Origin of the sequence: Enterobacter cloacae complex sp. GF14B (assembly GCF_004136805.1) — a bacterium.
Taxonomy (GTDB): Bacteria; Pseudomonadota; Gammaproteobacteria; order Enterobacterales; family Enterobacteriaceae; genus Enterobacter; species Enterobacter hormaechei_C.
The window spans coordinates 1-113,647 of record NZ_QFRV01000002.1; the positions used below are offsets into that span (position 1 = coordinate 1).

General features: G+C 55.0%; 111 protein-coding genes and 2 tRNA genes (1 of these 113 cut by a window edge). 61 read left to right on the forward strand and 52 right to left on the reverse strand.

Features of this window, described 5'->3' with window-relative positions; genetic code table 11:
* The coding region (gene tldD / locus DD606_RS00810) for a metalloprotease TldD (RefSeq protein ID WP_129258073.1) at nt 1-715 on the forward strand (715 nt) is incomplete at its 5' end.
* 49 nt (nt 716-764) lie between these two features.
* Here tldD and aaeR read toward each other — a convergent pair.
* Nucleotides 765-1,691, reverse strand: a complete 927-nt coding sequence (gene aaeR / locus DD606_RS00815; protein ID WP_003860415.1) for an HTH-type transcriptional activator AaeR — start codon at nt 1,689-1,691, stop codon at nt 765-767.
* 179 nt (nt 1,692-1,870) lie between these two features.
* Here aaeR and aaeX point away from each other — a divergent pair, with 179 nt between their 5' ends.
* From aaeX to DD606_RS00840, 5 genes are all read left to right on the forward strand, one after another.
* The gene (aaeX, locus tag DD606_RS00820) at nt 1,871-2,074 is read left to right on the forward strand and encodes a p-hydroxybenzoic acid efflux pump operon protein AaeX (RefSeq protein WP_003860416.1); all 204 of its coding nucleotides are present in this window, start codon (nt 1,871-1,873) and stop codon (nt 2,072-2,074) included.
* A gap of 7 nt (nt 2,075-2,081) precedes the next feature.
* On the forward strand, nt 2,082-3,014 hold the full coding sequence (gene aaeA / locus DD606_RS00825) for a p-hydroxybenzoic acid efflux pump subunit AaeA (protein ID WP_003860417.1): 933 nt from the start codon (nt 2,082-2,084) through the stop codon (nt 3,012-3,014).
* 5 nt (nt 3,015-3,019) lie between these two features.
* On the forward strand, nt 3,020-4,987 hold the full coding sequence (gene aaeB / locus DD606_RS00830; protein WP_003860418.1) for a p-hydroxybenzoic acid efflux pump subunit AaeB: 1,968 nt from the start codon (nt 3,020-3,022) through the stop codon (nt 4,985-4,987).
* A gap of 86 nt (nt 4,988-5,073) precedes the next feature.
* The gene (locus tag DD606_RS00835; protein ID WP_003860422.1) at nt 5,074-6,528 is read left to right on the forward strand and encodes an NAD-dependent succinate-semialdehyde dehydrogenase; all 1,455 of its coding nucleotides are present in this window, start codon (nt 5,074-5,076) and stop codon (nt 6,526-6,528) included.
* A gap of 45 nt (nt 6,529-6,573) precedes the next feature.
* Complete coding sequence (locus DD606_RS00840; RefSeq protein WP_003860424.1) at nt 6,574-6,846, forward strand: barstar family protein; 273 nt, start codon at nt 6,574-6,576, stop codon at nt 6,844-6,846.
* A gap of 59 nt (nt 6,847-6,905) precedes the next feature.
* Here DD606_RS00840 and yhcN read toward each other — a convergent pair whose 3' ends face one another.
* Nucleotides 6,906-7,169 carry a peroxide/acid stress response protein YhcN gene (gene yhcN, locus DD606_RS00845; RefSeq protein WP_003860426.1) on the reverse strand — a complete coding sequence of 88 codons (264 nt, stop codon included), beginning with the start codon at nt 7,167-7,169 and terminating at the stop codon, nt 6,906-6,908.
* A 378-nt stretch (nt 7,170-7,547) separates the two neighbouring features.
* The gene (gene argR / locus DD606_RS00850; RefSeq protein ID WP_003860428.1) at nt 7,548-8,018 is read right to left on the reverse strand and encodes a transcriptional regulator ArgR; all 471 of its coding nucleotides are present in this window, start codon (nt 8,016-8,018) and stop codon (nt 7,548-7,550) included.
* 397 nt (nt 8,019-8,415) lie between these two features.
* Between argR and mdh the strand changes: the two genes are divergently transcribed.
* On the forward strand, nt 8,416-9,354 hold the full coding sequence (gene mdh, locus DD606_RS00855) for a malate dehydrogenase (protein WP_003860429.1): 939 nt from the start codon (nt 8,416-8,418) through the stop codon (nt 9,352-9,354).
* A gap of 51 nt (nt 9,355-9,405) precedes the next feature.
* Here the strand turns inward: mdh and degS are convergent, their stop codons facing one another.
* The 3 genes from degS to zapG all read right to left on the reverse strand — a co-directional run bounded on the left by degS (nt 9,406) and on the right by zapG (nt 12,502).
* Nucleotides 9,406-10,473 (reverse strand): outer membrane-stress sensor serine endopeptidase DegS, encoded by a 1,068-nt coding sequence (gene degS / locus DD606_RS00860; RefSeq protein ID WP_003860430.1) that lies wholly within the window; start codon nt 10,471-10,473, stop codon nt 9,406-9,408.
* A 92-nt stretch (nt 10,474-10,565) separates the two neighbouring features.
* A complete protein-coding gene (degQ, locus tag DD606_RS00865) occupies nt 10,566-11,933 on the reverse strand; it encodes a serine endoprotease DegQ (protein ID WP_003860431.1) in 1,368 nt (455 codons plus the stop codon).
* Between the two features lie 170 nt (nt 11,934-12,103).
* The gene (zapG, locus tag DD606_RS00870; protein ID WP_003860432.1) at nt 12,104-12,502 is read right to left on the reverse strand and encodes a Z-ring associated protein ZapG; all 399 of its coding nucleotides are present in this window, start codon (nt 12,500-12,502) and stop codon (nt 12,104-12,106) included.
* Nucleotides 12,503-12,691: 189 nt separating this feature from the next.
* Between zapG and zapE the strand changes: the two genes are divergently transcribed.
* The 11 genes from zapE to DD606_RS00925 all read left to right on the forward strand — a co-directional run bounded on the left by zapE (nt 12,692) and on the right by DD606_RS00925 (nt 22,973).
* On the forward strand, nt 12,692-13,816 hold the full coding sequence (zapE, locus tag DD606_RS00875; RefSeq protein WP_023314916.1) for a cell division protein ZapE: 1,125 nt from the start codon (nt 12,692-12,694) through the stop codon (nt 13,814-13,816).
* Between the two features lie 292 nt (nt 13,817-14,108).
* Nucleotides 14,109-14,537 (forward strand): 50S ribosomal protein L13, encoded by a 429-nt coding sequence (gene rplM, locus DD606_RS00880; RefSeq protein WP_003860434.1) that lies wholly within the window; start codon nt 14,109-14,111, stop codon nt 14,535-14,537.
* A gap of 15 nt (nt 14,538-14,552) precedes the next feature.
* Nucleotides 14,553-14,945 (forward strand): 30S ribosomal protein S9, encoded by a 393-nt coding sequence (rpsI, locus tag DD606_RS00885; protein ID WP_003860436.1) that lies wholly within the window; start codon nt 14,553-14,555, stop codon nt 14,943-14,945.
* 307 nt (nt 14,946-15,252) lie between these two features.
* Nucleotides 15,253-15,891 carry a stringent starvation protein SspA gene (gene sspA, locus DD606_RS00890; RefSeq protein ID WP_003860438.1) on the forward strand — a complete coding sequence of 213 codons (639 nt, stop codon included), beginning with the start codon at nt 15,253-15,255 and terminating at the stop codon, nt 15,889-15,891.
* A 5-nt stretch (nt 15,892-15,896) separates the two neighbouring features.
* Nucleotides 15,897-16,394 carry a ClpXP protease specificity-enhancing factor gene (gene sspB, locus DD606_RS00895; protein WP_003860440.1) on the forward strand — a complete coding sequence of 166 codons (498 nt, stop codon included), beginning with the start codon at nt 15,897-15,899 and terminating at the stop codon, nt 16,392-16,394.
* A gap of 369 nt (nt 16,395-16,763) precedes the next feature.
* Nucleotides 16,764-17,441, forward strand: coding sequence for a DUF1120 domain-containing protein (locus DD606_RS00900; RefSeq protein WP_045894980.1), 678 nt, complete (start codon nt 16,764-16,766; stop codon nt 17,439-17,441).
* Nucleotides 17,442-17,569: 128 nt separating this feature from the next.
* Nucleotides 17,570-18,274, forward strand: coding sequence for a fimbria/pilus chaperone family protein (locus DD606_RS00905; RefSeq protein ID WP_023323799.1), 705 nt, complete (start codon nt 17,570-17,572; stop codon nt 18,272-18,274).
* A gap of 14 nt (nt 18,275-18,288) precedes the next feature.
* Entirely contained in the window at nt 18,289-20,706 is a 2,418-nt protein-coding gene (locus DD606_RS00910; RefSeq protein WP_129258075.1) for a fimbrial biogenesis outer membrane usher protein, read from the forward strand.
* Nucleotides 20,703-21,269 carry an outer membrane protein gene (locus DD606_RS00915; RefSeq protein ID WP_023323797.1) on the forward strand — a complete coding sequence of 189 codons (567 nt, stop codon included), beginning with the start codon at nt 20,703-20,705 and terminating at the stop codon, nt 21,267-21,269. Before DD606_RS00910 ends, DD606_RS00915 begins: the two co-directional genes overlap by 4 nt.
* A gap of 168 nt (nt 21,270-21,437) precedes the next feature.
* Complete coding sequence (locus DD606_RS00920; protein ID WP_023323796.1) at nt 21,438-22,103, forward strand: DUF1120 domain-containing protein; 666 nt, start codon at nt 21,438-21,440, stop codon at nt 22,101-22,103.
* A gap of 231 nt (nt 22,104-22,334) precedes the next feature.
* Nucleotides 22,335-22,973, forward strand: coding sequence for a DUF1120 domain-containing protein (locus tag DD606_RS00925; RefSeq protein ID WP_254208990.1), 639 nt, complete (start codon nt 22,335-22,337; stop codon nt 22,971-22,973).
* A 56-nt stretch (nt 22,974-23,029) separates the two neighbouring features.
* Here the strand turns inward: DD606_RS00925 and gltD are convergent, their stop codons facing one another.
* Entirely contained in the window at nt 23,030-24,448 is a 1,419-nt protein-coding gene (gltD, locus tag DD606_RS00930) for a glutamate synthase subunit GltD (protein WP_017382721.1), read from the reverse strand.
* 9 nt (nt 24,449-24,457) lie between these two features.
* A complete protein-coding gene (gltB, locus tag DD606_RS00935) occupies nt 24,458-28,918 on the reverse strand; it encodes a glutamate synthase large subunit (protein WP_058663167.1) in 4,461 nt (1,486 codons plus the stop codon).
* Nucleotides 28,919-29,605: 687 nt separating this feature from the next.
* On the opposite strand from gltB, the gene DD606_RS00940 reads away from it, so the two are divergent.
* Nucleotides 29,606-30,547, forward strand: a complete 942-nt coding sequence (locus DD606_RS00940) for a TIGR01212 family radical SAM protein (RefSeq protein ID WP_114078569.1) — start codon at nt 29,606-29,608, stop codon at nt 30,545-30,547.
* On the opposite strand, the gene DD606_RS00945 is transcribed toward DD606_RS00940, so the two are convergent.
* A complete protein-coding gene (locus DD606_RS00945) occupies nt 30,527-32,029 on the reverse strand; it encodes a helicase HerA-like C-terminal domain-containing protein (protein ID WP_023323792.1) in 1,503 nt (500 codons plus the stop codon). The genes DD606_RS00940 and DD606_RS00945 overlap by 21 nt on opposite strands.
* A gap of 137 nt (nt 32,030-32,166) precedes the next feature.
* Between DD606_RS00945 and DD606_RS00950 the strand changes: the two genes are divergently transcribed.
* A complete protein-coding gene (locus DD606_RS00950; protein ID WP_129258077.1) occupies nt 32,167-33,813 on the forward strand; it encodes a dihydroxyacetone kinase subunit DhaK in 1,647 nt (548 codons plus the stop codon).
* Nucleotides 33,814-33,960: 147 nt separating this feature from the next.
* Here DD606_RS00950 and DD606_RS00955 read toward each other — a convergent pair whose 3' ends face one another.
* The 5 genes from DD606_RS00955 to pepA form a co-directional block, all read right to left on the reverse strand.
* Nucleotides 33,961-34,980 (reverse strand): NAD(P)-dependent alcohol dehydrogenase, encoded by a 1,020-nt coding sequence (locus tag DD606_RS00955; RefSeq protein WP_003861889.1) that lies wholly within the window; start codon nt 34,978-34,980, stop codon nt 33,961-33,963.
* Nucleotides 34,981-35,063: 83 nt separating this feature from the next.
* Complete coding sequence (locus DD606_RS00960) at nt 35,064-35,567, reverse strand: GNAT family N-acetyltransferase (protein ID WP_003861887.1); 504 nt, start codon at nt 35,565-35,567, stop codon at nt 35,064-35,066.
* 123 nt (nt 35,568-35,690) lie between these two features.
* Nucleotides 35,691-38,546, reverse strand: a complete 2,856-nt coding sequence (locus tag DD606_RS00965; RefSeq protein ID WP_116290902.1) for a valine--tRNA ligase — start codon at nt 38,544-38,546, stop codon at nt 35,691-35,693.
* Entirely contained in the window at nt 38,546-38,989 is a 444-nt protein-coding gene (holC, locus tag DD606_RS00970) for a DNA polymerase III subunit chi (RefSeq protein WP_003861884.1), read from the reverse strand. The genes DD606_RS00965 and holC overlap by 1 nt, the downstream gene beginning before the upstream one ends.
* 68 nt (nt 38,990-39,057) lie before the next feature.
* On the reverse strand, nt 39,058-40,569 hold the full coding sequence (pepA, locus tag DD606_RS00975) for a leucyl aminopeptidase (RefSeq protein WP_003861882.1): 1,512 nt from the start codon (nt 40,567-40,569) through the stop codon (nt 39,058-39,060).
* 265 nt (nt 40,570-40,834) lie between these two features.
* Between pepA and lptF the strand changes: the two genes are divergently transcribed.
* The 5 genes from lptF to mtgA all read left to right on the forward strand — a co-directional run bounded on the left by lptF (nt 40,835) and on the right by mtgA (nt 47,096).
* On the forward strand, nt 40,835-41,935 hold the full coding sequence (gene lptF / locus DD606_RS00980) for an LPS export ABC transporter permease LptF (RefSeq protein ID WP_003861881.1): 1,101 nt from the start codon (nt 40,835-40,837) through the stop codon (nt 41,933-41,935).
* Nucleotides 41,935-43,017 (forward strand): LPS export ABC transporter permease LptG, encoded by a 1,083-nt coding sequence (lptG, locus tag DD606_RS00985; protein ID WP_001147540.1) that lies wholly within the window; start codon nt 41,935-41,937, stop codon nt 43,015-43,017. Before lptF ends, lptG begins: the two co-directional genes overlap by 1 nt.
* 137 nt (nt 43,018-43,154) lie before the next feature.
* Nucleotides 43,155-45,488, forward strand: a complete 2,334-nt coding sequence (gene arcB, locus DD606_RS00990; RefSeq protein ID WP_000809803.1) for an aerobic respiration two-component sensor histidine kinase ArcB — start codon at nt 43,155-43,157, stop codon at nt 45,486-45,488.
* A 232-nt stretch (nt 45,489-45,720) separates the two neighbouring features.
* Complete coding sequence (elbB, locus tag DD606_RS00995) at nt 45,721-46,374, forward strand: isoprenoid biosynthesis glyoxalase ElbB (protein WP_023314910.1); 654 nt, start codon at nt 45,721-45,723, stop codon at nt 46,372-46,374.
* Complete coding sequence (gene mtgA / locus DD606_RS01000; protein WP_003861874.1) at nt 46,371-47,096, forward strand: monofunctional biosynthetic peptidoglycan transglycosylase; 726 nt, start codon at nt 46,371-46,373, stop codon at nt 47,094-47,096. The genes elbB and mtgA overlap by 4 nt, the downstream gene beginning before the upstream one ends.
* 39 nt (nt 47,097-47,135) lie before the next feature.
* Here mtgA and npr read toward each other — a convergent pair whose 3' ends face one another.
* The 11 genes from npr to DD606_RS01055 all read right to left on the reverse strand — a co-directional run bounded on the left by npr (nt 47,136) and on the right by DD606_RS01055 (nt 55,055).
* On the reverse strand, nt 47,136-47,408 hold the full coding sequence (gene npr / locus DD606_RS01005) for a PTS phosphocarrier protein NPr (protein WP_003861872.1): 273 nt from the start codon (nt 47,406-47,408) through the stop codon (nt 47,136-47,138).
* Nucleotides 47,405-48,259, reverse strand: coding sequence for an RNase adapter RapZ (rapZ, locus tag DD606_RS01010; protein WP_003861870.1), 855 nt, complete (start codon nt 48,257-48,259; stop codon nt 47,405-47,407). Before rapZ ends, npr begins: the two co-directional genes overlap by 4 nt.
* 45 nt (nt 48,260-48,304) lie before the next feature.
* Entirely contained in the window at nt 48,305-48,796 is a 492-nt protein-coding gene (gene ptsN / locus DD606_RS01015; protein ID WP_003861869.1) for a PTS IIA-like nitrogen regulatory protein PtsN, read from the reverse strand.
* Nucleotides 48,797-48,878: 82 nt separating this feature from the next.
* Nucleotides 48,879-49,166 carry a ribosome hibernation promoting factor gene (hpf, locus tag DD606_RS01020; protein WP_003861866.1) on the reverse strand — a complete coding sequence of 96 codons (288 nt, stop codon included), beginning with the start codon at nt 49,164-49,166 and terminating at the stop codon, nt 48,879-48,881.
* A 22-nt stretch (nt 49,167-49,188) separates the two neighbouring features.
* Nucleotides 49,189-50,622, reverse strand: a complete 1,434-nt coding sequence (gene rpoN / locus DD606_RS01025) for an RNA polymerase factor sigma-54 (RefSeq protein ID WP_003861864.1) — start codon at nt 50,620-50,622, stop codon at nt 49,189-49,191.
* Nucleotides 50,623-50,669: 47 nt separating this feature from the next.
* Nucleotides 50,670-51,395 (reverse strand): LPS export ABC transporter ATP-binding protein, encoded by a 726-nt coding sequence (lptB, locus tag DD606_RS01030; RefSeq protein WP_003861862.1) that lies wholly within the window; start codon nt 51,393-51,395, stop codon nt 50,670-50,672.
* A gap of 6 nt (nt 51,396-51,401) precedes the next feature.
* Nucleotides 51,402-51,956: a lipopolysaccharide ABC transporter substrate-binding protein LptA gene (lptA, locus tag DD606_RS01035; protein WP_003861860.1), complete on the reverse strand. Its 555-nt coding sequence runs from the start codon at nt 51,954-51,956 to the stop codon at nt 51,402-51,404.
* Nucleotides 51,925-52,500, reverse strand: coding sequence for an LPS export ABC transporter periplasmic protein LptC (gene lptC, locus DD606_RS01040; protein ID WP_059294315.1), 576 nt, complete (start codon nt 52,498-52,500; stop codon nt 51,925-51,927). The genes lptA and lptC overlap by 32 nt, the downstream gene beginning before the upstream one ends.
* Nucleotides 52,497-53,063 carry a 3-deoxy-manno-octulosonate-8-phosphatase KdsC gene (kdsC, locus tag DD606_RS01045; protein WP_003861856.1) on the reverse strand — a complete coding sequence of 189 codons (567 nt, stop codon included), beginning with the start codon at nt 53,061-53,063 and terminating at the stop codon, nt 52,497-52,499. The genes lptC and kdsC overlap by 4 nt, the downstream gene beginning before the upstream one ends.
* 14 nt (nt 53,064-53,077) lie before the next feature.
* A complete protein-coding gene (gene kdsD, locus DD606_RS01050) occupies nt 53,078-54,064 on the reverse strand; it encodes an arabinose-5-phosphate isomerase KdsD (RefSeq protein ID WP_003861853.1) in 987 nt (328 codons plus the stop codon).
* A 13-nt stretch (nt 54,065-54,077) separates the two neighbouring features.
* Nucleotides 54,078-55,055 (reverse strand): calcium/sodium antiporter, encoded by a 978-nt coding sequence (locus tag DD606_RS01055; RefSeq protein WP_003861852.1) that lies wholly within the window; start codon nt 55,053-55,055, stop codon nt 54,078-54,080.
* A 227-nt stretch (nt 55,056-55,282) separates the two neighbouring features.
* On the opposite strand from DD606_RS01055, the gene mlaF reads away from it, so the two are divergent.
* The 7 genes from mlaF (at nt 55,283) to murA (ending at nt 60,076) form a co-directional block, all read left to right on the forward strand.
* The gene (mlaF, locus tag DD606_RS01060) at nt 55,283-56,095 is read left to right on the forward strand and encodes a phospholipid ABC transporter ATP-binding protein MlaF (RefSeq protein WP_129258079.1); all 813 of its coding nucleotides are present in this window, start codon (nt 55,283-55,285) and stop codon (nt 56,093-56,095) included.
* A 7-nt stretch (nt 56,096-56,102) separates the two neighbouring features.
* Nucleotides 56,103-56,885 (forward strand): lipid asymmetry maintenance ABC transporter permease subunit MlaE, encoded by a 783-nt coding sequence (gene mlaE, locus DD606_RS01065; RefSeq protein WP_003861848.1) that lies wholly within the window; start codon nt 56,103-56,105, stop codon nt 56,883-56,885.
* Between the two features lie 4 nt (nt 56,886-56,889).
* Entirely contained in the window at nt 56,890-57,438 is a 549-nt protein-coding gene (mlaD, locus tag DD606_RS01070) for an outer membrane lipid asymmetry maintenance protein MlaD (protein ID WP_003861847.1), read from the forward strand.
* Nucleotides 57,439-57,456: 18 nt separating this feature from the next.
* Nucleotides 57,457-58,092, forward strand: a complete 636-nt coding sequence (mlaC, locus tag DD606_RS01075; RefSeq protein ID WP_003861845.1) for a phospholipid-binding protein MlaC — start codon at nt 57,457-57,459, stop codon at nt 58,090-58,092.
* Nucleotides 58,092-58,385, forward strand: a complete 294-nt coding sequence (gene mlaB / locus DD606_RS01080) for a lipid asymmetry maintenance protein MlaB (RefSeq protein ID WP_003861843.1) — start codon at nt 58,092-58,094, stop codon at nt 58,383-58,385. Before mlaC ends, mlaB begins: the two co-directional genes overlap by 1 nt.
* A 126-nt stretch (nt 58,386-58,511) precedes the next feature.
* Nucleotides 58,512-58,766, forward strand: coding sequence for a BolA family iron metabolism protein IbaG (ibaG, locus tag DD606_RS01085; RefSeq protein WP_003861840.1), 255 nt, complete (start codon nt 58,512-58,514; stop codon nt 58,764-58,766).
* Nucleotides 58,767-58,816: 50 nt separating this feature from the next.
* Nucleotides 58,817-60,076 (forward strand): UDP-N-acetylglucosamine 1-carboxyvinyltransferase, encoded by a 1,260-nt coding sequence (murA, locus tag DD606_RS01090; RefSeq protein WP_129258081.1) that lies wholly within the window; start codon nt 58,817-58,819, stop codon nt 60,074-60,076.
* A gap of 63 nt (nt 60,077-60,139) precedes the next feature.
* On the opposite strand, the gene sfsB is transcribed toward murA, so the two are convergent.
* Together sfsB and ispB are read right to left on the reverse strand one after the other, a co-directional pair.
* Entirely contained in the window at nt 60,140-60,427 is a 288-nt protein-coding gene (sfsB, locus tag DD606_RS01095; RefSeq protein WP_017382732.1) for a DNA-binding transcriptional regulator SfsB, read from the reverse strand.
* A gap of 228 nt (nt 60,428-60,655) precedes the next feature.
* Entirely contained in the window at nt 60,656-61,627 is a 972-nt protein-coding gene (ispB, locus tag DD606_RS01100; RefSeq protein WP_003861833.1) for an octaprenyl diphosphate synthase, read from the reverse strand.
* A 257-nt stretch (nt 61,628-61,884) separates the two neighbouring features.
* Between ispB and rplU the strand changes: the two genes are divergently transcribed.
* The 4 genes from rplU to cgtA all read left to right on the forward strand — a co-directional run bounded on the left by rplU (nt 61,885) and on the right by cgtA (nt 64,725).
* On the forward strand, nt 61,885-62,196 hold the full coding sequence (rplU, locus tag DD606_RS01105) for a 50S ribosomal protein L21 (RefSeq protein ID WP_003025032.1): 312 nt from the start codon (nt 61,885-61,887) through the stop codon (nt 62,194-62,196).
* Nucleotides 62,197-62,215: 19 nt separating this feature from the next.
* Complete coding sequence (gene rpmA, locus DD606_RS01110; RefSeq protein ID WP_003861831.1) at nt 62,216-62,473, forward strand: 50S ribosomal protein L27; 258 nt, start codon at nt 62,216-62,218, stop codon at nt 62,471-62,473.
* A 95-nt stretch (nt 62,474-62,568) separates the two neighbouring features.
* The gene (locus tag DD606_RS01115) at nt 62,569-63,534 is read left to right on the forward strand and encodes a DMT family transporter (protein WP_003861826.1); all 966 of its coding nucleotides are present in this window, start codon (nt 62,569-62,571) and stop codon (nt 63,532-63,534) included.
* Between the two features lie 15 nt (nt 63,535-63,549).
* Nucleotides 63,550-64,725 (forward strand): Obg family GTPase CgtA, encoded by a 1,176-nt coding sequence (gene cgtA, locus DD606_RS01120; RefSeq protein ID WP_045894973.1) that lies wholly within the window; start codon nt 63,550-63,552, stop codon nt 64,723-64,725.
* 33 nt (nt 64,726-64,758) lie between these two features.
* Here the strand turns inward: cgtA and pmrB are convergent, their stop codons facing one another.
* The 3 genes from pmrB to dacB are packed head-to-tail and all read right to left on the reverse strand — an operon-like array spanning nt 64,759 to nt 67,897.
* On the reverse strand, nt 64,759-65,802 hold the full coding sequence (pmrB, locus tag DD606_RS01125) for a two-component system sensor histidine kinase PmrB (RefSeq protein ID WP_032660489.1): 1,044 nt from the start codon (nt 65,800-65,802) through the stop codon (nt 64,759-64,761).
* Nucleotides 65,799-66,461, reverse strand: a complete 663-nt coding sequence (gene pmrA, locus DD606_RS01130; RefSeq protein WP_003861819.1) for a two-component system response regulator PmrA — start codon at nt 66,459-66,461, stop codon at nt 65,799-65,801. Before pmrA ends, pmrB begins: the two co-directional genes overlap by 4 nt.
* Nucleotides 66,462-66,463: 2 nt before the next feature.
* Entirely contained in the window at nt 66,464-67,897 is a 1,434-nt protein-coding gene (dacB, locus tag DD606_RS01135) for a serine-type D-Ala-D-Ala carboxypeptidase (RefSeq protein WP_003861817.1), read from the reverse strand.
* Nucleotides 67,898-68,125: 228 nt separating this feature from the next.
* Here dacB and greA point away from each other — a divergent pair, with 228 nt between their 5' ends.
* On the forward strand, nt 68,126-68,602 hold the full coding sequence (greA, locus tag DD606_RS01140) for a transcription elongation factor GreA (protein ID WP_006812122.1): 477 nt from the start codon (nt 68,126-68,128) through the stop codon (nt 68,600-68,602).
* A 151-nt stretch (nt 68,603-68,753) separates the two neighbouring features.
* Here greA and yhbY read toward each other — a convergent pair whose 3' ends face one another.
* A complete protein-coding gene (gene yhbY / locus DD606_RS01145) occupies nt 68,754-69,047 on the reverse strand; it encodes a ribosome assembly RNA-binding protein YhbY (RefSeq protein WP_003861814.1) in 294 nt (97 codons plus the stop codon).
* 127 nt (nt 69,048-69,174) lie between these two features.
* On the opposite strand from yhbY, the gene rlmE reads away from it, so the two are divergent.
* The 6 genes from rlmE (at nt 69,175) to DD606_RS01175 (ending at nt 74,766) form a co-directional block, all read left to right on the forward strand.
* Nucleotides 69,175-69,801 carry a 23S rRNA (uridine(2552)-2'-O)-methyltransferase RlmE gene (gene rlmE, locus DD606_RS01150; protein ID WP_003861812.1) on the forward strand — a complete coding sequence of 209 codons (627 nt, stop codon included), beginning with the start codon at nt 69,175-69,177 and terminating at the stop codon, nt 69,799-69,801.
* Between the two features lie 102 nt (nt 69,802-69,903).
* On the forward strand, nt 69,904-71,838 hold the full coding sequence (ftsH, locus tag DD606_RS01155; RefSeq protein WP_003861810.1) for an ATP-dependent zinc metalloprotease FtsH: 1,935 nt from the start codon (nt 69,904-69,906) through the stop codon (nt 71,836-71,838).
* Between the two features lie 98 nt (nt 71,839-71,936).
* Nucleotides 71,937-72,785: a dihydropteroate synthase gene (gene folP / locus DD606_RS01160; RefSeq protein ID WP_129258083.1), complete on the forward strand. Its 849-nt coding sequence runs from the start codon at nt 71,937-71,939 to the stop codon at nt 72,783-72,785.
* Nucleotides 72,778-74,115, forward strand: coding sequence for a phosphoglucosamine mutase (glmM, locus tag DD606_RS01165; RefSeq protein ID WP_003861804.1), 1,338 nt, complete (start codon nt 72,778-72,780; stop codon nt 74,113-74,115). Before folP ends, glmM begins: the two co-directional genes overlap by 8 nt.
* A 222-nt stretch (nt 74,116-74,337) precedes the next feature.
* A complete protein-coding gene (gene secG, locus DD606_RS01170) occupies nt 74,338-74,670 on the forward strand; it encodes a preprotein translocase subunit SecG (protein ID WP_003861803.1) in 333 nt (110 codons plus the stop codon).
* Nucleotides 74,671-74,679: 9 nt separating this feature from the next.
* Nucleotides 74,680-74,766: transfer RNA gene (locus DD606_RS01175), tRNA-Leu, on the forward strand.
* Nucleotides 74,767-74,953: 187 nt separating this feature from the next.
* On the opposite strand, the gene argG is transcribed toward DD606_RS01175, so the two are convergent.
* A complete protein-coding gene (gene argG / locus DD606_RS01180) occupies nt 74,954-76,300 on the reverse strand; it encodes an argininosuccinate synthase (protein WP_022649518.1) in 1,347 nt (448 codons plus the stop codon).
* Between the two features lie 286 nt (nt 76,301-76,586).
* Between argG and DD606_RS01185 the strand changes: the two genes are divergently transcribed.
* The 12 genes from DD606_RS01185 to mtr all read left to right on the forward strand — a co-directional run bounded on the left by DD606_RS01185 (nt 76,587) and on the right by mtr (nt 90,290).
* Nucleotides 76,587-76,663 (forward strand) — tRNA-Met (locus tag DD606_RS01185).
* A 207-nt stretch (nt 76,664-76,870) separates the two neighbouring features.
* Nucleotides 76,871-77,323, forward strand: coding sequence for a ribosome maturation factor RimP (rimP, locus tag DD606_RS01190; RefSeq protein WP_014833432.1), 453 nt, complete (start codon nt 76,871-76,873; stop codon nt 77,321-77,323).
* A 28-nt stretch (nt 77,324-77,351) separates the two neighbouring features.
* Nucleotides 77,352-78,854, forward strand: coding sequence for a transcription termination factor NusA (gene nusA, locus DD606_RS01195; RefSeq protein WP_003861798.1), 1,503 nt, complete (start codon nt 77,352-77,354; stop codon nt 78,852-78,854).
* A gap of 24 nt (nt 78,855-78,878) precedes the next feature.
* A complete protein-coding gene (gene infB / locus DD606_RS01200; RefSeq protein ID WP_003861796.1) occupies nt 78,879-81,566 on the forward strand; it encodes a translation initiation factor IF-2 in 2,688 nt (895 codons plus the stop codon).
* A gap of 106 nt (nt 81,567-81,672) precedes the next feature.
* Nucleotides 81,673-82,077 carry a 30S ribosome-binding factor RbfA gene (rbfA, locus tag DD606_RS01205; protein ID WP_003861793.1) on the forward strand — a complete coding sequence of 135 codons (405 nt, stop codon included), beginning with the start codon at nt 81,673-81,675 and terminating at the stop codon, nt 82,075-82,077.
* Nucleotides 82,077-83,027, forward strand: a complete 951-nt coding sequence (truB, locus tag DD606_RS01210) for a tRNA pseudouridine(55) synthase TruB (protein ID WP_003861791.1) — start codon at nt 82,077-82,079, stop codon at nt 83,025-83,027. The genes rbfA and truB overlap by 1 nt, the downstream gene beginning before the upstream one ends.
* Nucleotides 83,028-83,181: 154 nt before the next feature.
* Nucleotides 83,182-83,451: a 30S ribosomal protein S15 gene (gene rpsO / locus DD606_RS01215; RefSeq protein ID WP_003861789.1), complete on the forward strand. Its 270-nt coding sequence runs from the start codon at nt 83,182-83,184 to the stop codon at nt 83,449-83,451.
* Nucleotides 83,452-83,693: 242 nt separating this feature from the next.
* Entirely contained in the window at nt 83,694-85,832 is a 2,139-nt protein-coding gene (gene pnp / locus DD606_RS01220) for a polyribonucleotide nucleotidyltransferase (RefSeq protein WP_003861786.1), read from the forward strand.
* Nucleotides 85,833-85,942: 110 nt separating this feature from the next.
* A complete protein-coding gene (nlpI, locus tag DD606_RS01225) occupies nt 85,943-86,827 on the forward strand; it encodes a lipoprotein NlpI (protein ID WP_003861782.1) in 885 nt (294 codons plus the stop codon).
* Nucleotides 86,828-86,934: 107 nt separating this feature from the next.
* Nucleotides 86,935-87,015, forward strand: a complete 81-nt coding sequence (gene yrbN / locus DD606_RS01230; RefSeq protein WP_097397692.1) for a protein YrbN — start codon at nt 86,935-86,937, stop codon at nt 87,013-87,015.
* Nucleotides 87,008-88,903, forward strand: coding sequence for a DEAD/DEAH family ATP-dependent RNA helicase (locus DD606_RS01235; RefSeq protein ID WP_003861780.1), 1,896 nt, complete (start codon nt 87,008-87,010; stop codon nt 88,901-88,903). The genes yrbN and DD606_RS01235 overlap by 8 nt, the downstream gene beginning before the upstream one ends.
* Before the next feature lie 142 nt (nt 88,904-89,045).
* Complete coding sequence (mtr, locus tag DD606_RS01240; RefSeq protein WP_003861779.1) at nt 89,046-90,290, forward strand: tryptophan permease; 1,245 nt, start codon at nt 89,046-89,048, stop codon at nt 90,288-90,290.
* A gap of 100 nt (nt 90,291-90,390) precedes the next feature.
* On the opposite strand, the gene DD606_RS01245 is transcribed toward mtr, so the two are convergent.
* The 3 genes from DD606_RS01245 to DD606_RS01255 all read right to left on the reverse strand — a co-directional run bounded on the left by DD606_RS01245 (nt 90,391) and on the right by DD606_RS01255 (nt 93,358).
* Nucleotides 90,391-91,398 carry an LLM class flavin-dependent oxidoreductase gene (locus tag DD606_RS01245; protein ID WP_003861777.1) on the reverse strand — a complete coding sequence of 336 codons (1,008 nt, stop codon included), beginning with the start codon at nt 91,396-91,398 and terminating at the stop codon, nt 90,391-90,393.
* A gap of 78 nt (nt 91,399-91,476) precedes the next feature.
* Complete coding sequence (locus DD606_RS01250) at nt 91,477-92,355, reverse strand: U32 family peptidase (RefSeq protein ID WP_045347166.1); 879 nt, start codon at nt 92,353-92,355, stop codon at nt 91,477-91,479.
* Between the two features lie 7 nt (nt 92,356-92,362).
* Nucleotides 92,363-93,358 carry a peptidase U32 family protein gene (locus DD606_RS01255; RefSeq protein WP_003861773.1) on the reverse strand — a complete coding sequence of 332 codons (996 nt, stop codon included), beginning with the start codon at nt 93,356-93,358 and terminating at the stop codon, nt 92,363-92,365.
* A 221-nt stretch (nt 93,359-93,579) separates the two neighbouring features.
* Between DD606_RS01255 and DD606_RS01260 the strand changes: the two genes are divergently transcribed.
* Nucleotides 93,580-94,104, forward strand: coding sequence for an SCP2 domain-containing protein (locus tag DD606_RS01260; RefSeq protein ID WP_003861771.1), 525 nt, complete (start codon nt 93,580-93,582; stop codon nt 94,102-94,104).
* Nucleotides 94,098-94,601 carry a GNAT family N-acetyltransferase gene (locus tag DD606_RS01265; RefSeq protein WP_003861769.1) on the forward strand — a complete coding sequence of 168 codons (504 nt, stop codon included), beginning with the start codon at nt 94,098-94,100 and terminating at the stop codon, nt 94,599-94,601. The genes DD606_RS01260 and DD606_RS01265 overlap by 7 nt, the downstream gene beginning before the upstream one ends.
* Here DD606_RS01265 and DD606_RS01270 read toward each other — a convergent pair.
* On the reverse strand, nt 94,588-94,917 hold the full coding sequence (locus tag DD606_RS01270) for a GIY-YIG nuclease family protein (RefSeq protein ID WP_003861768.1): 330 nt from the start codon (nt 94,915-94,917) through the stop codon (nt 94,588-94,590). The genes DD606_RS01265 and DD606_RS01270 overlap by 14 nt on opposite strands.
* A 14-nt stretch (nt 94,918-94,931) precedes the next feature.
* On the opposite strand from DD606_RS01270, the gene DD606_RS01275 reads away from it, so the two are divergent.
* Nucleotides 94,932-95,366, forward strand: coding sequence for a YhbP family protein (locus DD606_RS01275; protein WP_129258084.1), 435 nt, complete (start codon nt 94,932-94,934; stop codon nt 95,364-95,366).
* Here DD606_RS01275 and DD606_RS01280 read toward each other — a convergent pair.
* Nucleotides 95,346-95,864 carry a type 1 glutamine amidotransferase domain-containing protein gene (locus DD606_RS01280; protein ID WP_015571965.1) on the reverse strand — a complete coding sequence of 173 codons (519 nt, stop codon included), beginning with the start codon at nt 95,862-95,864 and terminating at the stop codon, nt 95,346-95,348. The two genes, DD606_RS01275 and DD606_RS01280, sit on opposite strands and share 21 nt — an antisense overlap.
* 128 nt (nt 95,865-95,992) lie before the next feature.
* On the opposite strand from DD606_RS01280, the gene DD606_RS01285 reads away from it, so the two are divergent.
* Nucleotides 95,993-96,637 carry an NAD(P)H-binding protein gene (locus tag DD606_RS01285; protein ID WP_023304489.1) on the forward strand — a complete coding sequence of 215 codons (645 nt, stop codon included), beginning with the start codon at nt 95,993-95,995 and terminating at the stop codon, nt 96,635-96,637.
* A 40-nt stretch (nt 96,638-96,677) separates the two neighbouring features.
* On the forward strand, nt 96,678-97,715 hold the full coding sequence (locus DD606_RS01290) for a permease (RefSeq protein WP_003861758.1): 1,038 nt from the start codon (nt 96,678-96,680) through the stop codon (nt 97,713-97,715).
* A gap of 50 nt (nt 97,716-97,765) precedes the next feature.
* Here the strand turns inward: DD606_RS01290 and dolP are convergent, their stop codons facing one another.
* From dolP to DD606_RS01310, 4 genes are read right to left on the reverse strand one after another with little or no spacing between them, the layout of a single operon-like run.
* A complete protein-coding gene (gene dolP, locus DD606_RS01295) occupies nt 97,766-98,341 on the reverse strand; it encodes a division/outer membrane stress-associated lipid-binding lipoprotein (RefSeq protein ID WP_003861756.1) in 576 nt (191 codons plus the stop codon).
* 9 nt (nt 98,342-98,350) lie between these two features.
* A complete protein-coding gene (gene diaA / locus DD606_RS01300) occupies nt 98,351-98,941 on the reverse strand; it encodes a DnaA initiator-associating protein DiaA (protein ID WP_003861754.1) in 591 nt (196 codons plus the stop codon).
* 21 nt (nt 98,942-98,962) lie between these two features.
* Nucleotides 98,963-99,358, reverse strand: a complete 396-nt coding sequence (locus DD606_RS01305; RefSeq protein ID WP_003861751.1) for a YraN family protein — start codon at nt 99,356-99,358, stop codon at nt 98,963-98,965.
* Nucleotides 99,316-101,454 carry a penicillin-binding protein activator gene (locus tag DD606_RS01310; RefSeq protein WP_059371085.1) on the reverse strand — a complete coding sequence of 713 codons (2,139 nt, stop codon included), beginning with the start codon at nt 101,452-101,454 and terminating at the stop codon, nt 99,316-99,318. The genes DD606_RS01305 and DD606_RS01310 overlap by 43 nt, the downstream gene beginning before the upstream one ends.
* Nucleotides 101,455-101,515: 61 nt before the next feature.
* Between DD606_RS01310 and rsmI the strand changes: the two genes are divergently transcribed.
* The gene (gene rsmI, locus DD606_RS01320) at nt 101,516-102,379 is read left to right on the forward strand and encodes a 16S rRNA (cytidine(1402)-2'-O)-methyltransferase (RefSeq protein WP_000809144.1); all 864 of its coding nucleotides are present in this window, start codon (nt 101,516-101,518) and stop codon (nt 102,377-102,379) included.
* 67 nt (nt 102,380-102,446) lie between these two features.
* On the opposite strand, the gene DD606_RS01325 is transcribed toward rsmI, so the two are convergent.
* The 11 genes from DD606_RS01325 to kbaZ form a co-directional block, all read right to left on the reverse strand.
* Nucleotides 102,447-104,336 carry an enterotoxin gene (locus DD606_RS01325; protein ID WP_023323780.1) on the reverse strand — a complete coding sequence of 630 codons (1,890 nt, stop codon included), beginning with the start codon at nt 104,334-104,336 and terminating at the stop codon, nt 102,447-102,449.
* Between the two features lie 16 nt (nt 104,337-104,352).
* Nucleotides 104,353-105,525: a MalY/PatB family protein gene (locus DD606_RS01330; RefSeq protein WP_023314897.1), complete on the reverse strand. Its 1,173-nt coding sequence runs from the start codon at nt 105,523-105,525 to the stop codon at nt 104,353-104,355.
* Nucleotides 105,526-105,537: 12 nt separating this feature from the next.
* Entirely contained in the window at nt 105,538-107,109 is a 1,572-nt protein-coding gene (malX, locus tag DD606_RS01335) for a maltose/glucose-specific PTS transporter subunit IIBC (RefSeq protein ID WP_059371086.1), read from the reverse strand.
* 117 nt (nt 107,110-107,226) lie between these two features.
* Entirely contained in the window at nt 107,227-108,099 is an 873-nt protein-coding gene (kbaY, locus tag DD606_RS01340) for a tagatose-bisphosphate aldolase subunit KbaY (RefSeq protein WP_059371087.1), read from the reverse strand.
* A gap of 12 nt (nt 108,100-108,111) precedes the next feature.
* The gene (locus tag DD606_RS01345) at nt 108,112-109,254 is read right to left on the reverse strand and encodes an SIS domain-containing protein (RefSeq protein ID WP_129258086.1); all 1,143 of its coding nucleotides are present in this window, start codon (nt 109,252-109,254) and stop codon (nt 108,112-108,114) included.
* 246 nt (nt 109,255-109,500) lie between these two features.
* Nucleotides 109,501-110,634 (reverse strand): N-acetylglucosamine-6-phosphate deacetylase, encoded by a 1,134-nt coding sequence (gene nagA / locus DD606_RS01350; RefSeq protein ID WP_129258088.1) that lies wholly within the window; start codon nt 110,632-110,634, stop codon nt 109,501-109,503.
* Complete coding sequence (gene agaF, locus DD606_RS01355) at nt 110,631-111,065, reverse strand: PTS galactosamine/N-acetylgalactosamine transporter subunit IIA (RefSeq protein ID WP_003861734.1); 435 nt, start codon at nt 111,063-111,065, stop codon at nt 110,631-110,633. Before agaF ends, nagA begins: the two co-directional genes overlap by 4 nt.
* 17 nt (nt 111,066-111,082) lie before the next feature.
* Nucleotides 111,083-111,961, reverse strand: a complete 879-nt coding sequence (agaE, locus tag DD606_RS01360) for a PTS N-acetylgalactosamine transporter subunit IID (RefSeq protein WP_022651905.1) — start codon at nt 111,959-111,961, stop codon at nt 111,083-111,085.
* Nucleotides 111,951-112,730, reverse strand: coding sequence for a PTS N-acetylgalactosamine transporter subunit IIC (agaW, locus tag DD606_RS01365; RefSeq protein ID WP_003861730.1), 780 nt, complete (start codon nt 112,728-112,730; stop codon nt 111,951-111,953). Before agaW ends, agaE begins: the two co-directional genes overlap by 11 nt.
* A 10-nt stretch (nt 112,731-112,740) precedes the next feature.
* Nucleotides 112,741-113,214: a PTS N-acetylgalactosamine transporter subunit IIB gene (gene agaV / locus DD606_RS01370; RefSeq protein WP_003861728.1), complete on the reverse strand. Its 474-nt coding sequence runs from the start codon at nt 113,212-113,214 to the stop codon at nt 112,741-112,743.
* Between the two features lie 19 nt (nt 113,215-113,233).
* A protein-coding gene (gene kbaZ, locus DD606_RS01375) for a tagatose-bisphosphate aldolase subunit KbaZ (RefSeq protein WP_129258100.1) crosses the window boundary here: on the reverse strand, nt 113,234-113,647 show its end. The gene runs 894 nt beyond the window's last position; the window shows 414 of its 1,308 coding nt (coding positions 895-1,308); its start codon lies beyond the right edge, outside the window; its stop codon occupies nt 113,234-113,236.

The following is a 113,647-nucleotide window of genomic DNA, read 5'->3' on the forward strand; positions in this document are numbered from 1 at the left end:
TGCCGGTACGCTGCCGGTGGTTCTGGGCGCAGGCTGGCCTGGCGTGCTGCTGCACGAAGCGGTCGGTCACGGCCTTGAGGGTGATTTCAACCGTCGCGGGACGTCCGTATTCAGCGGTCAGATGGGGCAGCTTGTCTCCTCCGAACTGTGTACCGTGGTGGATGATGGCACCATGCTCGACCGTCGCGGCTCGATTTCTATCGACGATGAAGGCACGCCGGGCCAGTACAACGTGCTGATCGAAAACGGCGTACTGAAAGGCTACATGCAGGACAAGCTTAACGCGCGCCTGATGGGCGTAGCGCCAACGGGTAACGGCCGTCGTGAATCCTACGCGCACCTGCCGATGCCGCGCATGACCAACACCTACATGTTGCCGGGCAAATCCACGCCGCAGGAGATTATCGAATCCGTTGATTACGGGATCTTCGCGCCAAACTTTGGTGGCGGTCAGGTGGATATCACCTCCGGCAAATTTGTCTTCTCTACCTCAGAGGCGTATCTGATTGAGAAGGGCAAAGTGACCAAAGCGGTGAAGGGTGCAACCCTGATTGGCTCCGGCATTGAGGCCATGCAGCAGATTTCCATGGTGGGTAACGATCTGAAGCTGGATAACGGCGTGGGCGTTTGCGGCAAAGAGGGCCAGAGCCTGCCTGTGGGCGTCGGTCAGCCTACGCTGAAAGTAGATAATCTGACGGTGGGCGGCACGGCGTAAATTTTCCCCCGCACCCTGACCCTCTCCCCAACGGGGAGAGGGGAAAAGCCTACTCTTTCCTTCTGCCCCGCATGCCCTGAAACAGCTCCGCCACTTCCACAAAATAGTCCGTCAGATAGTTAATACAGACCTGCACCTTCAGCGGCAGCTTGTCCTTTTCCGTATAGAGCGCGTACACCGGACGCGGATCGGACTGGTAGCGCGGGAAGAGGATCTCCAGCACGCCGCTGTTGATCTCGTTGATCACCCACATCAGCGGTACGTAGGCGATCCCGGCCCCGGCCACCAGCCAGCGTGAGATGGTCATCGGATCGTTGGTGACGAAGCGGCCTTCAGGCAGCAGTTTAGTGGAAAGCCCTTCCGGCGCGATCAGTTCAAATTCGTTATCTGGCCGAACGCTGTATTCCAGCCACGAGTGGTTGCTCAGATCGGCAGGTTTCTCCGGCACGCCATACTGTGCCAGGTAGCTTTTCGAAGCGCAGACCACCATCGGCATGCTGCCCAGTCGACGCGAGAACAGGCTAGAGTCCTGCAACGCGCCAACGCGGATCACCACGTCTAACCCATCGGCAATCAGGTCCGGTGCCGGAATGCCCGTAACCAGATTAACGGTTAAACCGGGATACTCTTTCAGCATTTCCGCCGTCATGGCAGCGAGAACATTTTGTGCCATAGTTGAAGAACACCCGATACGCAGCGTGCCGATAGGCGTGTTGTTAAAGGCATAGAGTTGCTCGTGAACGTCCTGCACTTCATGCAGCATTCGACGGCAGCCCTGATAGTAAATTTTACCCGCTTCCGTCAGCCCGATGCTGCGGGTGCTGCGGTTGAGCAGCTTCACCTGAAGCTCATCTTCCAGTTTTGACACTGTCTGACTAATGGATGAGACGCTCATTTGTAGCTGACGTGCTGCGGCGGTAAAAGAGCCTTGCTCAACCACTTTCGCAAAGACGGACATGCGTTTTAGACGTTCCATTATTCACTCTGGCTTAAAAGTGATTTAGATCACATATGATAGATAACAGCATAACAGTTACGTTAATATATTATTAATTACATAACGGCTGCGCCACTCTCGCCCGGCAATTCTTGCTCTCCTGCGGCGGCGCGAGCATAAAAATCCAGTAACCTGCACTCTCTTTAATCAAGGTCAACATGAGTCTGTTTCCCGTTATCGTGGTGTTCGGTTTGTCGTTCCCACCGATATTTTTCGAGCTTCTTTTATCACTGGCGATCTTCTGGCTGGTGCGCAAGGTGCTGGTCCCTACCGGGATTTATGATTTCGTCTGGCATCCTGCATTGTTCAATACCGCGCTGTATTGCTGCCTGTTCTATTTAATATCGCGCATGTTTGTCTGAGGTTGATGTGAAAACGCTAACAAGAAAAATCTCCCGCACTGCCATCACTATGGCGCTGGTCATCCTGGCGTTCATCGCTATTTTTCGCGCCTGGGTTTATTACACCGAATCCCCGTGGACGCGCGATGCGCGTTTCAGCGCGGAGGTGGTCGCGATAGCGCCCGATGTCGCCGGTCTCATTACGGCAGTCAACGTCCACGATAACCAACTGGTGAAAAAAGATCAGGTGCTGTTCACCATCGACCAGCCGCGCTATCAAAAAGCGCTGGAAGAAGCGGAAGCCGACGTGGCGTATTACAACGCGCTGGCCTCTGAAAAACGCCGTGAAGCAGGACGCCGTAACAAGCTGGGCATCCAGGCCATGTCCCGGGAAGAGATTGACCAGTCCAATAACGTGCTGCAAACCGTGCTGCATCAGCTGGCAAAAGCGCAGGCGACGCGCGATCTGGCGAAGCTCGATCTGGAACGTACCGTTATCCGCGCCCCGTCCGATGGCTGGGTGACCAACCTCAATGTCTATGCGGGCGAGTTTATCACGCGCGGCTCTACGGCCGTGGCGCTGGTGAAACAGAACTCTTTCTACGTCCTCGCCTATATGGAAGAGACCAAGCTGGAAGGCGTGCGTCCGGGCTATCGCGCCGAAATCACGCCGCTCGGCAGCAACCGGGTCCTGAAGGGAACCGTGGACAGCGTGGCCGCGGGGGTGACCAACTCCAGCAGTACCAATGATTCAAAAGGGATGGCGACCGTCGATTCTAACCTCGAGTGGGTTCGTTTGGCGCAGCGCGTACCGGTACGCATTCGTCTGGATGAGCAGCAGAGCAACCTCTGGCCCGCAGGCACCACGGCGACGGTGGTGATCACGGGTGAAAAAGACCGTGATGCCAGCCAGGATTCGATCTTCCGTCAAATCGCCCATCGCCTGCGCGAGTTTGGTTGATCGCTATGGGCATTTTTTCCATCGCCAGCCAGCACATCCGCTTCGCCGTGAAGCTGGCATGCGCCATTGTGCTGGCGCTGTTTGTTGGCTTCCATTTCCAGCTTGAAACGCCGCGCTGGGCCGTTCTGACCGCCGCGATCGTCGCTGCCGGTCCTGCCTTCGCGGCGGGTGGCGAACCTTACTCCGGGGCAATTCGCTATCGCGGGATGCTGCGTATTATCGGCACCTTTATCGGCTGTATCGCCGCCCTGACCATTATCATCCTGATGATCCGCACGCCGCTGCTGATGCTGATTGTATGCTGTATCTGGGCGGGTTTTTGCACCTGGGTCTCTTCGCTGGTGAAGGTGGAGAACTCGTACGCCTGGGGTCTGGCGGGATATACCGCGCTGATTATTATCATCACCATTCAGAGTGAACCGCTGCTTGCTCCGCAGTTCGCCGTGGAACGTTGCAGCGAGATTGTCATTGGTATCGTCTGCGCGATTGTCGCAGACCTGCTCTTCTCTCCGCGATCCATCAAGCAGGAAGTCGATCGTGAGCTGGACGCGCTGATTGTTGCTCAGTACCAGCTCATGCAGCTGTGCATTAAGCACGGCGACAGCGAAGAGGTCGACAAGGCCTGGAGTGCGCTGGTGCGCCGCACGCAGGCGCTGGAAGGGATGCGCAGTAACCTCAATATGGAGTCTTCCCGCTGGGAGCGGGCCAACCGTCGTCTGAAAGCGATCAATACCGTCTCGTTAACGCTGATCACCCAGGCGTGTGAAACCTACCTGATTCAGAACACCCGCCCCGAAGTGGTAACGGATACTTTCCGCGAACTGTTTGATGAGCCTGTGGAGACGGTGCAGGACGTGCATCGACAGCTTAAACGCATGCGTCGTGTGATTGCGTGGACAGGAGAACGGGATACGCCAGTCACCATTTATACCTGGGTAGGCGCCGCAACGCGCTACCTGCTCCTGAAACGCGGCGTGATTAGCAACACCAAAATCAGTGCGGCGGAAGAAGAGGTGTTACAGGGCGAAGTGGTGATCAAACCTGAATCCGCCGAGCGCCATCATGCGATGGTTAACTTCTGGCGTACCACCCTGGCCTGTATACTCGGCACGCTGTTCTGGCTGTGGACCGGCTGGACGTCTGGCAGCGGCGCGATGGTGATGATTGCCGTCGTCACCGCGCTGGCGATGCGTCTGCCCAACCCGCGCATGGTCGCGATCGATTTTCTGTACGGCACTATTGCGGCGTTACCCATTGGCGCGCTCTACTTCCTGGTGATTATTCCCTCGACGCAGCAAAGCATGCTTTTGCTCTGCATCAGCCTGGCGGTGATGGCGTTCTTTATCGGGATTGAGGTACAAAAACGCCGTCTGGGATCGTTAGGCGCACTGGCGAGTACGATTAACATCATCGTGCTGGATAACCCGATGACCTTCCATTTCAGTCAGTTCCTGGATAGCGCACTAGGTCAGCTGGTGGGCTGTTTCCTGGCAATGATGGTGATCCTGCTGGTGCGGGATAACTCTCAGGCGCGGACAGGGCGCGTGCTGCTGAATCAGTTTGTATCGGCCGCCGTATCGTCCTTGACCACCAACACCGCGCGGCGCAAGGAGAACCACCTGCCGGCGCTCTATCAGCAGCTGTTCCTGTTGCTAAATAAATTCCCGGGCGATGTCGCCCGCTTCCGCCTGGCGTTAACCATGATTATCGCGCACCAGCGTCTGCGGAACGCGCCAGTGCCGATCAACGACGATTTGTCCGCCTTCCACCGCCAGCTACGGCGCACGGCGGACCATGTGATATCGGCATCCAGTGATGACAAACGTCGCCGCTACTTTAAGCAACTGCTGGAGGAGCTGGATATCTACCAGGAGAAACTGCGGATCTGGGAAGCGCCGCCGCAGGTTACCGAGCCGGTAGAGCGGCTGGTGTTTATGCTACACCGCTACCAGAATGCGCTGACAGACAGCTAACGAAGAGAAAACCGACGCCAAAAGCGTCGGTTTTTTTGTGGCTATACTTATTCTTGCAGGTTCAAACATTCAGGAAGGGAGGACACATGACAACCCAGGCTCTTCAGGACAGTATTCTTTTTCAGACCGGGTATCTGGTCAACGGTATCTGGAAAACACTCGACACCACGTTTGATGTGCTAAACCCGGCCACGGGCGAGGTCATTGCGAAAGTGGCGAAAGCAGGAAAAGCCGAAACCGAAGAGGCCATTGTGGCCGCGACGAAGGCCTTTCCCGCATGGCGCGCAAAAACGGCAAAAGAGCGTTCCGCGATCCTCTATCGCTGGTATGAACTGATTATCGAGAACAAAAGCTGGCTCGGGCGGCTGATGACTACCGAGCAGGGCAAGCCGCTGAAAGAGGCTGAAGGTGAGGTGGACTACGCTGCCAGCTTCATTCAGTGGTTTGCCGAGCAGGCCAAGCGCGCCAACGGTGAAATCATTCCTCCGGTTAAACCTGGCTCCCGTATTCTGGCCACTCGTGAACCTGTCGGGGTGGTTGCTGCTATCACGCCATGGAATTTCCCGATGGCTATGCTCACCCGTAAGCTCGGCCCGGCGCTGGCAGCAGGATGTACCGGCGTGATCAAACCTGCAAACAACACGCCGTTGAGCGCCTTTGCGCTGCTGACGCTGGCGAAGCAGGCCGGTGTGCCGGATGGTGTGCTGAATGCGGTCGCTGGGAGCACCTCAGAAATTAGCGACGCCATTATGGCCAGCCATGACGTGCGCAAAATCTCGTTTACGGGTTCAACCGCCGTCGGGAAAACGCTGGTTCGCAATTCCGCAGAGACCATGAAAAAGGTATCGATGGAGCTGGGCGGTAATGCGCCGTATATCGTTTTCGAGGACGCGGATATTGATGCCGCCGTCAAAGGCGCGATCGCCAATAAGTTCCGTAACGCCGGGCAGGTCTGCGTCAGCGTAAACCGTTTCTATATTCAGGAGACGGTCTATGACAAGTTCGTCAATCAACTTGCCGATGCGGTGAAGGCGCTGAAGGTGGGTAACGGTCTGGACGAGGGCGTCGTTGTCGGCCCGCTGATTGAGCCTTCGGCTGTCGAGAAAGTGCGTGAGCACGTCGAAGATGCGGTAGCGAAGGGCGCCACGGTGCTGGCTGGGGGTAAACCGCACGAGCTTGGCGGCAACTTCTGGATGCCAACCGTACTCGGTGACTGCCATGAAGGCATGAAGCTGGCAGAAGAGGAGACCTTTGGTCCCGTAGCCGCCTGCTTCCGCTTCACGTCGGAAGACGAAGTGGTTATGCGCGCTAACAATACGCCTTACGGGCTGGCGGCCTACTTTTATACCCAGAATCTTTCGCGCGTGTTCCGCGTCTCACAGGCCATTGAGAGCGGCATGATCGGAATTAATGAATGTGCGGTCTCGACCGAACTGGGTCCGTTTGGGGGCGTAAAAGAGTCCGGGCTGGGCCGCGAGGGGTCCGTGCTGGGGCTGGAGGAGTTTCTGGAAGTTAAAACCCTGCATATCGGGGGATTATAATAGACAGGGCGGCATTTGCCGCCCGCCTGTACCGGGTGGCTGGCAATGAAAATTTATACCTTTGATTTTGACGAAATTGAGAGTCAGGAAGACTTCTATCGCGAGTTTATTCGGGCGTTCGACCTGGAGCGGGGCAGCGTAAGCAATCTTGATATGCTGTGGGATGTGGTTACCGGCGACAGGCTGCCGTTACCGCTGGAAATCGAATTTACCCATCTGCCTGAAAAACTGCGCAGACGCTTTGGCGCATTGATTTTATTGTTTGATGAAGCGGAGGAGGAGCTGGAAGGGCAACTGCGTTTCAACGTGCGCCAGTGATAAAAAAGCCCCTGACCGGGAGGTCAGGGGCAAGTCGTATGATGAGATACGACGAGGGTTTATTTGTACAGTTCTGCGGTAGCGTGCCAGTGGTCGCCACTGCGCGCTTCGATGATGCGATAAGATGACGCACCCTGTTCTTCCGCTTTTTTGTTCAGCATTTCGTGCATGTCCATCGGAGACGTACCGATGGCACCAACAGAAACAGTCCCGATAGCCTGACGGGATTGTGCCTGTTCGGCATTAATGGTGTCGGCTGCAAACGCACCGAATGACAGGACTGACAGTACGCTCAGGGTAGCTACAGTGGTTTTAATTTTCATGATTATTTACCTCGTCAATTATTTTACTGGGGTCTTTGTTCTGTGACCCTCATCACAAAATCAAGTATACACTAATCACGCAAAAAATTAATACCAGACTAATGGTTTCGCCTGTTATTACGTGTTAAAAAAATCATTTTTTATAACGCGAATGCATAAAAAGGAGCGCCACAATGCGAGGTTTATGGTTTTTTCTTGTCTAAATCAAAGCGATAGATCAATTTGATTTTTTGTGCGATTTTGCGGCAGATCATTCACTGAATGAATGTTAACAGGTGGTAAAAAGCACTATTTGCAAAAACAGCAGGCAGAGAAAAGCAGGGTAAAACGCGGAAGCAGCAGAATGATCCCCGCAGTCAGGCGCTACGGGGCAGACAATTACAGCTCCTGTTCGAACAGGACCAGAATCGCTTCGTAGAGGTCTTTCACCGAGAAACCATTTGCCGGGGTGGTAAAAATGGTGTCATCACCGGCGATGGTTCCGAGGATCCCCTCTGCTTTACCCAGCGAGTCCAGCAGGCGGGCAATCAGCTGGGCTGCGCCCGGGCTGGTGTGGATCACGACCACGGCATCGTTATAGTCGATGTCCAGAACCAGGTTTTTCAGCGGGCTGGAGGTCGTTGGCACGCCAAGTTCAGCAGGCAGGCAATAAACCATTTCCATTTTGGCGTTGCGCGTACGCACCGCTCCAAACTTGGTTAACATGCGAGAGACCTTCGACTGGTTGATGTTGTCGAAGCCTTGTTCCTGCAACGCCTGAACAATTTCTCCCTGAGAACTGAATTTCTCTTCTTTGAGTAGCGCTTTAAACGCCTTCACTAATTCTTCTTGCTTAGACGAGCTTCGCATAAGTCACCCGGAATATGACGATAGAAACAACATTATTATGCATGTGGATGAATTTTTATGCAAATTATCTACCTGGCGCCAGGCTGAAATAATGTTATGAAAGGGAGAGATTTTATCAGATTTCGTTATCGGAAAACATGCCTGGGTCACGCCGCGCAAATAACCTTAAAAGTAAATTAAATGTTATCAAAATGATGTTGTTTTGGTGGCGTGGCAGGGTGTATTGTAACCCCCTCTTAATTCGTTGTTGCCTACAGCCCGATAGTATTCAGGTGAAGGTGAAAGACGTGCGACCTCAAATTCTTTAGCGATGAAAATTGTAATTAATGACGTGCTGAATTATGGTCGCCGCAACGGAGTTACAGATACTTAAGTTAACCATAATAAGGAGTTTAGGATGAAAGTCGCAGTCCTCGGCGCTGCTGGTGGTATCGGCCAGGCGCTTGCCCTACTACTGAAAACCCAACTGCCTTCAGGCTCAGAACTCTCCCTGTACGATATTGCTCCGGTAACCCCAGGTGTGGCGGTTGACCTGAGCCACATCCCGACAGCTGTGAAAATCAAAGGCTTCTCCGGTGAAGATGCGCGTCCTGCGTTGCAGGGTGCCGACGTGGTGCTGATCTCCGCGGGTGTTGCACGTAAACCGGGTATGGATCGTTCAGACCTGTTCAACGTCAACGCGGGCATCGTGAAAAACCTGGTTCAGCAGATCGCTGAAACCTGCCCGAAAGCGTGCATCGGTATCATCACCAACCCGGTGAACACCACCGTTGCCATCGCAGCAGAAGTACTGAAGAAAGCAGGCGTTTACGACAAGAACAAACTGTTCGGCGTAACTACGCTGGATATCATCCGCTCCAACACCTTCGTGGCTGAGCTGAAAGGCAAGCAGCCAACGGAAGTGGAAGTGCCGGTTATCGGCGGTCACTCTGGCGTGACCATCCTGCCTCTGCTGTCGCAGATCCCGGGCGTGAGCTTCACCGAGCAGGAAGTGGCTGACCTGACTAAACGCATTCAGAACGCAGGCACCGAAGTGGTGGAAGCGAAGGCGGGTGGCGGTTCTGCAACCCTGTCTATGGGTCAGGCGGCGGCACGTTTCGGCCTGTCTCTGGTTCGCGCGTTGCAGGGCGAAAAAGGCGTTGTTGAATGCGCCTATGTTGAAGGCGATGGTGAACACGCGCGCTTCTTCTCTCAGCCGCTGCTGCTGGGTAAAAACGGTGTTGAAGAGCGTAAGTCTATCGGCACGCTGAGCGCGTTTGAGCAAAACGCGATGGAAGGCATGCTGGATACGCTGAAGAAAGACATCACGCTGGGCGAAGAGTTCGTTAACAAGTGATCTTGTCCCGGTAAAAAAAACGGAGCGCTAAGCTCCGTTTTTTTATGCCCGTCAGTTAGTGGCCGGGTATTCCTGGATGGTGACCTGGATCGTCAGCTTCTTGTCATTACGCATGACTTCAACAGGGATGATGGAGCCCGGGCGAATCTCAGCCACCTGGTCCATGGTTTCCAGCGCAGAGACCGCTGGCGTACCGTTGACGGAAAGGATAACGTCGTTCACCTGGATACCTGCATTGGCCGCCGGGCCGCCAGGCGCCACTTCGTTGACCACAATCCCCTGGATCTGATCGATACCACCGCCCTGCGTATGCATCGGTGCGATTTCACGCCCACCAATACCGATGTAGCCACGGATCACGCGGCCATCGCGGATCAGCTTGTCCATGATCTTGGTCGCCAGCTGGAATGGAATGGCAAAGCCAATCCCTTCCGGTGTTTCGCCGTCGTTGCTCTTGTCGAAGGAGAGGGTGTTAATGCCCATCAGTTCGCCCAGAGAGTTCACCAGCGCACCGCCGGAGTTACCGTGGTTGATAGAGGCATCGGTTTGCAGGAAGTTCTGCCGCCCTGACGGGTTCAGGCCGATTCGACCGGTCGCGCTGATGATCCCCTGAGTGATGGTCTGGCCCAGGTTGTACGGGTTACCGATCGCCAGTACCACATCGCCGATATGCGGCGTTCGTTTGCGATTAATCGGGATAGTCGGCAGACCGCCGGTGGCGTTGATCTTCAGCACCGCCAGATCGGTCAGGCTGTCCGACCCCACCAGCAGGGCTTCAAACACGCGGCCATCCTGCAAGGCGACGATAATCTGGTCGGCATCGTTAATGACGTGTTTATTGGTGATGATGTAGCCCCGGTCATCCATGATCACACCGGAACCGAGCGTGCGGATCTCCAGCTGGTTATGAGCAGAACTGTTAAGCCCGCGGTTATAGACGTTAACCACGGCGGGGGCGGCACGGCGTACCGCCTGATTGTACGTCGCAGGCGTTTCATCCGTGCTGTCGAACTGAGGAGCCGACAGTTTGTTGAACTGGCGTAAAGATGGCATAGCCACCAGCAGCAGACCGGCAACGATCAAACCAATGACAATTGAACGAAAGAGCTTTAAAAGCATGATGCGTGTGTCGTTAAAGAAGGAACGGTTTGCAGCATAACATGAGTTATCCGGACATCACACGCAGCGGCGATGCCCGGAGTCGCAAATGGTTAACGCAGTAAAATGTAGAGGGTATCGTTGCCACGGATAATTTGCAGGGCAATGACCGCCGGTTTACTCTCCAGCACCTTACGCATTTCGGCAATAGACTGCACGCGAGTACGGTTCACGCCCACGATCACGTCGTCCTGATGCAAACCTGCCTGCGCGGCCGGGCTGCTCTTCTCAACGGTAGTGACAGAAATGCCTTTTGTGCCGTTTTTAAGCTGACCGTCGCTCAGCGTAGCGCCCTGTAGAGCCGGGGAGATCTGTTCTGCGCTGGCGGAAGAGGAGGTGCTCTTGTCCAGCGTCACTTCCACGGTCAGCGGTTTGCCCTCGCGGATCAGGCCCAGCTTCACTTTAGCGCCCGGCTCCGTGGTGGCAATGCGTGACCGTAATTCAGCGAAGCTGCTCAGTGGTTTATCGTTCAGGCTGACAATAACGTCGCCGGATTTCACGCCCGCTTTCGCAGAGCCTGAGTTGGGCAGCACTTCGCTGACAAACGCCCCGCGCTGGACGTTGAGCTTAAAGGCTTTGGCGATATCGGCGCTCATCTCCATGCCTTTGATGCCCAGCAGACCGCGCTTAACCTCGCCAAACTGAATCAGCTGTTGAGACAGAGTTTTCGCCATGTTGCTCGGAATGGCAAAACCAATCCCGATGCTGCCGCCGCCTGGCGCGAGGATAGCGGTGTTGATGCCGATCAGCTCACCGTTCAGATTAAGCAGCGCACCGCCGGAGTTGCCCCGGTTGATGGAGGCATCGGTCTGGATGAAATTTTCCAGCCCTTCGAGATTCAGGCCGCTGCGCCCCAGGGCGGAGACAATTCCGGAGGTGGCGGTCTGGCCTAAGCCGAACGGGTTACCGACCGCGACAGCAAAATCACCGACGCGCAGCTTATCGGAATCAGCAATGGCGATCTGGGTCAGGTTGCTGGGGTTTTGTACCTGTAGCAGGGCGATATCACTCTGATCGTCACCGCCGATCAGTTTGGCGTCAAACTCCCGGCCATCGTTCAGCTGAACGCTGATTTTATCGGCCTGGCTGATCACGTGGTTATTGGTCAGGATATAGCCCTTAGCCGCGTCGATAATTACCCCTGAGCCCAGACCTTCAAACGGCTGAGCCTGCTGATCCGGCGCGTCTTCGCCAAAATATTTCTTCAGCTCTTCGGGAATACGCTGGCTTTGGCGTGCCGTCCCTTCCACCTGAACGCTGACTACCGCAGGCAGGACTTTTTCAAGCATCGGCGCAAGGCTGGGAATGGCTTCTTGTCCAGGCACCTGCGAAGGCAGTGCCGCACTGACGGGGAAGGACGCCGAGAGAGATAACCCGACACTTAACGCTAAGGCGCTCAACAGCTGGTTTTTTTTCTTCATCGATGCTGACTCTCGTATCCTGGAATGAAAAAGAACGGCCCCAAAAACATCTTGATGTTATTGAATTTTCAACCGCTGAACAATGAGGTGTTTGACTAAATAATAGCTGGGGACGGGAAGAAAGGACGGGCGCATAAGGTGCGCCCGTAAAATTTATTCAGGTTGTGCGATTAATCGCGTTTTACGCCACCGCGCAGCAGGCCGGACGCGCCGTCTGAATAGTCGCGTGGCATCTGAACCGGTGCCTGATCGTTACCGGCTTCAGAATCAGCCAGACGATTGCGGAAGGGGTTGGTCTCCGCGGTCATTTCCGGCAGCAGGCTGCTGGAGCTTTTCGCCATGTGCTGGTAGAGCTGGCGATAATCTGTCGCCATGTTGTCCAGCAGCTCAGCGCTACGGGCAAAGTGGCTGACCAGCTCTTCGCGATATTCTTCCAGTTCGGCTTTGTTCTTTTCCAGTTCGTATTGCAGTGACTGCTGCTGACGCAATTTGCGGTTACCGAAACGCATGGCCACAGCACCAATGATGATGCCGACGACTAAACCGATTAGCGCATATTCCCAGGTCATGAACTTCTCCCGTTGTCTTGTTGTTCCGTAGGGTGTTGGCTCGGCTCCTGCCTGTGCCTGATTATGCCACTATAACCGCTATTTCCGCAGAAGTGGAATCCTGACGTATCATCGCGTAGTGTAGAACGGCCTTTTTTTCATCAGCCACGCGCGCTGGTGAGGTTTAACTAAAGGAATAACAACAACATCATGCAAAACCTGTCCCCTTCATCGCGTTACCAACTGGCCCTGAGCGAGGGCACACACCAGCCGGATGATGTCCAGCGTGAAGCGGTTAACCGCCTGGACACGATTTATCAGGAAATTCTGGCGAAACCCGCCGATGCGGTGCAGAGCAGTGGGCTGAAGGCGGCATTCGGCCGTTTACTGGGCAAAAAAGAGCCCACGGTAAACGCACCGGTTCGTGGATTATATATGTGGGGTGGCGTTGGGCGGGGTAAGACCTGGCTGATGGACATGTTCTACCAGAGCCTGCCCGGCACGCGTAAGCAGCGTCTGCACTTTCACCGTTTTATGCTGCGGGTCCATGAAGAGCTGACGGCGCTCCAGGGCGAAACCGACCCGCTGGAGATTGTGGCCGATCGCTTCAAGGCGGAAACGGACGTGCTCTGCTTCGACGAGTTCTTTGTTTCCGATATTACGGATGCCATGCTGCTGGGGGGCCTCATGAAAGCGCTGTTTGCGCGTGGGATCACCCTGGTGGCGACCTCAAATATCCCGCCGGATGAGCTTTATCGCAATGGTCTTCAGCGGGCGCGTTTCCTGCCAGCCATAGATGCCATTAAGCAGCACTGCGACATCATGAATGTCGATGCCGGCGTCGATTATCGTCTGCGCACATTAACGCAGGCGCACCTGTGGCTTTCACCGCTGAACGCCGACACAGCCAGCGAGATGGATAAACTCTGGCTGGCGCTGGCAGGGGCACCGCGGGATAACGCGCCAGCGCTGGAGATTAATCATCGCCCGTTGTCGACGCTTGGCGTAGAGAACCAGACGCTGGCCGTCTCGTTTGCAACGCTCTGCGTGGACGCCCGCAGCCAGCATGACTACATTGCGCTTTCACGTCTGTTCCATACCGTTATGTTGTGGGATGTGCCCGTTATGACCCCACTCATGGAGAGCGAAGCGCGCCGCTTCATCGCGCTGGTAGATGAGTTTTACGAGCGCCACGTTAAGCTGGTGGTCAGCGCCGAGGTGCCTTTATATGAGATCTATCAGGGCGAGCGCCTGAAGTTTGAGTTCCAGCGCTGCCTGTCGCGCCTGCAAGAGATGCAGAGCGAAGAGTACCTCAAGCGTGAGCATATGCCGTAATAAATGCGCCCCTCTCCCCGTGGGAGAGGGGCTGGGGGTGAGGGCACCAGACCGCACAGTACGCAACCCCGAAAAACCCATTCCAAATCACATTTAAGGGTCGATCTTTGACCTCAACTTCTCTATAATCTTGCGACCCCACGTTACGAGAAGGTTTTTTTCCCGAAACTTTCTATGTGTCGGCATGTGCTATTCGAAGGGGTAGGTTTGCCGGACTTTGTCGTGTGAACCTCAACTGACTAAACGTTTGGGTGTTCACCAACGTGTAACTTATTATTTGGGTAAGCTTTTAATGAAAACTTTTACAGCTAAACCAGAAACCGTACAGCGCGACTGGTATGTTGTTGACGCGACCGGTAAAACTCTGGGCCGTCTGGCTACTGAACTGGCTCGTCGCCTGCGCGGTAAGCATAAAGCGGAATACACTCCGCACGTTGATACCGGTGATTACATCATCGTTCTGAACGCTGACAAAGTTGCTGTTACCGGCAACAAGCGTACTGACAAAATGTACTACCACCACACCGGCCACATCGGTGGTATCAAAGAAGCGACCTTTGAAGAGATGATTGCCCGCCGTCCTGAGCGTGTGATTGAAATCGCGGTTAAAGGCATGCTGCCAAAAGGCCCGCTGGGTCGTGCTATGTTCCGTAAACTGAAAGTTTACGCAGGCAATGAGCACAACCACGCGGCACAGCAACCGCAAGTTCTTGACATCTAATCGGGATTATAGGCAATGGCTGAAAATCAATACTACGGCACTGGTCGCCGCAAAAGTTCCGCAGCTCGCGTTTTCATCAAACCGGGCAGTGGTAAAATCGTAATCAACCAGCGTTCTCTGGAACAATACTTCGGTCGCGAAACTGCCCGCATGGTAGTTCGCCAGCCGCTGGAACTGGTTGATATGGTAGAAAAACTGGATCTGTACATCACCGTTAAAGGTGGTGGTATCTCCGGTCAGGCAGGTGCGATCCGTCACGGTATCACCCGCGCTCTGATGGAGTACGACGAATCCCTGCGTTCTGAACTGCGTAAAGCTGGCTTCGTTACTCGTGACGCGCGTCAGGTTGAACGTAAGAAAGTGGGTCTGCGTAAAGCACGTCGTCGTCCACAGTTCTCCAAACGTTAATCCATTCTGCTTACGCAGAACGATTGGCGAAAAACCCGCTTCGGCGGGTTTTTTTATGGATAATACGCAGGTTATCCACAGTAACATTTCATATATCTTCTCTTTTTCCACATTTCCGGAATCCCCTCACCACAAAGCCATCAAAATCTGGTAAACTATCATCCAATTTTCTGCCCAAATATCGGTGAATACTCGATTTTTGTTCGATTCTTGAACAATGTGTCTTCTCTGGGATGGGCGATACATCATCTGGCTGGCCCCGTTGGGCTGGTAGCAGTAAAAATTCTGAATATACCTGGAGGTTTTCATGGCTGTCGCTGCCAACAAACGTTCGGTAATGACGCTGTTTTCTGGTCCTACTGACATTTATAGCCATCAGGTTCGTATCGTGCTGGCCGAGAAGGGTGTCAGTTTTGAGATCGAGCATGTGGAAAAGGATAACCCGCCTCAGGATCTGATCGATCTCAACCCGAGCCAAAGCGTACCGACGCTGGTGGATCGCGAGCTGACCCTGTGGGAATCCCGTATCATTATGGAATACCTGGATGAGCGTTTCCCGCATCCGCCGCTGATGCCTGTTTATCCTGTTGCGCGTGGTGAAAGCCGCCTGTACATGCAGCGTATCGAGAAAGACTGGTACTCGCTGATGAACGTTATTGTCAACGGTTCCTCTTCTGAAGCGGATGCTGCACGTAAACAGCTGCGTGAAGAGCTGCTGGCGATTGCGCCGGTATTTGGTCAAAAGCCTTTCTTCCTGAGCGACGAGTTCAGCCTGGTAGATTGCTACCTGGCTCCGCTGCTGTGGCGTCTGCCAACCCTGGGCGTAGAGTTCAGCGGTCCTGGCGCGAAAGAGCTGAAAGGCTACATGACTCGCGTCTTTGAACGCGACTCTTTCCTGGCATCCTTAACTGAACCGGAACGTGAAATGCGTCTCGGCCGAGGCTAATGACTGTGGAAATGTCACAACTTTCACCACGCCGTCCGTATCTGCTGCGCGCCTTCTATGAATGGCTGCTGGATAACCAGCTCACGCCGCACCTGGTTGTGGATGTGACGTTGCCGGGCGTGCTGGTTCCAATGGAATACGCGCGCGACGGACAGATTGTACTGAATATTGCGCCACGCGCAGTGGGTAACCTGGAGCTGGCGAACGACGAAGTGCGCTTTAATGCGCGCTTCGGCGGCGTGCCGCGTCAGGTTTCCGTGCCGCTGGCAGCTGTGCTGGCTATCTACGCCCGTGAAAACGGTGCGGGCACCATGTTTGAGCCGGAAGCAGCTTATGATGAAGAGGTTGCCAGCCTGAATGATGAAGAGGGCGGCGTTGGGACCGAGAGCGAAACGGTGATGTCTGTGATTGATGGTGATAAGCCCGATCGCGAAGATGATAACGATCCTGATGACGATCCGCCGCCGCGCGGAGGACGTCCGGCATTACGCGTTGTAAAATAACGCTAACTCAATTTTAATCTTAACGGTCAGGTTTATGCCTGGCCGTTTTTTTTGGAGAAAATTATATATTTTTTAAATTGATCGAAAAATAAGAATATGGGACTGCATTTTTCGTTTTTTTTATCTCGAGAAGAATGGTTACAATAATAAACGCAATGAATAATTTAAGCGGGTAGCCTTGCGTAATACCCGATTTAATAATTCATGATTATTATATCAGAGAAACTAAAAGTATAAATTAAATTTGCTAAATTGCATATATTTATAAAAATAATATTATAAAGTTCCCCAGTGACAGCTCATATTGCAAAAATAGTTTTGTACCTGATGGAAACCTATTTTTAATTATCATATGTTAAGGATTAACGAATGAAAAAAGTTCTTATTGCCACCGCACTGTCTCTTTGCGTCGCTTCCGCATTTGCTGCTGATACCGCAGTATTGCAGGTAAAAGGTAAGCTGACAAATGCTGCCTGTACTCCAGAATTAAGTAAAGGTGGCGTAGTAGATTACGGTACTATTCACCTTGGTTCATTGTCTGCCAGCGCAGTAAACCAGTTAGGTCAGAATAATATCGATCTAACCATCACTTGTTCTGCTGCGACGAAAGTTTCGTGGACTATGGTTGACGATCGTGCAGAGACGAATGCGGGTTTAACCGTTAATAACGCAATGTTTACCGGTGCAAGCCTATCCAATTCTAGTCAGACCTACGGTGTAGGTAAAACAACGGGCGGCGTGAACATCGGCAGCTATGCAATGTTTGTTAAGGTTGATAGCGTAACCGCTGACGGGGCGACAGTTGATCCTATTTACACTCAGAATGGGGATACCTCCAAGTGGACCACGAGCACGAATGGTTCTAGTCAGGCTCAAAACATCCGTGAGTTTACTGTTGCAAAATCTGGCGAAAAAGTTCCATTGGCATTCCTGACTGCAACATTCCCGCTGGTGACATCACTGGCTATTCAGGATACTACCACGCTGGCCATTACCGACGATACCACACTTGATGGTCAGCTGACTATCAGCCTGAAATATTTATAATATTTTAAAAGTTATAATATTTTAAAATCGGTATATTAATTAAAAAGGGAATAAACATATCTTGTTTATTCCTTTCTAACTACACGTGAACATGGAATGTTGTGTTGTGGATTAAAGGAGTGATAATTATGTCTTGTTTAAAGAAAACCTTACTGAAGTCCGTTATTGCTGCCGCTCTGTTTTCAGCTCAATTCTCGACGTATGCAGCAGGAATGGTTCCTGAAACCAGTTTACTGGTAATTGATGAGGCAACGCACAGCGGTACGATCAACGTTAAAAATACGGACAGCTTTCCGGCTCTGTTATATACCAATGTCCTTGATTTACCGGACGATCAGGGTTTAAAACTGATTTCCACCCAACCGGTGGTACGTCTGGAGCCTGGCCAGACCCAGCAGCTTCGTTTTATTTTACAAAATAAAGAACCGCTGGAGGCTGAGCACTATAAACGTGTGACGTTCGAGGGTATTCCGCCGAAAAGCGATAACAAGAACATTAAGATCGGATTTAATCTTCGTCAGGATTTGCCTGTGCTTATCCGTCCGGCGAAACTGGCGGTTGTTACCGATGCATGGAAGTACCTGGAATGGAACGCAACGGGTACAACGCTTACGGTGAAAAACCCCAGCAAATACGTTGTGCGTCTGGCACAAAACGTTATGACTCAGCCATCTGGCACCGCAGGCACGCTACCTAAAACGTATATTTTACCAGGCCAAAGTATGACCGCAACGCTGAAGAAAACGGTGAGCGGCGATAATAAAGTGAAATTTTTCCCGGCCAGTCGCTACGGTGTGGAAGTACCGAGCTTTGTTTCAGAATTAAATAAATAACACTCAATAGGGATATGACGGTGTGTAAAAAAAGCCGCCTTGCACTTTGTGTCCGCGCTATTCTTTGCGGCACATTACCTCTGGTAGTCCTCGCGTCACCCTCTTTGTATGCGAGGGAAGTGACGTTTGATACGGGCATTATTCAGTCACGTGGATTAAGCCCCGATTTAAACCATTACTTTGCACAAGCGCCACGATTCTTACCCGGCACACACTCTGTACAGGTTAAAGTGAATGGGAAAGATCGTGGTACGGCCGCTGCACGTTTTAATGAAGACGGCGAGCTCTGTATTGATAAAGATTTTCTGGATTTTGCCGGGATTATGCCTGTCCCGCTCAAGGCTGGCGAAGCGTGCCATGATATCCGCAGCGATTATGCGCAGGCGGTTGTCAACGCATTACCAAACCAGGACGCGGTAGAGCTTTATTTACCCCAGGAGGCAATTAACAGTTTAACCTCCAATATTAAACACTTTCAGCAAGGTGGCACGGCGGGGTTACTGAACTACTCATTATTCAGTACCCGTAACGAATATGGCGACAGCGATAACAGCCGCTATTCGCAGGCTAGCCTGGAGGCTGGCTTTAATACGATGGACTGGTCTGTGCGCAGCCGCTATATCCTGACGGATGATGATGGCGATAAAAATGCGGAAAGCATTTACACCTACGCGGAGCATGTATTTGTTCCCCAGCGCCTGACCATGCAGGTGGGTGAAATTAACGCCATGTCCGGTGTATTAAGCGGCGTGCCGATTACGGGGGTGCAGCTCATGCCCACCAACGGCCTGGAAAGGGACGGGACTGGCGTAAGCGTATCGGGTATCGCCCGTTCCTCGCAGGCGCGCGTTGAGGTGCGCCAGAGTGGTCGTCTCGTCTACAGTACGTTAGTGCCGGCGGGTCCGTTTACCCTGGACGATGTGCCAGTTGTCAGAAATAACGTCGATCTCGACGTGACTGTCGTGGAATCAGATGGCTCTTCAAGCCACTTCATTGTGCCTGCTTCCGCAGTCAGAACCCGCAAGCTGGGGCGTCCGCAGGGATTGACCATGTCTGTGGGCCAGGTACGGAGTATTGACAGCGATTATAGCGATCCGCTGGTCGTGAACGTCTCTGACGGCTGGCGTATCACACCATGGATGAACGTACTGGCATCCGGCGCAGTGGCAGAAAAGTATCAGGCTGCGGGCGGCAGCGCGGAGTTTATGCTCTCTGATATATGGGGCATCACGACTACCGCTGCGGCAAGTAAAGAGCAGTTTGGCGACAGTAATAGCGGGCTCAAAACCGAGCTGCAAAGCGATTTAACGCTGGGTGAACACGTGAGCCTTTCCGCCAGCGCAACGCATTTTAGCAGCGGTTACCGCGAGCTTGCCGATGCGCTGGATGATGAATTTCAGCCTAATGATAATACTTACAGCGGCAACGTAAGTTTTGCGACAGGGATTGCGGGTACGTTTAGCGCAGGGTTTAACTACAACCAGAGCGCAAACTACGAGGACAGCCGCTACCTGCTGCTGTCGTGGGGTAAAACCTTTAAATATGCCAGCATCACCGTGAACTGGCAGAGCGCCGTCGGAAATACTGATGACGAGCAGGATGACGATATGCTCTACGTCAACCTGAGCATTCCACTCGGCGGCTCGCAAAGCCTGAGCAGCTATATGCGCAAGCAGGGTGACAGAACCACCTATGGTGTCGCGAACAGCGGCGCCATTGGCGATAACACCAATTATTATATCTCTGCGGATCGTGATAACGATGAGAATGAGAATAGCTTTAACGGCAATATCAACACTAACCTGCACTATACCCAGTTGAGCGTTGGTGGGGGCAGCAGCGGTAGTAACCAGCGCAACTATAGCGCAACGCTGACGGGCGGTATCGCAATGCATAAAGATGGCGTGACCTTCTCGCCGTACGCTATTAAAGATACGTTCGCCATCGCTAAGCTGAACGAGCCGAAGAGTGGCGTAGAGATTTCAACGCCGCAGGGCACCATCTGGACCGATCATTGGGGACAGGCTGTGGTACCGGGGCTGAATGAGTGGCGTAACTCCCGTATTGAAATTGATGCCAATAAACTTCCGCCAAGCATGACGCTGGCGAACGGCATTAAATACGTTGCGGCAGGGCATGCTTCCGTCAGTGAAGTCAGCTTTAAAATTCTGAATAGCCGTCGCGTGATGCTGCGGGTGAAGAGAGCGGATGGTACACCACTGGCGAAGGGGTTATCCATTGTTGATGAGAAGGGCAATTATATCGTCACCAGCGTGGATGACGGCCATGTGTTTATCAATGATGCCGATCAGCTGAAAGGGCTGTATGCCATGGATGACAATAACAATCGGCTTTGTCAGATTCACTATACCTTAAGTGATAAAAAAGATGACGAAGCGTTCTATGAGGAAGTAAACGGAGTATGCCAATGAAGACTCAGCGCGTAATCAAAGTAGCGACGTTTCTGGCGTTTTGTTTACCCGGTTTGACGCTTGCCGAAGATTGTCAGATCACGCTTTCTCAGCCCATTGTAGATTATAAACAGCTCAAGCGTGACGATATTGTTACGTCTCAGCAAAGCTGGCATAAATTGCCGGAACGGGAAGTTACCGTGAATGTGTTTTGTCCAGACAAACAGAAGCTGGCAGTGCTTTTACAGGGTAATGCTGGAGAGAAAGGTCGCTTCCGTTTTGGTCAGAATGGCGGTGTCGCAGTTAAAATTGATGATATGAATGTTGATGGCAAAAGCTATACCGTGGGTAAAACGGTTGATCAGCTTAACTTTACGCCGGAAAGCGGGTCGCCTTCGCCATTCTATTTAAGAAATAATGAAGCCGTCGTCGCGGTTGAAAATAACCAGGCCGTTACGGGCCAGCAGATGACATTTACAGCTACGATATTCCCTGTGCTTAATGAAAGTGCATTCAGTAATAATGCCGATCAAACAACGCTGGAAAGCGATTTAAGCTGGAAAATATTGCAAAATAATCCATAGGCAATGTGGTGATGATATCGTAATAACGTTATCTTTAAGCGTTGCAGGATTGTTTTATCACGAATGGTACGCCATTCAATTAGTAAGTGCGGAATATACAACCCATTCTTTACATGAATAAAAGATTGGGTTGGGTTTCCGTGAATCAATAATGTTAAGGATTAACAAATGAAAAAAGTTCTTCTCGCTACCGCGTTGTCTCTTTGTGTCGCTTCCGCATTTGCTGCTGATACCGCAGTATTGCAGGTAAAAGGTAAGCTGACAAATGCCGCTTGTACTCCTCAGTTAAGTAACGGCGGTGTCGTAGATTATGGCACTATCCATTTGGGTGAGCTCTCTGCAACAGCTGTTAACCAGTTAGGTGACAAAGATATTAACCTGACGATTACATGCGGTGCGCCTACTCAGGTTGGTTGGGTTGTGAATGACGATCGCGAGTCAAGTAAGGCTGGTATTAATGTCGATTTCAACGGCACAATGCAAAACATTTCTTACTATCAGTATGGCGTAGGTAAAACCACAGGTGGTGTGAATATTGGTAACTATATGCTTTTCATCAAAAATAAGAAAGTCACCATTGATGGGCAAGAGGGCGACGAAATTTTTTCAAACGTCGACTGGAATGGCTCTAAATGGGAATCAGGCGGTGCGGTTCGCAGCGACGGTATCTCCATTATCAGTGCCGCAACCACAGGCACAACGACCCCTGTTGCATTTACCACTGCGGTTTTCCCACTGGTTACCTCTCTGGCTATTCAGGGGACCGATACGCTGGCGATTACTGACGATACATCTTTAGATGGTCAGGCAACAATTACCCTGAAATACCTTTAAGTTATTTGGGTATTAATATCCCGCTCTGTCGTTGTGTAAGGCTATATTAGCATTTACGCTTACAGCGGATTATTTAGGTTTGAATATGTAGAGGGAGTAACTTCCCTCTTTGTTTAGAAAATTCTGTTTTTAATAGCGAGAGTAGCCCACTTTATTAAAAGCAGAAAGAACATTTACATTAACGTTAAGAATTAACAAATGAAAAATGTTGTATTGGCTTCTATGCTTGTCATGTTTGTATCTTCTGCCTTTGCCGCAGACACCGCCGTACTGAAAGTCACAGGCGTTCTGACAAATAGCAGTTGCATCCCTGAAATCAGCGGCGGTGGCGTGGTAGATTACGGTACGATCCACCTGTCAGCCCTGAACACCACTGCTATTAACCAGCTGGGCCAGAAAGATTTCTCTCTTTCTATTACCTGCCCTGCGCTGACCAAAGCGGGCTTTAGCGTTTCTGACGACCGTACTGGTACTGCGCCAAACATTATGGTTAAAGATGGTGCGGGTAACGGTAACGATATTATTCAGCCGCTCAATATGTTTGGTCTGAATAAGACCGCAGGAAACGTTAACATCGGTAACTACACCATTTTCGTGAAAAACGACACGATTACTGCTGATGGTGCCACTGTTGGGGCGATCTACAGCGCAGACAACGGCACCAGCTGGTCTGATAACGGCACACTGATGGTTAATGACGGTAGCCAGATTGTATCCGTTGCTACAGTTGGCAGCACCGCGCCAGTTGCGTTTAAAAACCTGGTCATTCCGATGGCGGTTTCTGCTGCGATTCAGGATACCAATACGCTGGCTATTACTGATGATACCAACATGGATGGTCAGGCAACGTTTACCATCAAGTATCTGTAATATTCAGAAACTGGCAGAATATAAAAATAATGCCCGGCATTGCCGGGCATTATTATTTACACTTCGAGGAAGTTCATGATCCCATCAGCCGCTTTACGGCCTTCGGCAATCGCCGTGACCACCAGGTCAGAGCCACGAACGATGTCGCCACCGGCGAAGATTTTAGGGTTGCTGGTCTGGAACGCGTTGTCGCTGCCTTCTGGCGCAATGATGCGGCCCTGAGAGTCCAGCTCTACGCTGTGCTTCGCCAGCCACTCCATGCTGTGAGGACGGAAACCAAACGCCATCACCACGGCATCAGCCGGGATCACGTGTTCAGAACCGGCCACGATCTCCGCGCGACGACGGCCTTTCGCATCTGGCGCACCCATCTCCGTGCGCGCCATCTTCACGCCGCTCACTTTACCGTTGGCATTCACTTCAATACCCAGAGGCTGAATGTTGAACTGGAACTCGACGCCCTCTTCACGCGCGTTTTTCACTTCGCGTTTAGAACCCGGCATGTTCTCTTCGTCACGACGGTAGGCACAGATGACATGCGCCGCATTCTGACGAATGGAGGTACGCACGCAGTCCATCGCGGTATCACCGCCGCCCAGCACCACCACGCGTTTGCCTTCCATACTGACGAACGGCTCATCGGCGGTCTCGCCGTAGCCCATTAGCTGTTTGGTATTCGCAATCAGGAACGGCAGCGCGTCGTACACGCCTGGCGCATCTTCGTTCTCCAGACCACCGCGCATGGACTGATAGGTTCCCACGCCCAGGAACACGGCGTCGTAATCCTTCAGCAGGTCGTCGAGCTGTACGTCGCGGCCTACTTCGGTGTTGAGTTTGAACTCAATGCCCATGCCGGTGAAGATTTCGCGGCGGCGGGTCATGACCTCTTTCTCCAGCTTGAAGGCCGGGATACCGAAGGTCAGCAGGCCGCCAATCTCTGGGTGGCGATCGAAGACCACCGCCTTCACGCCGTTACGGGTCAGCACGTCCGCACAGGCCAGGCCTGCCGGGCCCGCGCCGATAATCGCCACGCGCTTGTCGGTTTGACGCACACCGGTCATATCCGGACGCCAGCCCATCTCGAACGCTTTATCGTTGATATAGCGTTCGATGTTGCCGATGGTCACCGCGCCAAACTCGTCGTTCAGCGTACAGGAGCCTTCACACAGACGATCCTGAGGGCACACGCGGCCGCACACTTCCGGCAGGGTGTTGGTCTGATGAGACAGCTCGGCGGCTTCAAAAATACGCCCTTCGTTGGCCAGCTTCAGCCAGTTCGGGATGTAGTTATGGACCGGACACTTCCATTCGCAGTAAGGGTTACCGCAGGACAGGCAGCGGTCTGCCTGTGCTTTGGCCTGGCCTTCTGAAAACGGCTCATAGATTTCAACAAATTCAATTTTACGGATCTTCAGCGGTTTCTTTGGCGGATCAACACGCTGAAGGTCGATAAACTGGTAAACGTTCTGGCTCATCTGAATTCCTTACTGCGCCTGCACGCGCAGCTCTGCTGCGCTACGACTACGGTGACCCAACAGGGCTTTAACATCGCTGGACTTCGGCTTAACCAGCGCGAATTTCGCAGAGAACGCCGGCCAGTTGGCCAGGATCTCTTCGCCGCGCGAAGAACCGGTATGCTGCACGTGTTCGGTAATTAAGCCGCGCAGGTGTTCTTCGTGGATGGCCAGAGTATCAACGTCCAGCACTTCCACCAGCTCAGGGTTCACGCGTTTGCGGAACTCACCGTCTTCATCCAGGACGTAGGCAAAACCGCCCGTCATGCCCGCGCCAAAGTTCACGCCGGTTTTACCCAGGACGCACACAATTCCGCCCGTCATGTATTCACAGCCGTTATCGCCGATGCCTTCCACCACGGTGATGGCGCCGGAGTTACGCACCGCAAAACGCTCGCCCGCACGGCCCGCGGCAAACAGACGACCGCCGGTTGCACCGTACAGACAGGTATTGCCGATGATGCTTGCTTCATGGCTGCGGAAGGCTGAACCAACCGGAGGACGCACCGCCAGCAGACCGCCCGCCATGCCTTTTCCGACGTAGTCGTTGGCATCACCGGTCAGGTATAACTCAACGCCACCCGCGTTCCACACGCCGAAGCTCTGACCCGCGGTACCGCTGAAATGCGCGGTAATCGGATCCGACGCCAGCCCCTGGTCACCGTGCGTTTGCGCGATGTAACCGGAGAGAGACGCACCCACGGAACGATCGGTGTTGCGGATATCAAACCAGAACGTTTTGCTCTGCTTCTCGTCCACGTACGGCCTCGCCTGTTGCAGCAGCTGCGCGTTCAGCACGCCGTTGTCGAACGGCGGGTTGTTCTCGGTACAGTAAACCGCTTTGCCAGGATGCGGCTGAGCGGTTTCCAGCAGCTTGGACAGCTCCAGCTTCTGCTGCTTGGCCGTGAAGCCCTCAAGCTCTTTCAGCAGGTCGGTACGGCCAATCAGATCCACCAGACGCTTCACGCCCAGCTGCGCCATCAGCTCGCGGGTTTCACGGGCGATGAAGTCAAAGTAGTTAGTCACTTTGAACGGCAGGCCGTGATAGTGGTTCTTACGCAGCTTTTCGTCCTGGGTAGCAACACCCGTTGCACAGTTGTTCAGGTGGCAAATACGCAGGTATTTACAGCCGAGCGCAACCATTGGGCCGGTACCAAAGCCGAAGCTTTCCGCTCCCAGAATCGCCGCTTTGATGATGTCGAGGCCGGTTTTCAGCCCACCGTCCACCTGCAAACGGATCTTGTGACGCAGGCCGTTAGCGACCAGCGCCTGCTGGGTTTCCACCAGGCCGAGCTCCCACGGACAGCCCGCATATTTCACGGAGGAGAGCGGGCTTGCGCCGGTGCCGCCGTCGTAACCGGCGATGGTGATCAGATCCGCATAGGCTTTCGCCACGCCGGTGGCAATGGTGCCAACGCCCGGTTCGGAAACCAGCTTCACGGAGATCATCGCTTTCGGGTTGACCTGTTTCAGGTCGAAAATCAGCTGCGCCAGATCCTCGATAGAGTAAATATCGTGGTGCGGCGGCGGGGAGATCAGCGTCACGCCTGGTACCGAGTAGCGAAGCTTAGCGATGTACGGGGTGACTTTATCACCCGGCAGTTGACCGCCTTCACCCGGTTTTGCCCCCTGAGCGACCTTAATCTGGATCACGTCGGCGTTAACCAGGTACGCAGGCGTTACGCCAAAGCGACCGGACGCCACCTGCTTGATACGGGACACTTTGTTGGTGCCGTAGCGGGCCGGATCTTCACCGCCTTCGCCGGAGTTGGAGTTGCCGCCGATGCTGTTCATGGCTTCCGCCAGCGCTTCGTGGGCTTCCGGGCTCAGCGCCCCGATGGACATCGCCGCAGTATCGAAGCGTTTGAACAGCTCAGACGCGGGTTCAACCTCGTCAATGCTGACCGCTTCCTCACCCGGATTGAGGGCAATGAGATCGCGCAGCGTCGCCGCGGGACGGTTGTTCACCAGCTCAGCATACTGCTGATAATCGCTGTACTCGCCGCTCTGCACCGCCTGTTGCAGCGTGCGCACTACGTCCGGGTTATAAGCGTGATACTCACCCCCGTGGACATATTTCAGCAGGCCGCCCTGTTCCAGCGGCTTACGTGCCAGCCAGGCGCGTTTCGACAGGTTCACCAGATCCTGCTGGAAGTCAGCAAAACCGGCGCCACCGATACGGCTGACCACGCCCTGGAAGCAGAGGTTGGCGACCTCGTTATGCAGGCCGACCGCTTCAAATAGCTTCGAGCAGCGGTAAGAGGCGATGGTCGAGATGCCCATTTTGGACATGATCTTGTACAGACCTTTGTTGATGCCGTTACGGTAGTTCAGCATCACAGCACGGTAGTCTTTGTCGATCGCGCGGGTATCTACCAGGCGTGCCAGCGTTTCGTAGGCCAGGTACGGATAAATCGCCGTAGCGCCAAAGCCTAACAGCACCGCAAAGTGGTGCGGGTCGCGCGCGCTCGCGGTTTCAACGATGATGTTGGCATCGCAGCGCAGGCTCTTGTCCACCAGACGCGTCTGGATAGCCCCCACCGCCATGGGGGCAGGCACCGGCAGACGGTTTTTCGCGATGTTGCGGTCAGACAGCACCAGCAGAACGGTGCCGTTACGTACCATCTGCTCGGCTTTGTCGCACAGCGCGTTCACCGTCTCTTCGAGGCTCGTTTCGGTCACGTCGAAGGTGATATCGAGCGTGTCGGCGCGATAGTGCTCCTCGGTCATGGTGGTGAGCTGTTTGAAATCGGAGTACAACAGGATCGGTGATTTAAAGGTCAGACGGTGCGCCTGGCCTTCGGCTTCACAGAATACGTTCATCTCACGGCCGATGCTGGTGGCCAGCGACATGACGTGGGCTTCGCGCAGCGGGTCTATTGGCGGGTTAGTGACCTGCGCAAACTGCTGACGGAAATAGTCGTAAATAATGCGTGGCTGGCTGGAAAGCACGGCAAACGGGGTATCGTCACCCATTGAGCCGACCGCTTCCTGGCCGTTTTCGCCGAGCACGCGAATAACCGAGTCCAGTTCTTCCGCGCTGTAGTTAAACTGCTTCTGGAAGCTCGCGAGGGTGTCATCGTCCAGCTCGCGGCTGCCCACTTCTTCGTCCGACAGATCTTCAAACGGCACCAGACGACGCACGTTTTTCTCCATCCACTCTTTGTACGGATGGCGGCTCTTCAGATCGTTGTCGGTTTCGGCGGAATGCAGAATACGCCCACCGCGGGTGTCGATCACCATCAGCTCGCCCGGACCGACGCGGCCTTTTTCGACCACTTCGTCAGGCTGGTAATCCCAGATGCCGACTTCAGAGGCGCAGGTGATGAGCTTGTCTTTGGTGATAACGTAGCGCGCCGGACGCAGACCGTTACGGTCCAGGTTACAGGCGGCAAAACGACCGTCGGACATCACGATGCCCGCCGGGCCGTCCCACGGCTCCATGTGCATGGAGTTAAAGTCGAAGAACGCGCGCAGCTCAGGGTCCATATCCGGGTTGTTCTGCCAGGCCGGTGGCACGAGCAGACGCATGGCGCGCACGATATCCATCCCGCCCGCCAGCAGCAGCTCCAGCATATTATCCATGGAGCTGGAGTCCGAGCCGGTTTCGTTGACGAACGGTGCGGCATCGTGCAGGTCCGGGATCAGCGGGGTCTGGAACTTATAGGTACGGGCGCGGGCCCACTGGCGGTTGCCGGTAATGGTGTTGATCTCACCGTTGTGCGCCAGGTAGCGGAACGGCTGAGCCAGCGGCCAGCGTGGAACGGTGTTGGTGGAGAAGCGCTGGTGGAACAGGCAAATGGCCGATTCCAGACGCAGATCCGCCAGGTCCAGATAGAAGCGCGGCAGGTCAGCCGGCATACACAGACCTTTATAGATGTTCACCAGGTTAGAGAGGCTACAGACGTAGAACTCTTTATCGTCCTGAAGACGTTTTTCAATGCGGCGGCGTGCGATAAACAGACGGCGTTCCATATCACGCGGACGCCAGCCCGCAGGCGCGTTGACGAAAATCTGTTCAATACGAGGCAGCGAGGAGAGGGCGATTTCACCGAGCACCCCTTCGTTGGTTGGCACATCGCGCCAGCCGACAATCGACAGGGTTTCACGCTGAAGTTCTTCTTCAACGATGCGGCGTGACGCGGCAGCTTTTTCTGGATCCTGATTCAGGAACAGCATACCGACAGCGTAGTTTTTGGCTAAACGCCAGCCGCGCTCTTCCGCCACGATGCGGAAGAAACGATCCGGTTTTTGCAGCAGCAGACCGCAACCGTCGCCGGTTTTACCATCGGCAAGGATGGCGCCACGGTGCTGCATACGGGCCAGTGCGTGAATAGCAGTACGCACTACCTTGTGGCTAGGTTCGCCTTCTATGTGGGCGATCAGGCCGAAACCACAGTTATCCTTCTCAAGGGATTTATCGTACAACATATCAGTGAACCTCCCCAGGCTCGTCGGGCTTCCCACTGAACTTTACCGTGGCGCACAGGCGCAGAAAGAGCATGGCGACGGGGTTAGCGTTTCATACGCGGACCTCGCATTCGCCCTCTTTTTCATCCTTTTGCGCAGGTAAACAAGTTTGAGGACTTGCTTCAGAGGGAATCTCAATTACTGCATAAATATGATGAGCAGGCCGCTCATCCAGAAAGCTTCCAGCGGATTTCCAACTTATCGGGAATTGGTACACAGGTCAAATGGCAATCTTATTTATACAAAAATGTGCTAAAGCGTGATTATCTAATTGTTTTTATTGTGTATTTGACTATTTTTACAACCGCTTAAAGCACCGGGCAGGTGCAGGGGAGTGTGATCTGACTCACTATATGAAAGCGGTATTATCGATGCAGCGTGCTGAAATGCAGATTTATAGCAGAATATTAATCTGGTGTTGCATTCAATGCCGCATAAAATCACTGTTTTTCAGTCCTGGCGCTATAAATGAAAAAAACCATCAGAACATAAGGAAAAGTAATTACGTTCAGGGTGAATGAAATGTCGGTAATCGTGATTATTTATTCAAATAGATAAAAGCCGTCCAGGGCGATTGATCCAGGTCATCGCCGACAGAGGCTAAAAATGGCAGGCTTGTCCCCTTTCTTCGGGACGGTCTATCAGATTATGCAGTTACAGAAATTAGTCAATATGTTTGGTGGGGATCTTTTGCAGCGCTACGGACAAAAGGTTCACAAACTGACGCTGCACGGCGGCTTTAGCTGCCCGAACCGCGATGGCACCATCGGGCGTGGTGGCTGCACCTTCTGTAACGTGGCCTCGTTTGCTGACGAGGCCCAGCAGCATAAATCTATCGCTGAACAGCTCGCCCATCAGGCGAGTCTGGTGAACCGCGCGAAGCAGTATCTGGCCTATTTCCAGGCCTATACCAGCACGTGGGCGGAGGTGCAGGTGCTGCGCTCGATGTATCAGCAGGCGGTTGCTCAAGCGAACATTGTCGGGCTGTGCGTGGGGACGCGTCCGGACTGCGTGCCGGACGCCGTGCTGGATTTACTTAGCGAGTACAAAGAGAAGGGCTACGAGATCTGGCTGGAGCTGGGCTTGCAGACCGCGCATGACAAAACCCTGCACCGTATCAATCGCGGGCATGATTTCGCCTGCTATCAGCGCACCACGCGTCTCGCCCGCGAGCGTGGATTAAAAGTCTGCTCGCATCTGATTGTCGGCTTGCCGGGAGAAGGGCAGCAGCACGGGCTGGAAACGCTGGAAAAAGTCGTTGAGACCGGCGTGGATGGCATTAAGCTGCATCCGCTGCATATCGTGAAGGGCAGCATAATGGCGAAAGCCTGGGAAGCGGGGCGGTTATGTGGTATCGAACTCGACGACTATACGGTGACTGCGGGGGAAATGATTCGCCATACGCCGCCGGAGATTGTTTACCACCGCATCTCGGCAAGCGCCCGCCGTCCAACGCTTCTGGCACCGCTATGGTGTGAGAACCGCTGGACGGGGATGCTGGAAATCAACCGCTATCTACAGGAGAACGGCGTACAGGGGTCGGCGCTTGGCCGCCCGTGGGTTCCCACGCTACCGGCGACGGCCGCCTAGCAGACTTCCCAGCATGCCGCGTACTATCTGGTTGGTAATCTGACGCGTCGCGCTTTTTGCCATGGTCTGAACCACGCCATCGCGTTTGCCGCCGCGTGGCCCGGTGCTGCCGAACAGAATATCTTTCAGCCCGCCGAGAATGCCGTCGTCCACGGCAACAGATTGCCCTTTTGCGGCAGGCGCATCCTGCGATTCGGCAGTCGCCTGCACCCCTTTTTGCAGCATCTCGAACGCCGATTCGCGATCCACCTCGTCTTCATACTTTCCGTACACCGGGGAGTGGTTAATCAGGCTGTTGCGTTCATCGTCCGTTACCGGACCCATGCGCGAGCAGGGCGCAATCACCATCGCGCGCTCGACAACTGTCGGGCTGCCTTTTGCATCGAGGAACGAAATCAGCGCTTCACCGGTGCCCAGCGCCTGAATGGCGGTTTCGGTATCAAAGGCCGGATTGACACGCATGGTTTGCGCCGCGGCTTTCACCGCTTTCTGATCTTTCGGCGTAAAGGCGCGCAGGGCGTGCTGCACGCGGTTACCCAACTGCCCCAGTACGTTGTCCGGAATATCCGACGGGTTTTGCGACACAAACCAGACCCCGACGCCTTTGGAGCGGATCAGGCGGATAACCTGTTCAATTTTATCCAGCAGCACCTGCGGCGCGTCGTTAAACAACAGATGCGCTTCGTCAAAGAAGAACACCAGTTTGGGTTTTTCCAGATCGCCTGCTTCCGGCAGTTGTTCGTACAGTTCAGAGAGCATCCACAGCAGGCTGGCGGCGTAAAGCTTCGGCATCTGGTAGAGCTTCTCTGCGCTCAGAATGTTGATGATGCCTTTGCCGCTGCTGTCGGTACGCATCCAGTCTTTGATATCCAGCATTGGCTCGCCGAAGAAGTGTTCGGCGCCCTGTTGCTCCAGCGTCAGGAGCCCGCGCTGAATGGCGCCCACTGAGGCGCTGCTAATATTGCCGTACTGGTTCTGGAAGGATTTGGCGTTATCGCCAATGTACTGCGTGATGGCGCGCAGATCTTTGAAGTCGAGCAGCAGTAGCCCCTGATCGTCGGCGATACGGAAGATAATGTTCAGTACCCCGGACTGCACGTCGTTGAGGTTAAGCAGACGAGCCAGCAGCAGCGGGCCGAGGTCGGAGACGGTGGCACGCACCGGATGCCCTTTTTCGCCGAAGATATCCCAGACCACCACCGGATTACCGTGCGGCGTCCAGTCCGTGATACCGATATTTTTCAGGCGCTCAAGCAGTTTTTCTGACGCTGCACCTTCCTGAGCCACCCCAGTTAAATCGCCCTTCACGTCAGCCATAAAAACCGGCACGCCAGTCTCTGACAACGACTCAGCCAGCTTTTGCAGGGTAACGGTTTTTCCCGTCCCGGTCGCGCCGGTGATCAGGCCATGACGGTTCGCCATCGCGGGCAGTAAAAACAGCTCTTTTTCCAGCGTCCTGGCGATTAACAATGGTGTACTCATGATGCACGTCCTCTCGTAGTCCTGGGTGGAGTATAGGCAACCTGACGGCAAAATGTCTGCGTAAATTCCTCACTTTGCGGCGCATTATCCAGTGCGGACTATGCTTTTGCATACGGTAAACAAAATTTTGGGAAACTATGTCCAGATTCTTTTTTAACGACCGCAAACAGCTTGTCAACGATGCCATTGAAGGCATACTTCTCTCCGCGCCGCACGGTAATCTCGTCAAACTGGATATCGATCCGGCCATCCGCGTGGTGGCTCGCGGCGACTGGGATAAAAGTCGCGTGGCGGTGATCTCCGGTGGCGGCTCCGGCCATGAACCGGCACATGCCGGGTTCGTCGGCAAAGGCATGCTTACCGCAGCGGTGTGTGGCGATCTGTTCGCCTCCCCAAGCGTGGATGCGGTCCTCAATGCCATTGTGGCGGTGACGGGCGACCGTGGCTGCCTGCTGATTGTGAAAAACTACACCGGCGACCGGCTTAACTTTGGCCTGGCGGCGGAAAAAGCCAAACGCTACGGCCTTAAGGTCGAGATGGTTATCGTGGCGGATGATATCGCCCTGCCGGATAACAAGCAGCCGCGTGGTATCGCGGGAACGGCGCTGGTGCATAAAATTGCGGGATATGCGGCAGAGCAGGGGAAATCGCTAAACGACGTGCGGGATATTGCGAAACAGGCCTGCGATAACCTCTGGAGCCTGGGCGTGGCGATGCAAACGTGCAACCTGCCGGGCAGCGATGATGAAGGGGGGCGCATTAAACAAGGCCATGTCGAGCTGGGTTTGGGCATTCACGGCGAGCCGGGAGCTTCCGTCGTGGATACGCAAAACAGCAAAGCCATTATCGACACGCTGGTGACGCCGTTACGCGCGCAGGCGGGGGAAGGGCGTTTTGCGGTGCTGATTAACAATCTTGGTGGCGTATCGGCGTTGGAGATGGCGCTGCTGACCAAAGAGCTGGCGCACTCGGCGCTGAAAGAGAACATTGCGTATCTGATTGGCCCGGCGCCGCTGGTGAGTGCGCTGGATATGAAAGGCTTTTCGTTAACGCTGCTAAAGCTCAACGATTTCTTCGAGAAGGCGATTCACGCCGAGGTCGAGACGCTGGGCTGGCAGAAGCCCGTGGCGTTCGCGCCCCTGCGTACCGTCCCACATAGCGCCCTTCATGATCGCGTGGAATATGCCCCGTCGGACAATACGGAGGTGAGCGAGGCCGTCGCCTCGGTAACGAAAACATTGATTCAGCTGGAAAACCGCCTTAACGCGCTGGATGCCAAAGTAGGCGATGGCGACACGGGCTCCACTTTTGCGCAAGGGGCGCGGGATATTGCGCAGCGACTTGAGGAGAACAACCTGCCCCTTAACGACGTGCCGACATTACTCCTGCTGGTAGGCGAGCGGCTGGCAACGGTGATGGGCGGATCGAGTGGGGTGTTGATGTCGATCTTCTTCACGGCGGCAGGACAAAAGCTTCACGATGGACAGCCGCTACCTGAAGCCTTGCTGAGCGGACTTGCGCAGATGAAGCAGTATGGCGGCGCGGATCTCGGCGATCGTACGCTGATCGATGCGCTGCAACCGGCGCTGGAGGCGTTACAGAAAGGCAATATTCAGGCGGCAGCGCAGGCCGCGCAGCAGGGCGCCGAAGCAACGGCAAAAATGGCGAAAGCCGGCGCGGGACGCTCGTCGTATGTGAATAAAGAGAATCTGGACGGGGTGATGGATCCGGGGGCAGTCGCGGTGGCGGAAGTTTTTAAGACCATGGTAGATGCAAAACGGTAACAACCGTTACCGTTTTTAGTGTTTGCGCCCTCTCCCTGTGAGCTGAGGGATCCCCACAAAATAATGCCTGCACAGACGGCCCCCTCTCCCTTGAGGGAGAGGGTTGGGGTGAGGGCATCAGGCCGCACATTCCCCGGCAATGTCACATCAAAAATCCGCTTTCAACACCACGCGGTAGCGGGCTTTGCCGTCGCGCACGTGCTGGATCGCTTCGTTGATTTTTGACATCGGGTACAGCTCGGTGGTGGGTGCCACTTTTGTGCGTCCGGCAAACTTCATCAGCTTGCGCAGCTCGTACGGTGTACCGGTCGCGGAGCCTGACACGCTGCGATCCCCGCCGATCAGGGTAAACGCCGGAACCGGCAGCGGCTTCATCACCGCACCCACGGTGTGGAAGTTACCGCCGTAGGCCAGCGCTTCAAAGTACGGCTGCCAGTCGAGATCGACGTTTACCGTGTTGATGATCAGGTCAAACTGGCCTGCCAGGGCGGTGAGCGCCTGCGGGTCGCGACTGTTCACCACTTTATCCGCACCCATGGCCAGCACTTCCTGCTCTTTCGCCGGGTTAGAGCTGAACGCCGTGACTTCACAGCCCATCGCGTGCAGCAGCTTGATGGCAATATGCCCCAGCCCGCCAATACCGATCACGCCCACGCGGCTGGTGGCGGTGATGTGATGCATCAGCAGGGGCTTAAAGACGGTGATGCCGCCACACAGCAGCGGACCGGCGGATTCGATATCAATGCTGTCCGGCAGCGGGATAACCCATTGCCAGTCGGCGCGCAGCTTATCGGCGAAACCGCCCTTGTTAAGGATGGTCGGCGTTGCGCCCTCAAGGCAGTTGATCTGGTTGCCGCTTATACAGGCATCGCAGTGACCGCAGCTGCGTGCCGTCCAGCCGATACCCACGCGCTGGCCCACTTTCAGCCCTTTGTCCTGCGCGGCGCTGCCGAGCGCCACGACGCGGCCAATGACTTCGTGCCCGGCAACCAGCGGATAGCTGGAAAAGCCCCATTCATTGTCGATCATCGAGAGATCCGAGTGGCAGATCCCGCAGTAATCAACCTGTACTTCGACGTCTTCCGCTTTTAGTTCGCCCGCATCGTACTCGTACAGCTCAAGTTCTGCACCCGCCTGCGGTGCGGCGTAGCTTTTTATCTTCGACATCGCGTTTCCCCTGTTTTGGTGTGAACTGTGAGTGTAGAGCATTCAGTTTACAGACGCTTAACAGAAGACGGCAGGAACGAAACTTACAGACTTTTCAGCATCCTGACTTCGCAGTCCACGTGGCCCGTGCAGCCCAGTGGCGCATCGATATGCTCAAAGCCCAGATGCTCATACAGGCCAATGGCCTCTTTAAGGAAAGCGGTGGTTTCGAGGTAGCAACGTTTAAAGCCCTGTGAGCGTGCATGTTCCAGGGCGACCAGCGCCAGCTTTTTCGCCAGGCCTTGTCCGCGTATCGTTGGCAGGAAATACATTTTCTGAAGTTCACAGATATCCGGCTCGCTGCAAAGCAGTGGGGCAATGCCGCCGCCGCCCACGACCTGGCCGTCCTGTTCAATGACCCAGTAGGCATGACCCGGCTGGCTGTACAGCTGAAAAAGTTCGTCCAGATTGGGGTCGGCCACGGTGTAGCCTTTGTCGGCGGTCAGGCCATATTCGGCAGAAACCGTGCGGATAACGGCGGCGATAGCCGGGTTGTCCTGCTCAGTGATCCGACGCATTGTCGTCGCGACGGGGGTAATCACGCTCATAGCATTACTCATGACAAAAATTGACACACAACTGCTGTTAATAGCACCGCAGAAAGGGGAGTGCAAGCGAGGAGTTTTCAGGAAGGATACCCCTTACGCCCTGAAGCGTAAGGGGTAAAAGCATTACAGGGCTGCGATAACCGCCTGCTGCTCGATCAGTTTGGTCTTCGCATCGGCGAAGGCAACCAGACGCTCACGCTCTTTGGCGATGACCGCTTCCGGCGCGCGGGCCACAAAGCCCTCGTTCGCCAGTTTGCTTTCGATTTTGCCAATTTCCACGTCGACTTTCGCCACTTCTTTCGCCAGACGCGCCAGCTCCGCGTCTTTGTCGATCAGGCCCGCCATCGGGATCAGCAGCTCCGCGCCGTCGATGATTTTGGTCACGGAAACCGGACCTTTGTCATCGGCAGGCAGCACGGTGATGCTTTCCAGACGCGCCATGGTTTTCAGGAATGTGTTGTTCTCGGTGACGCGACGAACGGCAGCTTCGCTGCAACCGCGCAGCAGCAGCTCCAGTGGTTTACCCGGAGAGATGTTCATTTCCGCGCGGATGTTACGTACCGCAACGATCGCCTGTTTCAGCCACTCGGTATCCGCAGACGCGGCTTCATCCACTTTCGCGGCATCGAATGCCGGGAACGGCTGGAGCATGATGGTATCGGCATTAATACCGGCAATCACCTTCACGCGCTGCCAGATGGTTTCGGTGATGAATGGAATGATCGGGTGCGCAAGGCGCAGCAGACCTTCCAGAACGGTAATCAACGTATTACGCGTGCCGCGCAGTTCCGCTTCAGAACCACCGTTCATGACCGGCTTCGCCAGCTCCAGGTACCAGTCGCAGAACTGGTTCCAGGTGAATTCGTACAGGATGCCTGCCGCGATGTCGAAGCGGTAGCTGTCCAGCGCGTCGCGGAATGCTTTAACCGTCTGGTTAAATTCCGCCAGGATCCAGCGGTCTGCCAGAGACAGGGTCATTTCGCCGCCGTTAAAGCCGCAATCCTGATCTTCGGTGTTCATCAGCACGAAGCGGCTGGCGTTCCACAGCTTGTTACAGAAGTTACGGTAACCTTCCAGACGCTTCATATCCCAGTTGATGTCACGGCCGGTGGAGGCCAGCGCCGCCAGGGTGAAGCGCAGGGCGTCGGTACCGTGAGATTCGATCCCGTTCGGGAACTGCTTCTCGGTACGCTTGCGGATTTTCTCCGCCAGCTGCGGCTGCATCATATTGCCGGTACGTTTTTCCAGCAGCTCTTCCAGAGAGATACCGTCTACCATATCCAGCGGGTCGATAACGTTACCCTTGGATTTGGACATCTTCTGGCCTTCGTCGTCGCGGATCAGGCCGGTCATGTAAACGGTATGGAACGGAACCTGCGGCTTGCCGTCTTCGTCTTTGATGAAGTGCATGGTCATCATGATCATGCGGGCGATCCAGAAGAAGATGATGTCGAAGCCGGAGACCATCACGCTGGTTGGGTGGAACTGACGCAGCGCGTCGGTGTTTTCCGGCCAGCCGAGGGTAGAGAAGGTCCAGAGCGCGGAGGAGAACCAGGTATCCAGCACGTCTTCATCCTGGCGCAGGGCAATGTCAGCGCCCAGGTTGTTTTCCTGACGCACTTCCTCTTCGGTGCGGCCAACGTAGACATTGCCTTCGTTGTCGTACCACGCCGGGATACGGTGACCCCACCACAGCTGACGGGAAATACACCAGTCCTGAATATCGCGCATCCAGGAGAAGTACATGTTTTCGTACTGCTTCGGCACGAACTGAATGCTGCCGTTCTCAACCGCTTCCACAGCCGGTTTCGCCAGCACGTCGGCACGCACGTACCACTGGTCGGTCAGCATTGGCTCGATAACTACGCCGCCACGGTCGCCGTACGGCACGGTCAGATCGTGAGGCTTAATCTCTTCCAGCAGGCCGAGCGCGTCAACGGCGGCTACGATGGCTTTACGCGCGGCAAAGCGCTCCAGCTTCTGGAACTCAGCCGGGATGTCGCTGGAATAAACGTCGGACTCGTTGCCTTTGGTGTCATACACTTCTGCGCTTTCGCGGATATCGCCGTCGAAGGTCAGAATGTTGATCATCGGAAGTTGATGACGACGACCGACTTCATAGTCGTTGAAGTCATGCGCTGGGGTGATTTTCACGCAGCCGGTGCCTTTTTCCATGTCGGCGTGTTCGTCGCCCACAATCGGAATACGGCGGTTCACCAGCGGCAGCACCACGAATTTGCCGATCAAATCTTTATAACGCGGATCTTCCGGGTTAACGGCCACGCCGGTATCGCCCAGCAGGGTTTCCGGACGGGTGGTCGCCACCACCAGATAATCTTTGCCGTCTGCGGTTTTTGCACCGTCTGCCAGCGGATAGCGGATGTGCCACATGGAGCCTTTAGACTCGCGGTTTTCCACTTCCAGGTCAGAGATGGCGGTACGCAGTTTCGGGTCCCAGTTGACCAGGCGTTTGCCGCGGTAAATCAGGTCTTCTTTGTACAGACGGACGAAGACTTCTTTCACGGCGTTGGACAGGCCTTCGTCCATGGTGAAGCGCTCGCGCTCCCAGTCCACGGAGTTGCCGAGGCGGCGCATCTGACGGGTAATGGTGCCGCCGGATTCTGCCTTCCACTGCCAGATTTTGTCGATGAACGCGTCGCGACCGTAGTCGTGGCGGGTTTTACCCTCTTCAGCGGCAATTTTACGCTCAACCACCATCTGGGTCGCGATACCCGCGTGGTCAGTCCCCGCCTGCCACAGGGTGTTTTTGCCCTGCATGCGCTGGTAGCGGATCATGGTGTCCATGATGGTCTGCTGGAAAGCATGCCCCATATGCAAACTGCCGGTGACGTTCGGCGGCGGGATCATGATGCAGAAGGACTCTTTGCTTTCGTCGCCGTTAGGCTTGAAATAGCCCTGCTGTTCCCAGTGCTCGTAAAGCGGCTGTTCGATATCGCGTGGGTTATATGTCTTTTCCATTATTTCCAGGTTGCCGTATTCAGGTTAAAACCGGCCAGGCGGTACGCTTTGTAGCGTTCGCGCGCCAGTTGTTTCAAAGATTCTTCGTAAGGGACAAAGTCTACCACTTCTGTGAAAGCGGTGGCAAAATCTGCAAAGTCTGTCCGCAGGCTAATGAGAATGTCGCGCGCGCTGCTGTTGCGTTTTTGCGGCCAGGCAATCTCCACCGGTGCCCCGCCGCGTGGACCTTCGCCCGACAGGTTATGCGGAACAAAACTCTCCGGCGGGCGCGCCCATAGCGCTTCATCCAGGCGAATCGCTTGCTGCTCATCTTCACAGGCAATCAGGACGCGTTTACCTGCGCGCCAACGTTCTGCGGCAATTTCACACACCAGCTGTTCAACGGCGCTGAGGCCATCCTGATGGGTGTCATTGTCCAGAAGGTAGAACGTTGCATTCTTCATATATGGGGTTTCTTGTCGTGGATTTAAATGCAAAGCCGGGTAAGCGTAGCGCCACCCGGCGTTTATCATTACTCGTCGCCGTTAAAACCCGCACGATTGAGCAGGAACTGCGACAGCAGCGCCACCGGACGTCCGGTCGCGCCTTTGGCTTTACCGGAGCGCCATGCGGTCCCCGCGATGTCCAGGTGCGCCCAGTTGTACTTGCGGGTAAAGCGCGCCAGGAAGCAGCCCGCGGTAATCGCCCCGCCAGGACGACCGCCGATGTTTGCCATGTCTGCGAAGTTAGACTCCAGTTGTTCCTGGAACTCGTCCCCCAGCGGCAGACGCCACGCGCGGTCGCCGGCCTGTTCGGACGCGCCGATCAGTTCATGCGCCAGCGGGTTGTGGTTCGACATCAGGCCGGTGATGTGATGCCCCAGCGCAATCACGCAGGCGCCGGTCAGTGTAGCCACGTCAATCACCGCTTCAGGTTCGAAACGCTCAACGTAGGTCAGCACGTCGCACAGTACCAGACGGCCTTCGGCGTCGGTGTTCAGCACCTCAACGGTCTGGCCGGACATGGTGGTCAGCACATCACCAGGACGATAAGCGCGGCCGCCAGGCATGTTTTCGCAGCCCGCCAGCACGCCGATCACGTTGATGGGCAACTGAAGTTCCGCGACCATGCGCATAACGCCGTAAACCGCCGCCGCGCCGCACATGTCGTACTTCATCTCATCCATGCCTTCTGAAGGCTTGATGGAGATACCGCCTGAGTCGAAGGTCAGCCCTTTACCGACGAGCACGATCGGACGCGCATCTTCAGACGGATTGCCCTTGTACTCAATGACTGACATCAGGGATTCGTTCTGGGAGCCGTTACCGACCGCCAGATAAGAGTGCATCCCCAGCTCTTTCATCTGCTGTTCGCCGATAACGCGGGTGATAACGTTCTTGCTGTAGGCGTCAGCCAGCTGGCGCGCCTGAGACGCCAGGTACGCGGCGTTACAGATGTTTGGCGGCATATTGCCAAGATCTTTTGCCGCTTTGATACCGGCGGCAATGGCCAGACCGTGCTGAATGGCGCGCTCGCCGCTGGTCAGCTCGCGACGGGTTGGCACGTTAAAGACCATTTTACGCAGCGGGCGACGCGGCTCGCTTTTGGTGGTCTTCAGCTGATCAAAGCTGTAGAGGCTCTCTTTTGCGGTTTCGACGGCCTGGCGCACCTTCCAGTACGTGTTGCGGCCCTTAACGTGCAGCTCCGTCAGGAAGCAGACGGCTTCCATCGAACCAGTATCATTCAGTGTATTAATGGTTTTCTGAATAACCTGCTTGTACTGGCGCTCATCAAGCTCACGTTCTTTACCACAGCCAATCAGCAGAATACGCTCGGACAGGACGTTCGGAACATGGTGCAGCAACAAGGTCTGCCCTGGTTTGCCTTCCAGTTCGCCACGGCGCAGCAGGGCGCTGATATAGCCGTCGCTGATTTTATCGAGTTGCTCGGCGATCGGGGAGAGTCGGCGTGGTTCAAAGACGCCCACAACGATGCAGGCACTCCGCTGTTTCTCCGGGCTACCGCTTTTTACACTGAACTCCATGCACTACGCTCCTGAATCTTAAAGACAACGGCGGCGGCTACGGATAGAATTGAAACCTTTCGTAACTCATGTCCGCCGTTGTGGTGACTTCGTGTTAATCTTACGTTACTACGGTTTCGACACGTCAATAAATGTCATGAAGCGCGAATCCGCCGGGTTTTTTAATCTTAGCGATGATTTCGACGACTCAAGAGAATAAATGACGTTTAAGCCATGAAACAAGCTAAATTCCTGCATAAGACGAGTTTTAACGGGCGTATTTAAAGTGATAATCATAAGATATCTGGTTCGGGAGACGCTGAAGAGCCAACTGGCGATCCTCTTTATCCTCCTTCTGATCTTTTTCTGTCAGAAGCTGGTCAGGATCCTCGGCGCGGCGGTTGATGGCGAAATCCCAACGAATCTGGTGCTTTCCCTGCTCGGGCTTGGCGTGCCGGAAATGGCGCAGCTTATCCTGCCGTTAAGCCTGTTCCTTGGTCTGCTGATGACCCTGGGTAAGCTCTATACCGAAAGTGAAATCACCGTGATGCATGCCTGCGGCCTCAGTAAAGCCGTACTGGTAAAAGCAGCCATGGTGCTGGCACTGTTTACGGGCATTGTTGCCGCGGTTAACGTCATGTGGGCGGGGCCGACCTCCTCTCGTCATCAGGATGAGGTGCTGGCGGAAGCAAAAGCTAACCCGGGGCTGGCGGCGCTGGCGCAGGGGCAGTTCCAGCAGGCGACCGACGGTAACTCCGTGCTGTTTATCGAAAGCGTCGATGGCAACCGCTTCAATGACGTGTTTCTTGCTCAACTGCGCCCGAAAGGTAACGCTCGGCCTTCTGTGGTGGTGGCGGACTCCGGTCAGCTGTCTCAGCGTAAAGACGGCTCTCAGGTTGTCACGCTGAACAAAGGAACGCGTTTCGAAGGCACGGCTATGCTGCGCGACTTCCGTATTACCGATTTCCAGAACTACCAGGCCATCATTGGTCATCAGGCCGTCGCGCTCGATCCAACGGATACTGAGCAGATGGATATGCGCACCTTAATGAATACCGATACCGATCGTGCGCGTGCTGAACTGCACTGGCGTATCACGCTGGTATTCACCGTATTTATGATGGCGCTGATGGTGGTTCCGCTGAGTGTGGTGAACCCGCGCCAGGGCCGCGTGCTGTCGATGCTGCCAGCGATGCTGCTGTATCTGGTGTTCTTCCTGCTGCAAACCTCAATCAAGTCTAACGGCGGGAAAGGAAAAATTGACCCGATGATCTGGACCTGGGTCGTGAATGGTTTGTATCTGCTGCTGGCAGTCGGACTCAACTTGTGGGACACGGTGCCTGTGCGTCGTCTTCGTGCCCGGTTTACGCGTAAAGGAGCCATCTAATGCAGGCGTTTGGCGTACTTGACCGCTATATCGGTAAAACGATTTTCACCACCATCATGATGACCCTGTTCATGCTGGTGTCGCTCTCGGGCATTATCAAATTTGTCGACCAGCTGAAAAAAGCCGGGCAGGGGAGTTACGACGCGTTGGGTGCCGGGATGTACACCCTGCTCAGCGTACCAAAAGATGTGCAGATCTTCTTCCCGATGGCGGCCCTGCTGGGGGCGTTGCTGGGCCTGGGGATGCTGGCTCAGCGTAGCGAGCTGGTGGTGATGCAGGCATCTGGCTTTACCCGTATGCAGGTTGCGCTGTCGGTAATGAAAACCGCGATCCCGCTGGTGCTGTTGACCATGGCGATTGGCGAATGGGTCGCGCCGCAGGGCGAACAGATGGCGCGTAACTACCGTGCTCAGGCTATGTACGGTGGTTCGCTGCTCTCCACGCAGCAGGGGTTATGGGCGAAAGATGGTCAGAACTTCGTCTATATCGAACGCGTGAAAGGGGACGATGAACTGGGCGGCGTGAGCATCTACGCCTTCAACAACGATCGTCGTTTGCAGTCGGTGCGTTATGCCGCCTCCGCTAAATTTGATGCGAACAACAAGCTGTGGCGGTTATCCCAGGTTGATGAATCTGACCTGACGAACCCGAAACAGATCACCGGTTCGCAGACCGTAAGCGGTACCTGGAAAACCAACCTGACGCCGGACAAGCTTGGCGTGGTAGCGCTCGATCCCGATGCGCTCTCCATCAGCGGTCTGCATAACTACGTGAAGTATCTGAAATCGAGCGGACAGGATGCGGGGCGTTACCAGCTCAACATGTGGAGCAAAATCTTCCAGCCACTGTCCGTGGCGGTGATGATGCTAATGGCGCTGTCGTTCATCTTTGGACCGCTGCGTAGCGTGCCGATGGGGGTTCGCGTGGTAACTGGTATCAGCTTTGGTTTCGTGTTCTACGTCCTCGATCAGATTTTCGGTCCACTGACACTGGTGTATGGCATTCCGCCAATTATCGGCGCGCTGTTGCCGAGCGCCAGTTTCTTCCTGATCAGCCTCTGGATGCTGCTAAAACGCTCCTGATAAAACGTCTTCCTCGCTCCCGCTAGCCCGGGGGCGAGGCTAATCTCCTGTTTCACCCCGCACTTTTTCTCACAACCTTCAACGCCTCGCCGTGAATTTGAGTATTATTGAGCGATAAAGTCGTGAAGGGATCCTCTATGAAGCAAATTCGAATGCTGGCCCAGTACTACGTCGACCTGATGATGAAGCTCGGGCTGGTGCGTTTTTCCATGCTGCTGGCGCTGGCGCTGGTCGTTCTGGCCATTGTCGTGCAAATGGCCGTGACCATGGTTCTGCATGGTCAGGTCGAGAGCATCGACGTGATCCGCTCTATTTTCTTTGGCCTGCTGATCACCCCATGGGCGGTCTATTTCCTCTCCGTGGTGGTTGAGCAGCTGGAAGAGTCCCGACAGCGTTTATCGAAACTGGTGGATAAGCTGGAAGAGATGCGCGAGCGCGATCTTAAACTCAACGTTCAGCTCAAGGACAACATTGCCCAGCTGAATCAGGAAATTTCAGACCGTGAGAAGGCGGAAGCCGAGCGTCAGACCACGCTTGAGCAGCTGAAAATTGAGATGAAAGAGCGTGAAGTCACGCAGATCCAGCTTGAACAGCAATCCTCTTTCCTGCGCTCGTTCCTCGATGCGTCGCCGGATCTGGTGTTCTACCGTAATGAAGATAAAGAGTTCTCCGGCTGTAACCGGGCCATGGAACTGTTGACCGGGAAAAGCGAAAAACAGCTGATACACCTGAAACCTCAGGATGTCTATTCCGAAGAGGCGGCAGCAAAAGTGATGGAGACGGATGAAAAGGTCTTCCGCCATAACGTTTCGCTGACCTATGAGCAGTGGCTGGACTACCCCGACGGGCGCAAAGCCTGCTTTGAGATCCGCAAAGTACCTTATTACGACCGGGTGGGTAAACGTCATGGTCTGATGGGCTTTGGCCGTGATATCACTGAGCGTAAGCGCTATCAGGATGCGCTGGAGCGCGCCAGCCGGGATAAAACAACCTTCATCTCCACCATCAGCCATGAACTGCGCACCCCGCTGAATGGCATTGTGGGGCTGAGCCGCATTCTGCTGGATACCGAGCTGACCAGCGAGCAGGAAAAATACCTCAAAACGATCCACGTCTCGGCGGTCACGCTGGGCAATATCTTCAATGATATTATCGACATGGATAAGATGGAGCGCCGTAAAGTTCAGCTCGACAACCAGCCGGTTGATTTTACCGGCTTCCTCGCGGACCTGGAGAACCTGTCAGGTTTGCAGGCCCAGCAAAAAGGGTTGAGCTTTGTGATGGAGCCGACGCTGCCGCTGCCGCATAAAGTGGTGACGGACGGCACGCGGCTGCGGCAGATCCTGTGGAACCTCATCAGCAATGCCGTGAAGTTTACCCAGAAGGGGCAGGTTGCGGTGCGCATTCGCTATGACGAAGGCGACATGCTGCACTTTGAAGTTGAGGACTCGGGTATCGGCATTCCTCAGGAAGAGCAGGATAAGATCTTCGCCATGTATTATCAGGTTAAAGACAGCCACGGCGGTAAACCGGCGACCGGTACGGGCATTGGCCTGGCGGTGTCGAAACGTCTGGCGAAAAGTATGGGCGGGGATATCACCGTTGCCAGCCAGCCGGGTAAAGGCTCCACCTTTACGCTTACCGTCCATGCGCCTGCCGTAGCGGAAGAGGTGGAAGATACGTTTGAGAACGATGATATGCCGCTGCCAGCCCTGCACGTCCTGCTGGTGGAAGATATTGAGCTGAACGTCATTGTCGCCCGGTCGGTACTGGAAAAACTCGGTAACAGCGTGGATGTGGCGATGACCGGCAAAGCCGCGCTGGAGATGTTCACGCCGGGCGAGTACGACCTGGTGCTGCTCGATATTCAGCTACCGGACATGACCGGACTGGATATCTCCCGCGAGCTGACGCGCAAATATGCTCCTGACGAGCTGCCGCCGCTGGTGGCGTTGACCGCAAACGTGCTGAAAGATAAAAAAGAGTACCTCGAGGCCGGAATGGACGATGTGCTCAGCAAGCCGCTGGCGGTACCTGCCCTGACGGCGATGATCAAGAAGTTCTGGGATACCTGTGATGAAGAGGAGAGCACCATGACGTCTGTTGATAGCGCCAAAGCCCAAACGATACTGGATACCGCCATGCTGGAGCAGTATATCGATCTGGTAGGACCAAAACTGATCACCGATGGCCTGGCCGTGTTCGAAAAAATGATGCCGGGCTATCTGAACGTGCTCGAATCCAACCTGACGGCGCGTGACCAGAAGGGCATCGTCGAAGAGGGACATAAAATCAAAGGCGCGGCAGGATCGGTCGGGTTACGTCATCTCCAGCAACTGGGCCAACAGATTCAGTCGCCTGATTTACCTGCCTGGGAAGATAATGTAGGTGATTGGGTCGAAGAGATGAAACAGGAGTGGCAAAACGATGTGGCAGTGCTGAAAGCCTGGGTAGATGCCAGAAAAAAATGACCCCGGCTATACCGGGGTGCGCGAATACTGCGCCAACACCAGGGAAATCGTGGCTGCGCCTGATTTTTGTGGGTTGTTTTCGCATGGACGCCGCCTGAAAATTGAGGCCGCACGCAGATAAGATAGCAAATCTTAAACAGTTTGTTACATGAATCAGTGAAATGTGTGAAGCATAGCGTTTTAATCAGAATTTTTAATGTGCTTCAGCGAGTTGCTTAGAAGGATCGTCAGAATGAAGAAAGTGGGTGTCGTGCTGAGCGGATGTGGCGTTTACGATGGTTCAGAGATACACGAAACCGTATTAACGCTGCTGGCATTATCGCGGCAGGGGGCAGACGTTATCTGCTTCGCGCCGGATAAAACTCAAGCAGACGTAATGAATCATCTTACCGGCGAGCCAATGGCGGAAAGCCGTAACGTGCTGATTGAAGCAGCACGTATTGTGCGTGGAGATATTCATCCGCTGGCACAGGCCGATGCCGCTGAACTTGATGCGCTCATCGTGCCGGGCGGCTTTGGCGCGGCAAAAAACCTGAGCACGTTTGCAACAGAAGGCGCGGCGTGCCATGTCGATCCCGATTTGAAAGCGCTATCGCTGGCGATGCATGCGGCAGGTAAGCCGCAGGGCTTTATCTGCATTGCGCCAGCCATGCTGCCGAAAATTTTTGATTTCCCGCTGCGGCTCACGATCGGAACCGACATTGATACCGCTGAAATTATCGAGGATATGGGCGGCGAGCACGTGCCATGCCCGGTCGACGACATTGTGGTGGATGAGGACAACAAAATCATCACCACGCCGGCGTATATGCTGGCGCAGAATATCGCTGAGGCTGCCGCAGGCATTGAAAAGCTGGTGGACAGAGTGCTGGTTCTTACCGAATGAGTCGTAAATTATCCCCTGGCGGGTGGTTAAAACGGATCCTGCTGCGTATTGTGCTGGTCCTGGCCGTTTTTTGGGGCGGAGGCATTGCGCTGTTCAGCATCCTGCCCGTCCCGTTCTCCGCCGTGATGGCAGAGCGGCAGATTAGCGCCTGGCTCTCGGGTGATTTTGGCTATGTTGCCCACTCAGACTGGGTCGGCATGGATGAAATCTCCCCGTGGATGGGGCTGGCGGTCATTGCGGCAGAAGATCAGAAATTCCCGGAGCACTGGGGTTTTGACGTGGCGGCTATCGAGAAGGCGCTGGATCATAATGAACGTCATGAAAACCGCGTCCGCGGCGCGTCGACGCTTTCTCAGCAGACGGTAAAAAATCTGTTCTTATGGGACGGTCGCAGCTGGGTAAGAAAAGGGCTGGAGGCCGGGCTGACGCTGGGCGTCGAGACGGTGTGGAGCAAAAAACGCATTTTGACCGTCTACCTGAATATCGCGGAGTTTGGTGACGGCGTGTTTGGCGTCGAAGCAGCATCGCAGCGCTATTTTGGCAAGCCCGCGAGCAGGTTGACTATGTCCGAAGCGGCACTCCTTGCCGCCGTGCTGCCGAACCCGCTGCGTTTTAAGGCCAGCACCCCGTCAGGCTACGTGCGAAGCCGCCAGGCGTGGATTATGCGCCAGATGCGTCAGTTGGGTGGGGAAGGGTTTATGGAGCGAAATAATCTTATGTAAGGCGGGTAAGCGCAGCGCTACCCGCCGACATGGCGAACGTTAGTCTTCGTCAAACCCGGCGTTAAACAGGGCAATCACTGCCGCCAGCGCTTCTTCTTCCTGCGGGCCGGTGGCTTCAACTTCAATCTGGCGGCCTTTGGCAGAATCCAGCATCAGCAGGGCGATCACGCTATTGGCTTCTGCCTCGGTTCCCTCGTCGTTGCGCAGCAGCACCTCAGCATCAAAACCCTGCATCAGCTCAAACAGCTTCATCGCCGGGCGCGCATGCATGCCCAGCTTATTGGTGATTTCGACGGTCTGTTTTACGGTCATGTTTTGCGTTTTTCCAGCGTGCGATGACGGGACTGAACGTTCTTTCCGCGTGAGCGGAAGTAATCGGCCAGCTGTTCGGCAATATAGACCGAACGATGTTTACCGCCGGTACAGCCAATCGCCACCGTCAGGTAGCTGCGATTGTTTGTTTCCAGCATAGGTAACCATAGCTCAAGGTAGCTTCGCGTCTGGTAGATAAAATTGTGTACTTCTGTGTGTCGGTCGAGGAACGCCGCCACCGGCTTATCCAGACCGGTCATCGGACGCAGTTTCGGATCCCAGTGCGGGTTCGGCAGGAAACGCACATCAAAAACGTAATCCGCATCGATAGGTATGCCGTGCTTAAAGCCGAAGGATTCAAACACCATCGTCAGTTCACGCTCGCGCTTGCCGAGTAAGCGCGTACGCAGCATTTCCGCCAGCTCGTGGACGGACATTTCAGAGGTGTCGACAATCAGGTCGGCCCGCGAACGCAGCGGCTCAAGCAGATCGCTCTCTTTATCGATGGCGCTTTCCAGCGAAAGATTTTTACTGGAGAGCGGATGCAAACGACGTGTATCGCTGTAACGGCGGATCAGCGTGTTGCGGTCAGCGTCCAGGAACAAGAGCTGAGGCGAGAAGCATTCCGGCAGGCTGTTCATTGCCTGCTCGAAGATTTCCGGCGATTCCGGCATGTTACGCACGTCAATACTGACGGCGGCAGAGATTTGCCTGTCCGCCAGCGTCCGCGCCAGATCGGGTAACAACACTACCGGCAGGTTATCTACACAGTAAAATCCCATGTCTTCCAGCGCGCGCAGGGCCACGGACTTCCCGGACCCCGAACGACCGCTGACGATCATCAGCACCATGTTCCGTTTCTCCTCAGGGCAGCCGTTCTGAAGGCCCTTTCCCGATTATGCCTCATCCTGATTGCCTTCTGCTTCAGTGATAATTTGATAAAGCTCTTCATCACTTTGGGCTGAGCGCAGTCGACGACAAATGGTTTTATCCGCCAGACGTTTGGCAACCAGCGACAGCGTGTGCAGGTGGGTCTTGGTCTGATCGGCAGGAACCAGCAGCGCGAAGAGCAGATCCACAGGCTGGTTATCAATGGCGTCAAAAGCGATAGGCGTTTCCAGTTGCACAAACACCCCCACGGCACGCAGCGTATCTTCTTCCAGCTTGCCATGCGGGATCGCAATGCCATTGCCGATGCCGGTACTGCCCATTTTTTCACGAGTCAGAATGGCTTCAAACACGATCTGCGGCGGCAGACCCAGCTGTTTTGCGGCCAGCTCACTGATGATTTCCAGCGCACGTTTTTTGCTCTGGCAGTGAACGCCACTGCGGGTACAATCCTGGTTAAGGACATTGCTCAGTTGAAGAGCGGAATCGTTGTTTATCATAATTTCACCTAAGCGCTAACTGTACAAATGGCCTGTTGTGTTTCACAACAGGCCGTCCTGCACCCGTTAACTGCCCGGACAATTAGTGTTGTTTCAGTTTATCTTTATGTTTATTGAGCTGTCTCGCAAGCTTATCAATCAAGCCGTCGATAGCCGCGTACATGTCTTGCCCTTCCGCACTGGCATGGAGTTCCCCTCCGTTGACGTGCAGGGTCGCATCCGAGATATGCGTCACTTTCTCCACTTTCAACACAACATAGACCTGGTTGATCCTCTCGAAATACTGCTCGAGTTTCGCAAACTTAGTGTTTACAAAATCGCGTAAAGCCTCAGTAATCTCGACGTTATGTCCGGTGATATTGAGCTGCATAGTGTCTTCCTTATCGGTTGTGTCAAACCAGTTGTTTACGCTGGTTAGACGGCGGAATGGATAAAGACTCTCGATACTTCGCGACAGTACGACGTGCCACCATAATACCCTGATCGGACAGCATGGTGGTTAACTTACTGTCACTGAGTGGCTTCGCGGGGTTCTCCGCGGCGATCAACTTCTTCACCAGTGCGCGAATGGCCGTCGACGAGGCTTCGCCGCCGCCTTCGGTGTTCACGTGGCTGGAGAAGAAATACTTAAGCTCAAAAATACCGCGTGGGCTGTGCAGATACTTCTGCGTGGTCACGCGGGAAATGGTTGATTCATGCATCTCGACGGCCTGGGCTATGTCCGCCAGCACCATCGGTTTCATAAACTCTTCGCCCTGCTCAAAGAATGCCTGCTGCTGTTCGACAATACAGCGGCTGACGCGCAGCAGCGTGTCATTACGGCTCTCCAGACTCTTAATCAACCAGCGTGCTTCCTGAAGGTTGCTGCGAATGTATTGATTATCAGCGTCGTTACGGGCGCTGGTGCACATGGAGGCGTATTGCTGGTTGATTTGCAGGCGAGGAATGCTGTCGGCGTTCAGTTCAACGACCCAGCGGCCATTGTGTTTTCTCACCAGCACATCGGGAATGACATATTCCGGTTCGCTGGTCTGAATCGACTGCCCCGGACGCGGATCGAGCGACTGGATCAGATTCACCGCTTCCTTCAGCACCTCTTCTTTCAGGCGCGTGACGCGCATCAGGGTGCGGAAGTCGTGGTTCGCCAGCAGATCCAGATGATCGCTGATGATGAGCCGGGCTTCGTCAATCCACGGTGTCTCTTTAGCAAACTGCGAAAGCTGGATCAGAAGGCAGTCACGCAGATCTTTCGCGGCGACGCCAATCGGGTCGAAACGCTGAACGCGTTTCAGGACGGCTTCGATCTCTTCCAGTTCAATCTCGTCATCGCCGATGCTTTCAAGAATCTCGTCCAGCGTCACGGTCAAATAGCCCGTGTCGTCAACGGCATCGACAATCGAGGTGGCAATGGCGCGATCGGTATCGGAGAAAGGCGTCAGCTCCACCTGCCACATCAGGTAGTCCTGAAGCGATTGGGTAGTTTCGCCCTGGTAGACCGGGAGTTCATCGTCCTGGTAGTCTGCACGCGTCCCGGAAGGGGTACCCGCGGTGTAGATTTCATCCCAGCTGGCATCCAGCGGCAGTTCGTCCGGCATCTCTTTCTGTTCGAGTGCATCTACGGAGTCGAGCGTTTCTGTGTCCTGCGTCTGCTGGGCGTCTACCTCGTCATGAAGATCGGTCTGCTCCAGCAGCGGATTGCTGTCCAGCGCCTGCTGGAGCTCCTGCTGGAGTTCTAACGTGGACAGCTGCAACAGACGGATTGCCTGCTGGAGCTGCGGCGTCATGGCCAGTTGCTGGCTGAGCCGTAATTGCAAACCTTGCTTCATGTTCAGAGCGTTTTTCTCCGGTTCGGCGTGACTTAACCTCTACCCTATCAGAGTCTGAAGTCTTCCCCAAGGTACACGCGCTTAACATGCTCATCCTCGAGGATTTGCTGCGGCGTACCGTGGGCAATCAGATGGCCCTGGCTCACTATGTAGGCGCGCTCACACACCGCCAGCGTTTCACGAACGTTGTGGTCCGTGATCAGTACGCCAAGCCCGCTGTCGCGCAGGTGTTCAATGATACGTTTGATATCGATAACGGAGATGGGGTCAACGCCCGCAAACGGTTCATCCAGCAGGATAAATTTCGGGTTTGCTGCCAGCGCGCGCGCAATCTCAACGCGGCGGCGTTCACCACCGGACAGCGCCTGACCGAGGCTGTCGCGAAGATGTTCAATATGAAACTCTTCCATCAGCTCGTTCGCACGGTCAGTGCGCTGCTCGCTGGTCAGATCGTCACGGATCTGGAGCACGGCCATCAGGTTGTCGAACACGCTTAAGCGGCGGAAGATAGACGCTTCCTGCGGCAGATAGCCGATGCCACGACGCGCGCGGGCATGCAGCGGCAGCAGGCTGATATCTTCATCATCGATAATGATGTTGCCGGCGTCACGTGGGACGATGCCCACTACCATGTAGAAGGTCGTAGTTTTACCCGCGCCGTTAGGGCCAAGCAAACCCACGATTTCGCCGGAGTTGACGGTCAGACTGACATCTTCGACGACGCGGCGGCCCTTATACGCTTTCGCGAGGTTTTTTGCAGTTAAAGTTGCCATAACGAATTAGTTACTCTTTTTCTTTGCCGGAGCCTGACCGTTGTTCTTGTCCTGCAACTGCGAAGGCACAAGCACGGTCGTGACGCGTTTGCCTTTTTCGCTGGAGGCCTGCATTTTCTGCTCTTTCACCAGATAAGTGATCTTGTCGCCTTTGATATTGCTGTCCAGCTGTTCCAGGTAAGCATTACCGGTCAGGATGACCAGATCCTTCGCCAGTTCATAGTGCATATGCGAGGCATGGCCTTTCACCGGCTTGCCGTTGTCCTGCATCTGGTAGAAGGTGGCCGGGTTGCCATAACCATCGATAATCTCTTTCCCCTGCTCGCCGCCCGGACGGGTAACGACCACTTTGTCGGCGTTGATTTTGATGGTGCCCTGGGTCACAACGACGTTGCCGGTAAAGGTGACGACGTTACCCTGCATATCCAGAGACTGGGTATCGGATTCAATATGAATCGGCTGTTCGGTGTCGCCAGTCACAGCAAGCGCGGGAAGACTGGCCGCCAGCAGCGCGCTGGCGATAACAACTTTAAGGCTGAGTTTGTTTGTTTTGAATTTCATAGGAGGTTCTAACCTTTTCAATCAGCTCGGCGTTTTTGCTGCGTAAGTTCCCGCGCATTCTTAAACCGCTGGAATTAAATGTTGTGCCATACAGGGTGACTAAATCCTGCGACGTGACATCCTGGGTGACCAGGTTGATCTGGGCGTTATCCGTCGTAATTTTTCGCAGTTGCGCGTCAGCGGTCAGGGCGTTGACTTCAACGTGACCATACAGGTAAAGCATACGGTCATTTGTCAGTTTTGCCCGGTCAGACTTGATTGACCACGTCGGCACTTTGTCCGTATCAAAGGTGGTCAGGACCGGCTGGGTAAACCACGAGGTGCCGTCATCTGAAAAATATTCTACATGCTGAGCAACGAGGCGATAGTTCAGCGCACCTTCCGGGCTATAGACCACGGTGTCGCTGTGATCGCTTTTATAGGTCGGGTCGCTCGTGTTAACCACTTCCGCTTGCGTATCATCGCGGTCAGCGAGATTTACGCCAATCAGTACCAGGGCGACAAGCGCAAGCAGAATGATAACCCAACGTCTGGTTTTACTCATATCGATTGCCCTTTCGCCTCATCAAGCTTGCCCTGCGCCAGCAGAAGCAGATCGCAGACTTCACGGACGGCGCCACGGCCACCGTGAATATGGGTAACGTAATCAGCACGCGGGATCAGCAGCGGGTGCGCGTCAGCCACGGCGATGCTCAGACCCACCTCCGCCATGACTGGCCAGTCGATCAAATCATCCCCGACGTATGCCACATTCTCTGGCGCAATGGCCAGTTTTCCCAGCAAATCCCGGAAGGCTACCATCTTATCAGACTGTCCCTGATAGAGATGCGTAATGCCCAGCGTTTCACACCGATCTTCTACCAGTTTAGCTTTCCGCCCGGTGATGATTGCAACTTCAATACCGGACGTGAGCGCACAGCGGATACCGTAACCGTCGCGAACGTTAAAGGCTTTCAGCTCTTCGCCGTTATTGCCCATATAAATCAGACCGTCGGAGAGCACACCATCCACATCGAGGATCAGCAGGCGGATATTTTCCGCCTTTGACATCATGTGGGCGCTCACCGGGCCATAACAGGTTGCAAGGGATGCACCCGCATTACTCATTGTCTTATCCTTCATTACACTACGCCAGCGCGCAGCAGATCATGCATATGTACCACACCCAGCAGTTGGTCGCCATCGGCAACCATCACTGAGGTAATATGACGGGACTGCATCAGGTTCAGTACATCTACCGCCAGCGTACCCGGACGGACGCGGATCCCTCCTGGTGTCATTACATCAGCGATGCCCAGCGTTCGGACATCCACACCCATATCGAATACCCGGCGCAGGTCGCCGTCGGTGAAAATGCCCTGAATCTTCATCAGATCGTCGCAGATAACCGTCATGCCCAGGTTTTTACGGGTGATCTCCAGTAACGCGTCGCGCAAAGAGGCCTCTTTGCTGACGTGCGGGATCTCATCCCCGGTGTGCATAATATCGTTAACCCGCAGCAGCAGTTTGCGCCCGAGCGCGCCGCCGGGGTGAGACAGGGCGAAATCTTCTGGCGTAAAACCGCGGGCTTCCAGCAGCGCAACGGCAAGGGCATCGCCCATCACCAGCGCGGCGGTTGTGCTGGAGGTCGGCGCCAGCCCCAGCGGGCAGGCTTCTTTAGGCACCTTCACGCACAGGTGAATATCCGCCGCGCGCGCCATGCTGCTTTCCGGGCGGCTGGTCATGCAAATCAGCGGTACGTGCAGACGCTTCAGCACCGGGATCAACGCCAGGATTTCATTCGATTCCCCGGAGTTGGACAGCGCAATAACCACGTCCTGCGGCGTAACCATGCCGAGGTCACCGTGCGCGGCTTCTCCGGGATGAACGAAGAATGACGACGTGCCGGTACTGGCAAAGGTCGCCGCCATTTTGCGCCCGATATGGCCGGATTTGCCCATCCCCATCACCACGACTTTACCGGCGCAGTAGAACATCTTCTCACAGGCCAGACTAAAATCCTGATTAATGTACTGATCTAACTGCGCCAGACCTTCACGTTCAATCTCCAGAACGTCTTTGCCTGCTTTCTGAAAGTCAAAACCCGGCTGCAATTCTATTTGCGACATAATGCGTTTCCGTTTACCCAGAGAGAAGTGGCGAAAGCCAGTACAGCATCGCCAGCCATACGATAAATCCACCCGTCAGCAGCGCGCCTGCGCCTTTGCCGATCTGCTCTTTTCGCCGCCAGCAGAGCAGGGCGAAAATTACGCTGACCAGCAGCATTACACCGTAATCGCGCGTGAAGACCATAGGGTTAAACGGCCCCGGTGAGATTAATGCCGGCAGCCCCGTCACGATCGCGATATTGAAAATATTCGAGCCAATGATATTGCCGATGGCGATATCATCTTCCCCTTTACGCGCCCCGGCGATGGCGGTAGCCAGCTCTGGCAGGCTGGTGCCGATAGCGATGACCGTCAGACCGATTGTCAGTTCGCTCATCGCAAACGCGTTCGCCAGCACCGTCGCGTTATCGACCACCATCCGCGTGGCCATTGGCATGATAATCAGCGCGACGCCCAGCCACAGCAGGGCGACGGGTAAGGTCCCTTCCCGGGGCAGCTCGGCGAGGTGCTCACGCGTGAGGCTATCGTTACCCTGTTTTTCCGCCAGACGTGCGATCTTCACGCTGTAAAGCAACCAGATCACGGCCAGGGCGAGCAGGAATATACCGTCACCGACGCTCAGCACCCCGTCATAAAGCACATAGCCCGCCAGCAGACTGACGACTAACATTAGCGGCAATTCACGACGCAAAACATCGGAATGTACGCGAAATGGATGCAGTAATGCGGCTAAGCCTAAAATCAGCAAGATATTGACGATGTTAGAGCCAATCGCGGTGCCGATAGCGAGGTCAACCTGGCCATGCAACGAGGCTGAAACAGAAACGATGATTTCAGGAAGCGATGTGCCTACACTGACCACCGTCATGCCGATAATGATGGGCGGCATGCCAATGAGTCGACAGAGAATGGATGCGGCAAAGACCAAACGGTCAGCACTGTAGACCACCAACAGTAAACCAATTATTAACAGTGCTGTTGCTAAAAGCATCAAAAGTCCTTTCTTCAGGTATACTCGCTGGTCCACTGCGCACGAATTTTAGCGCCAGATGAAGTCTGAGACGTGACGAATTCCTAATTTTGACTTTATGCGCCGGAAAAGTAAAACAAATGCCAGCTTTCGCTAACCCCAATAGTGAATATTCTGTAAAAATGCGGGGTTTAGGGCTGATTTACGCTTCATGCCAGCCGTGAAGCAAGGTAAGTAAGGAACCATAAATGAGCCAAACGATGGCGAATATAGTCGATGTCCGGGGCGTCAGTTTTTCTCGCGGCAACCGGTTAATATTTGATGATATTTCGCTGACCGTGCCGCGCGGTAAAATCACCGCCATCATGGGGCCGTCAGGGATCGGTAAAACCACGTTGCTGCGTCTTATCGGCGGGCAAATCCCCCCTGACAGCGGCGAAATTCTCTTCGACAGCGAAAACGTCCCGGCGATGTCTCGCTCGCGCCTCTACACGGTTCGCAAAAGGATGAGCATGCTCTTTCAGTCGGGGGCGCTATTCACCGATATGAACGTTTTTGACAACGTGGCCTATCCGCTGCGTGAGCACACCCATCTTCCTCCTGCGCTGTTGCACAGCACGGTGATGATGAAGCTTGAAGCCGTGGGGCTGCGGGGGGCTGCGAAACTCATGCCGTCCGAACTCTCGGGTGGGATGGCGCGCCGCGCCGCGCTGGCGCGTGCTATTGCCCTGGAACCCGATTTAATCATGTTCGATGAACCGTTCGTCGGGCAGGACCCCATCACCATGGGCGTGCTGGTGAAGTTAATTTCGGAGCTGAACAGCGCCCTTGGCGTCACCTGCGTGGTGGTTTCCCACGACGTGCCGGAAGTGCTGAGTATCGCTGATTACGCCTATATTGTGGCTGACAAAAAGATCGTCGCCCACGGCAGCGCGCAGGCGTTGCAGGAGAATGGCGATCCGCGCGTGCGGCAGTTCCTGGACGGTATCGCAGATGGGCCGGTGCCTTTCCGCTATCCGGCGGGCGACTATCATGACGATTTACTGGGAATAGGGAGTTAAGCCACTCATGCTGTTAAATGCGTTGGCGGGTCTTGGACACCGTGGCCTAAAAACCATCAGTACGTTCGGGCGTGCCGGATTAATGTTGTTCAACGCGCTGGTCGGCAAACCGGAGTTCCGCAAGCATGCGCCGTTACTGGTGCGGCAGCTTTATAACGTCGGCGTGCTGTCGATGCTTATCATCATCGTGTCGGGTTTGTTTATTGGCATGGTGCTGGGGTTGCAGGGGTATCTGGTACTGACAACCTACAGCGCGGAAACCAGCCTTGGCATGCTGGTGGCGCTCTCGCTGCTGCGTGAACTCGGGCCGGTGGTTGCCGCGCTGCTGTTCGCCGGGCGTGCCGGGTCAGCGTTGACGGCGGAAATTGGCCTGATGCGCGCCACCGAGCAGCTCTCCAGTATGGAGATGATGGCAGTCGATCCGCTGCGCCGGGTGATCTCGCCGCGCTTCTGGGCCGGGGTTATCTCCTTGCCGTTACTGACTATCCTCTTTGTGGCGGTAGGTATCTGGGGAGGCGCGCTGGTTGGCGTTAACTGGAAAGGCATTGATGCCGGATTCTTCTGGTCTGCCATGCAGGACGCCATCGATCTGCGGATGGATCTGGTGAACTGTCTGATCAAGAGCGTGGTTTTCGCTGTGACGGTTACCTGGATTGCGTTGTTTAATGGTTACGATGCCATTCCGACGTCGGCGGGCATTAGCCGTGCAACGACGCGTACTGTCGTACATTCGTCGCTGGCCGTTTTAGGTCTGGATTTTGTGCTCACCGCACTGATGTTTGGGAATTGAGTTCATGCAAACGAGAAAAAATGAAATTTGGGTTGGCGTGTTTCTGCTTCTGGCGCTGCTGGCCGCGCTGTTCATCTGCCTGCGAGCGGCGGACATCACCTCTGTTCGCGCCGAGCCGACGTACCGTATCTACGCGACTTTCGATAACATCGGCGGCCTGAAAGCGCGCTCACCGGTGCGTATTGGTGGCGTCGTTATCGGACGTGTCGCCGACATTACGCTTGATGAGAAAACCTATCTGCCGCGCGTCGCGATGGATATCGAAGAGCGCTATAACCACATTCCGGACACCAGCTCGCTTTCTATCCGCACCTCTGGCCTGCTGGGGGAGCAATATCTGGCCCTTAACGTTGGTTTTGAAGATCCTGAGCTGGGAACGACTATCCTTAAAGACGGTAGCGTAATCCAGGATACCAAGTCAGCGATGGTGCTGGAAGATATGATTGGTCAGTTCCTTTACAACAGTAAAGGGGATGATAAAAAGTCTGACGATGCCCCTGCGCAGAGTGAAGACCACACCAACGTCGAACCGACGCCAGGCGCGACGAATTAATTTCAGGAGAAGTTATTCATGTTTAAACGACTGTTAATGGTTGCCATGCTGGTCATTGCCCCTCTTACCGCGGCGCACGCTGCGGATCAGAGTAACCCGTACAAACTGATGAATGAGGCCGCGAAGAAAACCTTCGACCGTCTTAAAAACGAACAGCCAAAAATCCGTTCTAACCCTGATTATCTACGTGATGTGGTGGATCAGGAGCTGCTGCCGTATGTGCAGATCAAGTACGCGGGCGCACTGGTGCTGGGCCGTTACTACAAAGACGCGACCCCGGCGCAGCGCGAGGCTTACTTTGCGGCGTTCCGTGAATACCTGAAACAGGCTTACGGCCAGGCGCTGGCGATGTATCACGGGCAGACCTATCAGATTGCCCCTGAACAACCGCTGGGCGATGCCACTATCATTCCTATTCGCGTGACGATTATCGATCCAAACGGTCGTCCACCGGTTCGTCTGGACTTCCAGTGGCGTAAAAACAGTCAGACCGGAAACTGGCAGGCGTACGACATGATCGCTGAAGGCGTCAGCATGATCACCACTAAACAGAACGAGTGGAGCGATCTGCTGCGCACTAAAGGCATTGATGGCCTGACGGCTCAGCTTCAGTCCATCTCTCGTCAGAAAATTACCCTGGACGAGAAGAAGTAATGTCACAGCAGCTTAGCTGGGCGCGTGACGGCGAGACGTTGACGCTGACGGGAGAGCTGGATCAGGATCTGCTTAACCCGCTGTGGGACGCTCGCCATAACGCGATGCAGGGCGTGACGCTGATTGATCTCCATGGCGTCACGCGGGTAGATACCGCCGGTATCGCCCTGCTGGCGCACCTGGTGGCCACGGGCAAAAAGCAGGGGAGTAGCGTCACCCTGACGGGGGTAAGCGATAACGTGATTACCCTTGCACAGCTTTACAATTTGCCCGAAGACGTATTACCTCGCTAATTTTTTCAGTACGTTACTTCTGAAAGCCCCGACAGTTTACGCGTCGGGGCTTTTTGCTTGTTTAAGACCGCGCCACTTTGCTCTAAGATGTTGAGCTTGTTTTCACTATCAGATGATGTAGACCCCATGGAAAATAATGAAATCCAGACTGTGCTGATGAATGCACTCTCCCTTCAGGAAGCCCACGTCTCTGGCGATGGCAGTCACTTCCAGGTTATTGCTGTGGGTGAGATGTTCGACGGAATGAGTCGCGTGAAGAAACAGCAGGCTGTGTACGCGCCGCTGATGGAATACATTGCGGATAACCGCATCCACGCCCTGTCGATTAAAGCGTTCACCCCACAGGAGTGGGCACGCGATCGCAAACTAAACGGTTTTTGAGCTGAGGGCGAAACGCCCGCAGCACGGTTGAATTTATAAGAGAGCAAACGATGGATAAATTTCGTGTACAGGGACCTACGCGTCTCCAGGGCGAAGTCACAATTTCTGGCGCTAAAAACGCCGCGCTGCCCATTCTTTTCGCTGCGCTGCTCGCAGATGAGCCGGTAGAGATCCAGAACGTACCGAAGCTAAAAGATATCGACACGACCATGAAGTTGCTCGGCCAGTTGGGCACCAAAGTGGAGCGTAACGGTTCCGTCTGGATCGATGCCAGCAACGTGAACAACTTCTCAGCGCCGTATGAGCTGGTGAAAACCATGCGTGCGTCCATCTGGGCGCTTGGTCCGCTGGTGGCGCGCTTCGGTCAGGGACAGGTTTCACTGCCGGGCGGATGCGCTATCGGCGCGCGTCCCGTTGACCTGCATATCTTCGGGCTGGAAAAACTCGGCGCGGAGATCAAGCTGGAAGAGGGTTACGTTAAAGCATCCGTCAATGGTCGTCTGAAAGGCGCGCACATTGTCATGGACAAAGTGAGCGTGGGCGCAACGGTCACCATCATGTCGGCTGCTACGCTGGCAGAAGGCACTACCATCATCGAAAACGCCGCCCGTGAGCCGGAGATCGTGGATACCGCGAACTTCCTGGTCGCGCTGGGAGCGAAGATCAGCGGGCAGGGCACAGACCGTATCACCATCGAAGGCGTTGAACGTCTGGGTGGCGGTGTGTATCGCGTACTGCCAGACCGTATCGAAACCGGCACTTTCCTGGTGGCCGCGGCCATTTCTGGCGGTAAGATTGTCTGCCGTAACGCCCAGCCGGATACCCTGGATGCGGTGCTGGCGAAGCTGCGCGATGCGGGTGCGGACATTGAAATCGGTGAAGACTGGATCAGCCTGGATATGCACGGGCAGCGTCCTAAAGCCGTTAACGTGCGTACTGCGCCACATCCGGCATTCCCGACGGATATGCAGGCACAGTTCACGCTGTTGAACCTGGTGGCCGAAGGCACGGGCTTCATCACGGAAACCATCTTCGAAAACCGTTTCATGCACGTACCGGAACTGATCCGTATGGGTGCGCATGCTGAGATTGAAAGCAACACGGTAATTTGCCACGGCGTTGAAAAACTGTCCGGTGCGCAGGTGATGGCGACCGATCTGCGCGCATCTGCGAGCCTCGTACTGGCAGGTTGTATTGCGGAAGGGACTACCGTTGTCGATCGTATCTACCACATCGATCGTGGTTACGAGCGTATTGAGGATAAACTGCGCGCGCTGGGTGCAAATATCGAGCGTGTGAAGGGCGAGTAATCATTCCGGCACCCCCCTGCCAGAACAGGCCGGGGGATTGCTGTTCTTGTCAATTCTGGTGCATCAGTCCTGATGCGCTTTCTTCGTTTTGCTCTGGCGCATCATGCGCGTTCTGTCGATAAATTCATGGGTGATGGGATCGTGGTAGCGTGACGGCCATATCACCCACGGATGCGTATCCAGCGCCGTCGCGATAATCAGTTCCCCCTTCGGCCATGGGCGGGTCAGGGCGTTTGCCAGCGTCGACGAGCTCAGCCCATGACGACGTGATTCGGCAGCCAGCGAAGTTCCTTTTTTACGCAGTGCCGCAATAATGTCAGCAGAATGCCAGTCGATGAATTTTGTATCCATAATGCTGTCCTTGTGTTCGTTATCGTCCACGTCGTTTCGTGTGAAAAGACAGCATTACTATACTCACTTCGAACATCTGTTCTAAAAAGTTCATGTTACGAGAAGCAATATTCAGAATAAGGCACGGCTTTATACATACGGCCTGTAACCCGATGGGCTTACGCGTAAATGTAATTTACTGGAGCGTACTGGAGTCTCCCTGCGTAGGGGCAGGGAGATGATGAGGGATTAACGGTCGCGCTGGACGGCGATGTGCGCGAGGCCGATTAGCGCATCACGCCATGGGCTGTCGGGAATGACCTGAATAGCGGCGATGGCTTTGTCCGCTTCTTCTTCAGCGCGCTGACGCGTCCATTCCAGGGAGCCGCAGATTGCCATTGTTTCCAGTACCGGTTCCAGAAGATGGCGTCCATTTCCCTGTTCGATAGCCTCCCGGATCATTTTCGCCTGCTCTGGTGTACCATTGCGCATCGCGTGGAGCAGCGGCAGCGTTGGCTTGCCTTCGTTCAGGTCATCGCCGACGTTTTTACCGAGCGTTTCGCCATCCGCGCTGTAGTCCAGCAAATCATCAATCAACTGGAACGCGGTGCCGAGGTAACGGCCATAGTCCTGAAGGCCTTTTTCCTCCGCTTCGCTACAGCCAGCCAGAATGCCAGAGCACTGCGCGGCGGCTTCGAACAGACGTGCGGTCTTGCTGTAAATCACCCGCATATAGTTTTCTTCGGTGATGTCCGGGTCGTTGACGTTCATCAGCTGTAGGACTTCACCTTCAGCGATAACGTTCACGGCTTCTGACATCACTTCCAGCACCTTCAGCGAGCCAAGGCTGGTCATCATCTGGAAGGCTCGGGTATAGATAAAATCGCCTACCAGAACGCTTGCCGCATTACCAAACGCGGCGTTGGCGGTGGCTTTGCCACGACGCATGTCTGATTCATCCACAACATCGTCGTGAAGCAGGGTGGCGGTGTGGATAAATTCGATCAGCGCCGCGATCGTGACATGGGCATTTCCCTGATAGCCAACCGCGCGTGCGGCCAGAATGGCAATCATCGGACGAATACGTTTACCACCGCCGCTGACGATGTAATAGCCCAACTGATTGATCAGCTGAACGTCAGAGTTGAGTTGCTCCAGGATTGCTGCATTCACACCCGCCATATCTTGCGCGGTTAACTCATTGATTTTTTCTAAATTCATCGCAAAAGCCGGGCTTTTTATCCTGTTTATCCCACACGAGATGGGTACACAAAGGGTTTCGGTTTATAAATAGTATTGCTGATTGTACTGAAAAAACGGCTCAGATAAACGTTACCGTACGTGTTGTGTTTTTTTTCTTCATGTATTGATGGTAGCACTTGTCAAAGGCTCGCATTTTGCGTAATATTCGCGCCCTATTGTGAATATTTATAGCGCACTCTGAATCATACGAGGATGTGCGCGGAAGCGGAGTTTATATGTACGCGGTTTTCCAAAGTGGTGGTAAACAACACCGAGTAAGCGAAGGTCAGACCGTTCGCCTGGAAAAGCTGGACATCGCAACTGGCGAATCTGTTGAGTTCGCTGAAGTTCTGATGATCGCAAACGGTGAAGAAGTCAAAATCGGCGTTCCTTTCGTTGATGGCGGCGTTATCAAAGCTGAAGTTGTTGCTCACGGTCGTGGCGAGAAAGTTAAAATCGTTAAGTTTCGTCGTCGTAAACACTATCGTAAGCAGCAGGGCCACCGTCAGTGGTTCACTGATGTGAAAATTACTGGCATCAGCGCCTAAGACCTGAGGAGAGATTTAAATGGCACATAAAAAGGCTGGCGGCTCCACACGTAACGGTCGCGATTCAGAAGCTAAACGCCTGGGCGTTAAGCGTTTCGGTGGCGAATCCGTTCTGGCGGGTAGCATCATCGTTCGTCAGCGTGGCACCAAGTTCCACGCGGGTACCAACGTAGGTTGCGGTCGTGACCACACTCTGTTTGCTAAAGCAGACGGTAAAGTGAAATTTGAAGTTAAAGGCCCGAACAACCGTAAATACATCAGCATCGTTGCTGAGTAAGGTTTTCTCGGTCCGGTAACGGATTAAAGCCCCGCAACGTGTTGCGGGGCTTTTTACATTGGAAACCCGGAAAATTTTCTGTAGGGAAAACGGGCATGAAGCAGCAGGCCGGCATTGGTATTCTTTTGGCGCTCACTACCGCAATGTGCTGGGGTGCGCTGCCAATTGCAATGAAGCAGGTACTGGAAGTCATGGAGCCACCGACGGTGGTGTTTTATCGCTTCCTGATGGCAAGCATAGGCCTGGGCGCCATTCTGGCCGTCAAAGGTAAGCTGCCACCGCTGCGCATCTTTCGAAAACCGCGTTGGCTGGTGTTACTGGCTATCGCGACGGGCGGTCTGTTCGGTAACTTCATTCTGTTCAGCTCTTCCCTGCAATATCTTAGCCCTACAGCGTCGCAGGTGATTGGTCAGCTTTCACCGGTCGGCATGATGGTCGCCAGCGTATTCATCCTCAAGGAGAAGATGCGCGGCACGCAGATCATCGGGGCAAGTATGCTGCTTTGCGGGCTGGTGATGTTCTTTAACACCAGCCTGATTGAGATTTTTACCCGCCTGACGGATTACACCTGGGGTGTCATTTTTGGGGTGGGCGCAGCAACGGTCTGGGTGAGTTATGGCGTCGCGCAAAAGGTGTTATTGCGCCGTCTTGCCTCACAGCAGATCCTCTTTTTGCTGTACACTTTGTGTACACTGGCATTATTGCCTTTAGCGAAGCCGGGTGTAATTACCCAGCTCAGCGACTGGCAACTGGCGTGCCTCATTTTTTGTGGGCTGAATACGCTGGTCGGTTATGGCGCGCTGGCTGAAGCCATGGCGCGCTGGCAGGCAGCACAGGTGAGCGCCTTAATCACGCTTACCCCGCTGTTTACGCTGTTATTTTCAGATTTGTTATCAATGGCCTGGCCCGATGTCTTCGTCAAGCCGATGCTCAACCTGTTGGGTTATCTCGGTGCGTTTGTCGTGGTTGCGGGCGCGATGTATTCCGCCATTGGTCATCGTCTCTGGGGGCGTTGGCGCAAAAATGAAGCGGTTGTAATAGTCCCCCGCTCAGGCGAATGAGTTACGGAGAGTAAAATGAAGTTTGTTGATGAAGCGACGATCCTGGTCGTGGCAGGTGATGGCGGTAACGGTTGTGTAAGCTTCCGCCGTGAAAAATATATTCCTCGTGGCGGTCCTGACGGCGGTGACGGTGGGGACGGTGGCGACGTGTGGCTGGAGGCGGATGAAAACCTCAACACGCTGATCGACTACCGTTTCGAAAAATCTTTCCGCGCCGAGCGTGGCCAGAACGGCCAGAGCCGCGACTGTACCGGTAAACGCGGTAAAGACGTGACGATCAAAGTGCCGGTGGGTACGCGTATCATCGATCAGGGTACGGGCGAAACCATGGGTGATATGACCAAACACGGTCAGCGCCTGATGGTGGCCAAAGGCGGCTGGCACGGTCTGGGTAACAGCCGTTTCAAATCGTCCGTTAACCGTACCCCGCGTCAGAAAACCATGGGTACCCCAGGTGATAAGCGCGACCTGCAACTGGAACTGATGCTGCTGGCGGATGTGGGGATGCTGGGCATGCCAAACGCCGGTAAATCGACGTTTATCCGTGCGGTCTCTGCGGCGAAACCAAAAGTGGCAGATTATCCGTTTACGACGCTGGTACCGAGCCTGGGCGTTGTCCGTATGGATAACGAGAAGAGCTTCGTGGTCGCTGACATCCCGGGTCTGATTGAAGGGGCAGCAGAAGGCGCCGGTCTGGGTATTCGCTTCCTGAAGCACCTTGAGCGTTGCCGCGTACTGTTGCACCTCATCGACATCGATCCAATCGACGGTTCCGATCCGGTTGAAAACGCTCGTATCATTATCGGCGAGCTGGAGAAATACAGTGAAAAACTGGCGCAAAAACCGCGCTGGCTGGTATTCAACAAGATCGACCTGATGGACAAAGCGGAAGCTGAAGCGAAAGCTAAAGCGATTGCCGAAGCGATGGGTTGGGAAGATAAGTACTATCTGATCTCTGCCGCCAGCCAGGTTGGCGTGAAAGATCTCTGCTGGGATGTGATGACCTTTATCATCGAGAATCCGGTTGTTCAGGCAGAAGAGGCGAAACAGCCTGAAAAAGTCGAATTCATGTGGGATGACTACCACCGCCAGCAGCTCGAAGAGCTGGAAGCGGAAGAAGATGATGAAGACTGGGACGATGACTGGGATGAAGACGACGAAGAAGGCGTCGAGTTCATCTACAAGCACTAACCCCTGTATAAAGCCCCTTAACGGGGCTTTTTTTTATCCTATTTTCGTCGGTAACCAACAGCTGGCGATGAGGCCGCCCTCAGCGCCGTTCTCCAGCGTTAAATGACCATGATGGAGCTGTACGATACGCTGTACGATGCTCAGCCCAAGGCCGCTGCCGCCGTAGCGCTGGTCGAGACGTCGGAAAGGTTCGGTGATCGACTGGCGGTGCGCCTCATCAATACCCGGCCCCTGATCGGTAACGCTCACCCGGGTACCCCCCTCCGTCGCTGTTAATGCCACTTCAATGGTTGTGCCTGCCGGGCTGTAACGGGCGGCATTCTCCAGAAGGTTCCTTAGCATCAGACGTAACAGGACGGCGTCCCCCTGTACCGTCAGCGTGCTGTGGGCCGGCCATATTACCGTATGCTCTTTGGCTTCATGCTCCAGGCTAAGCGGAGCAATGATCGACTCAGTCCAGTTCACGGTATCGTAATGGCCGCTGGCCATCGCCTGTCCGGCACGCGCCAGCATCAGCAGCTGTTCCACCGTGTGCATCAGCTGATCGATCCGGTTTATCAGTGGCGTGGCCTGCGGGGAACCGGACTGAGCCATCAGTTCCAGATGGAGCCTAATCCCCGCCAGCGGCGTACGTAACTCGTGTGCCGCATCGGCGGTAAACAGGCGTTCCTGTTGAATAGTGTGGTCCAGCCGGGCGAGGAGTTGGTTGAGGGACGTGGTTACTGCGCCTATCTCTTCCATATCAGAATACATCGGCAGGGGAGTCAGATTATCCGCCGAACGGTTCGCAAGGCTGGCGCGAAGTTTGTTGAGTGGTCGGGTGATCCATGTGACTGCCCAGAATGAGAAGAGCAGGGTAAAACCGACCATCACCAGTGAAGGGACCAGCAGGGAGGCAATGGCTTCGCGGATCTCTTTTTCGACATGGTTGTTGCGTGCTTTAGCGGACAACGTTTCGTTCACCAGAAAACCGATCTGCTCGCGGCTCTCATGCCACAGCCAGACTACGCTAATGAGTTGAAAAAATAGCAGAATAACCGCCAGCAACACCATTAATCGCCGGCGCATACTGTTCATTTCTGGCTCTCCAGACGGTAACCCACGCCGCGTACGGTTTTGATGCGATCTTTACCGAGCTTGCGGCGCAGATTATGAATATGAACTTCAAGCGTGTTTGATCCTGGATCGTCCTGCCAGGAGTAGATGTCCTGTTGCAGCGTTTCACGGTGCACGGTCTGCCCGCTGCGCATGATCAGGCGCGTCAGCAGAGCGAACTCTTTTGGGGTCACTTCCACAGGCTGAGACTGGCGCAGCACCTGCTGAGTTTGCAGATTGAGGGTAATATCCCCGTCCGTCAGCAGGTTGTCGCTGTGGCCCTGATAGCGGCGGATCAACGCCCGTACGCGAGCCTGTAGCTCGGCAAGGGCGAAGGGTTTTACCAGATAATCGTCAGCGCCAGAATCAAGCCCGTTAATTCTGTCTTCAATGGCATCGCGGGCGGTGAGAATCAATACGGGATTCTCCACTCCGCGACGACGCCACTGGCAGAGCAGCGTCGCGCCGTCTTTATCCGGCAGTCCCAAATCCAGGATCACCAGGCTGTATTCACCGCTCTGGATCAGGGCATCTGCTTCAGCGGCCGTGGCGGCACAATCCAGGGCGTAGCCCTCATTGCCCAGCGCCAGCGCTAACCCTTCCTGCAATAACAGATCGTCTTCAACTATCAGTAGTTTCATCGCTAGTTATTCTGGTAGATGTCCTTATAGAGCCTGCTTTCGAAACGTACCAGTGGAATACGGCGATTGCGCTGGTCAGCCGGTTCGACGGCATAGCCGGAAAGATACTGCACAAATGCCATGCGTTGTCCGCTGGCGGTCGTGATGAAACCGGCAAGGTTGTAAACGCCTTGCAGGGAACCCGTTTTGGCTGAAACTTTGCCATCCACGCCCGCAGCGTGAAGGCCCGCGCGGTACTGAAGAGAGCCGTCGTGTCCGGCAAGCGGCAGCATCGTAATAAAGTTTAGCTCAGCGTCATGCTGAGCAATGTACTGCAACACCTGCATCATGGTGGCCGGCGAGATCAGGTTATGACGCGATAAACCGGAACCATCAACGGCGATCGTATTGCCCAGATCGATACCCGCCTGCTGGCGCAGGATCTGACGTACGGCATCAGAACCGGCCCGCCAGGTGCCCGGCACACCAAAGCGCGCGTGCCCGATCATGCGGAATACCGTGTCGGCAATCATGTTATCCGACTTTTTCAGCATAATCTTAAGCAAATCATGCAGTGGCGCGGACTGTTTGCTGGCAATCACCGTGCCTGGCTCATTCACCTGCGTCTGGCGCAGCAGCGTTCCGGTGTAGGTTATGCCCGCCTGCTTCAGTTCATCTTTAAAAATGGCACCGGCATAACCTGCGCCATCCTGAATGGCAAAGGCCAGCGGGAGTGGATCGGCCCGCTGGGTCAGGCAGCCGGTGAGCGTATAGCGGTTGAGATCGCCCGGTACCACGTCCAGCTCGCAATACTGTGCCTCCGGGGAGCCTTTCGCCAGCGTCCGCACCTGGCTGAACATCGTGACCGGGTAGTAAGACGCCACGCGGATAAACGCTAAGTCATTTGGTTTTGGCGCGCTGTAAAGCGATACGGAGAAGCAGTTACGGTCAACGATGGCGGCGGCTGGCGGGGCGCTAAAACACTGCGTCATGTCGTTCCATGGCCAGCCAGGCGCTTTATCGTGGCTGGCGAAAATGGAGGTGTCGATCAGCACGTTGCCATCAATTTTTGTTACGCCGGATTTTTTCAGTACCGCCACCATGTTGCGGACATCCTGGCGCTTAAAGGTGGGATCGCCACCAAAACGGGCGATAAGATCGCCTTTCAGTTCGCCACCCTCAACGTTACCTCTGGTTTCAAGGGTGGTAGTAAAACGGAAGTCAGGCCCGAGCTGGAGCAGAGCGGCGAGGGCGGTGATCACCTTCTGGGTACTGGCAGGCAGCGCCATCTGTTGACTGTGATAGTCAATCTCGGGAGCCTGCGCGCCAACCTTCTGCACCATCAGGGCAAGGTTCGCGCCGGCGGGCAGTTGATTAATGTACTCATCAACATTCGCGGCCTGAACGGTGAACGTTATACTGGTAGTCAATCCGATGATAAAACTGGAAAATCGCATAATCTCGCGCTAACAACCCGAAAACAAACCGTCATACTACGGTGCATGGCACTGTAAAGTAAACGATGACCCATAGTGAACTTCGCGGTAAAATGCGTATCAAATTGAAAAATTGCTGCTGACCTGGGGCGTTGCTCCCGGGTCGGTTTTCTTTTTGCTTCTGGCCTGTTCAGGTGGGCTGGAGCAGGGAACACTGCTCCCAACAGGAATGTTTAAGAGGTATAACAAATGCAAGCTATTCCGATGACCTTACGTGGTGCCGAAAAACTGCGCGAAGAGCTGGATTTTCTGAAATCCGTGCGTCGCCCTGAAATCATCGCCGCTATCGCGGAAGCGCGTGAGCATGGCGACCTGAAAGAGAATGCTGAATACCACGCGGCGCGTGAGCAGCAGGGTTTCTGTGAGGGGCGCATTAAAGATATCGAGGCGAAACTGTCTAACGCGCAGGTTATTGATATCACCAAAATGCCAAATAATGGCCGTGTTATCTTCGGTTCTACCGTCAGCGTCCTGAATCTGGACAACGACGAAGAGCAGACCTATCGCATCGTGGGTGATGATGAAGCGGACTTCAAACAGAACCTGATTTCGGTGAACTCGCCAATTGCTCGTGGCCTGATTGGCAAAGAGCAGGACGATGTGGTCACCATCCGCACCCCTGGTGGTGAAGTAGAATACGAAATTATTAAGGTTGAATATCTGTAATTCGCTTCTCTACTAAGATGTTGATACATTGTAAAGAAAAGAAAAAGGCCGCATAGCGGCCTTTTATCAACTCAAGGAGCATGGCATTTTGCTCGCCTGCTGAAAGAAATCCCTCGTTTCACACAGAAAATGTGTTCGATTCAGGATATCCTTAACGTGGCAGCGAGATTTTGCGCTCTTTAGATGGGCGATAGAGCACCAGCGTTTTACCGATGACCTGTACATTACAGGCGCCGGTTTCGCGCACGATGGCTTCCACGATCAGGTTTTTTGTGTCTCTGTCTTCAGAGGCGATTTTCACCTTGATCAGCTCGTGGTGTTCCAGCGCTTGTTCAATCTCGGCAAGCACCCCTTCGGTCAAACCATTGTTGCCAAGCATCACTACAGGCTTGAGCGGATGTGCCAGACCTTTAAGGTGCTGTTTTTGTTTAGTACTCAGATTCATCGTATATTTTTGCTTACGTTGGGATTGAAAACGGTTCATTCTACCGCCATCTCCCTAATATCGCCAAATAGCTGCGTAGAAATTTACGTCACAGGCAAGCAACGATGAACCAGGACGGAAATGTTAAATGACAGGTAAAAAGCGTTCTGCCAGCTCCAGCCGCTGGCTTCAGGAACACTTTAGCGATAAATATGTTCAACAGGCGCAGAAAAAGGGGTTGCGTTCCCGCGCCTGGTTTAAACTTGATGAAATACAGCAAAGTGACAAACTTTTTAAACCGGGAATGACGGTGGTCGACCTCGGTGCGGCACCTGGCGGGTGGTCCCAGTATGCGGTTACGCAGATCGGCGGAACGGGCCGAATCATCGCATGCGATCTTTTACCAATGGATCCCATCGTCGGTGTCGACTTCCTTCAGGGCGACTTTCGTGATGAATTAGTGCTTAAAGCATTACTTGATCGTGTAGGTGACAGTAAGGTCCAGGTTGTCATGTCGGATATGGCGCCAAATATGTGTGGAACACCGGCGGTGGATATCCCCCGCGCCATGTATCTGGTGGAACTAGCGTTAGAAATGTGTCGTGATGTACTAGCGCCTGGTGGTAGTTTTGTTGTGAAGGTGTTTCAGGGCGAAGGTTTCGAGGAGTATCTTAAGGAAATTCGCTCCCTGTTTGCGAAGGTTAAAGTTCGTAAGCCGGACTCTTCCCGGGCCCGTTCCCGTGAAGTGTATATTGTAGCGACCGGGCGAAAATGATAACCGGGAGATTTCAGACGAAAGTTTGAATGAAACTGGATATAGAGTATCCTGACGCTGTTTTTAACACAGTTGTAATATGAGGTTAATCCCTTGAGTGACATGGCGAAAAACCTAATACTCTGGCTGGTCATTGCCGTTGTGCTGATGTCAGTATTCCAGAGCTTTGGGCCCAGCGAGTCGAATGGCCGCAAGGTGGATTATTCTACCTTCCTGCAAGAGGTCAATCAGGACCAGGTTCGCGAAGCGCGTATCAACGGACGTGAGATCAACGTTACCAAGAAAGATAGTAACCGTTACACGACTTACATCCCGGTGAACGATCCTAAGCTGCTTGATAACCTTCTGACCAAAAACGTCAAAGTGGTAGGCGAGCCGCCGGAAGAACCAAGCCTGCTGGCTTCTATCTTCATTTCCTGGTTCCCGATGCTGCTTCTTATCGGCGTCTGGATCTTCTTTATGCGCCAGATGCAGGGCGGTGGTGGCAAAGGTGCCATGTCGTTCGGTAAGAGCAAGGCGCGTATGCTGACGGAAGACCAGATCAAGACTACGTTTGCTGACGTAGCAGGTTGTGACGAAGCAAAAGAAGAGGTGGGTGAACTGGTTGAATACCTACGCGAGCCGAGCCGTTTCCAGAAACTGGGCGGTAAGATCCCGAAAGGCGTCCTGATGGTCGGCCCTCCGGGTACCGGTAAAACCCTGCTGGCAAAAGCCATCGCGGGTGAAGCGAAGGTGCCGTTCTTTACTATTTCAGGTTCTGACTTCGTTGAAATGTTCGTGGGTGTCGGTGCATCTCGTGTGCGTGACATGTTCGAGCAGGCTAAGAAGGCAGCACCGTGCATCATCTTCATCGATGAAATCGACGCCGTAGGCCGCCAGCGTGGCGCAGGCCTGGGTGGTGGTCACGATGAACGTGAGCAGACGCTGAACCAGATGCTGGTTGAGATGGACGGCTTCGAAGGTAACGAAGGTATCATCGTTATCGCGGCAACTAACCGTCCGGACGTACTTGACCCTGCGCTGCTGCGTCCAGGCCGTTTCGACCGCCAGGTTGTGGTCGGTCTGCCGGATGTTCGCGGTCGTGAACAGATTCTGAAAGTGCATATGCGTCGCGTACCGCTGGCGCCAGATATCGACGCGGCAATCATCGCGCGTGGTACTCCAGGCTTCTCCGGTGCGGATCTGGCTAACCTGGTCAACGAAGCAGCCCTGTTTGCCGCTCGCGGTAACAAGCGCGTGGTGTCCATGGTGGAATTTGAGAAAGCGAAAGACAAAATCATGATGGGTGCGGAACGTCGCTCCATGGTGATGACGGAAGCGCAGAAAGAGTCCACGGCATATCACGAAGCGGGCCACGCGATTATCGGTCGTCTGGTGCCGGAACACGATCCGGTACACAAGGTGACGATCATTCCACGCGGTCGTGCGCTGGGTGTGACCTTCTTCCTGCCTGAAGGCGACGCGATCAGCGCCAGCCGTCAGAAGCTGGAAAGCCAGATTTCAACCCTGTACGGCGGTCGTCTGGCTGAAGAGATTATCTACGGTGCGGAACATGTTTCCACCGGTGCGTCGAACGATATTAAAGTGGCGACAAACCTGGCGCGTAACATGGTGACTCAGTGGGGCTTCTCCGATAAACTCGGTCCGCTGCTGTATGCAGAGGAAGAGGGCGAGGTGTTCCTGGGCCGCTCCGTGGCAAAAGCGAAACATATGTCCGATGAAACGGCACGTATCATCGACCAGGAAGTGAAAGCGCTGATTGAACGTAACTACGCTCGCGCCCGTCAGATCCTGAACGACAATATGGACATCCTGCATTCGATGAAAGATGCGCTCATGAAATATGAGACCATCGATGCACCACAGATTGACGACCTGATGGCGCGCCGCGAAGTGCGTCCGCCGGCAGGCTGGGAAGACCCAGGCGCGTCTAACAATTCTGACAACAATGGCACCCCGCGTGCGCCGCGTCCGGTCGATGAACCGCGTACGCCAAACCCGGGCAACACCATGTCAGAGCAGTTAGGCGACAAGTAAGTCACTGCTGTTGAAGCGTTTGTCTGTATCTCAAACCCTGGAGCTTGCTCCGGGGTTTTTCTTATCTGTTTAACCACATTAATCCCAGGGACTTCACCATGAAACTATTCGCCCAGGACTCGCATCTCGACCTTTCACATCCCCATGTGATGGGGATCCTGAATGTCACGCCTGATTCCTTCTCTGACGGCGGCACGCATAATTCGCTTATCGACGCGGTTAAACACGCGAATTTAATGATTAACGCGGGTGCCACCATCATTGACGTTGGAGGGGAGTCAACGCGGCCTGGCGCGGCGGAGGTTTCGGTGGAAGAAGAGCTGGCGCGCGTGGTGCCGGTGGTGGAGGCTATCGCCCGGCGCTTTGAAGTGTGGATCTCTGTTGATACCTCCAAACCCGAAGTGATCCGTGAAGTGGCGAGAGTGGGCGCTCACATTATCAATGATATCCGCTCGCTGACCGAGCCGGGCGCGATTGAAGCCGCCGCAGAAACCGGGCTACCGGTGTGTCTGATGCATATGCAGGGCCAGCCTAAGACAATGCAGGAGGCGCCAAAATATGAAGACGTGTTTGCCGACGTCACCCGCTTCTTTATTGAGCATATCGAACGCTGTGAACGTGCGGGTATCGCAAAAGAGAAATTGCTGCTCGACCCGGGCTTCGGTTTCGGTAAAAATCTCTCACACAATTACGCGTTGCTTGCGCGCTTATCAGAGTTTCATCAGTTCGGCCTGCCACTGCTGGTGGGAATGTCGAGAAAATCGATGATTGGTCAGTTGTTGAATGTCGGGCCGAGCGAACGTCTGAGCGGCAGTCTGGCCTGCGCGGTGATTGCCGCGATGCAAGGTGCACACATCATTCGCGTCCATGACGTAAAAAAAACAGTAGAAGCCATGCGTGTGGTGGAAGCCACACTGGCAGCGAAGGAAAACAAACGCTATGAGTAATCGTAAATATTTTGGTACCGATGGCATCCGTGGGCGCGTAGGCGATGCGCCAATTACCCCTGACTTTGTCCTGAAGCTGGGCTGGGCAGCGGGGAAAGTGCTGGCGCGTCATGGCTCCCGTAAGATCATTATTGGTAAAGATACCCGTATTTCGGGTTATATGCTGGAATCCGCGCTGGAAGCCGGGCTGGCGGCGGCGGGGCTTTCTGCTTCCTTTACGGGGCCAATGCCAACTCCTGCTGTTGCCTATCTGACCCGTACCTTCCGTGCGGAAGCGGGCATCGTCATTTCCGCTTCCCATAACCCGTTCTATGACAACGGTATCAAATTCTTCTCCATCGACGGCACTAAACTGCCGGATGACGTGGAAGAGGCGATTGAAGCGGAAATGGAAAAAGAGATCACCTGTGTTGACTCCGCTGAGCTGGGTAAAGCCAACCGTATTGTCGATGCCGCAGGCCGCTACATTGAATTCTGCAAAGGCACTTTCCCGAATGAACTGAGCCTGGCACACCTCAAAATTGTGGTGGACTGTGCAAACGGTGCGACTTACCACATTGCGCCGAATGTGTTCCGCGAGCTGGGTGCGAAAGTGATCACTATCGGCTGCGAGCCGGACGGTCTGAACATCAACGAAGAAGTTGGCGCGACAGACGTGCGTGCCTTGCAAGCGCGTGTCCTGGCTGAAAAGGCCGATCTGGGTATTGCCCTGGATGGCGATGGTGACCGTGTGATCATGGTTGATCACGAAGGTAACAAGGTCGATGGCGATCAGATCCTCTACATCATTGCGCGTGAAGGCCTGCGTCAGGGGCAACTGCGCGGTGGCGCGGTGGGCACTTTGATGAGCAATATGGGTCTGGAGCTGGCGCTGAAACAGCTGGGCATCCCGTTTGTTCGTGCGAAAGTGGGTGACCGCTACGTGCTGGAAAAACTCCAGGAGAAAGGCTGGCGTATTGGCGCGGAAAACTCCGGCCACGTGATCCTGCTCGATAAAACCACCACCGGTGACGGCATTGTGGCGGCGCTTCAGGTTGTTGCCGCGATGGCGCGTAACCATATGAGCCTGCACGATCTGTGCAGCGGCATGAAAATGTTCCCGCAGATCCTGGTCAACGTGCGTTTCACCGCGGGTAAAGGTGACCCGCTGGAAAATGATAACGTGAAAGCGGTGATGGCAGAGGTGGAAGCGACGCTTGGCAGCCGTGGGCGCGTCCTGCTGCGTAAGTCGGGTACCGAGCCGCTGATCCGCGTGATGGTGGAAGGCGAAGACGAAGCGCAGGTGACTGAATTTGCGCACCGCATTGCGGATGCAGTCAAAGCTGCATAATCTTTCAGAATAAGTGTTTAAAAAGGCGGCGTTTGCCGCCTTTGTTTTAAACAATTAATGGCTTTTTGCTGTTTTTTTCCGCAGTTGATACAATGCCTCGAAAATGCCCTTGCGAAGGTGATTCGCTTTGGTTAGTATTCACACCCGCTTCAGTGGGAAACAAAATCCTGCTAATTGGTCGAAGCATTGGTATGCGGCAAATCCGCAAGGAACAGGTTGATTATGTACGAAGCTCTTTTAGTTATTTTCCTTATTGTAGCCATCGCTCTCGTAGCGCTGATTATGCTACAGCAAGGTAAAGGCGCTGATATGGGAGCCTCCTTCGGAGCAGGCGCTTCCGGTACGCTGTTCGGTTCAAGTGGTTCTGCGAACTTCATGACCCGCACGACGGCGATTCTGGCTACGCTGTTCTTCATTATCAGCCTGGTGCTGGGCAATATCAACAGCAACAAGACCAGTAAAGGAAGCGAGTGGGAAAATCTGAGCGCGCCAGCAAAAACTGAGCAAACTCAGCCAGCTGCACCGGCTAAGCCAACCAGCGATATCCCGCAGTAAGTATTCCGTACCGAGGTGGTGGAATTGGTAGACACGCTACCTTGAGGTGGTAGTGCCCTAACGGGCTTGTGGGTTCGAGTCCCATCCTCGGTACCAATATTCCAGAAGAAAGACGTCGCAAGACGTCTTTTTTTTCGTCTTTATATTCTGTGTTTCCGATCTATTGTAGGGCGGGTAAGCGCAGCGCCACCCGCCGTTTTGCCCGGTGGCGCTGCGCTTACCGGGCCTACGAAGACCACAAAAAAGGCGCCCATTGGGCGCCTTTTGCATGTCTTGCTGTCGATTACTTCTTATCGCTGTGTTCCAGGTTCTCAACCTGCGGCAGACCATTACCGGAATTCGCGGAGAGCAGGCCATTCTCAACATAGTTGAACAGCTTCTCACGGGTATCGGTGATGTCCAGGTTACGCATGGTCAGCTGGCCAATACGATCGTCCGGAGAGAATACTGACTCACCTTTCTCCATGGTCAGACGCTCTGCTTTATAGGTCAGGTTGTCAGACACGGTGTTCAGGATGGAGTAGTCGTTACCGCGACGCAGTTCCAGGGTCACTTCGCCGGTGATGGCGCTTGCCACCCAACGTTGCAGGGCGTCACGCAGCATCAGCGCCTGTGGATCAAACCAGCGACCCTGATACAGCAGTTTGCCCAGCTGACGGCCATGAGCGTGATACTGCTCAATGGTGTCTTCGTTGTGAATACCGGTCAGCAGACGCTCATAAGCGATGTGCAGCAGCGCCATCCCTGGAGCTTCGTAAATGCCGCGGCTTTTTGCTTCGATGATACGGTTTTCGATCTGATCGCTCATACCCAGCCCGTGACGACCGCCGATGCGGTTTGCTTCCAGCATCAGTTCAACATCGTCGGAGAACGTTTTACCGTTCAGGGCAACCGGATGACCACGTTCGAAACGCACGGTCACTTCTTCCGCCGGGATCTTCACGTTCTCATCCCAGAACTTCACGCCCATGATCGGGTTAACAATTTTTACGCTGGAGTTCAGGAATTCCAGGTCTTTCGCTTCGTGCGTCGCACCCAGCATGTTGGAGTCGGTTGAGTAGGCTTTCTCAACCGACATCTTGTAGTCAAAGCCGCAGGCAATCATAAACTCAGACATTTCATGACGGCCACCCAGCTCGTCGATGAAGTCGGTATCCAGCCACGGTTTGTAGATCTGCAACTCGGCGTTGGTCAGCAGGCCATAACGATAGAAACGTTCAATATCGTTGCCTTTATAGGTGCTACCGTCCCCCCAGATGTTCACGCCATCTTCTTTCATGGCGGCGACCAGCATAGTGCCGGTGACGGCACGACCCAGCGGGGTGGTATTGAAATAGGTCAGGCCGCCGGTAGTGTTATGGAAAGCACCGCACTGGATCGCGGCAATCCCTTCGGCGACCAGCTGCTTACGGCAGTCGATCAGACGTGCGTTCTCTGCGCCATATTCCATGGCACGACGAGGGATCGCGTCATAATCTTCCTCGTCCGGCTGACCCAGGTTCGCAGTATATGCATAAGGAACCGCTCCCTTCTGGCGCATCCACAGCAGTGCAGCGCTGGTATCCAGGCCGCCAGAAAAAGCGATGCCAATACGTTGTCCTACCGGGAGATGCTTGAGAATCGTCGTCATATAATAAAACCCTGCTTGATTGACTGATTAGAGACCGCTTTCGCTCTCGATGCATGTTTATGCAAAATAAGTGAGTATTCATTTAATCATCTTTTATCGACGACCGAAAGAGACGTGTGCGTTTTTTGTAAAAATTTCCCTTTTATTGCCCTGGCCGAAGTTGGGTTGACAGGTGGGGTCAACTATCAATATACTGAATGCCGATTTTACGTCCCGTCTTCGGTACCAAATCCCAGCATTATTTGCAAATTCTGTCCAAAACGCGTAGAATTTGCCACGTTTCAGGCGCGGGGTGGAGCAGCCTGGTAGCTCGTCGGGCTCATAACCCGAAGGTCGTCGGTTCAAATCCGGCCCCCGCAACCACTTTCCCATAAAGTTCTTTTTCAAATATACTGTGAAGACTTAGAGCCTTCGTAGCTGGATTTGAAAAAATGCTTTCGGAGAGTGCTCCAGGCCACAGTTGTGGCTATAGGGTTCAGTTATCTAAAGCCCCGATTTATCGGGGTTTTTTGTTATCTGACTACAGAATAACTGGGCTTTACGCCCTTTTTTTATGTCTTGGGGGTGGGCTTGTCCACATTAGAGCAAAAATTAACAGAGATGATTACTGCGCCGGTCGAAGCACTGGGCTACGAACTGGTCGGCATCGAATTCGTTCGCGGCCGTACATCCACACTGCGCATCTATATTGATAGTGAAGATGGCATCAATGTTGATGATTGTGCTGATGTCAGCCACCAGGTGAGTGCGGTTCTTGATGTTGAAGATCCGATTACCGTTGCGTACAACCTGGAAGTTTCCTCACCTGGCCTCGATCGTCCGATGTTCACGGCCGAGCACTACGTGCGCTTTACCGGTGAAGAAGTGGCTCTCGTTCTGCGTATGGCCGTACAGAACCGCCGTAAATGGCAGGGAATTATCAAAGCCGTTGATGGTGAAATGATCACGGTGACAGTCGAAGGCAAAGATGAAGTGTTCGCGCTGAGTAATATCCAGAAGGCGAACCTGGTTCCCCACTTTTAACAGTCTGGATTGAGGTGAAAAGCCCGCGATGAACAAAGAAATTTTGGCTGTTGTTGAAGCCGTCTCCAACGAGAAATCACTGCCGCGTGAGAAGATTTTCGAAGCGCTGGAAAGTGCACTGGCTACAGCAACCAAGAAAAAATACGAACAAGAGATCGATGTTCGCGTAGAAATCGATCGTAAAAGCGGTGACTTCGATACATTCCGTCGTTGGGTAATCGTTGAAGAAGTGACCCAACCGACCAAAGAGATCACCCTGGAAGCGGCACGTTTTGAAGACGAAAGTCTGAACGTGGGTGACTACGTTGAAGATCAGATTGAATCTGTTACCTTCGACCGTATCACCACCCAGACCGCGAAGCAGGTTATCGTGCAGAAAGTTCGCGAAGCCGAGCGCGCGCTGGTTGTCGATCAGTTCCGCGATCAGGAAGGCGAAATCATCACTGGCGTGGTGAAGAAAGTGAACCGCGACAACATCTCTCTGGAGATCAAATCCGAAGGGCTGCCGGGTAACGCTGAAGCCGTGATCCTGCGTGAAGACATGCTGCCGCGTGAAAACTTCCGCCCAGGCGACCGTATTCGTGGTGTGCTGTATGCCGTACGTCCTGAAGCGCGTGGTGCACAGCTGTTCGTGACGCGTTCTAAACCAGAAATGCTGGTTGAACTGTTCCGTATCGAAGTGCCGGAAATCGGCGAAGAAGTTATCGAAATCAAAGCGGCGGCCCGCGATCCGGGTTCCCGTGCGAAAATTGCGGTGAAAACCAACGACAAGCGTATCGACCCGGTCGGTGCTTGCGTCGGTATGCGTGGCGCACGTGTTCAGGCGGTTTCTACCGAACTGGGCGGCGAGCGCATTGATATCGTTCTGTGGGACGACAACCCGGCGCAGTTCGTGATCAACGCAATGGCACCGGCTGATGTGGCGTCTATCGTTGTTGACGAAGACAAACACACCATGGATATCGCTGTAGAAGCGGGCAACCTGGCGCAGGCAATTGGCCGTAACGGTCAGAACGTACGTCTGGCGTCACAGCTGAGCGGCTGGGAACTCAACGTGATGACCGTTGATGACCTTCAGGCCAAGCATCAGGCTGAAGCCCACGCGGCGATCGATACCTTCACCAAATACCTGGACATTGACGAAGACTTCGCCACTGTGCTGGTTGAAGAAGGTTTCTCTACGCTGGAAGAACTGGCCTACGTGCCAATGAAAGAGCTGCTGGAAATTGACGGTCTGGATGAACCAACCGTTGAAGCCCTGCGTGAACGCGCTAAAAACGCACTGACCACCCTGGCGCTGGCTCAGGAAGAAAGCCTTGGCGATAAGAAGCCGGCTGATGACCTGCTGAATCTGGAAGGTCTTGATCGTGCGATTGCGTTCAAGCTGGCTGCCCGTGGTGTTTGTACGCTGGAAGATCTCGCTGAGCAAGGCGTTGATGACCTGGCCGATATCGAAGGTTTAACCGACGAGAAAGCCGGCGAACTCATCATGGCCGCACGTAATATTTGCTGGTTCGGCGACGAAGCGTAATAAACTGTAGCAGGAAGGAACAGCATGACTGATGTAACTGTAAAATCGCTGGCTGCTGAGATTCAGACCTCCGTGGACCGCCTGGTACAGCAATTTGCTGATGCAGGGATCCCGAAGTCCGCTGATGACTCGGTGACCGCGCAAGAAAAACAAACCTTGTTAGCGCACCTGAACCGTGAACACGGCTCTACGCCTGACAAGTTAACGCTACAGCGTAAAACGCGTAGCACGTTGAACATCCCTGGTACCGGTGGCAAAAGCAAGTCGGTACAAATTGAAGTCCGCAAGACGCGCACCTTTGTAAAACGTGATCCGCAAGAGGCAGAACGCCTTGCCGCGGAAGAGCAGGCACAGCGTGAAGCGGAAGAACAAGCTCAGCGTGAGGCAGAAGCCACTGCCAAACGTGAAGCAGAATTAAAAGCTGAACGTGAGGCCGCAGAAAAAGCGAAACGCGACGCCGGTGAAAAAGCGAAGCGTGACGCTGCGGAAAAAGACAAAGTGAGCAATCAACAGACCGACGAAATGACCAAAACTGCCCAGGCTGAAAAAGCCCGCCGTGAAAATGAAGCTGCCGAGCTGAAGCGTAAAGCGGAAGAAGAAGCCCGCCGCAAGCTTGAAGAAGAAGCTCGCCGCGTCGCCGAAGAAGCGCGTCGCATGGCAGAAGAAAACGAGAAGAATGGTGTGAATACCGCTGAACCAACTGAAGATACCAGCGATTATCACGTCACCACGTCTCAGCATGCGCGTCAGGCAGAAGACGACAACGACCGCGAAGTAGAAGGTGGTCGTGGTCGTACTCGCAGTGCAAAAGCTGCGCGTCCTGCGAAAAAAGGTAACAAACACGCTGAATCAAAAGCTGACCGTGAAGAAGCGCGTGCAGCGGTTCGCGGCGGTAAAGGCGGCAAGCGTAAAGGTTCCGCTCTCCAGCAGGGCTTCCAGAAGCCTGCTCAGGCCGTTAACCGTGACGTTGTGATCGGCGAAACTATCACCGTTGGCGAACTGGCTAACAAAATGGCGGTGAAAGGCTCTCAGGTCATCAAAGCGATGATGAAACTGGGCGCAATGGCCACCATTAACCAGGTCATCGACCAGGAAACCGCACAGCTGGTTGCCGAAGAGATGGGCCACAAAGTTATCCTGCGTCGTGAAAACGAGCTGGAAGAAGCAGTAATGAGCGACCGTGATACGGGCGCAGCGGCTGAACCGCGCGCACCGGTTGTGACCATCATGGGTCACGTTGACCACGGTAAAACCTCTCTGCTTGACTACATCCGTTCTACTAAGGTTGCCTCCGGCGAAGCGGGTGGTATTACCCAGCACATCGGTGCTTACCACGTAGAAACCGAAAACGGCATGATCACCTTCCTGGATACCCCAGGCCACGCAGCGTTTACCTCAATGCGTGCTCGTGGTGCTCAGGCAACGGATATCGTTGTTCTGGTTGTTGCTGCCGACGATGGCGTGATGCCACAGACCATTGAAGCTATCCAGCACGCGAAAGCGGCGCAGGTGCCTCTGGTTGTTGCAGTCAACAAAATCGATAAGCCAGAAGCTGATATGGATCGCGTGAAGAACGAACTGTCCCAGTACGGCGTTATGCCGGAAGAGTGGGGCGGTGAAGCACAGTTCATCCCTGTATCTGCAAAAGCAGGTACCGGTATCGACGACCTGCTGAACGCTATCCTGCTTCAGGCTGAAGTTCTGGAGCTGAAAGCGGTTCGTAAAGGTATGGCGAGCGGCGCGGTAATCGAATCCTTCCTGGATAAAGGTCGTGGTCCGGTTGCAACCGTTCTGGTTCGCGAAGGTACTCTGCACAAGGGCGACATCGTTCTGTGTGGTTTCGAATACGGTCGCGTTCGCGCGATGCGTAACGAACTGGGTCAGGAAGTGCTGGAAGCGGGTCCGTCCATTCCAGTGGAAATCCTGGGGCTGTCCGGTGTTCCGGCTGCCGGTGACGAAGTAACCGTCGTACGTGACGAGAAGAAAGCGCGTGAAGTCGCTCTGTATCGTCAGGGTAAATTCCGTGAAGTGAAGCTGGCTCGTCAGCAGAAATCTAAACTCGAGAATATGTTCGCCAACATGACCGAAGGCGAAGTTCACGAAGTGAACGTTGTTCTGAAAGCGGACGTTCAGGGTTCTGTGGAAGCGATCTCCGACTCCTTGCTGAAACTGTCTACCGACGAAGTGAAAGTGAAGATCATCGGTTCTGGCGTAGGTGGTATCACCGAAACCGACGCAACTCTGGCAGCAGCGTCAAACGCGATCCTGGTTGGCTTCAACGTTCGTGCTGACGCATCTGCGCGTAAAGTGATTGATGCTGAAAGCCTGGATCTGCGTTACTACTCCGTCATCTATAACCTGATTGACGAAGTGAAAGCAGCGATGAGCGGCATGCTGTCTCCTGAGCTGAAACAGCAGATCATCGGTCTGGCTGAAGTACGTGACGTGTTCAAATCACCGAAATTCGGTGCGATCGCGGGCTGTATGGTTACCGAAGGGACCATTAAGCGTCACAACCCAATCCGCGTACTGCGCGACAACGTGGTTATCTACGAAGGTGAGCTGGAATCCCTGCGCCGCTTCAAAGATGACGTTAACGAAGTTCGTAACGGCATGGAATGTGGTATCGGCGTGAAGAACTACAACGACGTTCGCGTTGGCGATATGATCGAAGTGTTCGAGATCATCGAAATTCAGCGTACCATCGCGTAATCTTCGTCAACTGAAGATTAATTAGCGTAGGCCGGGTAAGCGAAGCGCCACCCGGCAGTAATTTTAAAAAGGGGCTTAAGCCCCTTTTTTGTCTGGAGAATTTATTATGGCGAAAGAATTTGGTCGCCCACAGCGCGTCGCGCAGGAGATGCAGAAAGAGATCGCTCTCATTCTGCAACGTGAAATCAAAGATCCACGCGTGGGTATGATGACCACCGTGTCTGGCGTGGAAATGTCCCGCGACCTGGCGTACGCCAAAGTGTTTGTAACTTTCCTGAATGATCAGGATGAAGACGCTGTGAAGAACGGCATTAAAGCGTTGCAGGAAGCCTCTGGTTTCATTCGCTCTCTGCTTGGCAAAGCGATGCGCCTGCGTATCGTGCCAGAGCTGACCTTCTTCTACGACAACTCGCTGGTTGAAGGTATGCGTATGTCCAACCTGGTGACCAGCGTGGTGAAACATGACGATGAGCGTCGTGTTAACCCGGCGGACGACAGCAAGGAGGACTGATGAGTCGTCCTCGTCGTCGCGGTCGTGACGTGCATGGCGTGCTCTTGCTGGATAAACCACAGGGCGCATCCAGCAACGACGTGCTGCAAAAAGTGAAGCGTATTTATAACGCCAACCGAGCAGGGCACACTGGCGCGCTGGATCCGCTGGCAACCGGCATGCTGCCGATCTGCCTGGGGGAAGCGACAAAGTTTTCCCAGTACCTGCTGGATTCCGATAAGCGCTACCGCGTGATTGCCAAACTGGGCCAGCGTACGGATACCTCCGATGCAGATGGCCAGGTGGTGGAAGAGCGCCCGGTGACCTTCAGCGCAGAGCAACTTGATGCGGCGCTGGACAGCTTCCGTGGTGATACGCTACAGGTGCCGTCGATGTATTCGGCGCTGAAATATCAGGGCAAAAAGCTCTACGAATATGCACGTCAGGGCATTGAGGTTCCGCGCGAAGCTCGTCCGATTACAGTGTATGAGCTGCTGTTCATTCGTCACGAAGGTGATGAACTCGAGCTGGAAGTACACTGTTCGAAAGGGACCTATATCCGCACCATCATTGATGACCTCGGTGAAAAGCTGGGCTGCGGCGCGCATGTGATTTATCTGCGTCGTCTGGCGGTCAGCAAATATCCGGTCGAACGCATGGTGACGCTTGAGCATCTGCACGCCCTGATTGAGCAGGCGCAAGCGCAGGGCGTTGCGCCGGCCGATCTGCTGGACCCGCTGCTGATGCCAATGGACAGTCCGGCAGTGGACTTCCCGGTTGTTAATCTTCCTTTAACATCGTCCGTTTACTTTAAGAACGGAAACCCGGTTCGCACAACGGGGGCACCGCTTGAGGGCCTGGTACGCGTGACGGAAGGTGACGAAGGGAAATTCATCGGTATGGGCGAAATGGACGGCGAAGGGCGTGTGGCGCCGCGTCGTCTGGTCGTCGAATATCCGGTCGAAGCGTGACGGTGATAACGCCTTACCTTGCGATAAGCAGGGGAGACGAGTAGAATATCGCCGCTTAACGCCTGGTAAATTGTTTAACAATCTGCGGGGCGTACATGGGATAGCTGAATTAGAGATCGGCATCCTTACATTCTTTATACTTTGGAGTTTGAAAATGTCTCTAAGCGTTGAAGCTAAAGCTAAAATCGTTTCTGAGTTTGGTCGTGGTACTAACGACAGCGGTTCTACCGAAGTTCAGGTTGCACTGCTGACTGCACAGATTAACCACCTGCAAGGTCACTTTGCAGAGCACAAAAAAGATCACCACAGCCGTCGTGGTCTGCTGCGTATGGTTTCTCAGCGTCGTAAACTGCTCGACTACCTGAAGCGTAAAGATGTTGCACGCTACACCGCGCTGATCGAGCGTCTGGGTCTGCGTCGCTAATTCTTGCGAGTTTCAGAAAAGGGGGCCTGATGGCCCCTTTTTTCAACCAGACGGCAGCAATTCAATGGAAACTATTGTATTGTTGCTATAAATGATCTTCATTGCAGAGGTTCGCGCGGCTAATGAGAGGCTTCACCCATGGGGGTGTCGGTTGTCATTAGTCGCGAGGATGCGAAGAAGGTCGGGTTAAATCGTCAGCACACCTGAGGTGTGCTTTCAAACATTTAAGAAAGGACAGAACTTTGCTGAATCCGATCGTTCGTAAATTCCAGTATGGTCAGCATACCGTCACGCTGGAAACCGGCATGATGGCGCGTCAGGCTACTGCTGCCGTTATGGTAAGCATGGATGACACTGCTGTATTCGTTACCGTAGTTGGCCAGAAAAAAGCTAAACCAGGTCAGGACTTCTTCCCACTGACCGTTAACTACCAGGAGCGTACCTACGCTGCCGGTAAAATCCCAGGTGGCTTCTTCCGTCGTGAAGGCCGTCCAAGCGAAGGCGAAACCCTGATCGCGCGTCTGATTGACCGCCCGGTTCGTCCGCTGTTCCCGGAAGGCTTCGTGAACGAAGTGCAGGTTATCGCAACCGTTGTTTCCGTTAACCCGCAGGTTAACCCGGACATCGTTGCGATGATCGGTGCGTCTGCTGCCCTGTCACTGTCTGGTATTCCATTCAATGGTCCAATCGGTGCTGCGCGCGTGGGTTACATCAATGATCAGTACGTGCTGAACCCAACTCAGGAAGAGCTGAAAGAGAGTAAGCTGGACCTGGTTGTCGCCGGTACTGAAGCCGCGGTGCTGATGGTTGAATCCGAAGCTGAACTGCTGAGCGAAGACCAGATGCTGGGCGCTGTGGTCTTCGGCCACGACCAGCAGCAGGTTGTTATCCAGAACATCAACGACCTGGTGAAAGAAGCCGGTAAACCACGTTGGGACTGGCAGCCAGAAGCGGCCAACGACGCGCTGAACGCACGCGTTGCTGCACTGGCAGAATCTCGTCTGAGCGACGCATACCGCATCACCGACAAACAGGAGCGCTATGCTCAGGTTGATGTGATCAAATCTGAAGTAACCGCGACCCTGGTTGCCGAAGACGAAACGCTGGACGCTAACGAAATTGGTGAAATCCTGCATGCCATCGAGAAAAACGTTGTTCGTAGCCGCGTACTGGCAGGCGAGCCGCGTATTGATGGCCGTGAAAAAGACATGATCCGTGGTCTGGACGTGCGTACTGGCGTACTGCCACGTACTCACGGTTCTGCGCTGTTCACCCGTGGTGAAACGCAGGCGCTGGTAACCGCGACCCTGGGTACTGCACGTGACGCACAGATCATCGACGAACTGATGGGCGAGCGCACTGACAGCTTCCTGTTCCACTACAACTTCCCTCCGTACTCTGTGGGCGAAACCGGTATGGTTGGCTCACCGAAGCGTCGTGAAATTGGTCACGGTCGTCTGGCGAAGCGCGGCGTGCTGGCAGTGATGCCAGAAGCAGACAAATTCCCGTACACCGTACGTGTGGTGTCTGAAATCACTGAATCCAACGGTTCTTCTTCCATGGCTTCCGTGTGTGGTGCTTCTCTGGCGCTGATGGATGCAGGCGTGCCAATTAAAGCCGCCGTTGCGGGTATCGCAATGGGTCTGGTGAAAGAAGGCGACAACTACGTTGTTCTGTCTGACATTCTGGGTGATGAAGACCACCTGGGTGATATGGACTTCAAAGTGGCGGGTTCCCGCGACGGTATCTCTGCCTTGCAGATGGATATCAAAATTGAAGGTATCACCAAAGAGATCATGCAGGTTGCTCTGAACCAGGCTAAAGGTGCGCGTCTGCACATCCTGGGCGTGATGGAACAGGCTATCAACGCGCCACGCGGTGATATCTCTGAATTCGCTCCGCGTATTCACACCATCAAGATCAATCCAGACAAGATCAAAGATGTTATCGGTAAGGGCGGTTCCGTTATCCGTGCACTGACCGAAGAGACGGGCACCACCATCGAAATCGAAGATGACGGTACTGTGAAGATCGCAGCAACCGACGGCGAGAAAGCGAAATACGCTATCCGTCGTATCGAAGAGATCACGGCAGAAATCGAAGTGGGCCGTATCTACAATGGTAAAGTGACCCGTATCGTTGACTTTGGCGCATTCGTTGCCATCGGTGGCGGTAAAGAAGGTCTGGTACACATCTCTCAGATCGCTGACAAGCGCGTTGAGAAAGTGACCGATTACCTGCAAATGGGTCAGGAAGTACCGGTGAAAGTTCTGGAAGTTGACCGCCAGGGCCGTATCCGTCTGAGCATTAAAGAAGCAACCGAGCAGTCTCAGCCTGCTGCGGCGCCGGAAGCTCCGGCTGCTGAACAGCAAGGCGAGTAAGGTTGCCATTTGCCCTCCGCGCAGGCGGAGGGCTTATTATCAGGCAGGACGCCTTGTTAAGCCGCCGGGGGACAGGACGTTCATCCAATAGTTGTCTTCGGGAGTGGGAAATGAAGCCTTTTTTGCGCTGGTGTTTCGTTGCGACAGCTTTAACGCTGGCAGGATGCAGCAACTCTGCCTGGCGTAAGAGCGAAGTCCTCGCAGTGCCATTGCAACCGACTTTGCAGCAGGAAGTCATTCTGGCACGCATGGAACAAATACTTGCCAGTCGGGCTTTAACCGATGACGAACGCGCACAGCTTTTATATGAGCGCGGAGTGTTGTATGATAGTCTCGGTCTGAGGGCACTGGCGCGAAATGATTTTTCACAAGCGCTGGCGATTCGACCTGATATGCCTGAAGTATTCAATTACTTAGGCATTTATTTAACGCAGGCAGGCAATTTTGATGCTGCCTATGAAGCGTTTGATTCTGTACTTGAGCTTGATCCAACTTACAACTACGCGCACTTGAATCGCGGTATCGCATTGTATTACGGCGGACGTGATAAGTTAGCGCAAGATGATCTGCTGGCGTTTTATCAAGACGATCCTAATGATCCTTTCCGCAGCCTGTGGCTTTACATCGTTGAGCAGAAGCTTGATGAGAAGCAGGCCAAAGAAGCACTGAAACAGCGCTTCGAGAAATCGGACAAGGAACAGTGGGGATGGAACATTGTCGAGTTCTACCTGGGCAACATTAGCGAAGCAACGCTGATGGAACGCCTCAAGGCGGACGCAACGGATAACACCTCGCTCGCTGAGCATCTCAGTGAAACCAACTTCTATTTAGGTAAGTACTACCTAAGTCTGGGGGATATGGACAGCGCTACGGCACTGTTCAAATTAGCGGTTGCTAACAACGTACATAACTTCGTTGAGCACCGTTATGCATTGTTGGAATTATCGCTCTTGGGCCAGGAGCAAGACGACCTGGCAGAATCGGACCAGCAATAGCTGACGACATAAACATCAGCCCGTAATCTTTTGATTGCCATCACCTTCACTGGTGAGGGCGTTGTTGTTCGTCAATACACCTAATTTGAGCCGGTTCACACTTTTCAATGAAAATTGCTAATCATTTTCACGATGAGCTAAGTAGACTGGCCGCCATTAATATCGAGGCACTTGTACTACATGGCTGAATTCGAAACCACTTTTGCAGATCTGGGCCTGAAGGCTCCTATCCTTGAAGCCCTTAACGATCTGGGTTACGAAAAACCATCTCCGATCCAGGCTGAGTGTATCCCACACCTGCTTTCTGGTCGTGACGTGCTGGGCATGGCCCAGACTGGTAGCGGTAAAACCGCAGCATTCTCGCTGCCGCTGCTGAACAACATTGATCCGGACCTGCGCGCGCCGCAGATCCTCGTCCTGGCTCCAACCCGTGAACTGGCTGTTCAGGTTGCTGAAGCCATGACGGAATTCTCTAAACATATGCGCGGCGTAAACGTGGTAGCCCTGTACGGCGGCCAGCGTTATGACGTGCAGTTACGCGCCCTGCGCCAGGGTCCACAGATTGTTGTCGGTACGCCGGGCCGTCTGCTGGATCACCTGAAGCGCGGTACCCTGGATCTCTCTAAACTGAGCGGCCTGGTACTGGACGAAGCCGATGAAATGCTGCGTATGGGCTTCATCGAAGACGTAGAAACCATCATGGCGCAGATCCCGGAAGGTCATCAGACCGCTCTGTTCTCTGCAACTATGCCAGAAGCGATCCGTCGCATTACCCGCCGCTTCATGAAAGAGCCGCAGGAAGTGCGCATTCAGTCCAGCGTGACCACTCGCCCGGACATCAGCCAGAGCTACTGGTCTGTATACGGCATGCGCAAAAACGAAGCGCTGGTGCGTTTCCTGGAAGCGGAAGATTTTGATGCGGCGATTATCTTCGTTCGTACCAAAAACGCGACCCTGGAAGTGGCTGAAGCCCTGGAGCGTAGCGGCTACAACAGCGCAGCGCTGAACGGCGACATGAACCAGGCCCTGCGTGAGCAGACTCTGGAGCGTCTGAAAGACGGTCGTCTGGATATCCTGATTGCAACCGACGTGGCAGCACGTGGCCTGGACGTTGAGCGTATCAGCCTGGTTGTAAACTACGATATCCCAATGGACTCCGAGTCTTACGTTCACCGTATCGGCCGTACCGGTCGTGCGGGGCGTGCGGGCCGTGCGCTGCTGTTCGTTGAGAACCGCGAGCGTCGTCTGCTGCGTAACATTGAACGCACCATGAAGCTGACCATTCCAGAAGCTGAGCTGCCAAACGCAGAACTGCTGGGCAAACGCCGTCTGGAAAAATTCGCCGCGAAAGTACAGCAGCAGCTGGAAAGCAGCGATCTGGATCAGTACCGTGCACTGCTGTCCCAGATCCAGCCTGTCGCTGAAGGCGAAGAGCTGGACATGGAAACCCTGGCCGCAGCACTGCTGAAAATGGCGCAGGGCGAACGTAGCCTGATCGTGCCACCTGATGCGCCGATGCGTCCTAAGCGTGAGTTCCGTGACCGTGACGATCGTTTCGAACGTCGTGGCGACCGTAACGACCGTGGTCCACGCGGTGACCGTCCAGAGCGTGGTGGTGAAGACCGTCCACGTCGCGAGCGTCGTGACGCTGGCGAAATGGAACTGTATCGCATTGAAGTGGGCCGTGATGATGGTGTTGAAGTTCGTCACATCGTTGGCGCGATCGCTAACGAAGGCGACATCAGCAGCCGTTACATTGGTAACATCAAGCTGTTCGGTTCCCACTCCACCATCGAGCTGCCAAAAGGCATGCCGGGCGAAGTACTGCAACACTTTACTCGCACCCGCATCCTGAACAAGCCGATGAACATGCAGCTGCTGGGCGATGCACAGCCACGTCCTGACCGTGGCGGCGAACGTCGTGGCGGTGGTCGCGGTTTCGGTGGCGAGCGTCGTGAAGGCGGTCGCAGCGAAGGTCGCGGTGGTGAAGGCCGTCGTTTCTCCGGCGAGCGCCGCGAAAACCGTGGTCCACGCCGTGAAGAAGGTGCCAGCCGTCGTCGTTTCGGTGACGCGTAAGCCTTTCGCTTCTGACGTAAAGTAAAATATACAGCCCCGATAGTCGCTATCGGGGCTTTTTTTATTCCTTTTGTACTCTTGTACTGGTACAGTGCAGCACATTAAAATGCAGAACCACATTTTTCACTGGAGATAAGGCCGCATGGCAACACTAACCACCACCCAAACGTCACCTTCGCTGCTTGGCGGCGTGGTGATCATCGGCGGAACCATCATTGGTGCCGGGATGTTTTCCCTGCCTGTGGTCATGTCCGGTGCGTGGTTCTTCTGGTCGCTGGCGGCGCTGGTTTTCACCTGGTTCTGCATGCTCCATTCCGGGCTGATGATCCTTGAAGCAAACCTGAACTATCGCATTGGCTCCAGCTTCGACACCCTCACCCGGGATCTGTTGGGCAAAGGCTGGAACCTGGTGAACGGGCTGTCCATCGCGTTTGTACTCTATATCCTGACCTACGCGTACATTTCAGCGAGCGGGTCGATTCTGCATCACACCTTCTCAGAGATGTCGCTGAACGTTCCGGCGCGTCTGGCGGGTCTCTGCTTCGCGCTGGGCGTGGCGTTTATCGTCTGGATGAGCACCAAAGCGGTCAGCCGCATGACGGCAATCGTGCTGGGCGCAAAGGTCATCACCTTCTTTCTTACCTTCGGCAGCCTGCTGGGGCACGTCACGCCGGCCACGCTGTTTAACGTTGCCGAAACGAACACCTCTTATACGCCGTACCTGCTGATGACCCTGCCGTTCTGTCTGGCGTCGTTTGGCTACCACGGTAACGTACCGAGCCTGATGAAGTACTACGGCAAGGATCCGCGCACCATCGTGAAATGCCTGGTTTACGGCACGCTGCTGGCGCTGGCGCTGTATGTGATCTGGCTGCTGGGGACGATGGGTAACATCCCGCGTCCGGAATTTATCGGCATTGCGCAGAAGGGCGGTAACATTGATGTGCTGGTACAGGCGCTGGGCGGCGTGCTGAACAGCCGCAGCCTGGATCTGCTTCTGGTGGTCTTCTCGAACTTTGCGGTGGCGAGTTCATTCCTCGGCGTGACGCTGGGCCTGTTTGACTACCTGGCGGATCTGTTTGGTTTTGATGACTCTGCGACGGGGCGCTTCAAAACGGCGCTGTTGACCTTCCTGCCGCCGATTGTGGGCGGCCTGCTGTGGCCGAACGGTTTCCTGTACGCCATCGGCTATGCGGGACTGGCGGCCACCATCTGGGCGGCGATTGTACCGGCGCTGCTGGCGCGCAAATCACGTAAGCGCTTCGGCAGCCCGAAATTCCGCGTCTGGGGCGGAAAGCCGATGATTGCGCTGATTCTGGTATTTGGTATCGGCAACGCGGTGGTCCACGTGCTGTCGAGTTTTAATCTGTTGCCTGTGTATCAGTAAAACGTGCGGTCTGAACCCCTCACCCCGGCCCTCTGCCGCAGGGAGAGGGAGAAAAGAATGTAGGCCCGGTAAGCGAAGCGCCACCGGGCAAAGCAAAAAACTACCCCACCAACTCCTCTTTCACCTGCATTGCCAAATCAAACGAATGCAGACGCGCCTGGTGATCGAAAATCTGGCCGTTAACCATAATCTCATCCGCCTGGGTTTCACGCAGCACCGACTCCAGCCCGTGACGCACTTTCGCCTTATCACCTACCAGCGACATACTCAGAGCCTGCTGCACGCCATACTGCTCGGAGGCCGACCATAGCTGATGCATATTCTCTACCGGCGGCGGCAGCTGGCCCGTCTCACCGCGACGCAGCTTCACAAACGCCTGCTGCATGGAGGTGAACAGGAATTCCGCGTCGCGGTTGCTGTCGGCGGCAATGATATTGATACACACCATCGCGTACGGTTTCTCCAGACGCTCGGACGGTTTGAAGTGCGTGCGGTAGAGATGCAGCGCCTGATGCAGCATATCCGGTGCGAAATGCGAGGCAAACGCAAACGGCAGCCCCAACTGGGCGGCGAGCTGCGCGCTGTACAGACTTGAGCCTAACAGCCATACCGGGATCTTTTCCCCGTACCCCGGCACAGGACGCACGTGCGGGTTCGGATCCCGCGCGTCAAACCAGTCCACCAGCTCCGCCACATCGCGCGGGAAGTTATCGATATCGCCGCTCATATGGCGACGCAGGGCGCGCATGGTCGGCTGGTCGCTGCCCGGCGCGCGGCCAAGCCCTAAATCAATACGGCCCGGATAGAGGGTATTCAGCGTCCCGAACTGCTCAGCAATCACCAGCGGGGCGTGGTTTGGCAGCATCACGCCGCCGGAGCCCAGGTGCAGTGTGGTGGTATTCGCCGCCAGATAGCCAATCAGCACCGAGGTGGCGGCGCTGGCGATGCCCACCATATTGTGGTGCTCCGCCAGCCAGTAGCGGTGATAGCCGCGCTTTTCGGCAAGCTGAGCAAGATCGAGAGAGTGCGTGAAGGCTTCTCTGGCCGAGGAGCCTTGTGGGATCGGCGCCAGATCCAGCACCGAAAACGGAATGGTTTTGTCAGTCATAACAGCTCACTTTGTCGACGGTCAATCTTTAATACTGTATTAAAAAATGATAACCGTTGTTAACAAAGTGAGCCTTTTTTATGCCTGCAATTCCAGCCCGGCGAGACGTCGCCAGTAACCGTTGCAGTCGCTGTTTGCCGTCAGAGGCAGCGGAGCAGCGCCATTTTCGTTGGCGCGGAAGGCGTCCAGCATGGCGAATACGCCGGTATCCAGCGGCGAAAGACGCACCATATCCACCAGCCCGTGCATTGATGCCAGTTCGTTGCCGAGGTTATAGACGTAACCGCTCATGGTCTGAATGCCGTTAAGAACAAACACCTGCTGATTCTCCTGCGACAGCATGCTGCGTCCGTTCGGGTACTTAATGCAGCAGGTTTCGCACTCGTCTTTCGGACGATCTTCGGAACGTGCGGTGAAGCAGCGGGCAGAGTAGGCCAGCGGCAGATGCCCATAGCTCAGAACTTCCACTTCAAACTTGTTGCGAATGCCCAGCTCTTCGCACTGTGTAAGCAGGTTGGCCAGCCAGTCGCGGGAGAGTTCAACCGGCATGCACCAGCGGGTCATCCCCTGTTTGAGCAGCAGGCGCAGGGTCACGGCGTTATAGCAGTTCAGGGCATGTCCGGCGACAAACGGCAGCTTACGTTCGGCGCACATGTTCACCACGCCCAGGTCGCTCGCCTCCAGCAGGAACTCACCGTTTTCGACGTAGCGCTTCAGCTCGCCCAGTTCAGAGGACGCCTGCACCAGCGCCAGCGTCGAGAGCACCACCTGCTTGCCGCTGCCGGCCAGGCTTTTCGCCATATCCAGCCAGTCGCCCACTTTGGTGGCGCGGCGCTTGCTGCACACCGCTTCGCCGAGGTAAATCACATCGGCGCTGCTGGTGGCGGCCTGCTGGTAAAAATCTTCCAGCGTCTCTTTTGACCAGTAGTAAAGCACCGGCCCTAATGAATATTTCATGATTTTCTCACTGCCATTTACGGTGATACGCGCCGAGCGTGGTTTGGGTGCCTTCGGACATCGCGCCGAGCGTCTCCATCCATGCCGCCTGCGGAGCGTAGTTTTGCGGGTCCGCCATGCAGCGGTCGATGGCCTGACGCCACACCTTTGCCACCTGGCTCACGTAGGCCGGGCTGCGCTGGCGGCCTTCGATTTTCACCGAGGCAATATTGGCGGCCAGCAGCTCTGGCAGCAGTTCCAGCGTGTTGAGGCTGGTGGGCTCCTCCAGCGCGTGGTAGCGCTCACCGTCCACCAGATATCGGCCTTTGCACAGCGTCGGGTAGCCCGCGTTTTCACCGTCCTGATAGCGGTCAATTAACACATCATTCAGGCGTGACTCCAGTCCCTGCGGCGTTTGCTGCCAGCGAACGAAGCGGGCAGGCGAGCAGGCGCCGACGGTATTTGGCGATTCGCCGGTCAAATACGAGGAAAGATAGCAGCGGCCTTCGGCCATGATGCACAGGCTGCCGAAGGCAAAAACCTCCAGCGGCACTGGCGTGACGCGCGCCAGTTGCTTAACCTGATGAATAGAGAGTACGCGCGGCAGCACTACGCGAGCCACGTCAAAGTGTCGATGATAAAAACGGACGGCCTCTTCATTGGTGGCCGATGCCTGAACAGAGACATGGCGCTCAATATGCGGATAACGTTCTGCCGCATACTCAAGCATGGCGAGATCGGCCAGGATCAGCGCATCGGCGCCCAGCTGGGCCGCCATATCCACGGCGCGCTGCCAGCGGGCATAGCCATCAGGATGGGCAAAGGTATTGATGGCGATGTGCAGTTTGCGCCGGTGCTGGTGGACGAAGTTAACGGCTTCCTGAAGCTTTTTCTCCGTAAAGTTAAGACCCGCAAAATGGCGGGCGTTGGTATCATCTTTCAGCCCGATATAGACCGCATCGGCCCCATTTTCGATGGCCGCCTTAAGCGCCGGAAGGTTTCCGGCAGGGCAGAGCAGCTCCATAATTTATCCCGATGTTGTCGATCGCAGGGATCGTAAAAAATGTTAACGAGCTGGGATTTTAATTAACCCATACGCGACAATTTTTGATTTAAGGCAGCTAATGGCGTATTGATGGCACCAATAATGAGGTACACCGGACAACGGTTTGTTGATTTACGCCGCTATCTTCTTGTCGGGATATGGCAAAATAGCAGGACTATAGCTATCAGGGAGTAAAGCTCGTGCTGGATAAACTGCGTTCACGTCTCGTACAATTTGGTCCATCAATGCTGAGCGTGCCGGTAAAACTGGCGCCGTTCGCGCTTAAACGCCAGGTGCTGGAACAGGTACTGAGCTGGCAGTTCCGCCAGGCGCTACAGGACGGTGAGCTGGAGTTTCTGGAAGGCCGCTGGTTAAAGATTGAAGTGCGCGATATCGGGTTGCGCTGGTTTACTTCCGTTGAGAACGATCGGCTTATCGTCCGTGAAACCGCCGAGGCGGATGTCAGCTTTAGCGCGGATGCCAGCGATCTGCTGATGATCGCCGCGCGCAAACAGGATCCGGACACCCTCTTCTTCCAGCGTCGTCTGGTGATTGAAGGCGACACGGAGCTCGGTCTGTACGTCAAAAATTTAATGGATGCCATTGAACTGGAGCAGATGCCGAAAGCGCTGCGTATGATGTTGATGCAAATGGCAGATTTCGTTGAGGCCGGGCTAAAAACCCCGCCGGACAGTAAACACACTTCAGTAGGTGAACCATGCTGATTCGAGTCGAAATTGGGATTGATGCGCCGGGTATCGATGCGTTGTTACGCCGCTCTTTTGCAGGCGACGCCGAAGCCCAACTGGTTCACGATCTTCGCGAAGATGGCCTGATTACGCTGGGCCTGGTTGCCACCGACGATGAAGGGCAGGTGGTCGGCTACGTGGCCTTCAGCCCGGTGATTGTGCAGGGTGAAGAGTTACAGTGGGTCGGCATGGCGCCGTTGGCGGTGGATGAAAACTACCGTGGCCAGGGCCTGGCGCGCCAGCTGGTCTATGAAGGGCTGGATTCACTGAATGAATTTGGCTATGCCGCTGTCGTCGTTCTGGGCGATCCGGCGTTCTACGAACGTTTAGGTTTTGAGCCAGCGTCCAGATACGATCTGCGCTGCCACTGGCCGGGCACGGAAACATCTTTCCAGGTGCATCCTCTGGCGGATGATGCGCTCGACGGCGTTACCGGTCTGGTGGAGTACCACGATCATTTCAATCGTTTTTAAGCAGGCTTTCGCGTAGCGCCTCGAAAGAGCCGTCCCCGTTGACGAGACGCTCTTTCTGGCGCTTTGTCAGCTGCTTGATGCGGTATTCCAGCCTGAGCGCCAGGGATCTGTCGCCCACGGCGGCTGAAAACGCTAACTGAAGTTCACCTTTCCCCCGTAGTGCTTTCGCCCCTTTCCCCGTTTGATGTTGTAAAAAACGCCGTGCCACATCGGTAGTGATCCCGGTGTAGAGTGCGTTATCAGCGGTTCGGACAAGATAGAGAAACCAGCACACGGTAAACAGATTCAGTATGTTAAGGTGAACGCACCATAGCATGAGAGAGAGCGAAAATGGAAACACTGGCCGCCATTAACCGCTGGCTGGCAAAGCAGCATGTCGTGACCTGGTGCGTCTGTAAAGACGAGGAGATGTGGTGCGCAAATGCCTATTATTACTACGATCCCGAGCGCGTGGCCTTTTACGTAATGAGCGAAGACAAAACGCGGCATGCGCAGATGACGGGCCAACAGGCAAAAGTGGCAGGTACGGTAAACGGTCAGCCTAAAACCGTTGCGCTGATCCGCGGGGTCCAGTTCAAAGGTGAAATTCGTCGCCTGGAAGGGGAGGAGAGCGACGCGCAACGTAAACGCTATACGCGCCGCTTCCCGGTGGCTGCGGCGCTAAAAGCCCCGGTGTGGGAAATCCGCCTTGATGAGCTGAAATTTACCGACAACACCCTGGGCTTTGGTAAAAAGCTGCACTGGTTACGCGCCGAGCAGGCGTAGCGCTTCACGGTTAAACGCCGGCAGATCGTCCGGTGTACGGCTGGTGATCAGCTGATCGTTATCGTTCACCACTTCCTGATCGTAGAACTCGGCTCCCGCGTTTTTCAGATCGATAACGATCGGTTTCACCGCGGTGAGCTTACGCCCGCGTACCACCTCGGCGCTGATCAGCAGCTGCGGACCGTGGCAAATGGCAAACACCGGTTTACCGGTGCCGACGAAGTCACGGGTAAAGGTGACGAAACGCTCGTCCCCGCGCAGGGAATCCGGTGAATGGCCGCCCGGTAACAGCAGGGCGTCGAAATCCGACGGGCTGACGTTATCAATGGATTCGTCAATGGTCACGCTGGCTTCGCCCTTATGGCCCTTCACGGTTTTACCCGCTTCTTTCTCGATGGTGACCACTTCGTGGCCCGCCTTGCGGAATGCCTCTGCTGGCGACGTAAATTCTGAATCTTCAAACTCGTCGGTAATCAAGACTGCGATTTTTTTACCCATGCTTCCTCCGTTGTTTTCGCTTCAGACTGTTTTTTTCCCGTTTGTGGTAAATACTTACCGGTAACAGACTTTTAAGTGTGGTAGAGCAGGCCCAGAACGCAAACGGACAATTCTGTAAAGGGGATAAGATGAGTCAGGTACTGATTACCGGCGCAACCGGGCTGGTGGGTGGACATCTGCTGCGGCTGCTGATCCAGGATCGGCATATCAACTATATCGCCGCCCCGACGCGTCGCCCGCTGTTGGATATCACCGGCGTCTATAACCCGCACGATCCACAGCTCACCGACGCGCTGGCGCAGGTGCAGGATCCCATTGATATCGCCTTTTGCTGCCTTGGCACCACCCGACGGGAAGCGGGCAGTAAAGAAGCTTTTGTCCATGCGGATTACACGCTGGTGGTGGATACCGCCCTGACGGCGAAAAAGCTGGGCGCAAAACATTTCCTGGTGGTCAGCGCGCACGGCGCGAACGCAGGCTCGCCGTTTTTTTACAACCAGGTGAAGGGCAAAATGGAAGAGGCGTTAATCGCGCAGAAATGGGAGCGCCTGACCATCGCGCGGCCTTCCATGCTGATGGGGCACCGTGACGAACGTCGTTTTAACGAGTCTTTTTTCGCTCCGCTGTTTCGCATTCTGCCGGGTAACTGGAAGTCCATCGAGGCGCGGGATGTCGCGCTGGCGATGCTAAAAGAGGCGCTGGCTCCGTCGCAGGAGGGGGTTAATATTATCCCTTCGGCAAAACTGCGTGAAATCGCGCAGGGCGAGGCGTAAACTTCCCCGGCTTATTAAATAACACCTTCCGGGGAATGGTATGACTGGTCAGTCTTCATCTCAGGCGGCAACACCTGTTCAGTGGTGGAAGCCCGCACTCTTCTTTCTCGTGGTCATCATTGGCCTCTGGTATGTGAAATGGCAGCCGTACTACGGTAAAGCCTTCACCGCCGCCGACACCCACAGCATCGGTAAATCGATTCTCGCGCAGGCCGATTCCAGCCCGCTACGCGCGGCGTGGGATTACGCAATGGTCTATTTTCTTGCCGTCTGGAAAGCGGCGGTATTGGGCGTATTGCTGGGCTCGCTGATTCAGGTACTTATCCCGCGTAACTGGCTGGTGAAAACCCTGGGACAGCCGCGCTTGCAGGGCACGCTGCTGGGGACGATTTTCTCCCTGCCGGGCATGATGTGTTCCTGCTGCGCCGCACCGGTGGCGGCGGGTATGCGCCGACAGCGCGTGTCGATGGGCGGCGCGCTTGCCTTCTGGATGGGTAACCCACTGCTGAATCCGGCAACGCTGGTGTTTATGGGCTTCGTTCTCGGCTGGCATTTCGCGTTTATCCGTCTGGCGGCTGGCCTGCTGACGGTGGTGCTTGTCGCTACGCTGGTGCAGCACCTGGTGAAAGACAACGAGGCCGGGTCTGCTTCCGTTGAGCTGGACGTCAGCGAGCCGCAGGGCAGTTTCTTTGCTCGCTGGGGCAAAGCGCTGTGGCAGCTTTTCTGGAGCACCATTCCGGTCTATATCCTGGCCGTACTGGTGCTGGGGGCCGCGCGCGTCTGGCTGTTCCCGCATGCGGATGGCGCTATCGACAACACGCTGATGTGGGTGATTGCGATGGCGGTGGCCGGTTGCCTGTTCGTGATCCCAACCGCGGCGGAGATCCCGATTATTCAGACCATGATGATGGCCGGTATGGGGACCGCACCAGCGCTGGCGCTGCTCATCACGCTGCCGGCGGTGAGCCTGCCGTCGCTTATCATGCTGCGTAAGTCATTCCCGGCGAAAGCGCTGTGGCTGACTGCGGGGCTGGTGGCGTTGAGTGGAGTGATTGTGGGGAGTATGGCGCTTGTGTGAAAGAAAGCCCGGTGGCGCTTGCGCTTACCGGGCTTACAGTCAGGTGTGAATTACTTAATATAAGTAAACGCGGTGGTGACGTGCTTCACGCCGCTCACCCGGCTGGCGATATCCGCTGCCGCTTTCCCTTCACGTTCCGTCACCAGACCCAGCAGGAACACTTCGCCGTTCTCCGTGGTCACTTTCACGTTTGAGGATTTCACCTGGTCGGTACCCAGCAGCTGGGAACGCACTTTGGTGGTGATCCAGGTATCAGATGACGCGGTGCCGAGACCAATCGGCTGGCCCTGGCGGATCTCGTTATACACTTCCGCCGTGCCTTCCACACCCATCGCGATCTGTTTGGCGCGCGAGGCGAGTTCAGGATTTGGCGCCTGGCCTGCCAGCAGCACTTTGCCCTGATAAGCCGTCACGTTGATGCGTGCTTCCTTCTTGATCTGCTCGTCTTTCGACAGCGCACTGTTTACGCGCAGCTCAAGCGTACCGTCATCCACCTGCGTCCCAACGGTACGCGGATCGGTCGCTGCTTTGGTGCCGACCGCTGCGGTACCGACTACAGCGGCAGCGATGCATCCCTGAAGCAGTAATGCAGACATCACGACTGCAAGGGCCGATAAAACCTTCATGAGAACTCCTTAATCATCCTGGTGAGGGAAAAGCGTGTTATCGATCAGATCGCATAAGCAGTTCACCGTGAGCATATGCATCTCCTGGATGCGGGCGCTACGGTGCGAAGGAATGCGGATCTCCACATCCTGCGGCCCCAGCAGGCCAGCCAGCTCACCGCCGTCGTAACCGGTCAGGGCGACAATCGTCATATCCCGGGTCACTGCCGCTTCAACTGCTTTAACGATATCCCGGCTGTTACCGCGCGTGGAGATCGCCAGCAGCACGTCTCCGGCATGGCCTAAGGCACGCACCTGCTTGGCGTAGATTTCGTCATGCAGACGATCGTTGGCAATCGCAGTTAAGACCACGTTATCGGTGTTTAGTGCAATGGCAGGTAAACTCGGGCGCTCGGTTTCGAAGCGATTAATCATGCTGGCAGCAAAATGCTGTGCGTTGGCGGCGGACGTGCCATTGCCACAACAGAGGATTTTGTTGCCGTTGAGCAGCGACTGAACCAGTGTCATCGCTGCACGCGAGATCGCGTCCGGAAGGGCTTCCGCCGCGGCAATCTGCGTTTGAATGCTTTCTGTGAAGCACACTTTAATTCGTTCGAGCACGGTATCCCTTTAAAATCTTATTTATGCGTCTTCGCCAAACGCGTTTTTAAGCCAGTCGATCGCATTTCCGGTGAAGGCTACCACATCGAAACGGCAATCCACAGTATCAAAACTCCCATTATGGCGGGCAAGCCACAAGTGGGCAGTCTGTAATAATTTTTGTTGTTTGGCGAGCGTCACGCTGGCGGCAGCACCGCCAAAACGGGACGACTGTCGGTAGCGAACTTCAACAAACACGATGGTCTGACCGTCTTTCATGATCAGGTCAATCTCGCCGCCGCGCCCGCGAACGTTGGCGGCGACAAAGCGCAGTCCTTTGCCTTCAAGCCAGCGACGCGCCTTTAACTCCCACGCGTCGCCGGTCTGTTTACGGCTTAACTGGCCGGGACAATCTGCCCCTGCTGGTATTTGAGCCATGATAACTTCCTGTTAATCACACAATCCTGATCGGCGGTCAGATCGCCGGTATTCCCGTTAAGCTCGAAGCCCGGTACCTGGCGCATCTGGGTGAAGTGGTTTGCCAGCGCCCAGGCATCGACACCCATCGCGTACAGACGCGCCAGGGAATAGTCATTGCGCACCGCGCCCAGCGCCTGCTGCATCAACTGCGGGTTGCTGCCTGCAAGCATCGGGATCTCGCTGTATTGCAGTCCTTCCATTTCCAGACGGAAATCCGGGCCTGCGGTACCCTGTGCGCTGCGTGAGCTGGCGTAGAGCGTTGCACCGCTCTGGCTGCCGTTACGCATGGCGATCATCGGTTTGATAAAGGCGATCTCTTCCGGCGTAGCGACGATGTACGCCGAATCCACTTTACCGCCGCCGCTGATTTGCGCGTCGGTAGGGGGCGCTGGGATCGTCAGACCGCCGATGGTTACGCTCTGCTGCTGCGGAAGGCTGGCGGATACCGGGCTACCGTTGAGGGCAATACCTGCCCCGCCGTTCACGCCCGCTCTCAGTTCGGAAGCTGAGCCAAATTTCTGCTGCAACACCACGCCACCGCCAAGGGTCTGCCACTCTTGCGCAAACGCGTTGGCAACGCGATCGCCCAGCGTGCTGCGTGGGATCAACAGCAGCGGCGCCTGCTTGCCCTGCTCGTGAATATGACGGGCCGCATCGCGGGCTTCATCCTCCGGAGAGAGGGCGAAGTAACAGATATTGGCGCGGTTCTGAACCTGCTCAGGCTGGTTAAGCGCCAGCACGTTCAGCGTGGTGTTGCTCTTCATCAGCGCTTCCACGTTGTTTTTCAACAGCGGACCGACAACGATGCTGGCCCCGTCCTGCTGAACCTGCGCCAGCACCTGGTCAAGCGGCTGGGCGCTGGTGTCGTAGATTTTCAACTCTGCACCAGGGTTAGCGCTGGTGGTGGCCACAGCCTGCGGCTGGGTTGCTGGCTGCTGTTCCGGCTGCGCGGTTTGCGGCTGAGGTTGTTCTGCCGTCGCGGGCGCCGGTGTTTCAGCCGGGGCCTGTGTTGCCGCAGGCGCAGGGGGAGCGGGCTGCGTCGTTGGGGCGGTAACCGGATTCTGCATGGTGCCCTGCGCAGGGGTTTGCGCGGTGGTCAGGTCGCTGGTTTCGGCGGCGGACGGGCTGACAACGTCATTCACATTCGCCGCTTGTGCTGCCTGGGTCGGAACCGCGCTACCGCTGACGGCGGTAGTGCCGTTTTTCGCGGCTTCGAAACCTTGCTGAATGGCGCGACCAAACACCGCTGCCTGACCGTTTAACGGCAGCAGTAGGGCGATTTTGCTGGTGGAGGCGGGCTTAAAGTTTTGCACGTTCACCAGCTGCGTTGGCAGCATTTTCGCTCCCGGGTTTTGCGGGTAACGCTTTTGCCAGTCGGTAATGCCAGCTTTCAGCATGTTCGGATCGCTGCGGTTGTTGAACCACATCTGTTGCAGATCCAGCCAGCCTTGCAGAACATTTTCATCGGCGTTGATTACCAGCGCTTTGGCCTGATCCTGGGTCATGGAGGCGAGCGCCTGCCAGGTTGCATCAATATTTTTTTGCTTGTCCGCACCCGCGAGCAGAGGCTCCTGGGCTATCAGCGCGCGGAGTAGCGTCAGGGAAGGGCGGCCCTGCTCAGCGGTGATACCGGCCTGCCAGAAACGGGCCTGCTGGTTTTTATCCAGCGTGCTGAGATCGATGGTGCCGAGGATCTTCTTCGCGCCGTCGTAATCTTTTTGCGCGACCTTCAGTTCTGCTGACAGCAGCGTCTTCTCATGGCGCTGAGTGTCGTTAAGATCCTGCGGCAGCTGGCTGAACAGCTCGGCGGCCTGCTGGGTTTTCCCTTCTTTCAGCAGTGCACGAATGGCGAGTAATTGCCAGTTGATCCTGGTATCATTTGTACTCTGCGACATTTGTTGCAGATAAAAGCCAGAATCAGCCTGAGCGGATCCCTGCATATGAGCAGTGCTCTGGTCAGGTGCCTGGGTGCCGCAGCCGGTAAAGATCAGGGCTGCGAGCAGGAGGGGCACGCTGTGCGCGGCTTTTTTTCGAAGAAACGTTAACGGTACCATACTGTATCCAGTGATTTTTTTACGCAATGCTCAATATTAAATCGGCAATACGGACGAAACAATGAAACAACACGAAACGGCAGATAATTCTCAAGGCCAGCTTTATATTGTACCTACTCCTATCGGGAATTTGTCTGATATTACCCAACGTGCGCTCACCGTATTGCAAGCTGTTGATTTAATTGCTGCTGAAGACACCCGTCATACCGGTTTACTGCTACAACACTTTGCCATTAACGCCCGTTTGTTTGCCCTGCACGATCACAATGAGCAACAAAAAGCCGAAACGCTGGTGGCGAAGCTTAAAGAAGGGCAGAACATCGCGCTGGTCTCCGATGCGGGAACGCCGCTGATCAACGATCCGGGCTACCATCTGGTACGCACCTGCCGTGAAGCAGGCATCCGCGTTGTGCCGCTGCCCGGGCCGTGCGCGGCGATTGCGGCGTTAAGCGCTGCGGGTCTGCCATCCGATCGTTTCTGCTACGAAGGCTTCCTGCCTGCTAAATCCAAAGGCCGTCGCGATGTGTTAAAGGATCTGGAAGCTGAACCGCGTACGTTGATCTTCTACGAATCAACTCACCGTCTGCTGGAAAGCCTGGAAGATATGGTGACCGTCTGGGGCGAAGGGCGCTACGTGGTGCTGGCGCGCGAGTTGACCAAAACGTGGGAAACCATTCACGGTGCGCCGGTTGGCGAACTGCTGGCGTGGGTGAAAGAGGATGAAAACCGCCGCAAGGGCGAAATGGTGCTGATTGTTGAAGGGCACAAAGCGCAGGAAGACGCTCTGCCTGCCGATGCGCTGCGTACGCTGGCTCTGCTACAGGCTGAACTCCCCCTGAAAAAAGCGGCGGCGCTGGCGGCGGAGATCCACGGCGTGAAGAAAAATGCACTGTATAAATATGCGCTGGAGCAGCAGGGGGAGTAAGCCCCTGCCGCCTGTTTTGCCGGGTGGCGGCTTCGCCTTACCCGGCCTACACCGTGTCAGAGCCTCACTATTTCCCCGGCATCGCCTCAAACACCAGCGTTTCCAGCGGTTGCAGCGTAATTACCACAGCGTTTTTATACTCCTCTGGTACGGTCGAATTACTGCCGTACACGGCTTTCAGGGTAAACTGCGAACGCTCTCCTGCCGGGATCTCAAAATCTTTGGTTAAATCCAGGTAGTAACGTTGCGGCTTATCCGACGGGTTGCGTAAGCCAAAAATCGCTTTGTCTTTACTCCATGAGGCCCAGCCGTAAACCTGAAGCGAAGTTGGGTCACCGCCAATCCAGTGAGTATCCACCAGCACGCTGGCATTCTCACGCGACCATTTCGCCGCCTGCGCCAGGGTATCCCACTTCGCCTTATTCAGCATGGACGGCGTGATGTACAGCTCCTGAAGCTGAGTTCCGGTTGCGAAGTAGCTCCAGACCTGATCGGCAAAATCGCTGTCTGTTTGCACTTTCTCGAGTCCATAGTAAGCGTTCTCTGCGCTGACGATCCCGTGGTACATCAGTGAGTTCAGCGGGAACAGAGGACCTTTGCGCACGATGGATCGCCAGGTTTCGGCATCGCGGTAGGTCATCCACTGCTGCACTGGCGTGCCGGGGCCGTACAGGTTGATATCATCGCCCTGACGCCAGATTGAATCAGCATAGAACAGCCAGGACGGGCTGGCGTCGGTGCCGGTGGTCAGGTTGATAAACAGGTTCGGGTTTGCGCTGCGCATGTTGTGCAGCAGGGCAATGGATGCGTCAAAATCCGATGCAAATGGGCTGCCCTTGATATGCGAATTGGCGTTACCCATTCCGTCGAGCTTGAACGAGGTAATGTGCTCGTTTTTGATCAGCTTAATGATCTGATCGTTAAAGTTTTTAAAATAGTTCGGCCCCGACAGCGCCAGCTTGCCGTCTACGGTTTCAAAACCATACTCTTTTGCATGCGAGACGCGAATATCGCGCGGCTTGTTGTATCCGCCCCACGGAGAAAGCCACAGCCCAACCGAGCTGTGCAGGCTGTCGGCTTTTTCCCTGACTTTGCCAAAACCGTTGCTGAATGCCGGGCCAAAAAGCCAGCGTCCGGTGCGATCGTCCCAGCCATCGTCCAGCAGGAACGCGTCCAGCGCCACCCCGCGTCCGGCAATAAATTCTTTATTCCATTCGTCCATCCGCCCAATGACATCCTGCTCGGAGTAAGGGGTAAAGAAACCGATGTCCATCCAGCTGTTGTAGTGCAGATAAGGCTTATAAGGCCGCGGACGCACGGCATCGATAAACTGGTTTACGCTGCGGCGCAGCTGATTAGTTTCCGGGAAAGTGCCGAACCAGGTGGTAAAACTAACCGGTGTCTCAGGCAGAATTGGCGTTTTCAGCTCCACGTTGAGGTTCGTGGTGGCTTCATAAGCGTAAGTATTCACAATCGGTTTGTCTGGCAGGATGAAGAACGAGTCGGCCACGATTGGCGAGCTGTTAATCGCCCCGTCAACGTAAGGTGCCTGAGACTGCTTCTTCGTCGGGAAGAAGGTAATTTTCGCTACGTCCCGCGGCTGCCCGACGGCGGCGATGGTGTAGCCGATGCTGGCGTATTTTCCCTTCACCAGGTTCAGTTTCACCGTTACGTTAAAATCCGGATGCGTAAAGTCGATGACTATCGCATTGTCCTGCTTTTCGACGTGCTTGATTTTGAAATCAGCGGTGTGGATTTTTGTTTCATCCGGCAGCGTCAGAAAGAACAGCTCCTGGGGCGTGAGCGGATGGTTAGATTTGCTGTCCGTTACTACTACCGTTGCATTTGCATCATCAAACGAAAGGGCAATATTGTCGTTACTGAGCGCGTAGTTTGCTGCCGCCGCGCCATGAGAAACGCAGAGAGCCAGCAGCGAGAGAGTGAGCATTTTTTTCATCGGGGTAAGATCCTTATCAGTAATGCTTCAGCATTCGGTTGATGGACTGTTCCAGCCAGTAGCGCTGGGTGCCGAAGTTAATACGCAGGTAGTTTTCGCCGTTTTGTACGTAGTGGCTGCCATCTTCGATGACCACGCCAGCCTGTTTGGCGAAATGTTGGGTTAGCGCCGTCGCACTGCGATCGTCCGCACTGACGTCTATCCAGGCGAGATATGACGACTCCGGGTTCATCATCTTCCATGCAGGGAAGTGGGTCTGGATGGCATCCGCAAGGTAGCGGGCATTGCCGCGCAGATAACCATTCAGCGCGTCGAGCCATGGCAGACCCTGCTGATAGGCCAGAATAATTCCCCACACGCCGAAGATATTGGGCGAGGTAATGGAGTTCTTCTCCAGCTGCTGGCGGAAACGCTGGCGCAGCGAATCGTCTGGAATTATCGAGTAGGATGTTTTTAGCCCGCCAAGGTTGAACGCTTTATTGGGGGAGGTCAGCACAATCAGGTTGTCCTGGGCGGCACAGCCCGAAGTCAGACAGCTGACGAATGTACCGTCCAGAATGTGCTCGGCGTGAACCTCATCAACCACCAGAATCGTGCCGTAGCGCTTACAGAGATCGGACACCTGGCGTATCTCATCCGCGCGCCAGATTCGGCCTGAAGGGTTATGCGGCGAGCAGAAGAACCACAGTTTTGGACGGTGAGTTTTGAGCTGAACTTCAATCAGATTAAAATCCAGGTGATAGCGGTTTTCCTTCACGCTCAGCGGATTTGCAAGCACCCGCACGCCCTGTCGCTGTGTCGCCATCGCAAACGGGTCATACACCGGGGTGTTCATCATCACGCAGTCGCCGGGTTTGCAGAACGCCTGAACCGTATAGTGCAGCGTGGAAACGGTGCCGTAGGTCAGGGTGATCCATGACTTATGCACCTCAACCTGATGACGGGTGCGCTGGAAGGCGATGACCGCATCGTAGAATTCGTCGAAGCACCAGGTGTAACCGAAGGTGCCATGCTCCACGATGCGCTGGAAGCCTTCAATCACGGCGGGTGGCGAGGTGAAATCCATGTCTGCTATCCACAGCGGGATAAATCCCTCCGGGACATCACCGAAACGCGAGCACACAAACGCATGATCCCATTTACGGCATTTATCGCTTTTACGCTCAATGATTCTGTCGAAATCAAACACAACGTCCCCCTGTTAAATTAAGGCTTCAATGCCGGATTTGACGCTCTGCACCTGCGGGCCGATGATCACCTGAACGCTGTGGGCATCAAGCACCACGACTGACAAGGCGCCCGCGGCCTTCAGCGCCTGCTGGTCGATAAGCCCCATATCTTTCACCACCAGACGTAAGCGGGTGATGCAGTTGTCGAGCGACTCAATATTCTCTTTACCGCCAAGCGCGCGAAGAATAAGCCCATGATCGTATTTTGATTTTCCACGTGCCCGGGTATTGGCTTCCACCGCCTGGAGCGCACCCTGCGCGTCAACCTCACGGCCCGGCGTTTTAATATCGTGCCTGAGGATGTACCAGCGGAAGACGAAGAAGTAGATAGCAAACCAGGCCATACCCACCGGGAACAGCAGATACCATTTGGTCGACATCCCCTGCATGACGCCGAAGATCAGCAGATCCAGAATGCCGCCGTCGGTGTTGCCGATAGTGACGCCGAGAAGCGCCATCACCATCAGCGCCAGGCCAGACATAACGATATGAAACGCGTAAAGCACAGGGGCAATAAACAGGAAGAGGAACTCAATCGGCTCTGAAATACCCGTGACAACTGAAACCAGCACGCCAGAAAGCAGCAGCCCTTTAATCACCGGACGGTTTTCCGGACGCGCGGTGCGGTAGATAGCGTAAGCCACGGCAGGCAGGCCGAAGATAAAGGTCGGCATAAACCCTTGCGATAAAAATGCCGTAACGTGCGGGCTAAACGGCAGGCCGGCTTTCAGCTCGGCGTAGAAAATGTTCAGCGCACCGGCCACTTCCTGGCCGTTAACCATCTCAATGCCGCCCGCCGGGGTGAAGCGCACCATCGCCAGCAGGATGTGGTGCAGGCCAAAAGGTTTGAGCAGCAGTACGCCCACGCCATACAGGAACGGCCCAAAGACGCTAGTGCTCTGGATGATATGACCAATCCCGGCAATGCCCATTGCCACATATTCCCACAGCAGGGGGATGAACAAGCCGACCAGCGACAGGGTGAGGGCGGTAACAATCGGTACAAAACGAATGCCGCTAAAGAAGGCAAACGCGTCGTGCAGCACCGTGTCCTGGAAGCGTTCGTGCAGGAAGTAGGTGATCACCCCTACCACAATGCCGCCGAGCACGCCCATCTCCAGCGTTTGAATACCAAGCACGATGGATTGTCCCACCTGTCTCATGGTGGCGGCATCCGCAAGCTGGTGGGTGGCGGTCAGGTAGTAGTTGATGCTCATGTTCATCAGCATGTAGCCAATGAATCCGGCAAAAGCGCCCACCGCTTTATTACGTCTGGCAAGGCCCATCGGGATCGCCATGGCAAACATCAGCGGCAGATAGGTAAAAGCAAAGCCGCCGACCATGGCGATAAAACCAAAGGTGAGCTGCGTTAACTCGCCGCCCAGAAAGGGAAAACTTTTGATGGTGGAAGGGCTGGTGACAGAACTACCGATACCTAACAACAACCCCATAAAGGCCAATAGCGAGACCGGGAACATAAACGTCTTTCCCAGGCTCTGGAAAAACTCCCACGCTTTCGATTTAAACGACTTTTCCTGTGTCATGTAGGGACTCCTCGGATTTTTAAGATAATGGAAGGCGCTGTCCGGCTTAAGGACGCGCCTTCATATTTGCGAGGCTTATAGTTATTTTTTTAGGTACTAACGTTATGCGCGATGGGTTCAGGCTTCAGCCGGAAGCAGCAGCCGGTTCGCCGAGCCGCAAACGGTGATTTTGCTTCTGACCACCTCTTTCATGGCATCCATGCCGACGCGCATGTAGAAGCGCGGATCGTTGCCCTGTGGGTTCTCGGCAAACCAGGCTTTGACTGCGTCAGAGAAGGCGATTTTCAGCTCTGTTGCGACGTTAACTTTGCAGACGCCCAGCTCAATGGTGCGGCGCACATCCTCATCCGGCACATCGCTTGCACCATGCAGCACCAGCGGCACTGTCACTACCTCGCGGATCTCGGCCAGCCGCTGGAAGTCGATTTTTGGGCGTTTGGTATAGAGACCGTGCGCGGTACCGATGGCGACGGCGAGGCTGTCCACGCCTGTCAGTTCGACAAAGCGTTTTGCTTCCTGCGGGTCGGTCAGGAACGCGCTTTCGGCGTCGACGCTCATGTCATCTTCCACCCCACCCAGTCGGCCCAGTTCGGCCTCGACGCTACAGTCGTTGAGGTGGCAGAAATCGACGACCGATTTCACCAGCTTGACGTTTTGTTCGAAGGAGTAATGGCTACCGTCGATCATTGCGCTACGTACGCCGGCATGGACTTTGCGGCGAATGTCGTCCAGCGATTCGTGGTGATCGAGGTGTAGCGCCAGCGGCATGTCATAAGTAAAGGAATACGCGCTGCACAAGGCGTAAATCTCTTCCAGCGCAATATGTTTAAACGTCCCCGGCGTACCCGCGAGGATCACCGGCGATCGCATTTCGCTACAGACTTCGAGGATCGCCTGGATCGTCTCGGCGTTATGGATGTTAAAGGCCGGAACGGCATAGCCCTTCGCCTGTGCGTCCTGCAAAAGATATTTGGTAGAAATAATACTCATGAGCCTGTCCTCTTAAGCATGCCACGGATGAATAACGACGCCCTGGACCACACGGTTAACCGTACCGCTGGCGGATGGCGTATCCGGCGTATTGCCAACGTGCAGAGACTGGGTCAGTGCGAAGACCTGGGCGTACATCAGGAAGCAGAACGCCTGCTCCATATCGTTAAATAAACGGGAAGGCGGCAGCAGGATATGCGGGCCAGCTTCAATGACCGGATCCGTTTCGGCTGCAATGGCTACCACGCGCATAGCCTGACGATCGCGTCGCAGCTCGGCGAGCAGATCCAGATCGTACTGACGCGTGTACGGATGGCTGGAGACAAACACGACGACCAGCGTTTCGTTGTCCACCAGCGACTTAGGCCCGTGACGGAAACCCGTTGGCGAATCGTAGAATGCCGCCAGTTTGCCGGCGGTCAGCTCCAGCACCTTCAACGCTGACTCCCGTGCGGCGCCCTGTAATCCACCGCTGCCCAGATAAACAATGCGTTTCCACGGTTCGTTACCAAAGACGCCGGGGCTGAAATCGCCAAGCGACGTGAGGATCGCCTGACAGCGATCGGACACGTCGCGGAACGTTTTGCTGTTGATCGTTTCCGGTGCGAATACCGCCAGGCAGCTCGCCATCATGGTGGTGATGCTGCTTGTCATCGCGAACCCGCGATCGTGCGTTTCGGCTGGCATGAGCAGAGCGCAGGCGTTATCGCTGTCGACGGCATTCTGGTACAGGCTGCCCGCTTCATTACAGGTGATCGACAGGTGGTAGCACTCCGGTACGAACTGATTCGCCAGCTCAACGGCGGCGACGCTCTCCGGGCTATTGCCAGAACGGGCGAAAGAGACCAGCAGCAGCGGATGCGCAGGGCTGAAGTAATCCATCGGGTTGGTGACCAGATCGGTCGTAGGTATCGCGGTGATATTTTTTCTCGTGTGGCTGGCAAGCCATGGCGCAATGATGTCGCCGATAAAAGCAGACGTACCCGCGCCGGTCAGAACGATCCGCAGATCGGGCTTGCGCAACAGTGGCGTCAGAAAACTGTCGATCGACGCGCGCAGATTATCAATATTGTTGAGCGAGCGAAGCCAGCTGGCTGGCTGCTGGCGGATCTCTTTTTCGGTCCAGGTGCCGGTGGTGGTAGTGGTTTGTGGCATAACTCAGTCCTTAGTCGTGTGAATTCCACATCAGACGCTGGCAAATGTGTCGCTATCTTTCGTTTCGTTTCACTTGTTTACTTTAGCAGTTAAAGAAAATCTATAGAAAAGAAATCGAAAGTTCAATGGCGAAAAAGAAATAAAACGAAAAGTGTGATCGCGAAAGGAAAGGCGAAGATCAAGGAAAGGAAAAGAAAGGCCTTACGATCGTCTTCCGTAAGGCCAACAGAGCACACTGTGAAGGGGCTACAGGGAAAGAGCCTGACCCTGGATCCAGATCTGCCGGAGGTGTAAACCCGCATCGAGCGCAATAATATTGGCGCGTTTGCCTGGTGCTAACGATCCCAGCAGGTGATCCATACCGAGCAGACGGGCGGGATGCAGCGAGGCCATATGGATAGCGTTTTCTGGGGCGACCCCCGTATGCTCCACCATATTTCGCACGGCGGCATCCAGCGCGAGCGTGCTGCCCGCCAGCCCGCCCGAGGCCGTGCGAACAACGCCGCCCTGCATCTCGACATTTTCACCACACAACGTATAGCGCCCATCAGGCATACCCGCCGCCTGCATGGCATCGGTAATCAGCACCGTACGATCCTTCGCGCAGCAACAACATAGCCGCATGGCTCCAGGATGAACGTGATGCCCGTCGGCAATAAGCTCCAGCCACGCGCGTGGGTCCGTAAGCCCGGCGCCAACCATGCCCGGCTCCCGGTGGTGTAATCCCGTCATGCCGTTGTAGCAGTGCACCAGCCCGTCTGCGCCTGCATCAAATGCGTCCAGGGTTTGCGCGTATGTAGCGGCGCTGTGGCCCAGCATGACGCGTATCCCTTTTTGCTTGAGGTGATGGATCGCCTTCAGGGCATCCACTTTTTCCGGAGCAAGCGCCACCACCCGCAGCGTGTTCTGCGAAACCGCAATCAGCTCATCAAGTTCCGCGAGATCCAGCTCGCGAAACAGTTCTGGCGGGTGCGCCCCTTTGTTCTGCGGTGTAAAGTACGGGCCTTCCAGATAGCTGCCCAGGAGCTGCGCGCCGGGGCCACCGGCATGACAGCGCCGGGCAATGCGCCGTAACGCGCCATGGATCGCCTCCAGCGGAGCGGTGACGGTGGTAGGCAGAAACGCCCCTACGCCTTCACGCGCTTTATGTAAGGCTAACCGGTCCAGCACGTCGGGGGCATCATCCATCACATCCACACCCGCGCCGCCGTGGACGTGGATATCAATGTATGCCGGGCAAAGCAGGTCTGCCTCGCGGGTGTTAACCCCTGCCGGAATCGGCTCGATGGCGGTGATGACGCCTCTATCCATACGCAGCTGATGGTCATCCAGCCAGCCTTGCCCGGTAAGCAGACGACGCGCGCGCAGCAGCTGGCTCATATCCCTTCCTCGGCGGGCGCTTCCTCGCGACAGCGTGCAAGTTCATCCACCAGGCTGGTCAGGCCGCGATGGCCGCACTCCAGCGCCTGCAAACGAAAGGCTTCACTGCTTAATCCGTCGCGCTCCAGAACCATCTCCAGCAAAAGCTGGAGATTGGTGCCGGTAATCACTTCGCTGCCGGGGCGCTGCATCGCGAGGGTAGAGGCCACACGAAACGGCGTACCGCCGAGAAGATCGGTGAGAAACACGATATCGTGCTCTGCATCCAGTTCATTCACTGCCTGCTCAAGCTGCGCGGTCAGCCGCGCAGTGGTGGAGCTTTCCGGAAAATCGATGGCGATAAACTGCGGCTGTTCGCCGAGGATTTGCTTCATCGCCTGTTGCAGGCCGCTGGCAAAACCGCCGTGACCCGTCAAAATAATGCCTAACATCGCAACCTCTTTGCTTTTTACAGGAAGTGACAGAATTTACCGACAACGCCCAGCACCACGGTGATACCAATCAGGCGCAGTGGGCTCCAGCCACGGCGTACCAGCCAGAACATGATCAGGGTGTAGACCAGCGGCAGAAAGGCGGGCATCAGTTTGTCGATCACATCGGTTTGCAGTTTGACGACCGCATCCCCGGCTTTAATCTCGAGTGTGGTATTCAGGCGCACATAGGTTGCCACCAGCGCGCCAATCACTGTCATTCCGACAATGGACGCAGCATGACCAACCTTTTTGGTGTTGGCCTTGATCAGCGGGATCGCGGCGACACCCATTCGGTAGGCATAGTGCGCCAGACCAAAACGCAGGCCGAGATGCACCACGTTAAACAGAACGATAAAGACCACCGCGCCAAGAATGGATCCCTGTAGCGCCAGGCTGGCGCCAATCCCCCCGCAGATGGGCAGCAGGGTCAGCCAGAACATGGCGTCACCAATGCCACCGAGCGGTGCGCCGACGGCAATTTTAGTGCTCTGGATGCTGTTCACATCCTGCTTGGAACGCTCCATTGCCAGAATAATGCCGATGACGAAGGTCACCAGGAACGGGTGGGTGTTAAAGAAGCCCATATGGCCTTTCATGGCGCGCGCCAGGTCCCGCTTATTGGTGTGGATCTTTTTCAGCGCGGGCAGTAGCCCATACAGCCAGCCGGAGGCCTGCATACGCTCGTAGTTAAACGAGGCCTGTAGCAGCATGGAACGCCAGGCGACACGGTTAATATCCTTTTTCGTTAGCTCAGCGCCAATACTCTGATCTTCGTAGACGTTTTCATTCACGCCGGTCAGCAGTGTCTCTTCACTTTCAGACACGCCCGGCAGGGTGGTGTGATTAGATGCCATCTTCAAATTCCTCTTTCTGGGCCGCAGGCGCCGTGGGTTCAGGCGATTTGCGCAGCAGGTCGATCAGCGCCATCGCCAGTGCAGCCGCGGCAATCGCCAGCACCGGGAGTTTCAGCCAGGCCGCGGCGACAAAGCCGATAATGAAGTAAGGGATGTAAACGTTTTTCATCATGATCTTCAGTAGCACGGCGAAGCCGATCGCTGGCATGATGCCGCCCGCGACGCCGAGACCGTCGATCAGACGTTCCGGCAGCACGTCAATGGCGGTTTTCGCATGTTCAGCCCCGAAGTAGATGGGCAGAAATGCGCACAGGAAGTAGAAGACGCCGAGCGCCAGCAGTGCCAGATAGTTGACCCGTTCAATACCACGGGTGTCTGCGTTAGCCGCCATGCGATCGCAGCGGGACATCACGCCGGACATCACCGAGAAGAGGAAGGTGATCCCCATCTGAACCGCCACGGCAAACGGCACGGCGACCCCAACGGCGACATCCGGCTTCACGCCTGTAGTAATGGCAAATGTGGTGCCAACGATGGTGCCGATAATCACGTTTGGCGGCTGCGCGCCCGCCAGCGGCGCGAGTCCCATCCAGACCAGTTCTAACGTACCGCCGGTCAGAATTCCGGTGTGCAAATCGCCCAGAATCAGGCCAACCAGTGGCCCGAGCACCACTGGACGGTGCATGTGTGTTAAGCCATTAAACATATCCAGGCCCGCTATAAAGGCGAGAAGCCCCAGCGCGAAAGCCTGCAACAGACTGATTTCCATTGTGAATCCCTCAGAGCAGTTTAAAGAGATCCAAAGCAGTCTCTGTTGGAACGCCCTGAACGAAGCATTCCACTCCGGCCGCCTTCAGGCCGTTAAACGCGGCGATATCGTTCGCGTCTACAGATACCGTTTTGGCAATTTGCTGTTTGCCACTGGCGTAATGCATATTTCCGACGTTAATACGGGTGATGGGCACGCCGCCCTCGACCAGCGTTAAAAAATCAGCCGGTGTTTTACAGACCAGCAGAATTTTCTGCCGGTCGGCGGCGCGATGAATGTTGTCGATCACTTTTTGCAGAGACCAGAAACGCACGGCGATGCCTTCCGCAAGCACCATCTCCATCAGGTTTTGCTGAACCGGATCGTCTGCAACCTCGTCATTTGCCACCAGCACCAGGTTCGCCCCCGCAAACCCCACCCACTGTACGCCCACCTGACCGTGGATCAGGCGTTCATCAATGCGGCATAAGACAATGTTTGGCATAGCGTTTTCCTCTTTTTAATTATGCGTGTTGAGTCGTTACGCCTTCGCAGGCGGCATGGTACTGCTGGAGTATGTCCTGAATGTGGTCGAGGATGAGTTCCCGTGGTGTGGAGCTGAGAGCGCCATCGCGAACTTTGCTGTACTGCAACGGCAGATACTGGCTGATCAGCGGCAGCGGGATCGGTTCATCCGCCAGGTTGCGTACCAGCCGCTCAAAGGCGTCGTCAATCTGGCTGTCTGGCCAGTAATAGCGCACGCGGTCGGAATAGCTGTAACCGCGGGCCAGGCGACGGGCATTGCCGTCGCCGTGATAGTGGCTTTGCCAGTATTCCGGGCGATCGAGCATCACGTTTTCCAGGACGTGACGCAGCCCTGAGCAGGCTTTTGCCGGCAGCAGCTCTTCTTCAATTGCTGCCAGTGAGAACAGCGCTTC

Excerpts from the sequence above, each read along its gene's own strand:
- aaeR (WP_003860415.1), bottom strand. The coding sequence starts at position 1,691 with ATGGAACGTCTAAAACGCATGTCCGTCTTTGCGAAAGTGGTTGAGCAA.
- aaeX (WP_003860416.1), top strand. The coding sequence starts at position 1,871 with ATGAGTCTGTTTCCCGTTATCGTGGTGTTCGGTTTGTCGTTCCCACCG.
- aaeB (WP_003860418.1), top strand. The coding sequence starts at position 3,020 with ATGGGCATTTTTTCCATCGCCAGCCAGCACATCCGCTTCGCCGTGAAG.
- DD606_RS00835 (WP_003860422.1), top strand. The coding sequence starts at position 5,074 with ATGACAACCCAGGCTCTTCAGGACAGTATTCTTTTTCAGACCGGGTAT.
- DD606_RS00840 (WP_003860424.1), top strand. The coding sequence starts at position 6,574 with ATGAAAATTTATACCTTTGATTTTGACGAAATTGAGAGTCAGGAAGAC.
- yhcN (WP_003860426.1), bottom strand. The coding sequence starts at position 7,169 with ATGAAAATTAAAACCACTGTAGCTACCCTGAGCGTACTGTCAGTCCTG.
- argR (WP_003860428.1), bottom strand. The coding sequence starts at position 8,018 with ATGCGAAGCTCGTCTAAGCAAGAAGAATTAGTGAAGGCGTTTAAAGCG.
- mdh (WP_003860429.1), top strand. The coding sequence starts at position 8,416 with ATGAAAGTCGCAGTCCTCGGCGCTGCTGGTGGTATCGGCCAGGCGCTT.
- degS (WP_003860430.1), bottom strand. The coding sequence starts at position 10,473 with ATGCTTTTAAAGCTCTTTCGTTCAATTGTCATTGGTTTGATCGTTGCC.
- degQ (WP_003860431.1), bottom strand. The coding sequence starts at position 11,933 with ATGAAGAAAAAAAACCAGCTGTTGAGCGCCTTAGCGTTAAGTGTCGGG.
- zapG (WP_003860432.1), bottom strand. The coding sequence starts at position 12,502 with ATGACCTGGGAATATGCGCTAATCGGTTTAGTCGTCGGCATCATCATT.
- zapE (WP_023314916.1), top strand. The coding sequence starts at position 12,692 with ATGCAAAACCTGTCCCCTTCATCGCGTTACCAACTGGCCCTGAGCGAG.
- rplM (WP_003860434.1), top strand. The coding sequence starts at position 14,109 with ATGAAAACTTTTACAGCTAAACCAGAAACCGTACAGCGCGACTGGTAT.
- rpsI (WP_003860436.1), top strand. The coding sequence starts at position 14,553 with ATGGCTGAAAATCAATACTACGGCACTGGTCGCCGCAAAAGTTCCGCA.
- sspA (WP_003860438.1), top strand. The coding sequence starts at position 15,253 with ATGGCTGTCGCTGCCAACAAACGTTCGGTAATGACGCTGTTTTCTGGT.
- DD606_RS00900 (WP_045894980.1), top strand. The coding sequence starts at position 16,764 with ATGAAAAAAGTTCTTATTGCCACCGCACTGTCTCTTTGCGTCGCTTCC.
- DD606_RS00905 (WP_023323799.1), top strand. The coding sequence starts at position 17,570 with ATGTCTTGTTTAAAGAAAACCTTACTGAAGTCCGTTATTGCTGCCGCT.
- DD606_RS00910 (WP_129258075.1), top strand. The coding sequence starts at position 18,289 with ATGACGGTGTGTAAAAAAAGCCGCCTTGCACTTTGTGTCCGCGCTATT.
- DD606_RS00915 (WP_023323797.1), top strand. The coding sequence starts at position 20,703 with ATGAAGACTCAGCGCGTAATCAAAGTAGCGACGTTTCTGGCGTTTTGT.
- DD606_RS00920 (WP_023323796.1), top strand. The coding sequence starts at position 21,438 with ATGAAAAAAGTTCTTCTCGCTACCGCGTTGTCTCTTTGTGTCGCTTCC.
- DD606_RS00925 (WP_254208990.1), top strand. The coding sequence starts at position 22,335 with ATGTTTGTATCTTCTGCCTTTGCCGCAGACACCGCCGTACTGAAAGTC.
- gltD (WP_017382721.1), bottom strand. The coding sequence starts at position 24,448 with ATGAGCCAGAACGTTTACCAGTTTATCGACCTTCAGCGTGTTGATCCG.
- gltB (WP_058663167.1), bottom strand. The coding sequence starts at position 28,918 with ATGTTGTACGATAAATCCCTTGAGAAGGATAACTGTGGTTTCGGCCTG.
- DD606_RS00940 (WP_114078569.1), top strand. The coding sequence starts at position 29,606 with ATGCAGTTACAGAAATTAGTCAATATGTTTGGTGGGGATCTTTTGCAG.
- DD606_RS00945 (WP_023323792.1), bottom strand. The coding sequence starts at position 32,029 with ATGAGTACACCATTGTTAATCGCCAGGACGCTGGAAAAAGAGCTGTTT.
- DD606_RS00950 (WP_129258077.1), top strand. The coding sequence starts at position 32,167 with ATGTCCAGATTCTTTTTTAACGACCGCAAACAGCTTGTCAACGATGCC.
- DD606_RS00955 (WP_003861889.1), bottom strand. The coding sequence starts at position 34,980 with ATGTCGAAGATAAAAAGCTACGCCGCACCGCAGGCGGGTGCAGAACTT.
- DD606_RS00960 (WP_003861887.1), bottom strand. The coding sequence starts at position 35,567 with ATGAGCGTGATTACCCCCGTCGCGACGACAATGCGTCGGATCACTGAG.
- DD606_RS00965 (WP_116290902.1), bottom strand. The coding sequence starts at position 38,546 with ATGGAAAAGACATATAACCCACGCGATATCGAACAGCCGCTTTACGAG.
- holC (WP_003861884.1), bottom strand. The coding sequence starts at position 38,989 with ATGAAGAATGCAACGTTCTACCTTCTGGACAATGACACCCATCAGGAT.
- pepA (WP_003861882.1), bottom strand. The coding sequence starts at position 40,569 with ATGGAGTTCAGTGTAAAAAGCGGTAGCCCGGAGAAACAGCGGAGTGCC.
- lptG (WP_001147540.1), top strand. The coding sequence starts at position 41,935 with ATGCAGGCGTTTGGCGTACTTGACCGCTATATCGGTAAAACGATTTTC.
- arcB (WP_000809803.1), top strand. The coding sequence starts at position 43,155 with ATGAAGCAAATTCGAATGCTGGCCCAGTACTACGTCGACCTGATGATG.
- elbB (WP_023314910.1), top strand. The coding sequence starts at position 45,721 with ATGAAGAAAGTGGGTGTCGTGCTGAGCGGATGTGGCGTTTACGATGGT.
- mtgA (WP_003861874.1), top strand. The coding sequence starts at position 46,371 with ATGAGTCGTAAATTATCCCCTGGCGGGTGGTTAAAACGGATCCTGCTG.
- npr (WP_003861872.1), bottom strand. The coding sequence starts at position 47,408 with ATGACCGTAAAACAGACCGTCGAAATCACCAATAAGCTGGGCATGCAT.
- rapZ (WP_003861870.1), bottom strand. The coding sequence starts at position 48,259 with ATGGTGCTGATGATCGTCAGCGGTCGTTCGGGGTCCGGGAAGTCCGTG.
- ptsN (WP_003861869.1), bottom strand. The coding sequence starts at position 48,796 with ATGATAAACAACGATTCCGCTCTTCAACTGAGCAATGTCCTTAACCAG.
- hpf (WP_003861866.1), bottom strand. The coding sequence starts at position 49,166 with ATGCAGCTCAATATCACCGGACATAACGTCGAGATTACTGAGGCTTTA.
- rpoN (WP_003861864.1), bottom strand. The coding sequence starts at position 50,622 with ATGAAGCAAGGTTTGCAATTACGGCTCAGCCAGCAACTGGCCATGACG.
- lptB (WP_003861862.1), bottom strand. The coding sequence starts at position 51,395 with ATGGCAACTTTAACTGCAAAAAACCTCGCGAAAGCGTATAAGGGCCGC.
- lptA (WP_003861860.1), bottom strand. The coding sequence starts at position 51,956 with ATGAAATTCAAAACAAACAAACTCAGCCTTAAAGTTGTTATCGCCAGC.
- lptC (WP_059294315.1), bottom strand. The coding sequence starts at position 52,500 with ATGAGTAAAACCAGACGTTGGGTTATCATTCTGCTTGCGCTTGTCGCC.
- kdsC (WP_003861856.1), bottom strand. The coding sequence starts at position 53,063 with ATGAGTAATGCGGGTGCATCCCTTGCAACCTGTTATGGCCCGGTGAGC.
- kdsD (WP_003861853.1), bottom strand. The coding sequence starts at position 54,064 with ATGTCGCAAATAGAATTGCAGCCGGGTTTTGACTTTCAGAAAGCAGGC.
- DD606_RS01055 (WP_003861852.1), bottom strand. The coding sequence starts at position 55,055 with ATGCTTTTAGCAACAGCACTGTTAATAATTGGTTTACTGTTGGTGGTC.
- mlaF (WP_129258079.1), top strand. The coding sequence starts at position 55,283 with ATGAGCCAAACGATGGCGAATATAGTCGATGTCCGGGGCGTCAGTTTT.
- mlaE (WP_003861848.1), top strand. The coding sequence starts at position 56,103 with ATGCTGTTAAATGCGTTGGCGGGTCTTGGACACCGTGGCCTAAAAACC.
- mlaD (WP_003861847.1), top strand. The coding sequence starts at position 56,890 with ATGCAAACGAGAAAAAATGAAATTTGGGTTGGCGTGTTTCTGCTTCTG.
- mlaC (WP_003861845.1), top strand. The coding sequence starts at position 57,457 with ATGTTTAAACGACTGTTAATGGTTGCCATGCTGGTCATTGCCCCTCTT.
- mlaB (WP_003861843.1), top strand. The coding sequence starts at position 58,092 with ATGTCACAGCAGCTTAGCTGGGCGCGTGACGGCGAGACGTTGACGCTG.
- ibaG (WP_003861840.1), top strand. The coding sequence starts at position 58,512 with ATGGAAAATAATGAAATCCAGACTGTGCTGATGAATGCACTCTCCCTT.
- murA (WP_129258081.1), top strand. The coding sequence starts at position 58,817 with ATGGATAAATTTCGTGTACAGGGACCTACGCGTCTCCAGGGCGAAGTC.
- sfsB (WP_017382732.1), bottom strand. The coding sequence starts at position 60,427 with ATGGATACAAAATTCATCGACTGGCATTCTGCTGACATTATTGCGGCA.
- ispB (WP_003861833.1), bottom strand. The coding sequence starts at position 61,627 with ATGAATTTAGAAAAAATCAATGAGTTAACCGCGCAAGATATGGCGGGT.
- rplU (WP_003025032.1), top strand. The coding sequence starts at position 61,885 with ATGTACGCGGTTTTCCAAAGTGGTGGTAAACAACACCGAGTAAGCGAA.
- rpmA (WP_003861831.1), top strand. The coding sequence starts at position 62,216 with ATGGCACATAAAAAGGCTGGCGGCTCCACACGTAACGGTCGCGATTCA.
- DD606_RS01115 (WP_003861826.1), top strand. The coding sequence starts at position 62,569 with ATGAAGCAGCAGGCCGGCATTGGTATTCTTTTGGCGCTCACTACCGCA.
- cgtA (WP_045894973.1), top strand. The coding sequence starts at position 63,550 with ATGAAGTTTGTTGATGAAGCGACGATCCTGGTCGTGGCAGGTGATGGC.
- pmrB (WP_032660489.1), bottom strand. The coding sequence starts at position 65,802 with ATGAACAGTATGCGCCGGCGATTAATGGTGTTGCTGGCGGTTATTCTG.
- pmrA (WP_003861819.1), bottom strand. The coding sequence starts at position 66,461 with ATGAAACTACTGATAGTTGAAGACGATCTGTTATTGCAGGAAGGGTTA.
- dacB (WP_003861817.1), bottom strand. The coding sequence starts at position 67,897 with ATGCGATTTTCCAGTTTTATCATCGGATTGACTACCAGTATAACGTTC.
- greA (WP_006812122.1), top strand. The coding sequence starts at position 68,126 with ATGCAAGCTATTCCGATGACCTTACGTGGTGCCGAAAAACTGCGCGAA.
- yhbY (WP_003861814.1), bottom strand. The coding sequence starts at position 69,047 with ATGAATCTGAGTACTAAACAAAAACAGCACCTTAAAGGTCTGGCACAT.
- rlmE (WP_003861812.1), top strand. The coding sequence starts at position 69,175 with ATGACAGGTAAAAAGCGTTCTGCCAGCTCCAGCCGCTGGCTTCAGGAA.
- ftsH (WP_003861810.1), top strand. The coding sequence starts at position 69,904 with ATGGCGAAAAACCTAATACTCTGGCTGGTCATTGCCGTTGTGCTGATG.
- folP (WP_129258083.1), top strand. The coding sequence starts at position 71,937 with ATGAAACTATTCGCCCAGGACTCGCATCTCGACCTTTCACATCCCCAT.
- glmM (WP_003861804.1), top strand. The coding sequence starts at position 72,778 with ATGAGTAATCGTAAATATTTTGGTACCGATGGCATCCGTGGGCGCGTA.
- secG (WP_003861803.1), top strand. The coding sequence starts at position 74,338 with ATGTACGAAGCTCTTTTAGTTATTTTCCTTATTGTAGCCATCGCTCTC.
- argG (WP_022649518.1), bottom strand. The coding sequence starts at position 76,300 with ATGACGACGATTCTCAAGCATCTCCCGGTAGGACAACGTATTGGCATC.
- nusA (WP_003861798.1), top strand. The coding sequence starts at position 77,352 with ATGAACAAAGAAATTTTGGCTGTTGTTGAAGCCGTCTCCAACGAGAAA.
- infB (WP_003861796.1), top strand. The coding sequence starts at position 78,879 with ATGACTGATGTAACTGTAAAATCGCTGGCTGCTGAGATTCAGACCTCC.
- rbfA (WP_003861793.1), top strand. The coding sequence starts at position 81,673 with ATGGCGAAAGAATTTGGTCGCCCACAGCGCGTCGCGCAGGAGATGCAG.
- truB (WP_003861791.1), top strand. The coding sequence starts at position 82,077 with ATGAGTCGTCCTCGTCGTCGCGGTCGTGACGTGCATGGCGTGCTCTTG.
- rpsO (WP_003861789.1), top strand. The coding sequence starts at position 83,182 with ATGTCTCTAAGCGTTGAAGCTAAAGCTAAAATCGTTTCTGAGTTTGGT.
- nlpI (WP_003861782.1), top strand. The coding sequence starts at position 85,943 with ATGAAGCCTTTTTTGCGCTGGTGTTTCGTTGCGACAGCTTTAACGCTG.
- yrbN (WP_097397692.1), top strand. The coding sequence starts at position 86,935 with ATGAAAATTGCTAATCATTTTCACGATGAGCTAAGTAGACTGGCCGCC.
- DD606_RS01235 (WP_003861780.1), top strand. The coding sequence starts at position 87,008 with ATGGCTGAATTCGAAACCACTTTTGCAGATCTGGGCCTGAAGGCTCCT.
- mtr (WP_003861779.1), top strand. The coding sequence starts at position 89,046 with ATGGCAACACTAACCACCACCCAAACGTCACCTTCGCTGCTTGGCGGC.
- DD606_RS01245 (WP_003861777.1), bottom strand. The coding sequence starts at position 91,398 with ATGACTGACAAAACCATTCCGTTTTCGGTGCTGGATCTGGCGCCGATC.
- DD606_RS01250 (WP_045347166.1), bottom strand. The coding sequence starts at position 92,355 with ATGAAATATTCATTAGGGCCGGTGCTTTACTACTGGTCAAAAGAGACG.
- DD606_RS01255 (WP_003861773.1), bottom strand. The coding sequence starts at position 93,358 with ATGGAGCTGCTCTGCCCTGCCGGAAACCTTCCGGCGCTTAAGGCGGCC.
- DD606_RS01265 (WP_003861769.1), top strand. The coding sequence starts at position 94,098 with ATGCTGATTCGAGTCGAAATTGGGATTGATGCGCCGGGTATCGATGCG.
- DD606_RS01270 (WP_003861768.1), bottom strand. The coding sequence starts at position 94,917 with ATGCTATGGTGCGTTCACCTTAACATACTGAATCTGTTTACCGTGTGC.
- DD606_RS01275 (WP_129258084.1), top strand. The coding sequence starts at position 94,932 with ATGGAAACACTGGCCGCCATTAACCGCTGGCTGGCAAAGCAGCATGTC.
- DD606_RS01280 (WP_015571965.1), bottom strand. The coding sequence starts at position 95,864 with ATGGGTAAAAAAATCGCAGTCTTGATTACCGACGAGTTTGAAGATTCA.
- DD606_RS01285 (WP_023304489.1), top strand. The coding sequence starts at position 95,993 with ATGAGTCAGGTACTGATTACCGGCGCAACCGGGCTGGTGGGTGGACAT.
- DD606_RS01290 (WP_003861758.1), top strand. The coding sequence starts at position 96,678 with ATGACTGGTCAGTCTTCATCTCAGGCGGCAACACCTGTTCAGTGGTGG.
- dolP (WP_003861756.1), bottom strand. The coding sequence starts at position 98,341 with ATGAAGGTTTTATCGGCCCTTGCAGTCGTGATGTCTGCATTACTGCTT.
- DD606_RS01305 (WP_003861751.1), bottom strand. The coding sequence starts at position 99,358 with ATGGCTCAAATACCAGCAGGGGCAGATTGTCCCGGCCAGTTAAGCCGT.
- DD606_RS01310 (WP_059371085.1), bottom strand. The coding sequence starts at position 101,454 with ATGGTACCGTTAACGTTTCTTCGAAAAAAAGCCGCGCACAGCGTGCCC.
- rsmI (WP_000809144.1), top strand. The coding sequence starts at position 101,516 with ATGAAACAACACGAAACGGCAGATAATTCTCAAGGCCAGCTTTATATT.
- DD606_RS01325 (WP_023323780.1), bottom strand. The coding sequence starts at position 104,336 with ATGAAAAAAATGCTCACTCTCTCGCTGCTGGCTCTCTGCGTTTCTCAT.
- malX (WP_059371086.1), bottom strand. The coding sequence starts at position 107,109 with ATGACACAGGAAAAGTCGTTTAAATCGAAAGCGTGGGAGTTTTTCCAG.
- kbaY (WP_059371087.1), bottom strand. The coding sequence starts at position 108,099 with ATGAGTATTATTTCTACCAAATATCTTTTGCAGGACGCACAGGCGAAG.
- DD606_RS01345 (WP_129258086.1), bottom strand. The coding sequence starts at position 109,254 with ATGCCACAAACCACTACCACCACCGGCACCTGGACCGAAAAAGAGATC.
- nagA (WP_129258088.1), bottom strand. The coding sequence starts at position 110,634 with ATGAGCCAGCTGCTGCGCGCGCGTCGTCTGCTTACCGGGCAAGGCTGG.
- agaF (WP_003861734.1), bottom strand. The coding sequence starts at position 111,065 with ATGTTAGGCATTATTTTGACGGGTCACGGCGGTTTTGCCAGCGGCCTG.
- agaE (WP_022651905.1), bottom strand. The coding sequence starts at position 111,961 with ATGGCATCTAATCACACCACCCTGCCGGGCGTGTCTGAAAGTGAAGAG.
- agaW (WP_003861730.1), bottom strand. The coding sequence starts at position 112,730 with ATGGAAATCAGTCTGTTGCAGGCTTTCGCGCTGGGGCTTCTCGCCTTT.
- agaV (WP_003861728.1), bottom strand. The coding sequence starts at position 113,214 with ATGCCAAACATTGTCTTATGCCGCATTGATGAACGCCTGATCCACGGT.